Genomic DNA, 114,060 nt, shown 5'->3' with positions numbered 1-114,060 from the left:
CGTACACGATCGCGGACATTGCGACGTTCCCGTGGACACGTTCGTGGCAGAACCAGGGCATCGTGCTCGACGCCTTGCCGAACGTGAAGCGCTGGCACGAGGCGATCGCCGCGCGACCGGCCGTGCAGCGCGGCGTCGAGGTGCTCGCGTCGATGCGCAAGCCGCTGCAGGACGACAAGGCACGCGAGGTGCTGTTCGGCGCGACGCAATACGCGAAGCACTGACCCGCACGCGGCGGGCGGAGCGGCATCCGTGCATGCCGCTCCGTGCCTCAGAAGTAATGCAGCGTGATGAACTCCGCCGCGCACACCGGCAGCGGCGCGTCGGGGCGCTCGACCTGCACCGATACGGACCACGTCACCTGAATGCCGCCACGCGCAGCGTCGGCGGTTTCCTTCACCGCGAACAGCGCACGCACGCGCGCACCGACCGGCACCGGCTTCAAAAACCGCACGCGGTTCAGCCCGTAGTTCACGCCCATCTTCTGCTCGAAGCGCATCGCGTCGGTCATCAACGCGGGAATCAGCGACAGCGTCAGGAACCCGTGCGCGATCGGTCCGCCGAACGGCGACTCGCGCCGCGCGCGCTCGGGGTCGACGTGAATCCATTGATGGTCGCCGGTCGCGTCGGCGAAACCGTCGACGCGCGGCTGGTCGATCTCGATCCAGCCGCTCGCGAGCGGCTCCGCGCCGACCCGCGCCTGCAGCGCCTGCGCCGATGCGATCAGCGGCAAGGTCACGTCGGTCATATCTTCGCGCCTCCCGGATGGCGCAGCCCGAAAATCACCTTGGTGTGCACGGTGATCACCGTCTCGCCGGCTTCGTTCACGCCAACCCATTCCGTCGATACGATGCCGCGATCGGGCTTGCTCTCCGACACGCGCTTGTCGTGCACCTTCTGGTACATCGTGATCGTGTCGCCGGCGCGCACCGGCTTCAGCCAGCGGATCGAATCGATGCCGGGCGAGCCCATGCTGGTCGAATCCGGTCCGAGCTTCTGGATCAGCAGGCTCATGAACACCGAGCACGTATGCCAACCGCTCGCGACGAGGCCGCCGAAATGCGACGCCTTCCCCGCTTCCTCGTCGAGATGGAACGGCTGCGGATCGTAGCGCTTCGCGAACGCCTTGATGTCGTCAGGCTCGAACGTATAGCGGCCCACTTCGGTGGTACTGCCGACCACCAGATCTTCGTAACTGATGCCCACTGATAAGTCTCCTTGTCTCGCGCGCTCGCGCGTCGCCATCATGCTACGTCGGTCTGCGCGAAATCGGGCAGCGCCGCGATGCGGGCGAGGTGATGATCGGTATCGCCGAGTGTCGTCTCGATGATCGACAGCCGTTTGAACAGGTGCGCGGCGGCTACCTCGTTGGTCACGCCCATGCCGCCGTGCAGCTGGACCGCCTGCTGGCCGACGAAGCGTGCGGCCGACCCGACCCGCGCCTTCGCGGCCGACACGGCCTTGCGCCGCGCATCGGCGTCGCCGTTCGCGTAGCGCACCGCCGCGAGATAGGTCAGCGAACGCGCCTGCTCGGCATGGATCAGCATGTCGACCATTCGGTGCTGCAGCGCCTGAAAACGCGCGATCGGCACGCCGAACTGCTCGCGCGTCTTCGTGTATTCGACCGTCGCGCGATTGAGTTCGTCGAGCGCGCCGACCGCTTCCGCGCACAGCAGGAAAGTCGCGTAATCGGCAATCTGCTCGAGTGCCGCCGCGTCGCGCGCGCCACCCGTCAGCAATCGGGCCGGCGTGTCATCGAAGGAGATCGTCGCGGCACGCTGGCCATCGATGGTCCGGTAGTCGACCACCTTCGCGTTCGCTGCATCGTGTTCGACGACAAAGAGGCCGATGCCGCCGCCGTCGACCCGCGCAGGCACGATCCACGCATGCGCCTGGGCGCCGTGCTGAACCACCGACTTCGCGCCGGTCAGCCGGTACGTGCCGCCCTGCTCGCGCGCATGCGTGTCGAGTGCGTACAGGTCGTAGCGCGCTCGCGGTTCGTGGAACGCAACCGCCACGCGCTTGTGCCCCTGCGCGACCGCCTCCAGCAACGCGGCATCTTCGCCTGCGCCGGAGCCGGCGATCCGCAACGCCTCGACGCCGACTGCCGTGGCCCAGTACGGCTCGATCACGAGTGCGCGGCCGAGCTCCTGCATCACGACCAGCATGTCGACCGGGCCGCCGCCGAAGCCGCCCTGCGCGTCCGGCACGGGCAACGCGGTCAACCCGAGTTCGGTGAATGCGCTCCATTGCGCGTCCGATACGCCGGCATCGCTGCGCACGATCGCCTGGCGCGCTTCGAAACCGTATTGCTCGCCGAGATACCGGCGCAGCGCGTCGGCGAACTGCTGCTGCTCATCGGTAAAGCTGAAATCCATGGTTGTCTCCGTTCCCTGATCACAGCCCCAGAATCATCTGCGCGATGATGTTCTTCTGGATCTCGTTCGAACCGCCGTAGATCGACGTCTTCCGGTAATTGAAGTAGTACGCGGCGAGCGGCGCCGCATCGTCGTCGCCCGCGATGCTGTGCTCGCGCTCGCCATCGAGGAACGGCACGTCGAACGGTGCGGCCAGCGGACCGATCGCCTCGACCATCAGCTCGGTGAGCGCCTGCTGCACCTCGGTGCCCTTGATCTTCAGCATCGATGCTTCGGGGCCGGGCCCCTTGCCGCTCGTCTCGCGGCTGACGACGCGCAGCACCGTCACCTCGAGTGCCATCAGCTCGACTTCGAGCGCCGCGACCTTCGCGGCGAACACGGGATCGGCGAGCAGCGGCTTGCCGTTCTTGCGCTGGTTCGATGCGACACGCTTCAGGAACGCGAGCTCCCGCTTCGACGCACCGACGCGCGCGATGCCGGTGCGCTCGTGGCCCAGCAGGTATTTCGCGTAGGTCCAGCCGCGGTTCTCGTCGCCGACGAGGTTCTCGACCGGCACCTTCACGTCCTCGAAGAACACCTCGTTGACCTCGTGGTCTTCGTCGAGCATCACGATCGGACGCACCGTGATGCCGGGCGTCTTCATGTCGATCAGCAGGAACGAGATACCCTCCTGCTTCTTCGCGGCCGGATCGGTGCGCACGAGGCAGAACATCATGTCGGCGTACTGGCCGAGCGTGGTCCAGGTCTTCTGGCCGTTGACGACGTAGTGATCGCCGTGGCGCTCGGCGCGCGTGCGCAGCGACGCCAAATCGGACCCGGAACCCGGCTCCGAGTAACCCTGACACCACCAGTCCGAGCCGTCGAGAATACGCGGCAGATAGTGGCGCTTCTGCGCTTCGCTGCCGTATTTCATCAAAACCGGCGCGACCATCGACACCCCGAACGGCAGCACGGTCGGCGCACCGATCCGCGCGCATTCCTCGTCCCAGATGTGTCGCTGCGTCGCGTTCCAGCCCGGGCCGCCATATTCGACCGGCCACGCGGGCGCGGACCAGCCGCGCTGGCCGAGAATCCGGTGCCAGCTCGCGAAATCCTCGCGGTCGAGTCGTTTGTGATCGAGTACCTTGGCGCGCAGAGCATGAGGCAGGTGGGCCTCGAGCCAGGCGCGGACGTCAACGCGGAACGCGTCGTCGGCAGGGGAATAGTCCAGATCCATGCGCAGTGTCTCCTGACCGCGGCCGTCCGGCCCGGCCAGGACTCACTGCGTACGTCATTGCAGCGGTTCTTTCAGCGCGGCAGGAATCGGCAGCGGCATCACGTCGATGCCTTCTTCGACCAAGGATTGCGCGTCTTCCGGCGTCGTGACGCCACGAATGCTGCGTGCGGGCGCCTCGTTGTAATGGATGCGCCGCGCTTCCTCGGCGAAGCGCTCGCCCACGTTCTCGGTCTTCTCCAGCACCTCGCGCAGCGCGCGCATCACCTGCGCCTGCAGCGCACGCGGATCGGCCGGCCGGGCCTGCGTCGCCCCCGACAGATTCAGGCGCGGCGCCGACGGCAGACGGTTGACCTCGGTCGTCCCGCACACCGGACATTCGACCAGCTTGCGGGACAACTGCGCTTCGAATTCATCGGCGGAAGCGAACCAGCCTTCGAACCGATGACCGTGCGGACACTGTAAATCGAGGACCTTCATGCTGAATCAGGGCGTGTGACGAGTGTAGCGCAAAAAACGATTTTGTGAACGATCGTGCTAAATCCCGATCGCGCGGCACGGGTGCGCCGCGTCACCAGATTGTAACGCGGTGCCCCGCTCGCCGCTGACGCTGCACTCAGGGCGTGACGACCGGGCCGAGCGGCCACGTGCCGGACAGCACCTTGTCGAGCCACATCGTGCCGATGATCGTCTTCACGTCGGAGATCTGGCCCGTGCGCACCCATTCCTGCAGGTCGGCCAGCGTCGCGGTGAAGGTTTCGAGGAATTCGCCTTCGTCGAGCTTGCGCTCGCCGGCCGTCAGCCCGCGCGCGAGGTACAGGTCGATGAATTCGGTCGAATAGGAAATGATCGGGTGAATGCGGGCGAGGAACACGTATTCGCGTGCCGTGTAGCCGGTTTCCTCGCGCAGTTCGCGCACCGCGCACGCGAGCGCGCCTTCGTTCGGGTCGAGCTTGCCGGCCGGGAATTCGGCCATCACCTTGCCGATCGGATAGCGATACTGGCTTTCCATCAATACGCGGCCGTCGTCGAACAGCGGGATCACCATCACCGCGCCCGGGTGCTGCACGTACTCGCGCGTGGCCTTCTTGCCGTCCGGCAGACGGACGGTATCGCGCTTGAGCTTGAGGAACGCGCCGTCGAAGATTGCCTCGCTCTCGAGGCAGGTTTCGGTCAGTGCGGCGTCGTGATTGGGTAGTTCGGCCATCGGCGGCTCCTGGATGAGCACGACGGACGGCCGAAGCCGTCAGCGTCGTTTGACGAGATACTGGAACGTGAAGCCGGGAAACGCGAACACGACGAACAGACTGAACGTGATCGCGTAAAACTGCCAGCCCTGTTCGAAGCGGTTGCCGGCGCGCGACTCGAGCCAGAAGCCGAGCGCGCCGACGATGAAGTACAGCACGATCAGCTCGCCGATCCGCACCCACGCGTTCTTCTTCGTCGCGCCGAACGGCACGACGGCGAAGAGGCGTTGGTTCAGGAACGGCAGGTTGGCGCAGACGAGCGCCAACAGCACGATGAACCAGCCGGCTGCCGACATTACAGCGGCAGCGTGTGACGGATTGCCTGCAGGCAGGCGGTCAGCAGCGGGCTCGGGATCAGGCCGAGCACGACGACCGCCAGGCCGTTCAGCACGAGGATCGTGCGCTTGCAGAAGTCGCCCGAGATCGGCGTCGAATCCTGCGGCGCATCGAAGTACATCAGCTTCACGATGCGCAGGTAGTAGAACGCGCCGAACAACGACGTGATCACGGCCAGCACGGCCAGCCACGTGAGGCCCGCGTTGACGGTCGCCTCGAGCACGGCCAGCTTCGCGTAGAAGCCGACGGTCGGCGGGATGCCGGCCAGCGAGAACATCATGACCATCATCACGAACGCGAACACCGGGCTGCGCTTGTTGAGGCCCTTGAAGTCGTCGATCGTTTCCGCTTCGAAATCGCGGCGCGCGAGCAGCATCACCACGCCGAACGAGCCGAGCGTCGTGATCAGGTAGACGATCGCGTAGAACATCGCCGAGCTGTAGGCGTTCGCCGGTGCCGCCGCGTCGCCCTTCACGATGCCCGCGAGCAGGCCGAGCAGCACGAAGCCCATGTTCGAGATCGCCGAGTACGCGAGCATCCGCTTGATGTTGCGCTGGACGATACCGGTGATGTTACCGACGATCAGCGACAGCGCGGCCAGGATCACGAGCGCGGTCTGCCAGTTCTGCGCGAGCGGCAGCAGGCCCATCACCAGGAAGCGCAGGCCCCACGCGAACGCGGCAACCTTCGGGCCGCCGCCGACGAACAGCGTCATCGCGGTCGGTGCGCCCTGGTAGACGTCCGGCACCCACATGTGGAACGGTACGGCGCCGAGCTTGAACGCGATACCGGCGACGATGAAGATCACGCCGAACATCAGCACGGCCGCGTCGGTGTTGCCGCCGACCGCCTTGTACACTTCGCCGAGCTCGAGCGAGCCGGTCGCGCCGTAGAGCATCGAGATGCCGTACAGCACGAAGCCCGACGCGAGCGCGCCCAGCACGTAGTACTTCATCGCGGCTTCGCTCGACTGCGCGGCATCGCGACGCAGCGCGATGACCGCATACAGCGACAGCGACATCAGTTCGAGACCGAGGTACAGCGTCAGGAAGTTGTTGCCCGACACCATGACCAGCTGACCGAGCAGCGAGAACATGCCGAGCAGGAACACGTCGCCGCGGAACATGTCGCGGTCTTCGAGGTACTTGCGCGAATAGACGAGCGAGACCGCGAAACCGAACGACACGACCGCCTTCATCATGCTCGCGAACGAGTCGACGACGACCATCTTCGAGAAGAAGTAGTACTGGTGCGGGTCGAGCGCCTGGACCGCGAACCACACGCCGGCGACGACCGACGAGACGACCGCGATCAGATAGGTCAGGCGGCGGCCGGAAGCACCGGTAAAGGTGTCGTTCAGCCATGCGACGACGATGGCGGCCATCACCAGCGCGTCAGGCAACAGGACATTCATAGGAGCGTTCATGATCTTGATTTCCTCCGCTCGCGATTACTGGGCCAGCGGCAGCTTCGACTGCGCGACGTGGGAGAGGAGGTTTTCGACGGAAACGTGCATCACGTCGGTGAAAGGCTTCGGATACAGGCCCATCAGCAGCGTGAACGCGGCGAGCACGGCCAGCATCAGGAATTCGCGACGGCCGATGTCCTTCAGCTTGGCGACGTGATCGTTCGCGACCGCGCCGAAATACACGCGCTTGTACATCCACAGCGTGTAGGCCGCGCCGAGGATCAGCGTGAATGCCGCGCCGAATGCGATCCAGAAGTTGTACTGGACGGCCGCGAGAATCACCATGAACTCGCCGACGAAACCCGACGTACCCGGCAGGCCGCAGTTGGCCATCGAGAACAGCATCGCGAATGCCGCGAACTTCGGCATCACGTTGACGACGCCACCGTAATCGGCGATCTGGCGCGAGTGCACGCGGTCGTACAGCACGCCGATGCAGAGGAACATCGCGCCCGACACGAAGCCGTGCGAGATCATCTGGATGATCGCGCCTTCGACGCCGAGCTGGTTGAAGATGAAGAAGCCGAGCGTGACGAAGCCCATGTGCGCGATCGACGAATACGCGACCAGCTTCTTCATGTCGGCCTGCACCATCGCGACGAGGCCGATGTAGATCACCGCGATCAGCGACAGCGTGATCACGACGGGTGCCAGGAAGTGGCTCGCGTCAGGCGTGATCGGCAGCGAGAAGCGCAGGAAACCGTACGCGCCGAGCTTCAGCATGATCGCAGCCAGCACGACCGAGCCGCCCGTCGGCGCTTCCACGTGCGCGTCCGGCAGCCACGTGTGCACCGGCCACATCGGCACCTTCACCGCGAACGCGAGGAAGAACGCAATGAACAGCAGGATCTGTGGCGTCATCGCGATCTTCGCGTTCTGCCACGTCGCGAGGTCGAACGAGTGCGTTTCCGTGTACAGGTAGATCAGCGCGACCAGCATCAGCAGCGAGCCGGCCAGCGTGTACAGGAAGAACTTGAACGCCGCATACACGCGGTTCGGGCCGCCCCACACGCCGATGATGATGTACATCGGGATCAGGGTCGCCTCGAAGAACACGTAGAACAGCAGGCCGTCGGCCGCCGAGAACACGCCGATCATGATCCCGGACAGGATCAGGAACGCCGCGAGGTACTGTGCGACGTTCTCGGTGATCACTTCCCACGCGGCGATCACGACGATCACGGTGATCAGCGCGGTCAGCACGACGAACCACATCGAGATACCGTCGACGCCGAGGTGATACGCAATGTCGAAGCGTTCGATCCAGGTCGACTTCTCGACGAACTGCAGCGCAGCCGTGCTCGAGTCGAAGCCCGTGATCAGCGGGATCGTGACCGCGAGGCCGAGCAGCGCACCGATCAGCGCAACCCAGCGGGCCGTCCCCGGATTTTTGTCGTTACCTACCGCAAGCACGAGGAGGCCGAAAACGATCGGCAGCCAGATCGCGGTACTGAGAATCGGAAAAGCGTGCATTAGTTGTCCCCCCGCCTTATTTGCCGCCGAGCGTTACAAACAGGGTCAGGAGCCCCAGCATGCCGATGATCATGGCGAACGCGTAGTGATAGATGTAACCGGATTGGAGGAAGCGGATCACGCCGGCGAACCAGCCGATGAACCGGGCGCTGCCGTTGACGAGGCCGTCGATCACGACGACGTCGCCCTCCTTCCACAGGCCGCGGCCGATCGCCACCGAACCGCGGGCGAACACCACTTCGTTGATCTTGTCCATGTAGTACTTGTTGTCCAGCAGCGTGTAGATCGGGCCGAACGCGCGGCGGATCGACGCCGGCAGCTCCGGACGCTTCAGGTACAGGAACCACGCGACGACGACACCGGCGAGCGCCAGCCACACCGGCAGGCCCGACACCGAGTGCAGGCCCATGCCGACCCAGCCGTGGAACTCTTCGGCCATCTCGGCCAGCGCCGGATGGTTTTCGCCGATGAAGATCACCTTGTCGAATGCGACGCCGTGCTGGAAGAAATCGCCGAACAGCATCGGGCTGATCGCGATCGCGCCGATGATCACCGACGGGATCGCCAGGAGGACCAGCGGCACCCACACGACCCACGGGGTCTCGTGCGGCTCATGCGCGTGGTCGTCATGACCGTGGCCATGGCCGTGGTCGTCGTGGCCGTGCGCGGCCGCCATGCCCATCGGCGATTCCGGATGCTTCGGCTTGCGGAAGCGCTCTTCGCCGTGGAACACCAGGAAGTACATGCGGAACGAGTACAGCGCCGTGACGAACACGCTCGCGACGACCGCGAAGTACGCGAAGCCCGAACCCGGCAGGTGCGACAGCTTCACCGCGTCGATGATCGAGTCCTTCGAGTAGAAGCCCGAGAAAAACGGCGTACCGATCAGCGCGAGCGAGCCGACGAGCGACGTGATCCACGTGATCGGCATGTACTTGCGCAGGCCGCCCATGTTGCGCATGTCCTGGTCGTGGTGCATGCCCATGATCACCGAGCCGGCGCCGAGGAACAGCAGCGCCTTGAAGAACGCGTGCGTCATCAGGTGGAACACGGCGACCGGGTAAGCGGACACGCCGAGCGCGACGGTCATGTAGCCGAGCTGCGACAGCGTCGAGTACGCGACCACGCGCTTGATGTCGTTCTGGACGATGCCGAGGAAGCCCATGAAGAGCGCCGTGATCGCGCCGATCACCGTGATGAAGGACAGCGCGGTATCCGACAGCTCGAACAGCGGCGACATGCGCGAGACCATGAAGATGCCGGCCGTGACCATCGTCGCCGCGTGAATCAGCGCCGAGATCGGGGTCGGGCCTTCCATCGAGTCCGGCAGCCACACGTGCAGCGGGAACTGCGCCGACTTACCCATCGCGCCGATGAACAGGCAGATACAGGCAACGGTCAGCAGGCCCCAGTCGGTGCCCGGGAAGTGCAGGCTCGCGAGTTCCGCGCGCTTCGCGAACACTTCGCCGTAGTTCATCGAGCCGGCGAACGCGAGCAGCAGGCCGATGCCGAGCAGGAAGCCGAAGTCGCCCACGCGGTTCACGAGGAACGCCTTCATGTTCGCGTAGATCGCGCTCTCACGCGTGAAGTAGAAGCCGATCAGCAGGTACGACACCAGACCCACTGCTTCCCAGCCGAAGAACAGCTGCAGGAAGTTGTTGCTCATCACGAGCATCAGCATCGAGAACGTGAACAGCGAGATGTACGAGAAGAAGCGCTGGTAGCCGTCCTCTTCCGCCATGTAGCCGATCGTGTACACGTGCACCATCAGCGAGACGAAGGTCACGACGACCATCATCATCGCGGTCAGCGAATCGACGAGGAAGCCGACTTCGAGCTTCAGCGAGCCGACGTTCATCCATTCGTAGACGGTCGCGTTGAAGCTCGCACCGCCCATCACGTCGAAGAAGACTTTCGCCGACAGGAGGAACGCGATCAATACGCCGAGGATCGTGATCCGGTGTGCGCCCTTGCGCCCGACTGCGTTCCCGAACAGCCCCGCAATCAGCGAGCCGGCCAGCGGAGCGAGCGGAATCGCCAGCAGCAGGTTTTCATTGAGTGTCGTTGACATAACAGCGTTGCCTGAAATTAACCTTTGAGCTGATCGAGATCCTCGACATTGATCGTGTCGAGCTTACGGAACAGGGTCACCAGAATCGCGAGACCGATCGCGGCTTCCGCTGCGGCGACGGTCAGCACGAAGAACACGAAGATCTGGCCGTGCACGTCACCCAGGTAGTGCGAGAACGCGACGAAGTTGGTGTTCACCGCCAGCAGCATCAGTTCGATCGACATCAGGATGATGATGACGTTGCGGCGGTTCAGGAAAATCCCGACGATCGCGATCGCGAACAGGATCGCGCCGAGCACAAGGTAGTGAGCAAGAGTCAGCATGGTTTTCTTTTCCTCCGCTTAGCCGTTGGTGCCCGAACCGGCTTCGCTTTGCGCCGCTTCCGGCTGCGGCTTGTCCGCTTCCATCTTCACGAGGCGCACGCGGTCGTTGCGGCGCACCTTGACCTGATCCGACACACGCTGGCGCTTGCTGTCCTTGCCCTTGCGCTCGGTCAGCCCGATCGCGGCGATGATCGCGACCAGCAGCACGAGGCCGGCGATTTCGAACGCGAAGATGTAGTCGGTGTAGATCACCTTGCCGATCAGGCGCGTGTTCGACCAGTTGGCCATCTCGCCCGTCGCCATCGCATGCACGGTGTGCGTGTCGCCGTAACCGCGCCACAGGATCAGCGCGGTTTCGATCACGATGATCGCGCCGACCACGGTGGCCATCGGTACGAAGCGCTTGAAATCGCGGCGCAGGTAGTCGATGTTGATGTCCAGCATCATCACGACGAACAGGAACAGCACCATCACCGCGCCCACGTAGACCAGCACCAGCAGGATCGCGAGGAACTCCGCCTCCAGCAGCATCCAGATCGCGGCGGCGTTGAAGAACGCCAGCACAAGGAAAAGCGCAGACGCCACCGGGTTGCGCGAAGTGATCACCTTCAGCCCTGATACCACCAGGAGCAGCGCGAAGATGTAGAACAGTACGGTCGTGAATTCCATGATTACCGGTTCATCGTTAGGCCATAGTCAGGCGCGGCTTGCGGGACGCCCGCACCCGTCGCGGCGGCTCGGCCCGTTCATGCCGGGCCGGCACTGCAAACACAATCAACGATACGGCGCGTCGGCAGCCTTCGCCGCGGCGATGTCCTTCTCGTAGCGGTCGCCCACCGCGAGCAGCATATCCTTCGTGAAATACAGGTCGCCGCGCTTTTCGCCGTGGTACTCGAGAATCTGCGTCTCGACGATCGAATCGACCGGGCAGCTCTCTTCGCAGAAACCGCAGAAGATGCACTTCGTCAGGTCGATGTCGTAGCGCGTCGTGCGGCGCGTGTTGTCCGCGCGCGTTTCCGATTCGATCGTGATCGCCAGCGCGGGGCACACGGCCTCGCACAGCTTGCACGCGATGCAGCGCTCTTCGCCGTTCTCATAGCGGCGCAGCGCGTGCAGCCCGCGGAAACGCGGCGAAATCGGGGTCTTCTCTTCCGGGAACTGCACGGTGAACTTGCGCTTGAACGTGTAACGACCGGTCAGCGCGAGCCCCTTCAGCAGCTCGGTCAGGAAGAAAGTCTTAAAGAAGTGTTGGATAGCCGTCATGATTTCGTCCTTACTTCACCCAGATGTTCAGCGGCGACATCATCCAGCAGCCGACCACGACCACCCAGATCACCGTGACCGGCAGGAACACCTTCCAGCCCAGACGCATGATCTGGTCGTAACGGAAGCGCGGGAACGTCGCACGCACCCAGATGAACACCGACAGCAGTGCGAAGACCTTCAGCACCAGCCAGAAGATGCCCGGGATGAACGACAGGAATTCGAACGGGGCGTCCCAGCCGCCGAGGAACAGCGTCGCAGCCAGCGCCGAGATCACGATCATGTTGATGTACTCGGCGAGGAAGAACAGCGCGAACGCCATACCCGAGTAATCGATCATGTGACCCGCGACGATCTCCGACTCCCCTTCCACCACGTCGAACGGGTGACGGTTCGTTTCGGCGATGCCCGAGATGAAGTAGACGACGAACGCCGGCAGCAGCGGCAGCCAGTTCCACGACAGGAAGTTCACGCCGTGGCCGGCGAAGAAGCCGTGCTGTTGCGAGCCGACGATTTCCGACAGGTTCAGGCTGCCGGCCGTCATCAGCACCAGCACCAGCGCGAAGCCCATCGAGATTTCGTACGACACCATCTGTGCCGCGGCGCGCATCGCACCGAGGAACGCGTACTTCGAGTTCGACGCCCAGCCGGCGAGAATCACCGCGTACACGCCGATCGACGAGATCGCCATCGCGTACAGCAGGCCCGCGTTCACGTTCGCGAGCACGGCTTCGGCCTGGAACGGGATCACCGCCCACACGGCGAACGCCGGCACGACGGTCATGATCGGCGCGATCAGGTACAGCCAGCGGCTGGCGGCGGTCGGCTGGATGACTTCCTTCAGCAGCAGCTTCAGCACGTCGGCGATCGGCTGCAGCAGGCCGCCGGGGCCGACGCGGTTCGGGCCGAGACGTACGTGCATCCAGCCGATCAGCTTGCGTTCCCACAGAATCAGGTACGCGACGCACAGCAGGATGACGACGGAGACGACGAGGATGCGCACGACTGCCCACACCGTCGGCCACGCGAAGCCGAGAAGCTGGGCCCCGCCCGCGTTGATCGTATCGAACAAGCTCATTTACGCCTTCTCCACCACCAGTTCACCGGACAGGCTGCCGAGCGCTGCGCCGGCAGGCGTCGCCGCCGACACGCGAACGACCGTCTCCGCAAGATTCGCGTCGCGCACGGCCGGCAACTGCACCGCACGCTCGCCCTGGCGCACGCGCACCGCGTCGCCTTCCTTCAAGCCCAGCTTGTCGAACAGCGCGGCCGGCAGGGCTGCGACGTTCGCCGCCTTCGCGGCGGCCGTCAGGTGCAGCGCACCCGCGCGGCGCACGAGTGCGTCGGCGTGATAGATCGGCACATCGGCCAGGCGCTCGAAACCGCCGTTCGCGGCATTCGCCGCGGCACGGGCCGGCGCGACCGACGTCTGGTTCGACAGGCGACCCGCGACGCCGGCGTCGCCGAGCGCGGCGACACGCACTTCTTCCGCGGTCTCGTATTCGAAGTTCGGCAGGCCGAGCAGGCTGCCGAGCACGCGCAGCACCTTCCACGCCGGACGCGTGTCGCCGAGCGGGCGCACGACGCCGTTGAAGCTCTGCACGGTGCCTTCCGCGTTGACGAACGTACCGGCCGTTTCCGTGAACGGCGCGACCGGCAGCAGCACGTCGGCGTAGTCGAGGCCGTGCTTGAACGGCGACATCACGACGACCATCTCCGCCTGGTTCAGCGCGGCCAGTGCCTGCGCCGGGTCGGCCGTATCGAATTCCGGTTCGACGTTCAGCAGCACGTAGCCCTTGCGCGGCTGCGCGAACGCTTCGCGTGCGTTCAGGCCGCCTTCGCCCGGCAGTGCGCCGACCACGTGCGCGCCGACCGTGTTCGCCGCTTCCGTCAGGAAGCCGAACGTGGCGCCGGTGTTGTCGGCGATCCACTGGGCGACGGCGTGCAGCTTCGCGAATTGCGGATGACGGACCGCGACGTTGCCGAGCAGCACCGCGCGGCGTTCGCCGTTCGCGAGCGACTGCGCGACAGCCTGGGCGGCCGGCGATGCCGTGACGCCCGCGAGCGCGTCGGGCAGCGCGACGCCGCGCAGTTGCGCGACGGCCGCGGCGATGCCGGCCAGCTCGTCGAGCCATGCGGACGGCGCGGCGACGATGCGTTGCGCGGTCGGGATCAGCGAATCGTCACCGGTCGCGTGCAGGAAGTGCAGCTTCGCGCCGTTCTTCGCAGCCTGACGCAGGCGCGATGCGAACAGCGGGTGGTCGCGGCGCAGGAACGACCCGACGACGAACGCGGCGTCCACGTTCGACAGATCGGCGATCGGCATGCCGAGCCACGGCGCGCCCTGGACCGGTGCCGAGAAATCCTGCTGACGCAGACGGAAGTCGACGTTCGGCGTTTTCAGTTCGTTGGCGAGCTGCTTCACGAGGAACAGCTCTTCGGCCGTGCTGTGCGCGCTCGCGAGCATCGCCAGCGCGTTCGCGCCGTGATCCGCGGCGATGCCCTTCAGGCCCTTCGCGACGTATTCGAGCGCGGTCTGCCAGTCGGTCTCGATCCACTGGCCGCCCTGCTTCAGCATCGGCTTCGTCAGGCGCTCTTCACTGTTGAGGCCTTCATACGAGAAGCGGTCCTTGTCCGAGATCCAGCATTCGTTGATCGCTTCGTTCTCGAACGGCAGCACGCGCATCACGCGGTTGTTCTTCACCTGCACGACGAGGTTCGCGCCGACGGAATCGTGCGGGCTCACCGACTTGCGACGCGACAGTTCCCAGGTACGGGCGCTGTAGCGGAACGGCTTGCTGGTCAGCGCGCCGACCGGGCACAGGTCGATCATGTTGCCCGACATTTCGGAGTCGACCGTCTTGCCGACGAACGTCGTGATTTCCGAATGCTCGCCGCGGCCCAGCATGCCGAACTCCATCACGCCGGCGATTTCCTGGCCGAAGCGGACGCAGCGCGTGCAGTGGATGCAGCGCGACATTTCTTCCATCGAGATCAGCGGGCCCACGTTCTTGTGGAACACCACGCGCTTTTCTTCCGAGTAGCGCGACGACGACTTGCCGTAGCCGACCGCCAGATCCTGCAGCTGGCATTCGCCGCCCTGATCGCAGATCGGGCAATCGAGCGGGTGATTGATGAGCAGGAATTCCATCACCGACTGCTGCGCCTTCACAGCCTTGTCGGACTGCGTGCGGACGATCATGCCGGCCGACACGGGGGTCGCGCAGGCAGGCACGGCCTTCGGCATCTTCTCGACTTCAACGAGACACATCCGGCAGTTGGCCGCAACCGACAGTTTCTTGTGATAGCAGAAGTGAGGAATGTACGTATCCGCCTTGTGCGCAGCCTGGATCACCATGCTGCCTTCGGGCACCTCGACCTTCTTGCCGTCTATTTCAAGTTCAACCATGATGGTGAATGGTCCTTAACCTATTTCCGCCCGTTCGCGCCTTCGCCCGACCGTGCGCTCAAATTCCGCAACCGGGTGCGCTTCAGGCTGCCGCCGCGTGCGCGTGGCCGCCGACCATGCAGTGCTTGTGCTCGACGTGGTACGCGAATTCGTCCCAGTAGTGCTTCAGCATCCCGCGTACCGGCATCGCCGCCGCATCGCCGAGCGCACAGATCGTGCGGCCCATGATGTTCTCGGCCACCGAGTTCAGCAGGTCCAGATCTTCCTGGCGGCCTTCGCCGTGCTCGATACGGTTCACGACGCGATACAGCCAGCCGGTGCCTTCACGGCACGGCGTGCACTGACCGCACGATTCCTCGTAGTAGAAGTACGACAGGCGCAGCAGCGAGCGCACCATGCAGCGCGTCTCGTCCATCACGATCACCGCGCCGGAACCGAGCATCGAGCCCGCCTTCGCGATCGAGTCGTAGTCGAGATCGGTCTGCATCATGATGTCGCCCGGGATCACCGGCGCCGACGAACCGCCCGGAATCACGGCCTTGATCTTCTTGCCGCCGCGCATCCCGCCGGCGAGCTCCATCAGCGTCGCGAACGGCGTGCCGAGCGGCACCTCGTAGTTGCCCGGGCGCTCGACGTCGCCCGACACCGAGAAAATCTTCGTGCCGCCGTTGTTCGGTTTGCCGATCTCGAGGTAATTCTGCGGCCCGATGGACAGCAGGAACGGCACCGCGGCGAACGTCTCGGTGTTGTTGATCGTGGTCGGCTTGCCGTACACGCCGAAGCTCGCCGGGAACGGCGGCTTGAAGCGCGGCTGGCCCTTCTTGCCTTCGAGCGACTCGAGCAGCGCCGTTTCCTCGCCGCAGATGTACGCGCCGTAACCGTGGTGCGCGTGCAGCTGGAACGAGAATTCCGAGCCCATGATGTTGTCGCCGAGGAACCCGGCGGCGCGTGCCTCATCGAGCGCGGCTTCGAAGCGTCGATACACTTCGAAGATTTCGCCGTGGATGTAGTTGTAGCCGACGGTGATGCCCATCGCGTACGCGCCGATGGCCATGCCTTCGATCAGCGCATGCGGGTTCCAGCGCAGGATGTCGCGATCCTTGAACGTGCCCGGCTCGCCTTCGTCCGAGTTGCAGACGAGGTACTTCTGCCCCGGGAACTGGCGCGGCATGAAGCTCCACTTCAGGCCGGTCGGGAAGCCCGCACCGCCGCGACCGCGCAGGCCCGACGCCTTCACGTCGGCGATCACCTGCTCGGGCGGAATCTTTTCTTCGAGAATGCGGCGCAGCTGCTTGTAGCCGCCGCGCGCAACGTAGTCTTCGAGGTGCCAGTTCTCGCCGTTCAGACCAGCGAGGATCAGCGGTTTGATGTGACGGTCGTGGAGGGACGTCATTTCGAGAGCTCCTCAAGCAGCTGGTCGATCTTCTCGCGGCTCATGAAGCTGCACATTCTGTGATTGTTCACCAGCAGCACCGGCGCATCGCCGCACGAGCCCATGCATTCGCCTTCCTTCAGCGTGAACTTGCCGTCGGGCGTGGTCTCGCCGAAGCCGATGCCCAGCTTCTGTTTCAGGTAGTCGGCAGTCGCTTCCGCGCCGCCGTGCGGGCCGAGCTGGCACGGCAGGTTCGTGCAGAGCGTGATCTTGTGCTTGCCGACCGGTTTGAGCTCGTACATCGTGTAGAACGTCGCGACTTCCTGCACGGCAACGGCCGGCATGCCGAGATAGTCCGCAACGAACTGCATCAGTTCGGGCGACAGCCAGCCGTGCTCTTCTTGAGCCACGGCCAACGCCGACATCACGGCGGACTGTTTCTGATCGGCGGGATACTTCGTCAACGCTCGATCGATTTCCTTCAGGCCTTCAGCTGAGATCATTTTCAGACACGACTCTTTCAATTCCTACCGAACGAACAACCTGCCGCACACTGGGGTGCATGGACGGCAGACCTGGCGCTCACTCTGTTGACAGCTTGCGAAGCCGCGCCGGTTCAGCGCGCATCGCGTGTGACTTACTGCTCGCCGCCCGCGCTCGCGGGCGGCGCAACCATTAGCGATCGATTTCGCCGAACACGATGTCCTGCGTACCGATGATCGTGACGGCGTCGGCGATCATGTGACCGCGCGCCATTTCGTCGAGCGACGCCAGGTGCGCGAAACCCGGTGCGCGAATCTTGAGGCGATACGGCTTGTTGGCGCCGTCCGACACGAGGTAGATGCCGAATTCACCCTTCGGATGCTCGACCGCCGCGTACGCTTCGCCTTCCGGCACATGGAAACCTTCGGTGAAGAGCTTGAAGTGGTGAATCAAGTCTTCCATGTTGGTCTTCATGCCGACGCGCGACGGCGGGGCAACCTTGTGATTGTCCGTCATCACCGGGCCCGGATTCTTGCGGAGCCACTCAATACACTGTTTCGCGATGCGGATCGACTGGCGCATTTCTTCGACGCGCACCAGATAGCGGTCGTAGCAATCGCCGTTCACGCCGACCGGCACGTCGAAATCCATCCGATCGTACACTTCGTAGGGCTGCTTCTTGCGCAGGTCCCACGCGATGCCCGAGCCGCGCAGCATCGGGCCCGTCAGGCCCATCTGCAGCGCACGTTCCGGGCTCACCACGCCGATCCCGACCAGACGCTGTTTCCAGATCCGGTTGTCGGTCAGCAGCGTTTCGTATTCGTCGACGCACTTCGGGAAGCGCGTGAAGAAATCGTCGATGAAGTCGAGCACCGAACCACTGCGCGCTTCGTTCATCTTCGCGAGCGCCTTCTCGTTGCGAATCTTCGACGCCTTGTATTGCGGCATTGCGTCAGGCAGATCGCGGTAGACGCCGCCCGGACGATAGTAGGCCGCGTGCATCCGGGCGCCGGACACCGCTTCGTACACGTCCATCAGGTCTTCGCGCTCGCGGAACGCGTACAGGAACACGGCCATCGCGCCGACGTCGAGTGCGTGCGCGCCGATCCACATCAGGTGGTTCAGCACGCGCGTGATTTCGTCGAACAGCACGCGGATGTACTGCGCGCGCTCCGGCACTTCGATGCCGAGCAGCTTTTCGATCGCGAGCACGTAGCCGTGCTCGTTGACCATCATCGACACGTAGTCGAGACGGTCCATGTACGGCACGGACTGGATGAAGGTCTTGGATTCCGCGAGCTTTTCCGTCGCGCGGTGCAGCAGGCCGATGTGCGGATCGGCACGCTGGATGACTTCGCCGTCGAGCTCGAGCACGAGGCGCAGCACGCCGTGCGCTGCCGGGTGCTGCGGGCCGAAGTTGAGCGTGTAGTTCTTGATTTCTGCCATGACGCCCCCTTAATGTTTCAGACCGCCATAGCGATCCTCGCGGATCACGCGCGGCGTGATTTCGCGCGGCTCGATCGTCACCGGCTGGTACACGACCCGCTTCTCTTCCGGGTCGTAACGCATTTCGACGTAGCCCGACACCGGGAAGTCCTTGCGGAACGGGTGACCGATGAAGCCGTAGTCGGTGAGGATGCGGCGCAGGTCGGGGTGGCCTTCGAACACGATGCCGTACAGGTCGAATGCTTCGCGCTCGTACCAGTTCGCCGAGGTCCAGATGTCGACCAGCGACGCCACGATCGGCAGATCGTCGTCCGGCGCGAATGCGCGCAGGCGCAGGCGCCAGTTGTTCGTGACCGACAGCAGGTGCGACACGGCCGCGAAGCGCGGGCCGTCGTAGACACCGTCGCCGAAGGTCTGGTAGTCGACGCCGCACAGGTCGATCAGTTGCTCGAAACGGAGCTTCGGATCGTCGCGCAGCGTCTTTGCGACTTCGAGGTAATCGCTCGCCTTCACGACGAGCGTCAGTTCACCGATCGCTTCGGTGAGGCTCACCACGCGCGCGCCGAGCGCGGCTTCGAGGTTTGCCTTGAGGGTCTCGATTTTGCTTGCCATATTGAGGGGACGCTCGGGGCTTTATTGACGGGCGATGGTATTGGTGCGGCGGATCTTCGCCTGAAGCTGGATCACGCCGTAGACCAGCGCCTCGGCCGTGGGCGGACAGCCCGGCACGTAGACGTCGACCGGCACGATCCGGTCGCAGCCGCGGACCACCGAGTACGAGTAGTGGTAGTAACCACCGCCGTTTGCGCACGACCCCATCGAGATCACCCAGCGCGGCTCGGCCATCTGGTCGTACACGCGGCGCAGCGCGGGCGCCATCTTGTTGCACAGCGTGCCGGCCACGATCATCACGTCCGACTGACGCGGGCTCGGGCGGAACACGACGCCGAACCGGTCCAGATCGTAACGGGCCGCGCCCGCATGCATCATCTCGACGGCGCAACACGCGAGCCCGAACGTCATCGGCCACAGCGAGCCGGTACGCGTCCAGTTGATCAGCTTGTCAGCCGTCGTGGTGACAAACCCTTCCTTCAAGACCCCTTCGATACTCATTTGCTTTCCACTCCAGACGAGCGACCGAGCGTGGCCGCCCATGCAAACCGGCGATTAACCCATCACTCCCAGTCGAGGCCGCCTTTCTTCCAGATATAGGCAAAGCCCAGCAGGAATTCGAGCAGAAAAATCATCATTGCGATGAAACCCGGCCAACCGATGTCCCGGAGCGCGACGCCCCACGGAAACAGGAATGCGGTTTCGAGATCGAAGATGATGAACAGGATGGCGACGAGGTAATACCGAACGTCGAATTTCATCCGGGCGTCTTCAAAGGCTTCGAAGCCGCACTCGTACGGTGCGTTCTTCTCGACGTCCGGCTTGTTGGGACCAAGGAGCTTGCCGATGCTGACCAGCGCTATACCTAAACCAGTGCCCACGAGGAGGAACAACAAGACGGGGTAATAGGCTGCGAGGTTCAAGGCAATCCTCTATCGGTTGGTTCTGAGCGTCCGGAGAATACCACTTCCGGCGGAAGGAATCATTTCGGAGTACAGGCGATCGCAAGACAACCGCAAGCACACCCCAGAAATGAAAAATGCCAGCCACTAGAAGCGGCTGGCATTGAGTAACTTTGGTGCCGACGGCGAGACTCGAACTCGCACAGCTTTCGCCACTACCCCCTCAAGATAGCGTGTCTACCAATTTCACCACGTCGGCACTGCATGCAACTCGGGTTGTGCTGCTCGTTTCCCGCGAATCGCTTCAAGAATTAAATTCTAACCCGAGTTCCAGATTTGTTCAACGCACAAACGCAAAAAATTTAACTTTTTATTTCGGGACATCCTGGCCCGGCGCGCTTGCGGCCGAACCGGCGGCAGCGGACGCCGCGACGGCCGGTGCCGACGCTGCAGGTGCCGATGCCGGCGCGGTCACGGCCGTGCCGAGCACGCCCGCCGACGGCGTCGACTTGTACGAACCGAGGTACGTCAGCGCGAGCGTCGCGACGAAGAAGATCGTCGCGAGAATGCCCGTCGTACGCGACAGGAAGTTCGCCGAGCCCGTCGCACCGAACAGGCTGCCCGACGCGCCGCTGCCGAACGCGGCGCCCATGTCGGCCCCCTTGCCGTGCTGCAGCAGCACGAGCCCAATCACACCGAGCGCAGACAGCACCTGCACCACAATAATCAGCGTCTTGAATAACAGCATCACACCCACCCGATTGGATCGGGCGACCGGACCGACCGGCCGCCGTCATGGTTCAATTCGATCTCGGACCGCTCAACGCGCGGCCCGGCAGATCGCCAGGAAATCTTCCGCCTTCAGCGACGCGCCGCCGATCAGGCCGCCGTCGATGTCCGGCTGCGCGAACAGCTCTTCCGCGTTGTCCGGCTTCACGCTGCCGCCGTACAGCACGGACACGTCCGCCGCACCCTTTGCCGCAAGACGCGTGCGCAGGAACGCGTGCACGTCCTGCGCCTGCGCCGACGTCGCGCTCTTGCCCGTGCCGATCGCCCAGACCGGCTCGTACGCGACGACGATGCGCGCGGCCTCGTCAGCCGTCAGCACGGCCAGCACCGCGTCGAGCTGCGCACCGACGACCTGCTCGGTCGCACCCGACTCGCGCTCGTCGAGCGTCTCGCCGACGCACACGACCGGCGTGAGGCCCGCCGCGAGCGCGCGCTGCGTCTTCGCCGCGACCGTCTCGCTGCTTTCGCCGTGATACGCGCGACGCTCCGAATGGCCGACGATCGCGTACCGCGCGCCGAACTCCGCCACCATCGCGGCCGCCACTTCGCCGGTGAACGCGCCTTGCTCGTGCGCGGACACGTCCTGCGCACCGAACGCGACACGGCCACCGCCGAGTTGCGCCTGAACCTGCGCGAGATACGGGAACGGCACGCACACGCCGATCGACGTTTCAGCCGCCACCGCGCCCGCACCCTGCACCACTTCGTTCAGCAGCGCCTGGTTGCCGGCCAGCCGGCCGTGCATCTTCCAGTTGCCGATCACTCGCTTTGTTCGTTGTTTCGACATCGTGTCCGTCTCGTCACTATCTTGTCATTAACGTGCCGGAACCCGGCCGTCAGGTTGGATCTGGCGAAGCAAACCCGCGATTTTACTGCGCGGGGCTTGAACCGGTCAAACCGCGCATGTCAAGCCCGCCGCACGGGGCGTCAGGCGTTCGACCCCCAATCGAGCACGATCTTGCCGGTATGCTCGCTGCTTTCCATCAGCGCATGCGCCTGCGCGGCGTCCGCGGCGGGCAGTACGCGATAGATCACCGGCTTGATGCGGCCGTCGGCGAGCAGCGGCCATACGCGCGCCTTCAGTTGCGCGGCGATATGGGCCTTGAATTCGACCGGGCGCGGGCGCAGCGTCGAACCGGTGATCGTCAGCCGGCGGCGCAGGATCTCGCCGAGGTTGACGTCGGCCTTCGCGCCGCCAAGCAGCGCGATCAGCACGAGACGGCCGCCGTCCGCGAGCGCGGACAGCTCGCGCGGCACGTACGAGCCCGCCACCATGTCGAGGATCACGTCGACGCCGCGATCGTGCGTCAGCGACTTCACGACTTCGACGAAGTCTTCGGTCTTGTAGTTGATCGCGCGCTCGGCGCCGAGCGCCTCGCACGCACGGCACTTGTCGGCGGTGCCGGCCGTCGCGAACACGCGAAAACCGAGCGCATGCGCGATCTGGATCGCCGTCACGCCGATGCCGCTGGAGCCGCCCTGCACGAGCAGCGTCTCGTGCTCGCCGCCCTCGCCCGCGCCGAGCTGCGCACGGTCGAACACGTTGCTCCACACGGTGAAAAACGTTTCGGGCAGCGACGCGGCCTCGATATCGGTGAGGCCGCCCGGCACCGGCAGGCACTGCGGCAGCGGCGCGACCGCATATTCGGCATAGCCGCCGCCCGCGAGCAACGCGCACACGCGGTCGCCGAGCTTCAGGCCGAACGGGTTCAGCACCGCATCGGACAGATCGCCGCCGACGATCTCGCCCGCGACCTCGAGGCCCGGCAGATCCGACGCACCCGGCGGCGGCGCATAGGCGCCCTTGCGCTGGAACACGTCGGGCCGGTTCACGCCGGAAGCCGCCACCTTGATCAGCACCTCGCCGCGCTTCGGTTCGGGGCGCGGACGCTCCGCGAGCTTCAGCACGTCGGGGGCGCCGAATTCGGTGATTTCGATGGCTTTCATGGTGAAAATCGCTCCAGGATCGGAATCGGATGGCACGGCCGCGCGCACGGCGTGGACGCCTCGCCGGCGCTGCTGCGCCGCACAACGATGCTACAGAAAAAACGGCCGGCACGCTTTCGCACTGCCGGCCGTTGATCCGCCTGTCCGCTTACTGCTGCGGCGGCGTATCCGACTGCGCTGCAGCCGCTGCTTCATTCAGCAGCGCCTTGGCCGACAGACGCACGCGACCCTTCTCGTCCGTCTGGATCACCTTGACCTTCACCTGCTGACCTTCCTTCAGGTAGTCGTTGATGTCCTTCACGCGCTCGTTGACGATTTCCGAGATGTGCAGCAGGCCGTCCTTGCCCGGCAGCAGGTTCACGATCGCGCCGAAATCGAGCAGCTTGAGCACCGTGCCTTCGTACACCTGGCCGACTTCGATCTCGGCCGTGATCTGCTCGATGCGCTTCTTCGCTTCGGCCATGCCGTCGCTGCTCGTGCTCGCGATCGTCACGACGCCGTCGTCCGAGATGTCGATGGTCGTGCCCGTTTCTTCCGTCAGCGCGCGGATCACCGAACCGCCCTTGCCGATCACGTCGCGGATCTTTTCCGGATTGATCTTGATGGTGATCATGCGCGGCGCGAATTCCGACAGTTGCGTGTTCGCACCCGACACCGCCGAGGTCATCTTGCCGAGGATGTGCATGCGGCCTTCCTTCGCCTGCGCGAGCGCGACCTGCATGATTTCCTTCGTGATGCCCTGGATCTTGATGTCCATCTGCAGCGCCGTCACGCCTTGCTCGGTGCCGGCCACCTTGAAGTCCATGTCGCCGAGGTGGTCTTCGTCGCCGAGGATGTCGGTCAGCACCGCGAACTTGTTGCCTTCGAGAATCAGGCCCATCGCGATACCCGCGACGTGCGCCTTCATCGGCACGCCGGCGTCCATCAGCGCGAGGCAGCCGCCGCACACCGATGCCATCGACGACGAACCGTTCGATTCGGTGATTTCCGACACGACGCGGATCGAGTAGCCGAATTCGTCGGCGCTCGGCAGGCACTTGACCAGCGCGCGCTTGGCCAGCCGGCCGTGGCCGATTTCGCGGCGCTTCGGCGAACCGACGCGGCCCGTTTCGCCGGTCGCGAACGGGGGCATGTTGTAGTGAAGCATGAAGCGCTCGCGGTATTCGCCTTCGAGCGCGTCGATGATCTGCTCGTCACCCTTCGTGCCGAGCGTCGCGACGACCAGCGCCTGCGTCTCGCCGCGCGTGAACAGCGCCGAGCCGTGGGTACGCGGCAGCACGCCGGTGCGGATTTCGATCGGGCGCACGGTGCGCGTGTCGCGGCCGTCGATGCGCGGCTCGCCGTTCAGGATCTGCGAGCGGACGATCTTCGCTTCGATGTCGAACAGGATATTGCCGACGGTGGCCTTGTCGGCCGCGACCGTGCCGGCCGCCAGCGCGTCTTCCTCGAGCTTCGCCGAGGTCGCCGCGTAGACTTCCTTCAGCTTCGCCGAACGTGCCTGCTTGTCGCGCAGCTGGTAAGCGGCGAGCAGATCGTTCTGCGCCAGCTCGGTCACGCGTGCGATCAGCGCCTCGTTCTTCGGCGCCGGCTGCCAGTCCCACTCGGGCTTGCCGCCGTCGCGCACCAGTTCGTGGATCGCGTCGATCGCGATCTGCATCTGCTCGTGGCCGAACACCACCGCGCCCAGCATCACGTCTTCCGACAGTTGGTCGGCTTCCGATTCGACCATCAGCACGGCGCGCTCGGTACCCGCGACGACGAGGTCGAGGCTCGATGCCTTGATCTGGTCACGCGTCGGGTTCAGCACGTACGCGTTGTCGATGTACGCGACGCGTGCGGCGCCGACCGGGCCGTTGAACGGCAGGCCCGACACGGCGAGCGCAGCCGATGCGCCGATCAGCGCGGGGATGTCCGCCGGGATTTCCGGGTTCACGGACAGCACGTGGATCACGACCTGGACTTCGTTGTAGAAGCCTTCCGGGAACAGCGGGCGCAGCGGACGGTCGATCAGGCGCGACGTCAGCGTCTCGTGCTCCGACGGACGGCCTTCGCGGCGGAAGAAGCCGCCCGGGATCTTGCCGGCCGAATAGGTCTTCTCGAGGTAGTCGACGGTCAGCGGGAAGAAGTCCTGACCCGGCTTCGCCGACTTCGCGCCCACGACGGTCGCGAGCACGACGGTGTCTTCGACGTCGACGATCACGGCGCCGCTCGCCTGGCGAGCGACTTCACCGGTTTCGAGGCGCACCTTGTGCTGGCCCCACTGGAATTCCTTCACGACCTTGTTGAACATGGACATGGTTGCTCCTTTGTATTCATGCATTTCATTCGCCGCGCCGGCGATCCCGCGCGGCGGCGTCCCGACCGAATCACCCGGAGCAAGGTGTGTTTTTTATGCCATTCCAGCGCGGCGCTCAGGCAGCGACGCGCTGGAATGACACAAATCCCGCCCCGGTATCGATCGTTGCGGCAGGCCGGCACGAACGTGCCGGACAGCCTGCGATGCGTGTGACGCTACGCACCGCGCAAAAACAAAATGCCTGTATCAGCGGACTGACACAGGCATCTTGCTGGCGGCAATCGCCTCGATTACTTACGCAGACCCAGCTTCTCGATCAGTGCGCGGTAACGGTCGGCATCCTTGCCCTTGAGGTAGTCGAGCAGCTTGCGGCGGCGGCTCACCATGCGCAGCAGGCCGCGGCGGCTGTGGTGATCCTTCGCGTGGGTCTTGAAGTGACCCGTCAGTTCGACGATACGTGCGGTCAGCAGTGCGACCTGGACTTCGGGCGACCCCGTGTCGTTGGTACCGCGGGCGAACTGAGCAACGACTTCCGACTTCTTGATATCTGCAACAGACATGTGATTTCCTTTCTAACTGAACAGGCGGACACGGAAGAATGGCCGTGCCGTGACTTACAACCGGCGCGCATTGTAGCACAACTCGATGCCGTTCTTACCGCCTCCCGTCACGGACGCGTCATCGAACACGTCGACGGCATCTCCGTGCGCTGCGCCGGCACCGCGAGCACCGTCCGGAAGCCGTAGCCCGACCCTTCGTTGTCGAAGCGCACGCCCGGCGCGCCGACCTTGTCCATGTCCATCACGTAAAGGGGCTGGATCAGCTGGTGATCCTGCGCGCGCATCCGCGACGCGTGGAAGCCGTCGTCGAACGACAGGCCTTCGAGCGCACGCGCGACCGCGACCGGGTCAGCCGACCCCGCGCGGGTCATCGCGGCGGCCAGCATCTCGATCATCTGGCTCATCCGCCGCACCGGATAGTCGTCCTGCGCGGCCGGGAAACGGGTCCGGAACGCGCGGTAGAATGCGTCGGATTTGGCCCCGCCCGCGTTCGGATGCCAGTCGGCCACGGCCACCACGCGGCCGACGCCCGCGTCGCCCAGGGCCGCCGGCGCGCCGAGGCTGTTGCCATAAAACGTATAGAACTTCGCGTCGAGCCCCTGTTCGCGCGCCGCCTTCACGAGCAGCGTGAGGTCGTTGCCCCAGTTGCCGGTCACGACGGCGTCCGCGCCGCTGGCGCGGATCTTCGCGATATACGGCGAGAAATCCTTGATCCGGCCGATCGGGTGGAATTCGTCGCCCGCGATCGTCACGTCCGGGCGCCGCGCGGCCAGCGCCTGCCGTGCGAGGGTGCTGACGTCGTGGCCGAAGCTGTAGTCCTGGTTCAGCAGATAGACCTTGCGCAGCGCGCGATCGCGCGCCATCACGTCCGCGAGCGCGGCCATCCGCATGCCGGCATGCGCATCGAAGCGGAAATGCCAGAAACTGCAGCGCGCGCCGGTCAGCGCCGGATCGTCGGCCGAATAGTTCAGGAACAGCATCCGGCTGTCCGGATTGCGCGCGTTCAGCTTGTCGAGCGCCGCGACGAGCGCGGCCGCGACGGCCGAGCTGTTGCCCTGCGCGACGAAGCCGATATGGCGGTCGGCCGCCGCGCGCAACTGCACGAGCGCCTCCTCCGGGCTGCCCTTGCTGTCGAGCACGACGAGTTCGAGCGGATGCGCGCCATCGCGCAGCTTCACGCCGCCCGCCGCGTTGACCTGCTCGACGCCGAAGCGCAGGTTGCGCTCGACCGCCGCCCCCGCGTTCGCGAACGGGCCCGACATCCCTTCGATCAGCGCGATCCGCACCGGCTCGCCACCGGCAAACGCGGACGACGCCAGCATCCACCCCGCGCTCCACGCGAGCGCGCACCGCTTCCAACCCTGCATCGGCCACCTGCCCTTCAATCTGTCCGAGAAGCGCGGATCATAGGCCGCCGCGACCGCCGCCCGCAAGCGCGACAGCTGCGATCCGCACCGATTTTTCGCATGCGATGCGCCGTCGCGCGCCGTCCGTGATAAAACGGGACTTGTTTCCGTGTTCTGGAGAATCCGATGCGCATTCGCATTCCCGCGCGCGTGCCGGTGCTGGCCGTCTGCGCTACCGCGCTGCTGGCCGGTTGCGCGCAACCGTGGCAGCAATACCAGGCCGGCCAGGACGAGTCGGCGATCGTCGCACGCATGGGCCCGCCGCGCGAGATCTACGACCTGCCCGGTGGCGGCAAGCGCCTGATGTGGCCGACCCAGCCAATGGGCGAGATCACGGTCGCGGCCGACGTCGATGCGGCCCACCGGATCGTCAACGTGCGTCAGGTGCTGCAGCCGAGCGAGTTCTATCGCGCGGAGATCGGCAAGTGGACGAAGACCGACGTCCTCGTCAATTTCGGACGCCCGGTCGAGACGTCCTACTTCCCGCTGATGAAACGCGAGGTGTGGACGTACCGGTATCTCGAGGACAACGTCTGGTACATGATGTACAGCTTCTACTTCGATCCGCAGGGCATCCTGCGCACCACGCAGAAAACGCCGGACCCGCTGCACGATCCCGATCGCCGCACCCTGTTCTGACCGATTGCACATTCAAGCGCAATTGTCGCAATGGCCATTTACGAATTATTGCGTGAATGGCCATTTCATTTTTTCCGTCGTCTTATTTAATTCGAAGAACAAGACGGAAATCTTTTCCGATTCCTGACATTCCGATGGCAAGCCGCTGAACGCCCCGTCATGCGGGCCCCTGCGCGCATACAGGCATGGGCCGTGCATGTCATGCGTCGCGCTGGTGCATGCAATGCACTATGCCCAATCAATTTGAAACAATTTGTTTCAGTTCACCCGGAGTGCTAGGGCATACCCCTAATATCAGTCGAAATTCAACCTTTCAATTTAGAAAGAATGCGCTTGCGCCATTTCGGCCGATATTTATTTGCCTTTATCACAAAGGAGTCCTCATGAATCGCCCCAAGAGCATGCTGGTTGCCAACATTGCCTGGGCCCGCGAGACGCGCGAACACACGCCCGGCTTCTTCGACGCGCTCGCGCGCGGCCAGAACCCGCGCGTCCTGTGGATCGGCTGCGCCGACAGCCGCGTGCCGGCGGAAACCATCACGCACTGCGCGCCCGGCGAGCTGTTCGTCCATCGCAACATCGCGAACCTGTTCCATCCCGATGACGACAATTCCGCCAGCGTGCTCGAGTACGCGGTGCGGGTGCTGAAGGTCGATCACGTGATCGTGTGCGGCCACTACGGATGCGGCGGCGTGCGCGCATCGCTGCTGCCGCCGCCCGCCGACCTGCCGCACGTCGCGCGCCGCATTGCACCGCTCTGCGCGCTCGCGCGGCGCCATCGGGACACGCTCGACGGGCTCGACGACATGGCCGCCGCCGACCGCCTCGCCGAGCTGAACGTGCTCGAACAGGTGCGGCTGCTGCGCGCGTCGCCGATCGTGCGCGGTCGCGAACGGCCGCCGCTCGTGCACGGCTGGATCTTTTCGCTCGCCGACGGCCGCCTGAAGGAGCTCGATTCCGGCTATGCGGCATTGCCGACCGAAGCCGAGCCCGAAACTGTCGCGACCGCCGCCGCGCTCGGTTGACCCGCGCCCTGCCCTCCCTGCCAACGAAACCACCCCAACCATGAAACTGAACGAGCGCCTGTCCACCCTGCCGCGCGACATCGTCGCCGGCATCGTCGTTTTCCTCGTTGCGCTACCGCTCTGCCTCGGTATCGCCAACGCCTCCGGCGTCGAGCCGTTCGCCGGGCTCGTGTCGGGCATCGTCGGCGGCATCGTCGTCGCGCTGCTGAGCGGCTCGTCGCTGTCCGTCAGCGGACCGGCCGCCGGCCTCGTCGTGATCGTCGTCGAAGGGATCGCGCAACTCGGCAGCTTCTCCGCGTTCCTGCTCGCGGTGCTGCTGTCCGGCGTGCTGCAGTTCGGCTTCGGCATGCTGCGCGCCGGCCGCTTCGCCGCCTACGTGCCGTCGCCCGTCATCAAGGGCATGCTCGCCGCGATCGGCCTGCTGCTGATCGTGAAGCAGATTCCGTTCGCCTTCGGCATTGGCGGCTCGGCCGCGCAATCGTTTGCGAACTGGCCGGGGCTGCCGGTCGCATGGGCCGCCACGGCCATCGCGCTCGCGTCGCTCGCGCTGCTGGTGGCATGGGACACCCCCGCGCTGCGCCGCTTCGCGCTGGTGCGCTCGGTGCCCGCGCCGCTCGCGGTGGTCGTGCTCGGCATCGGCGCGACGCTGGTGCTGGGTGTCGTCGCGCCCGCGGTCGCGCCAGGCGCCGCCCACCGCGTCACCTTGCCCGAACTCGGATCGTTCACCGCCTTCGCGGCATCGCTCAAGCACGCGGAGCTCGGCCCCAACTTCGCGCAGCTCGTCAATCCGGACGTGTGGCGCGTCGCGATCACGCTCGCGGTCGTCGCCAGTCTCGAAACCCTGCTGAGCCTCGAAGCGGTCGAACAGATCGACCCGAAGCGCCGGCCGGTGCAACCCGACCGCGAACTGAAGGCCCAGGGCGTCGGCAATCTCGTCGCGGGCGCGGTCGGCGGCCTGCCGATCACGTCGGTGATCGTGCGCAGCTCGGTGAACGTCAACGCGGGCGCGCAAAGCCGGATGTCGGCGATCGTCCACGGGGTGCTGCTGCTCGCCAGCGTGTTCGCGCTCACCGGGCTGATCAACCTGATCCCGCTCGCGAGCCTCGCCGCGATCCTGATCCACACGGGCTTCAAGCTGGCGAAGCCGGCGCTGTTCCGCTCGGTGATGAAACAGGGGCCGGCCGCGTTCGTGCCGTTCGCCGCGACGATCGTCGGCGTGCTGGCGGTCGACCTGCTGTTCGGCATCGCGCTCGGCCTCGCGTGCAGCGTGCTCGCCGTCGCCGTCGCGAACCTGAAGAGCCCCGTCACGCTCGCGCAGCATGACGACCACTTCCTGCTGTCGTTCCGCAAGGACGTGTCGTTTCTGGGCAAGGTACAGGTCAAGCACCATCTGCGGCACATTCCGGACCGCGCGGCGGTGATCATCGACGCGACGCGCGCCGACTACATCGATCACGACGTGCTCGAACTGCTCGATGCGTTCGTCGCCGATGCGCCGCGGCGCGGGATCGCGGTCGAGTTCCGCCGGCGTCAGCCGGCGCCACGCGCGGCGGCGCGCCGCTGGCTGTTCCGCGCGCCGGCCGCCGAATGAGCGGCCGATGAAAAAACGCCCCGGCGGCGCAGGGCCGCACGGGGCGTTTCGAGCAACGTGACGCGCGGCGCTTACGAGCGCTGCGGGTTGACCTTGTCGTCCTTCGAGTGCAGCTTGTTCAGCGCGGAAATGTACGCCTTCGCGGACGCGGCGACGATATCCGGATCGGTGCCGACGCCGTTGACGATCCGCCCGCTCTTCGACAGCCGGACGGTCACTTCGCCCTGCGCCTGCGTGCCGGTCGTGATCGCGTTCACCGAGTACAGCAGCAGCTCGGACCCGCTGCCGACCTCACCCTCGATCGCATTGAACGTCGCATCGACCGGGCCGTTGCCGCGCGCCTCGCCGGTCACTTCCTTGCCTTCGACCGCGAACACGACCTTCGCCTGCGGCTGCTCGCCCGTTTCCGAACGCTGCGACAGCGACACGAACTTGAAGTGCTCCTGCTCCTGCGCGAGCGCCGACTCCTCGGACACGATCGCGATGATGTCCTCGTCGAAGATCTCCGCCTTGCGGTCGGCCAGATCCTTGAAGCGCATGAACGCGGCATTCAATTCCGCTTCGCTGTCGAGCGACACGCCGAGCTCCTGCAGGCGCTGCTTGAACGCGTTGCGGCCCGACAACTTGCCGAGCACGATCTTGTTCGCGGTCCAGCCCACGTCTTCCGCGCGCATGATCTCGTAGGTGTCGCGCGCCTTCAGCACGCCGTCCTGGTGAATGCCCGACGCGTGCGCGAATGCGTTCGCGCCGACCACCGCCTTGTTCGGCTGCACGACGAAGCCGGTGATCTGCGACACGAGCTTCGACGTCGGCACGATCTGCGACGTGTCGATGCCGACGTCGAGGCCGAAATAGTCCTTGCGGGTCTTCACGGCCATCACGATTTCCTCGAGCGACGTATTGCCCGCGCGCTCGCCGAGACCGTTGATCGTGCACTCGACCTGACGCGCGCCGCCGATCTTCACGCCGGCGAGCGAGTTCGCGACCGCCATCCCGAGATCGTTGTGGCAGTGCACCGAAAAGATCGCCTTGTCCGAGTTCGGAATGCGCTCGCGCAGCGTCTTCACGAGGTTGCCGTAGAGTTCCGGCACGCCGTAGCCGACCGTATCGGCGATGTTGATCGTCGTCGCGCCTTCCGCGATCACGGCTTCCAGCACGCGGCACAGGAAATCCATGTCCGAGCGGCTGCCGTCTTCCGGCGAGAACTCGACGTTGTCGGTGAACTTGCGTGCGAAACGCACCGCGAGGCGCGCCTGCTCGAACACCTGGTCGGGCGTCATCCGCAGCTTCTTCTCCATGTGCAGCGGCGACGTCGCGATGAACGTGTGGATCCGGAAGCTGTTGGCCGGCTTCAGCGCGTCGGCCGCGCGCTGGATGTCCTTGTCGTTGGCCCGCGCCAGCGAGCAGATCGTGCTGTCCTTCACGAGACCGGCGATCGTGTGGATCGCGTCGAAATCGCCGTTCGAGCTGGCGGCGAAGCCGGCCTCGATCACGTCGACCTTCATCCGCTCGAGATTCTTCGCGATACGGATTTTCTCTTCCTTCGTCATCGATGCACCGGGCGATTGCTCGCCGTCACGCAACGTCGTATCGAAAATGATCAGCTTGTCTGTCATGGGGGGCTCCAGGGCTCTTTTATACGGAAGTCAAACGTAACGAGATCGCGCCACCGCTGGCGACGCTCAACAACAGACGAGGCTTGAGACGGAGGGCGAGAACGGTCAGCGCGGCAGGCGCGCCAAAGCTGGCGCGCGTAGCGGCGCACCGGCTAGAAGGAGGGAGAGGCGGGGAAATGCAGTCATGCCAAAGACTATAGCGACATTCGGTTGGCCGCGCAATCGGACGGCACCCGGGGATCGACGCGCCCCCGGCTCGAAAAAGGGGCACATGAAAACGGCGGCCCCGAGGCCGCCGTTTTCGGGCAAATCGCGCGCCGGAGTCAGTGATCGCGCTGCGACGAGCGCGCCGGATTGGCGCGCCCGCGGATGGCCTGGTAGGCCCAGAACACGTAGCCGGACAGCCCGTACAACACGAACAGGCAGAACAGCATCAGCGGCGGATCGGACGACACGAGCACGAACGCGACCACGACGAGCAGGATGGCCGCGAACGGCACACGGTGCCGCACGTCGAGCGCCTTGCCGCTGTAGAACGGCGCGTTCGACACCATCGTCACGCCCGCGTAGATCGTCAGCGCGAACGCGACCCACGGCAGCCAGCCGAGCTTCATCGGCACGCGGTTGTCGGTCGCGAGCCACACGAAGCCCGCGATCAGCGCGGCGGCGGCCGGGCTCGGCAGCCCCTGGAAGAAGCGCTTGTCGACCACGCCGATGTTCGTGTTGAAGCGCGCGAGGCGCAGCGCGGCGCCCGAGCAATAGACGAACGCGGCGAGCCAGCCCCAGCGGCCCAGATCCTTCAGTACCCACTCGTACATCACGAGCGCGGGCGCGACGCCGAACGACACCATGTCCGACAGGCTGTCGAACTGCTCGCCGAACGCGCTCTGCGTATGGGTCATGCGCGCGACGCGCCCGTCCATCCCGTCGAGCACCATCGCGACGAAAATCGCGATCGCGGCGATCTCGAAGCGCACGTTCATCGCCTGCACGACCGCGAAGAAGCCGCAGAACAGCGCGGCGGTCGTGAATGCGTTCGGCAGCAGATAGATGCCGCGCGTCTTCAGGAACCGCTGGCGCGCGGCGCGGCGGCTTTCGAGCGGCGCCGGATCGGGCGCCATCACCTTGTTGCGGCGGAACGGGCGTGGCGTCTGGCCGGAGCCGTTGCGCGGCCGACGCGGTTTGAATGCGGCCATCGTGCGCCCCGCCGCTTACTGCTCGAGCTCGGCGAGGATCGTCGACGACGCGTAGACCTTCTCGCCGATCGACACCTTCGCGCGGCTGCCGAGCGGCAGGTACACGTCGACGCGCGAACCGAAGCGGATGAAACCGTAGCGCTGGCCGCGCGACAGCGGCTCGCCGGCGCGCACGTAGCAGAGGATCCGGCGCGCGATCAGGCCGGCGATCTGCACCGAGGTGACGGTCTTGCCGCTCGCCGTCTGGATCACGACCGCATTGCGCTCGTTCTCGGTCGACGCCTTGTCGATCGCCGCGTTCAGGAACGCGCCCGGGAAGTACTCGACCTTGCTGATCGCGCCATCGACCGGCGAGCGCTGCGAATGGACATTGAAGACATTCATGAACACGCTGATCTTCAGCGCTTCGCGGTTCGCGTACGGATCCTGCGCGGTCTCGACCGCGACGATGCGGCCGTCCGCCGGGCACAGCACCGCGTTCGGCTGCGCCGGGATCGGGCGCTGCGGGTCACGGAAGAACTGGACGACGAAGACGAGCAGCAGCCAGAACGGCCACGCGAAGCCGAAGCCCCCGACGGCATGGATCAACAGCGCGATGACGGCTGCAATCGCGATGAACGGCCAGCCTTCGCGCGCGATGATCGGATGAGGATAGTTCATGGATTCGTTCTGTGTTCGGTGAATTGCAAAGCCCGTAGCATAACAAAAGCCGCCCGGGGCACTGCTGCCTTCGGACGGCTTTTTGATGCCGGCCCTTCGCTCGAAGGGCCGGAACAGCACGGGATGCTCAGTTCTTCGTCTGGTCGACGAGCTTGTTCTTCGCGATCCACGGCATCATCGCACGCAGCTTCGCACCGACCTGCTCGATCTGGTGCTCGGCCGTCAGGCGGCGGCGCGACTGCAGCGTCGGGGCGCCTGCCTTGTTCTCGAGAATGAAGCTCTTCGCGTACTCGCCCGTCTGGATGTCGGTCAGGCACTGCTTCATCGCCTTCTTCGTCTCTTCCGTGACGATGCGCGGGCCCGTCACGTACTCGCCGTACTCGGCGTTGTTCGAGATCGAGTAGTTCATGTTCGCGATGCCGCCTTCGTAGATCAGGTCGACGATCAGCTTCAGTTCGTGCAGGCACTCGAAGTACGCCATTTCCGGCGCGTAGCCGGCTTCGACCAGCGTCTCGAAACCTGCCTTGATCAGCTCGACCGTACCGCCGCACAGCACGGCCTGCTCGCCGAACAGGTCGGTTTCGGTTTCTTCACGGAAGTTCGTCTCGATGATGCCGGCACGGCCGCCGCCGTTCGCTGCCGCGTACGACAGCGCGATGTCGCGCGCCGCGCCCGACTTGTTCTGCGCAACCGCGATCAGGTGCGGCACGCCGCCACCTTGCGAGTACGTGCCGCGCACGGTGTGGCCCGGTGCCTTCGGCGCGATCATGATCACGTCGAGGTCGGCGCGCGGGATCACCGCGCCGTAGTGGACGTTGAAGCCGTGCGCGAACGCGAGCGCCGCGCCCTGCTTGATGTTCGCGTGGACTTCCTTCGCGTACACGTCGGCGATCTGCTCGTCCGGCAGCAGCATCATGACGACGTCCGCGCCCTTCACCGCTTCCGCGACTTCCTTGACCGACAGGCCGGCGTTCTCGGCCTTGCTCCACGACGCGCCGCCCTTGCGCAGGCCGACCGTCACGTTCACGCCGCTGTCCTTCAGGTTCAGCGCGTGTGCATGGCCTTGCGAGCCGTAGCCGATGATCGTGACTTGCTTGCCCTTGATGAGGGAGAGGTCAGCGTCTTTGTCGTAGAAAACGTTCATGATGGTTCCTTCGCTAATTCAAAAAATTCAATAATTCGTTCGGATGGAGTACTGCGGGCCGGGACATGACGGCGCACCCGGCGTGCCTCTTTGGCTATGTCGGCATCACACCTTCAGGATGCGCTCGCCGCGTCCGATGCCGGAGCTGCCGGTGCGCACGGTCTCGAGGATCGCGCCCGCGTCCAGCCCCTGGATGAATGCGTCGAGCTTGTCGCTCGCGCCCGTCAATTCGATCGTGTAGGTCTTCTCGGTCACGTCGATGATGCGGCCGCGGAAAATGTCCGACATCCGCTTCATTTCTTCGCGCTCCTTGCCCACTGCACGTACCTTGATCAGCATCAGCTCGCGTTCGATGTGTGCACCGTCGGTCAGGTCCACCACTTTCACCACCTCGATAAGGCGGTTCAGATGCTTCGTGATCTGTTCGATCACGTCGTCGGAGCCAATGGAAACGATGGTGAGCCGCGACAGCGATTGATCTTCGGTCGGCGCCACCGTCAAGGTTTCGATGTTGTAGCCGCGTGCGGAAAACAGGCCGACCACGCGCGACAGCGCGCCCGGTTCGTTCTCCAGCAGGACGGAAATGATGTGTCTCATGTTCGCTTCTTCCAGAATGTGTCCGTGTCGATTCACTCGCGCCGCGCGCCGCCGCGTGCCGCACCGCCCTTCGTGAAGGCGGCCGCATCGGGCCGGGCGCGCGTCGCGCCGTTACAGATCTTCCGATCCGAGCAGCATCTCGGTGATGCCCTTGCCGGCCTGTACCATCGGCCAGACGTTTTCGGTCGGATCGGTCTGGAAGTCGAGAAACACGGTGCGGTCCTTCAGGCGCAGCGCTTCCTTCAGCGCCGGCTCCACATCCGAAGTCTTTTCGATCCGCATGCCGACATGGCCGTACGCTTCGGCAAGCTTCACGAAATCCGGCAGCGCATCCATGTACGAATGCGAATAGCGCTTGCTGTATTCGATCTGCTGCCACTGGCGGACCATGCCGAGGTAGCGGTTGTTCAGCGAAATGATCTTCACGGGCGTGTCGTACTGCAGGCAGGTCGACAGTTCCTGGATGCACATCTGGATCGAGCCTTCGCCCGTGATGCACAGCACGTCGTCGTCCGGATGGGCCATCTTGACGCCCATCGCCGCCGGCAGGCCGAAGCCCATCGTGCCGAGGCCGCCGGAGTTGATCCAGCGACGCGGCTTGTTGAAACGGTAGAACTGCGCGGCCCACATCTGGTGCTGGCCGACGTCCGAGCACACGAACGCATTGCCGTCCGTCAGCTCCCACGCCTTCTCGACCACGTACTGCGGCTTGATGATCTCACTTTCGCGGTCGTACTTCAGGCAGTCCTTCGCGCGCCAGCCTTCGATGTCCTTCCACCATTGCGCGAGCGCTTCGGTGTCGGGGCCATGCTCGGCCGTCTGCAACTGCTCGATCAGCTCCTTCAGCACTTCCTTCACGTCGCCGACGATCGGGATGTCGACCTTCACGCGCTTCGAGATCGACGACGGGTCGATGTCGATGTGAATGATCTTGCGCGGGCGCGACGCGAAGTGCGCCGGGTCGCCGATCACGCGGTCGTCGAAGCGGGCGCCGATCGCGATCAGCACGTCGCAGTGCTGCATCGCCATGTTCGCTTCGTAGGTGCCGTGCATGCCGAGCATGCCGAGGAATTTCTTGTCCGACGCGCGATAGCCGCCGAGGCCCATCAGCGTGTTCGTGACCGGGTAGCCGAGCAGGTCCGCGAACTGGTTCAGTTCACGCGACGCGTCGGCGAGGATGATGCCGCCCCCCGTGTAGATGTACGGACGCTTCGCCGTCAGCAGCAGCGACACGGCCTTGCGGATCTGACCCGAATGGCCCTTCGTGACGGGGTTGTACGAACGCAGCGACACGCTCTTGATCGGCTCGTACTGGCACGGCGTCTTCGAGATGTCCTTCGGGATGTCGATCAGCACCGGGCCCGGACGGCCGGTGCGGGCGATATAGAACGCCTTCTTGACGGTTTCCGCGAGGTCGCGCACGTCCTTCACGAGGAAGTTGTGCTTCACGCACGGACGCGTGATGCCGACGGTGTCGCATTCCTGGAACGCATCCTGACCGATCGCGGCCGTCGGCACCTGGCCGCTGATCACGACCATCGGGATCGAATCCATGTAGGCCGTTGCGATGCCGGTCACCGCGTTGGTGACACCGGGGCCCGACGTCACGAGGCAGACGCCGACGTTGCCGGTGGAGCGCGCATACGCATCGGCTGCGTGCACGGCCGCCTGTTCATGGCGCACCAGCACGTGCTGAATCTTGTCCTGCTTGTACAGCTCGTCGTAGATGTAGAGAACCGAGCCGCCGGGGTAGCCCCAGATGAATTCGACGTTTTCGTCGGCCAGTGCCTTCATGAGCACGGTGCCGCCGATGGAGTCGCTATCGGGAGGGGAAAGGGGTTCCGACGTGGAGAATTCCGCGCTGGGCATGTTCATTTTGACCTTTCGAATTTTCGGCAAAAAATTGATCGGGTGCTCTCTGCCGGGCTTGTGGCTCGGGTTCAAGCGGCGCGTCCAGTTTGAAGGGCGGGCTTCTTGGGCCAGCCTCAAATGAGACCATCACTTCATGTTGCGAATCGCTGACGATAGCGGGTCGTGATGGGGCCGTCAAGCAAAATATCCCGCAGCGCATCATGCGCGCCGCCCGGCGCCCCGCCGGCGCGGCTCGCGCGCAACTGCGGCGCCCGACCCGGTGCCAAGCCGCGCGAAAATTTGATAGCATCCGCGGGTTTTACGAAATTTTTCGACCTTTTACACCACGCAGCGGGCCGCAGCGCATACCTTCACGGAATGGCATCAGACAAGGAACTCGCCGACTTTCTGGCGGGCGTCGAAAGGCGCGCGTTCAAGCAGGCTGCGTACGCCGTGCGTGACGACGATGCATCGCTCGACATCGTGCAGGACGCGATGATCAAGCTCGCGGAGAAGTACGGCGACCGGCCGTCGGCCGAGCTGCCGCTGCTGTTTCAGCGGATCCTGCAGAACGCGATCCACGACTGGTTCCGCCGGCAGAAGGTCCGCAATACGTGGGTGACGCTCTTCTCGTCGCTGAACAACACCGACGACGACGACTTCGACCCGCTCGAAACGCTCGAATCCGCGGATGACAACGCGGGCGTCGAAAGCAGCGAACACCGCCTCGAAAGAGAGCAGGTTCTGGCCCTGATCGACGAAGAAATCCAGAAGCTTCCGACGCGTCAACGGGAAGCGTTCCTGATGCGTTATTGGGAAGATATGGATGTCGCCGAGACTGCCGCCGCAATGGGGTGCTCCGAGGGCAGCGTGAAGACGCACTGCTCGCGAGCCACTCACACCCTGGCGCAAGCGCTCAAGGCCAAAGGAATCACGCTATGAGCTCCGCAAACCGAGAACACGAATTCGCGCTGAAGGTGCGCCGCGCGCTGGACGAGCGCGCGGCCGCCCTGCCTGCCGCGACCACCGATCGGCTGGCCGTCGCCCGCCGGGCCGCGCTCGCGCGCAAGAAGCCCGAAGCCGCGACCGCGCCGGTGTTCGTGCCGGCCTTCGCCGGCGCGGCCGGTGCCTACGGCCCGACGCCCGCGAATCGCCGGCCGACGTCGTTCGCGCGCCGCCTGCTGCGCGCGTGGCCGCTCGCATTGCTGCTCGCGGGGCTCGTCGGCATCGCGTACTGGGAAGACATGCAGCGCACCGCCGAACTCGCCGACATCGACGCGGCGATGCTCAGCGACGACCTGCCGCTCAACGCGTATCTCGACCACGGGTTCAACGCGTATCTTTCACGCGCTCACTAACAGACAATAACGAGGGGATCGTACGGGTGAGTCAGAAGCGCGGCCTGGCCGTATTTTTCGGATGCGTGATCGCGATCGCCGTTTCCTACGTCGCCACGTATCCCCGATTCCACCCGGCCCCCGCGACGACGCCCGTCGCGACCGCCAACCCTGCCGCGCCGGCATCGGCCGCGGCCGGACTCACCACCGAACTGCCCCCGCTGCCCCTGCCCTTGCCGCTGCCGGCCGCCGCCGGCCCGCTGGCGTGGGCGCGCCTCACGCCGGCGCAGCACGCGGCCCTCGCGCCGTTCGCCGACCAGTGGGACGGCTTCAGCGATGCTCGCAAGCGAAAATGGCTGAAGATCGCATCGCGTTTCGCGAAGTTGTCGCCGGATGACCAGAAGCGCCTGCAGGAGCGCATGGCCGAGTGGGCGAAGATGACGCCCGAGCAGCGCCGCGTCGCGCGCGAGAACTACCAGAGCGCGAAGGAGCTGTCCGCGCAGGCGCGCGAGCGCGCATGGAAGGCCTACCAGCAACTCCCCGAGGAGCAGAAGGAACGGCTTGCCGCCGCCGAGCGCCGCCGCAAGCCGAGCGTCGTCAGCGCGCCGCCGACCGTCGCGGACCGCGACGTCCGCCGCCTCGTCAACTCGCACGAACACCCGGCGAGCGGCGCGGCCGCCGCTCCGGCGCCCGCGTCGACCGGCGCCGCCGCGCAGCCGGTGCCCGCGTCGTCGACGTCCGGCACCGCATCGGCCCCGGCCGCCGTGGCGCCGGTGTCGCCCGCCGACGCGCCTTCGCTGTTCAAGGGCTCCTGAGCGGCCGTGGCGAACGCCCGCGCTTCCGAGACCCCGGCCGCCGCGCCGTCCGTGCGGCGGCGCCTCGCCGCACTGCTCTACGAAGGCGTGCTGCTGTTCGGCGTCGTGTTCTTCGCGGGGCTCGCGTTCAGCCTCGCGACGCAGCAACGCAACGGCCTCGTTCATCACAACCTGCTTGCCGCGTGGATCGCGCTCGTCGTCGGCGCGTATTTCGTCTGGTTCTGGACACACGGCGGCCAGACGCTGCCGATGAAAACCTGGCGGCTGCGGCTCGAATCGGCGAACGGCCGGCCGTTGAGCGCCGGCCACGCGCTCGTCCGCTACGTGCTCGGCTGGCTGTGGTTCCTGCCGCCGCTCGCGCTGCATCCGCTCCTGGGCCTGTCGGTACCCGTCACGCTTGCGCTCGCCGCCGCATGGGTCGTCGCGTGGGCCGGCGCCGCCCGGTTGCACGCCGGACGCCAGTTCCCGCACGACCGGATCGCCCGCACGCGCGTCGTCGCGATACCACGCTGACGCGTCGCCGCATTCACCAGACGAAAGCCCCTCGCCCGGCGCCCTCATCGAGCCGCGGAGCCTGGCCTGACACGCCCCGAGCGTTCAGTGCGACAGGTTACGCAACGCCCGTTCATTCACTGCTAAACACCCTTCGACGGTCGTAATAAGAACGTCTCGTGACTGTCACGGCACAGTCACGCCCGCATGGCGGAATGCCGGTAATGTCAACCGGCGCGAGTCATGCATGGGCCAGAAAACGTCCGCGACCTCACTGTTTCGCCACCCCATCGGCGCCCGCGCCGCCACTGCGTTCCTGTCCGGCTCGGGGGCAACCGACGGCGTGGTGTCGCACAAGCCGCCCGTTGCGCACACCACCCAGCACGAGGACCCGGAGCCGTCCGCCCACCGCTACCGCACCATCTGGCTGTCCGACATCCACCTCGGCTCGAGCGGCTGTCAGGCGCCCTACCTGCTGGATTTCCTGCGTCACAACGATTCGGAATACCTGTACCTCGTCGGCGACATCATCGACGGCTGGCAGCTGAAGAAAGGCTGGTACTGGCCGCAGGCGCACAACGACGTCGTGCAGAAGATCCTGCGCAAGGCGCGCAAGGGCACGCAGGTCGTCTACATCCCCGGCAACCACGACGAAGGCGCGCGGCAGTTCTGCGATCTCGCGTTCGGCGACATCCAGGTGCGCGGCGAGGCATTTCACACGACGCTCGCAGGCAAACGTTTGTGGATCGTGCACGGCGACCTGTTCGACGGCGTGATCCAGCACGCGAAATGGCTCGCGTACCTCGGTGACACGCTCTACACGCTGATCCTCGTGCTGAACCGCTGGTTCAACCGGATCCGCAGCCGGCTCGGCTTCCAGTACTGGTCGCTGTCGCAGTACCTGAAGCACCAGGTCAAGAACGCGGTCAATTTCATCTCGCAGTTCGAGACCGTGATGACCGACGAGGCGCGCCGCCGCGGCTGCGACGGCGTCGTGTGCGGCCACATCCACAAGGCCGAGATCCGCGACATCGACGGCGTGCTGTACTGCAACGACGGCGACTGGGTCGAAAGCCTGTCCGCGCTCGTCGAAACGATGGAAGGCGAACTGAAGATCGTCTACTGGACGGTGATGCGCACCGCACCGTCGGAGACCACGTCGCGCAAGGCCAAGGCCGCTGCCTGACACAACCCTACTTACAGGACATGCCGCGATGAAGATCATGATCGTCACCGACGCGTGGGAACCGCAGGTCAACGGCGTCGTGCGCACGCTGAAGAGCACGTCGCGCGAACTCACGGCGCTCGGCCATCGCGTCGAGCTGCTGACGCCGCTGGAATTCCGCACGGTGCCCTGCCCGACCTACCCCGAGATCCGCCTGTCGATCCTGCCGTACCGCAAGCTGCGCGCAAGGATCGATGCGTTCGCACCCGACGCGCTGCACATCGCGACCGAAGGCCCGCTCGGCCTCGCCGCACGGCGCTATGCGCGCGCCCGCAAGCTGCCGTACACGACCGCGTATCACACGCGCTTTCCGGAATACGTGCAGGCGCGCTTCGGCATCCCGCTCGCGGCGACCTACCGCTTCCTGCACTGGTTCCACGGCCCGTCGCTCGCGGTGATGGCGCCGACCCCGGTCGTCAAGCAGGACCTCGAGAAATTCGGCTTCACGAACGTCGTGCTGTGGACCCGCGGCGTCGACCTCGACATCTTCCGGCCGATGGAGTCGAAGGTGCTCAACACCGCGCGGCCGATCTTCCTGTACGTGGGCCGCGTCGCGATCGAGAAGAACGTCGAGGCGTTCCTGCGCCTCGACCTGCCCGGCTCGAAGTGGGTCGCGGGCGAAGGCCCCGCGCTCGCGGAACTGAAGTCGCGCTACCCGGAGGCGAACTATCTCGGCGTGCTGTCACAGGCAGAGCTCGCGAAGGTGTATGCTGCGGCCGACGTGTTCGTATTCCCGAGTCGCACCGACACGTTCGGCCTCGTGCTGCTCGAAGCCCTCGCCTGCGGCACGCCGGTGGCCGCGTATCCCGTCACGGGTCCGATCGACGTGCTCGGCGAAGGCAATGCCGGCGCGATGCACGAGGATCTGCAGGAAGCCTGCCTCGAGGCGCTGAAGATCGAACGCACGACTGCGCGCGCGTGGGCCGAACGCTTCTCGTGGCGCGCGGCATCCGAGCAGTTCGCGTCGCATCTGAAGCCGCTGCCGAAGACCGCGTACTCGCCAGCCGAAGGTGCCGCCGTTTGAAACGAGACCTGAACGACAAGATCCCGCCCCCCGCCGCGACGCCGCGGCACCGCCCGTTCGACGAGGAAGAGCCGCACGCCGACGCGCACGAACCGCTCGGCCCCGACGACCGGCTCGCGCCGCTGCCGCCGAACCCGTACAAGCGCCACCGCGGCATCACGCGCGCGTGGTTCGCCCTCAAGCATTCGTTGAACGGGTTTCGCGTCGCGATCCGCGAGGAAAGCGCGTTTCGCCAGGAGCTCACGCTCGCCGCGCTGATGCTGCCGATCGGCGCATTCGCGCCGGTGCCGGCCGCGTCGCGCGCGCTGCTGATCGGCTCGGTGCTGCTGGTGCTGATCGTCGAGCTGCTGAACTCGAGCGTCGAAGCCGCGATCGACCGCATCTCGCTCGAACGTCACGAACTGTCGAAACGCGCGAAGGACCTCGGCAGCGCGGCCGTGACGGTCGCGCTGTTCGCGTGCGTGACGACCTGGGGCTTCGTGCTCGGGCCGGTCGTCGCACGCTGGCTCGGCTTCTAGGCAACCGCCCGGCGCCATTCCCGCTGCCCGCGTGCGGCGCTGCACCATGCGCCGCGCGGGGCCGCGATCACGAAATGCCCCGATGTGGCGAAACCCCGGTTTATAATCGTCCGCTAGACATAGAACAGCAACCCGCGCCGGACGAATCACGCAGCATCGATTGCAGCGCCCGCCAGTCCGGCACACACAGGGCCGGACGACATGGAAGCGAAACCTCCCCGCCGCACCCGCGAACGGATTCTCGAGTTGTCGTTGAAACTCTTCAACGAGATCGGCGAGCCGAACGTCACCACCACGACGATCGCCGAGGAAATGGAAATCAGTCCAGGCAACCTGTACTACCATTTCCGCAACAAGGACGACATCATCAACAGCATCTTCGCGCAGTTCGAGCAACAGATCGAACGGCGGCTGCGCTTCCCCGAAGATCACCGTCCGACGATCGACGAAACCTGGTCGTACCTGCAGTACATGGCCGATTTCATGTGGACCTACCGGTTCCTGTATCGCGACCTCAACGACCTGCTCGCACGCAACCGCACGCTCGAGACACACTTCAAGCAGATCATCAGCCACAAGGTGCGCTTCGCACACGACATGTGCGAGCTGCTCGTCTCCGATGCCGAAATGGTCGCGACGCCCGCCGAGATCGAAGTCATCGCCACCAACATGGCCGTGATCTCGACGTACTGGCTGTCGTATCAGTACGTGATGCATCCGCGCAAATACAACGACCAGGACGCGATCCGCGAAGAGCTGCACCAGGTGAGCATGCACGTGATCTCGATCATGGCCCCGTACCTGCGCGGCCGTTCGCGCCAGCTGTTCGACGACCTCGTCTCCGGCAAGCTGCCCAAGCGCCAGTTCACCGACTACCTGCCGCCGCGCGACGGTTCGCCGCGCCCGGCCGGCAGCCCCGTCTCCGGTGGGCAGGCTCCCGCCAAGGACGCGAAGCAATGAAGGCAGTCTGCGTTTACTGCGGTTCGTCGTCCGGCGTGCGGCCGGTCTATGCCGATGCCGCGCGCGCGTTCGGCCGCGCGCTCGTCGACGCGGGCCTCACGCTCGTGTACGGCGGCGGCCGCGTCGGCCTGATGGGCGTGATCGCCGACGAAGTGATGGCGGCCGGCGGCCGTGCGGTCGGCGTGATCCCCGAGCTGCTCGTCGACAAGGAAGTCGGCCATACGGGGCTGTCGGAACTGCACGTCGTGCCCGACATGCACCATCGCAAGAAAATGATGGCCGACCTCTCCGACGCGTTCGTCGCGATGCCCGGCGGCGCCGGCACGCTCGAGGAGCTCTTCGAGGTCTACACGTGGGCGCAGCTCGGCTATCACCGCAAGCCCGTCGCGCTCTACAACATCGATTCGTTCTACGATCCGCTGATCGCGCTGCTGCGCCATACGGTCGACGAAGGCTTCATGCGGCCGGCCTATTTCGACGCGCTGTGCGTCGAATCCGAACCCGTCGCGCTGATCGAGCGGCTGCGCCGCTACCAGCCGCCCGCCCGCGACAAGTGGGCGCCCGACGCAGCGAAGTGACCCTCACCGGAACCCGCACGCGATGACCGCATCGTCCGACCGCAAGGCCGTCCTCATCACCGGCGCGAGCCGCGGCATCGGCCGCGCGACCGCCGTGCTCGCGGCCGAACGCGGCTGGGACGTCGGCATCAACTACGCGCGCGACGCGGCGGCGGCCGAACTGACCGCGCAGGCCGTGCGCGACGCGGGCGGCCGCGCGTGCATCGTCGCGGGCGATGTCGCGAACGAGGCGGACGTCGTCGCGATGTTCGATACCGTTGCGGCCGCGTTCGGACGCCTCGACGCGCTCGTCAACAACGCGGGCATCGTCGCGCCGTCGATGCCGCTCGCCGACATGCCGGTCGACCGGTTGCGGCGGATGTTCGATACCAACGTGCTCGGCGCCTACCTGTGCGCGCGCGAAGCCGCGCGCCGGCTGTCGACCGACCGCGGCGGCCGCGGCGGCGCGATCGTCAACGTGTCGTCGATCGCATCGCGGCTCGGCTCGCCGAACGAGTACGTCGACTACGCGGGCTCGAAAGGCGCGGTCGATTCGCTGACGATCGGCCTCGCCAAGGAACTCGGCCCGCACGGCGTGCGCGTCAACGCGGTACGCCCCGGCCTGATCGAGACCGACATTCATGCAAGCGGCGGCCAGCCGGGCCGTGCGGCCCGCCTCGGCGCGCAAACGCCGCTCGGCCGCGCGGGCGAAGCGCAGGAAGTCGCCGAGGCGATCGTCTGGCTGCTCGGCGATACGGCCTCCTACACGACGGGCGCCCTGCTCGACGTCGGCGGCGGCCGCTGAGCTGACGCGCCGCGCAACAATACGGCGGTCGACAACGCCGCGTGGTCACGCCGCCACAAATCTCCACAATTCCGTGACAGTTTCAGTAAACATCCGTAACAATTCCGTGCTCTACTAGCGGTCATTCAGACAGGTGTCTTAAACATCCTGTCCGTTAGCCGGATGTAATCCCCTTATCGGTCCAGCCCATGTCGCCGGACCGGCTCGACTCGACCCGAGATCTTTTCCATGCCTGGAACCGCAGCGCCCAGCCGGCGACGCACGTCCGTGCCCGCCTCGGCCGCGCACACCCGCTCGACCGCCGATACCGACGTCATCGCGACGCTCGACGTTGCCGGCACGCCCGTTGCCGCATCGACCGCGGCCGCCAGCCCCGCGCGCGACCGCGCGCTGCTGCTCGGCTGGCGCGCCTGGTTGTTCGTTGCCGCCCTGGTGTGCGCGTACACGCTGCCCGGCGTGCTCGGCCACGATCCGTGGAAACAGGACGAAACCTACACGTTCGGCATCATCCAGCACATGCTCGAGACCGGCGACTTCGTCGTGCCGACCAATGCCGGCCTACCCTTCATGGAAAAGCCGCCGCTTTACGCGTGGGTCGCGACCAGCCTCGCGTGGCTGCTGCAGCGCGTGATGCCGCTGCACGACGCGGCGCGCCTGGCGAGCGCCCTGTTCGCCGCGCTCGCATTCGGCTTCATCGCACGTGCGGCCCGCGTGGCCAGCCGGACGGAGAACTGGTTCGACCTGGGCGTGCTCGGCCCGGTCGTGCTGAGCGCGGGCACGCTCGTCGTCATCAAGCACGTGCACGACATGATGACGGACGTCGCATTGTTTGCCGGTACGGCAATGGGGTTCTGCGGACTGCTCGAACTCGTGATGCAGCACGTCGCGCGCGCGCAGCAGATGCGGCACGGGCTGCCGGTGCACCCGGCGAGCCGCTGGGCCGCGCCGCTCTTCGGCGCGGGCGTCGGCATCGCGCTGATGGCGAAGGGGCTGTTCGTGCCGCTCGTGTTCGCGGCCACGCTCGTCTGCACACTGGTGCTCTACCCGGCCTGCCGCACCCGCTCGTTCGCACGCGCGCTCGGCATTGCCGCGCTCGTGTTCGCGCCGTTCGCGCTGATCTGGCCGACCGCGCTGTTCCTGCGCTCGGAGACGCTGTTCATGAAGTGGTTCTGGGACAACAACGTCGGCCGCTTCTTCGGTTTCTCCGTCCCCGAGCTCGGGGCAGAAAACGACAAGCCGCTCTTCATTCTCCGCGCGTTCCTGACCGTCGGTTTCCCGATTGCACCGCTCGCGATCGTCGCGCTCGCACGCGGCGCATGGCGTGACTGGCGCGTGCCGTCTGTCGCGCTGCCCGTGCTGTTCGCCGGTATCGGGCTCGTGGTGCTGCAAATATCCGCGACGTCGCGCCAGCTCTACATCCTGCCGTTCTTCGCACCGCTCGCACTGGTCGCCGCGCAGGCGATCGAGCGCCTGCCGCGCCGGCTGCATCTCGCGTGGGATTACCTGAGCCGCCTCCTGTTCGGCACGGTCGTCGTGCTCGCGTGGGCGATCTGGGCGGTGATGGCCGATCCGGCCGCGTCGCGCGCCGATCTCGCGCTGCTCGGCCGCTGGCTGCCGCTCGACTGGACGATGCCGATCCAGCCCGCGCTCGTGACCGGCGCGCTCGCACTGACGGTCGGCTGGCTGACGCTGCTGCCGAAGTTGCGCACGACGGGCCGGTGGCGCGGCGCGCTGTCGTGGGGCGTCGGCGCGCTCGTCGCGTGGGGGCTCGTCTACACGCTGCTGCTGCCGTGGCTCGATGCCGCGAAGAGCTACCGCTCGGTGTTCGACGACCTGAACGCGCATCTGGCGCTCGAATGGAACGACGGCGACTGCATGGCGAGCCTGCCCGGCTTCGGCGAATCGGAGGCGCCGATGATGTACTACTTCTCCGGCATCCAGCACACGCCGATCGACGACGCGAAGACGACGCGCTGCACGTGGATGATCGTGCAGGGCGTGCGGGCCGTCGAGCCGGCGCCCGGCAGCGAGTGGAAGCTGTTCTGGACGGGCGCCCGCCCGGGCGACAACGACGAGTTGCTGCGCGTTTACGTGCGCACGCCCGAACAGCACCTGCAGTGACACCGGGCGGCGCGATGCGCCGTCCTGCCCGCCTTCGTTTTGTTCTTCGGCAATGGCCGCGCTCATCCGCCCGGCCGGTGCGCAGCCCTTGCGCGATACCGGCGCCGGCCCGAGCCCGCCAGCGCTCCAACGGTCGTCGCCCCTTCCGTCATCACGTCGACATCCGGATCGTCAGAACGACGAGCCGGGCTCTCGCAGAAACGCCGTTTCCTCGTCGGTCGACGCGCGGCCGAGAATCGCGTTCCGGTGCGGAAAGCGCCCGAAGCGCTCGACGACCGCCGCATGCAGCAATGCGAAGCGGTGATAGCTCTCGCACCCGGCCTCGTCGCGGATGCCCGCGCACAGACGCACGGCCTCGCGCTGGCTCTCGACCGACTCGTCGTGCTCGAACGGCAGATACGCGAACGCACGGTGATGGCCGCTCGGCAACCGCGCGTCCCAGCCGGCCGCGACGACGCGGCGCGCGAGCGCGAGCGCCTTCGAATCGGCGGCAAACGCGCGCGGCGTGCCGCGATGGATGTTGCGCGAGAACTGGTCGAGCACGACGATCAACGCGAGCGCGCCCGACGGCGAATCGGCCCAGTGATCGCAAGCGCCGTCGCATGCAGCGTCGAGCAGCGCGCCATAGCGCGTACGCAGCACGTCGTCGAATGCCGCGCCGCCATTGAACCAGACCGTGCGGTTCTGCCCGAATTCGGCCGAGCCCGGCGCGCCGAACCAGAAATCGAGAATCTCCCGTGCCTGCGGATCGAGCGCCGCCGCGCCTGCTTTCCCGGTATCGATCGTCATGCAAACTCCAGTACGAGGCGCCGTGTGCGCGCACTCTTCTTTTCCAGTTTCGCGACCCGCAGCCCACCGATTTCGGACGTGTTGCGCACATGCGTGCCGCCGCACGGCTGCAGGTCGACGTTTTCGATGCGCAGCAGCCGCACGCGGCCGAGGCCCATCGGCGGCTTCACGCTCATCGTGCGCACGAGTTCGGGCCGCTCGGCCATCTCGTCGTCGGTAATCCATTCGGTCGTGACCGGATGCGCGCCGACGACGAAGCCCGCGAGGCGCCGCTCGACGTCGTCGCGGTCGATCGCGTCGGACGTCGCGAAATCGAGCCGCACGTAGTCGGCCGTCACGCTGCAGCCGTCGACCGCATACGGCAGCACCGCGCACATCAAGTGCGCGGCCGTATGCAGGCGCATGTGCCGGTAGCGACGCAGCCAGTCGATCGCTGCGACCACGCGCGTGCCGGGGGCGAGCGTCGCGACGCTCGCCTCCTGGCCCGGCGCGGGCACGTGCACGGCGTCGTCGGGCGTCGCACCGTCGAACTTCGCCTTGCGCGTGTCGGCGATCGCGATCGTGCTGCCGTCGGGCAGCGTCAGCGTGCCGGTGTCGCCGGCCTGGCCGCCGCCGAGCGGATAGAACACCGTGCGGTCGAGCCGGATGCCGTCGTTGCCGACGGCCTGGACGATCGCCTCGCATTGCGTGAGGTACGCGTCTTCGCGAAACAGCGCTTGTGTCGTCATCGGGCGAGCCTCGTATCGATGGGGGAATGGAAACGGCCAGTGTCGCGCCGGGCGGCACGGGCGCCCAGACGCAGATCGTCCCGCGCGCGGGCAGCGGCGTACCGGTCGATCAACCGGGCCGGTTGCGCATCCAGTCGGCCGTGTCGTAGAACGAATGCATGAGCCGCTCGCGCAGCGGCTCCGGCAACCCGACATCCTCCATCGCCCACGCCATGCAGCGCAGCCACTGGTCGCGCTCGACCGACGCGATCGGGAACGGCAGGTGCCGCGCGCGCAGCCGCGGATGGCCGAACCGGCTGATGTAGTGGTCGGGGCCGCCGAGCCAGCCGCACAGGAACCAGAACAGCTTGTCGCGCGAACCGTCGAGCGACGGCGGATGCAGCGCGCGAATCTGCGCGAACTCCGGCTCGAGGTCCATCAGGTCGTAGAAGCGGTCCACCATTTCGCGCACGCGGGCTTCGCCGCCCACGAGCTCGAACGCCGTCGGCTGCGACGGCGCATCGTCATTCACATCGGTCATACGGATAGTCGGGAAACGGGATCTTCGGGGCCGCGGGCGACGCTCAGGCGTCGCGCAGCGACTGCAGCGCGGGGCGCCGCAACACATTATGCAAGCTCAGCCAGCCGGCCGCACCGGCGCAGACGACACCGGCCGCGATGCCGGCCGGCACGAGCCACGGATCGACGGCGAGCTGGAAGTCGAACACGCGCGCGGCGAGCACCCAGCCGACCGCGATCGCGCCCGCCGATGCCAGCACGCCGGCCAGCGCGCCGACCACGACGAATTCCGCGCGCTGCACCGCGTTCACCTGCGCGCGCGACGCGCCGAGCGCGCGCAGCAGCGCGGCCTCGCGCACGCGCTCGTCGCGCGAGCCGGCGAGCGCCGTGTACAGCACGAGCACCCCGGCCGCGAGCGTGAACGCGAACAGGAACTGCACCGCCCCGACCACCTGCAGCATCATCCGCTGCAACTGCGCGAGGATCGGCGCGACGTCGATCGCGGTCAGGTTCGGGTAGCGCGCGATCAGCGGATCGAGCAGCGCGGCGTCCGAGGCCGGCAGATGGAAGCTGGTCAGGTAGACGGCCGGGAAATCCTTCAGCACGGGCGGCGGCATCAGCACGAAGAAGTTGACGCGGAACGAGCCCCAGTCGAGCTTGCGCACGCTGGTGACGGGCGCGTCGACCGTCAGTCCCGTCACGTCGAAGCGCAGCGTGTCGCCCGGTTTCACGTTCAGCGTCTTCGCGAGGCCGGCTTCGATCGAGATCTGCGGCGTGGCCGCGGTGCCGAACCAGTCGCCTTCGACGATCCGGTTGTCGGACGGCAGCTCGGTCGTATACGACAGGTTGAACTCGCGATCGACGAGCCGGCGCGCCTCTTCGGACGGGTACGCGTCCGGATTCACCGGCTTGCCGTTGATCGCGACGAGGCGGCCGCGCACCATCGGCGCGGGCTCGGCGTCGCGCACGCCGTGCGCGGCCAGATAGGCCGCGACATCGGCGCGCTGGTCGGGCTGGATGTCGATCAGGAACTGGTTCGGCGCATCGGGCGGTGTCGACTGCCGCCAGCCCGCCACGAGGTCGTTGCGCGTGATCGCGATCAGCAGCAGGCACATCAGGCCGAGCGCGAGCGCGGTGATCTGCAGCGCGCTGGCCGTGCCGCGTCGGTGCAGCGACGCCAGCGCGTAACGCCAGCCGACGCCCGCGGCCACGCGCGCATTGCGCACCGCGCGCGCGGCGGCGAACAGCACGAGCCGGGCGATCAGCGCGAAACCGACCAGCGCACCGGCAAAGCCGCCCGCGACGATCAGGCCGAGCTTCAGGTTGCCGGCGGCCACGATCAGCAGCCCCGCGAACAGCACGACGCCGATCGCGTACGCGGCCCACGCGGTGCGCGACGCGTCGCCCCACTCGCGCCGCAGCACGCGCACCGGCGGCACGCGCGTGAGCGGCACGAGCGGCGGCAGCGCGAAACCGAGCAGCAGCACGAGCGCGGCGCCCATGCCGATCAGCGCCGGCCACAACGTCGGCGGCGGCAGCACGACGTCGATCAGGCTGCCGAGCGCGGCCAGCAACGCCCAGTGGCCGGCATAGCCGAGCACCGCGCCCGCGGCGCCCGACACGATGCCGACGCCGGCGAATTCCAGCGCGAACAGCGCGCCGAGCGTGCGGCGGCTCACGCCAAGACAGCGCATCGTCGCGCAGCCGTCGAGATGACGCCGCATGTAGCGCTGCGCGGCCATCGCGATCGCGACCGCCGCGAGCAGCGCGGTCAGCAGCGCGACGAGCGTCAGGAAATGGCGCGCGCGATCCAGCGTCTGCCGCACCTGCGGCTGCCCTTCCTGCAACGACTCGAGCCCGACGCCGCGCAGCTTCCCGCCGTCGACGCGCGTGTGCGCATACGTTTCGAAGCGCGCGATGGCCGGGGCATCGCCGGCGACCAGCAGCCGGTACGTGACGCGGCTGCCGTAGCCGGTGAGCCCCGTCGCGGCGAGCTCGTCCGCGCGCATCATCAGCCGTGGCGAAAAATTGACGAACGAAAAGCCGCGATCGAGTTCGCGGGTGATCGCGGCGGCGACCGTAAATGTACGCAGCCCGACCCGCACCGTATCGCCGGCCTTCAGGTGCAGCGCGTCGAGCAGCACCGGGTCGGCCCATACGGTGCCGGGCGCGGGAATCGCGGCCGCCTTCTGCGCAGTGGCGGCACCGGCCGGCAGAATCTCGACCGCGCCGCGCAGCGGATACCCGGGCGACACGGCCTTCACGGCCGCGAGGCGCGACGGCGCCGCGTCGGCCGCCTGCCCGCCCGCGGCGGCCGCGATCATGCTCGGAAAAATGGCGGTCGTCGCGGTACGCAGGCCGAGCGCGCGGGCCTGCCGGTCGAACGACGGATCGACCGGATGATCGGCGCGCACGACGAAATCGGCGCCGAGCATCTGGCGCGCGTCGCGCTCGAGCCCCTGGCGCAGGCGATCGGCGAGAAAGCCGACGCTCGTCAGCGCCGCGACCGCGAGCACCAGCGCGAAGACGAGCAGCGTCAGTTCGCCCGCGCGCCAGTCGCGCGCGGTCATCCGGGCAGCCTGGTGGATCAGGTCGCGCAGACCGAAGCGGCCCGCATGCGCGCGCCCGTCATGGCCGGATGGCCCGGCCGGCGGCTGCGCCGCGTGTTGCGGCCCCTTCAATCGCGTTTCCCTCCGATCGAGTTGAGCCGCGACACCATGTGGTTCGCCATCCCGCGAAAACCGCCCGACACGCCGCGCCACAGACGCGGCAGCGCCCACGCCGACGCCGCGATGAACGCGGCGAGCAGCACGAGGAACGCGAGCGGAACGAAGAACGCGAGGACGAGCCCGCCGACCACGAGACCGTCCTCGGTCGACGAAGCGACCCAGTTCGAAATCGGTTCGGGAGACAGGTTGATCAGCGCGCGCGTGCCGGCCTTCGCCACGTGCGCGGCGCCGGCGAGCGAGCCGCCGGCGAGACCCGCGACCGCCAGCATGGTCGGGTCGGCATGGCCGAGCGCGCCGGCCGCGAGCACGGCCCCGGCCGGGATGCGGATGAAGGTATGCACGGCATCCCACAGCGAGTCGAACGCGGGGATCTTGTCGGCAAGGAACTCGGTCACGGTGAGCACGGCCGCGGCGCCGATCACCCACGGCGACATCAGCACGGCCAGCGTGTCGGGTAGATGGAGCCAGCCGAACCGCGCCAGCACGCCGGCGATCAGGACCGTCAGGTACAGGCGCAGGCCGCTCGCCCACGCGAGCCCCGCGCCGAGCGAAATGGCTTCGATCATGGCCCTCTCCTTGCACTTTCCGTGCGTTTTGCCGATTGATCGGATCGGGTCGGACAGATTGGCCGCGCGGCGCGTGGCGACCGGCACCGCGTGCCGCGAGAAGCACGACGGGATTCAGGCCCGAATGCGTTCCATTATAGACAGGCTGGGCGGGCGACCGGCGCAATTCCGCGGGGCAAGGCGGCGCCCGGGCGCCTGCGCACCCGGGATACCGTCGTCAGGCGGCCGACGACAGCTTCAGGCCGACCAGCCCCGCGACGATCAGCGCCGCGCTCGCGACGCGCGCGACGGTCAGCGCCTCGCCCATCATCACGATGCCGAACACGAACGCGCCGACCGCGCCGATGCCCGTCCACACCGCGTACGCGGTACCGAGCGGCAACTGGCGCATCGCGACCGCGAGCAGCCCGAAGCTGGCCAGCGCCGTCACGATCGTAAACACCGACGGACCGAGCTTCGTGAAGCCGTCCGACGATTTCAAGCCGGCCGCCCAGGCCACTTCCAGCAAACCGGCGATCAACAACCATACCCACGCCATCTCGACGTACTCCGTATCGGATGGGGCCGTCCCCGTTGAAGCGAATGACCCGGGGTCGTCCCCGGGCGGCGCCGAGTATAACAAGAGGCTTACGGACCTGCCGGCTGCCGGGCTCGCCGGCGGCCGATCCGGGGCCGGATCGACCGGGCGCGGTCAGTTCGCCACGCGCTTCGGCGCGACGCCGCCGACGCAGCGGTCGTCGCGGTACAGCGCCCACTCCTCGCACACGCGGCCATCCTTGAACATGCACATGCCGACCTGCCCGCGCGGCAGGCTGCGGACCACGTGGCGACCGCCGAGCTTCTCGCAGTTGACCGACGCGGGATTGGCCAGCGCCGCCTGCGCGGACGGCTGCTGCCCGGGCGGCAGCGGCTGGGCGAACGCGCCGGGCGCAGCCAGCGCGAGCGCACAGAGGACGACCAGACGGACGGACATTGCACGCTCCTCGTTTTCGTTCGCGGAATGGTCAGGATAGCGGGGATTGCGCAGCCGGTGTGCAAGGCCGGCGCTCATCGCGAGGCTGTCGCGCCGGCGCAACCCCGCCGATGCGCGGCGTCACGGCCGCATGCGCCGCCGCGCACCGCCCGTCACACGGCGCCGACGAGCCGGTAGCCGACGCCCGTCTCGGTGACGATGTGCTCGGGCTGCGCGGGATCGGCCTCGAGCTTCTGGCGCAGGTGCGCCATGTAGATGCGCAGGTAGTGATGGCTCTCGACGTGCGACGGCCCCCACACGTCGCGCAGCAGCTGGCGGTGCGTGAGCACGCGCCCCGCGTGACGCACGAGCGTCGCGAGCAGCCGGTATTCGAGCGGCGTCAGGTGCACGATCGCATCGTCGCGCCATACCTGGCGCAGCGCGAGATCGACGGTCACGCTGCCGAAGGTCACCTTCGGCGACTCGTTCGCGCCGCCCTGATTGCGCCGGCGCAGTTGCGCGCGCATCCGCGCACGCAGTTCGGACACGCCGAACGGCTTGGTCAGGTAGTCGTCGGCGCCCGCGTCGAGCGCCGCGACCTTCTCCTCTTCCTGCGTGCGGGCGGACAGCACGATCACCGGCACCTCGGACCAGCCGCGCAGTTCGCGGATCACGTCGAGGCCGTCGGTATCGGGCAGCCCGAGGTCGACGATCACGAGGTCGGGCTTGCGCGTCGCCGCGTCGATCAGCCCCTGCTTGCCCGTCTCGGCCTCGAACACCGCGATGTCCTCCTCTTCGAGCGCGGCGCGCACGAAGCGGCGGATCTGCTTTTCGTCCTCGATCAGGACGACGGTCAGGCTGGGTTCACTCATGGTCTGGCAATGACTCGGATGGGGGCGATGCGCCCGGCAGGTCGGGTTCGTCGTCGGGCACGGCCGGCGCGGCCGGCGGCGTGTCGACCGGCAGCGTGAACCAGAAGCGCGCGCCCGTCACGTGGCCGTCGGGCGCGGTGCGGTTCAGCGCGCCGATTTTACCGCCGTGTGCCTCGACGATCGCGCGGCAGATCGCGAGGCCGAGCCCGATGCCCGGCGTCGCCGATTCCTTCTCGCCGCGCGTGAACTTGTCGAAGATCCGCGTTTCCATGCCGGCCGGCAGGCCCGGGCCGTGATCGTCGACGTGCACGCGCACGAATGGCTGCCCGTCGTCGGTCACGCGCTCGGCGCCGATGTCGAGCGACGTATCGGGCGGCGTGTACTTCGCCGCGTTCTCGAACAGGTTGGTGAACAGCCGCTCCATCAGCACCGCGTCCATCTGCAGCAGCGGCAGGTCGGCCGGCAGCGCAACGCGCGCCGGATGGCGCGCGAGCACCCGCCGGCAGGCGGCGAGCGCGGCGCCGACGGTTTCCTCGAGCAGCGACCACTGGCGCTTGAGCTGCAGGCTGCCGGCCTGCAGCCGCGCCATGTCGAGCAGGTTCGTGACGATGCCCGTCATGCGCAGCGCCTCGTCGTGGATCGCGTCGACGAGTTCGCCCTCGCGCTGCGCGAGCCGCGCGGCCGCCGCGGCGTCGCCCGCCTGCGCGGCCGCGCGCCCGTTCGCGAGCATCGACGAGAAGCCGACGATCGTCGTGAGCGGCGTGCGCAGGTCGTGCGAGATCGCCGACAGCAGCGAGTTGCGCAGCCGTTCGGATTCCATGTTGACGAGCGCGTCGCGCGCGATCTCGACGTAGTGCACGCGCTCCAGCGCGAGCGCGATCTGCGCGGCGAATGCGTCGAGCATCCGCTGCTGCTCGGGCACCTCGAGTTCGCGCGGCTCGCGCGACGCGACCGCGAGCACGCCGCGCGTGCGCATCGGCGCCTTCAGCGGCAGGTACAGCGCGGCCGTCGCCGGCAGCGTATCGGTGCCGCGGCCGGCCGGCTTCTGCTGGTCGTACACCCACTGGCCGACGTCGCTGTCGAGCTCCGCGCCCGTCAGCGTGACGGCCGCGTCGGGCTCCTCGATCTTCTGCCGCACCTGGTCCGCGCTGTCGGGCAGCAGGAACGCGACACGCGCGCGGAACACTTCGCCGACGTGGCGGCTGCCGATCTCGACGATCTGCTCGGTCGTCAGCGCCGCGCCGAGTTCGCGCGCCATCGCGTAGATCGCGCCGGTGCGGCGCTCGCGGCGCTGCGCGACGCTCGCCTGGCGCGTCAGCGTCGATGTCAGGTGGCTGATCACGAGCGACGTCAGCAGCATCCCGAAGAAGGTCAGCAGGTATTGCGTGTCGCTGACCGAGAACGACATGCGCGGCGGCACGAAGAAGAAATCGAACGCGGCCACCGACAGGAACGACTGCAGCACGCCCGGGCCGCGCCCGAGCCGCACGGCCGAGAACACCACGCCGAGCAGGTACAGCATCACGAGATTCGTGAGGTCGAGCCGCCCGGACACGACACTCGCGACGACGGTGATCGCCGCGCAGATCGCGGCCGCATACGCGTAATGGCGCGGCGGCGAGCGGTGCGTGCCGAACTGCGCGAACGCATCGCGCCAGTCGCGCGCCCGCGCGTCGAGCGGCGCGGCGCGCGCCTCGTCGCTCGCGGATGCGCGAATCAGCATCAGGTCGACGTCGCCCGCGCGTTCCGCCAGCTGCTCGCCGAACGGCCGCGCGAAGCGGCGCGCGAGCCCCACCTTCGGCGAGCCGCCCGCGACCAGCTTCGACACGTTGCGCACCTTCGCATAGCCGATCAGCGCGGCGACCGCGTCGGCGCCGGCGAGCGTGGCCGTCTCCGCGCCGAGCTCGGCCGCGAGCTTCAGCGCGTCGAGGGTGCGCTGCCGCCGCGCGTCGGGCAGCCGCTGCAGGCGCGGCGTCTCGACGTACACGGCGATCCAGTCGGCCTTCAGGCTCGCCGCGAGCCGCGCGGCCGCGCGCACGAGCGTCGGCGCTTCGGGGCCGGGCCCGACGCACACCAGCAACCGCTCGCGCGCCTGCCAGATGCGCTGGATCGAACGGTCGGCGCGGTACTCGCGCATCTGCGCGTCGACGCGATCGGCCGTGCGCCGCAGCGCGAGTTCGCGCAGCGCGATCAGATTGCCCTTGCGGAAGAAGTTGCGCACCGCGCGCTCGGCCTGCTGCGCGAGATAGACCTTGCCGTCGCGCATCCGCTCGAGCAGTTCCTCGGCCGGCAGGTCGACGAGCGTGACTTCGTCGGCCGCGTCGAACACGCGATCGGGCACGGTCTCCCACACGCGGATGCCGGTGATCGCGCCGACCACGTCGTTCAGGCTTTCGAGATGCTGGACGTTGACGGTCGTATAGACGTCGATGCCCGCGTCGAGCAGCTCGTAGACGTCCTGCCAGCGCTTCAGGTGGCGTGCGCCCTGCACGTTCGAATGCGCGAGCTCGTCGACGAGGATCAGTTGCGGCGCCCGCGCAAGTGCGCCGTCCAGATCGAATTCGGCGAGCGTGCGGCCGCGATAGTCGATGCGGGCGGGCGGCAGCACGTCGAGGCCGTCGAGCAGCGCGGCGGTCTCGCTGCGGCCGTGGGTCTCGACGATGCCGACGACGACGTCGACGCCATCCTGCCGGCGCTGGCGCGCGGCCTGCAGCATCGCGTAGGTCTTGCCGACGCCGGCGGACGCGCCGAAGAAGATCTTGAGCTGGCCGCGCCGCTGCTTTTCTTCATCTCGCTGCAGCTTGTCGAGAAGTTGGTCTGGATCGGGACGGTTCATGCGTGAGGAAAGCGGAGCGCCCGGATGCGCGCGAGTACGAGCATTGTGGTTCCAAATCGCCGCAAAAGGCAAAGACGGCGCAAGCGCCGTCGGGAAAAGCGCGTCCGGCGCGGCTCAGGCCGCGCCGGATGCCGGTCGGCACGCGCGATCGGTCAGTGCGCGGCCTGCGCGGCGTCGAGCGCGAGATTCAGCTTCAGCACGTTCACGCGCGGCTCGCCGAGCACGCCGAACTGGCGGCCCGTCGTGTTCGCGGCGACGAGTTGCGCGACCGCGTCCGGCGCCAGATGGCGCGCCTTCGCGACGCGCTCGACCTGGTACGCGGCGGCGGCCGGCGTGATTTCCGGATCGAGGCCGCTCGCCGACGCGGTCACGAGGTCGATCGGCACCGGTTTCGACAGGTCGGTCCCGGCGTCGCGCAACGCGGCGATGCGCGCCTTCACCTGGTCGGGAAGCGACGGGTTCAGCGGGCCGAAGTTCGAGCCGCCCGAGCCGGCCGCGTTGTACGGCATCGGCGCGGTGGCCGACAGCCGGCCCCAGAAATACTTCGGCGCATCGAACGGCTGGCCGATCAACGCGGAGCCGACGACCTTGCCGTCCTGCTCGATCAGGCTGCCGTTGGCCTGCGACGGAAACACCGCCTGACCGAACACGGTCATCACGGCGGGGTAAGCGAGTCCCGTCACGGCGGTCAGGATGACGAACAGCACGACGAGCGGGCGAATCAACGATTTCATGATGGTTCCTTCCAGTGCGGCCGGCTCAGGCCCAGCCGAGCGCGGCGAGCGTCATGTCGATCAGCTTGATGAACGGGAACGGCAGCAGCACGCCGCCGAGGCCGTAGACCAGCAGGTTGCGGCGCAGCAGCGACGCGGCGCCGAGCGGCCGATAGGTCACGCCCTTCAGCGCGAGCGGAATCAGCGCGACGATGATCAGCGCATTGAAGATCACGGCAGACAGGATCGCGGACGCCGGCGACGTCAGGTGCATGATGTCGAGCACGCGCAGTTGCGGGTAGGTCGTCACGAACGCGGCCGGGATGATCGCGAAATATTTCGCGATGTCGTTCGCGATCGAGAACGTCGTCAGCGACCCGCGCGTCATCAGCATCTGCTTGCCGATCTCGACGATCTCGATCAGCTTGGTCGGGTTCGAATCGAGGTCGACCATGTTGCCGGCTTCCTTCGCCGCCTGCGTGCCGGTGTTCATCGCCACCGCGACGTCGGCCTGCGCGAGCGCCGGCGCGTCGTTGGTGCCGTCGCCCGTCATCGCGACGAGGCGCCCGGCCGCCTGATGCTCGCGAATCGTCGCGAGCTTGGTTTCCGGCGTCGCTTCCGCGAGGAAATCGTCGACGCCCGCTTCCGCCGCGATCGCCGCGGCCGTCAGCCGGTTGTCGCCCGTCACCATCACGGTCTTGATGCCCATCTTGCGCAGTTCCGCGAAGCGCTCCTTGATGCCGCCCTTCACGATGTCCTTCAGCTCGATCACGCCGAGCACGCGCGCCGCCCCGTCCTGCAGGTCGGCGACGACGAGCGGCGTGCTGCCGCGGCGCGCGACGTCGTCCACCGCGCGGCGCACTTCCTCGGGGAAGCGGCTGCCGTGGGTTTCGACGTAGCGGCGGATCGCGTCGGCCGCGCCCTTGCGGATCTCGCGACCGGGCAGGTCGACGCCGCTCATCCGCGTCTGCGCGGAAAAGCCGAGGAACGTCGCGTGCAGTTGCGCCATGTCGCGCTGGCGGATGTTGAAGCGCTCCTTCGCGAGCACGACGATGCTGCGCCCTTCCGGCGTTTCGTCGGCGAGCGACGACAGTTGCGCGGCATCGGCCAGCGCTTCCTCGGTCACGCCCGGCGCCGGCACGAACGTCGACGCCTGGCGGTTGCCGAGCGTGATCGTGCCGGTCTTGTCGAGCAGCAGCACGTCGACGTCGCCGGCCGCTTCCACCGCGCGGCCCGACGTCGCGATCACGTTCGCCTGCATCATCCGGCTCATCCCGGCCACGCCGATCGCGGACAGCAGCCCGCCGATCGTCGTCGGGATCAGGCACACGAGCAGCGCGACCAGCGCGGTGATCGTCACCACGTGGCCGGCCTTCATCGCGTCGACCGAGAACATCGAGAACGGCAGCAGCGTCGCGGTCGCGAGCAGCATCACGATCGTCAGCGCGACGAGCAGGATCGTCAGCGCGATCTCGTTCGGCGTTTTCTTGCGCTTCGCGCCTTCGACCATCGCGATCATCCGGTCGAGGAACGCCTCGCCGGGGTTCGCGGTGACCTTGACGACGATCCAGTCGGACAGCACGCGCGTGCCGCCCGTCACCGACGAGAAGTCGCCGCCCGATTCGCGGATCACCGGTGCGGATTCGCCGGTGATCGCCGATTCGTCGACCGACGCGACGCCGTCGACGACCTCGCCGTCGGCCGGGATCACGTCGCCGGTCTCGACCAGCACGACGTCGCCTTTGCGCAGGTCGGACGCGGTCGTGATGCGGATCGGCGACTTCGGATGCGGCTCGTTGAGCTTCTTCGCCATCACGTCCTTCTTCGCGCTGCGCAGCGATGCGGCCTGCGCCTTCGAACGTCCTTCGGCGAGCGCTTCGGCGAAGTTCGCGAACAGCACCGTGAACCACAGCCACAGCGTGACCGCGAGGATGAAGCCCGCGGGCGCCTCGGCCTGGCCGGCGAGCGCCGCGATCCACAGGATCGTGGTCAGGATGCTGCCGACGTACACGCAGAACATCACCGGGTTGCGGAACTGCGTGCGCGGCGTGAGTTTCTTGAACGAGTCCACGATCGCCGGGCGCAGCAGCGCCGGGTCGAACATGGACCGTGTTGCGGAATGTTGAGTCATTGCGATCTCTTCAAGCTCTTCAGTCTTTTCAACGTGTCGCCATGCGGGCGCGCATCACGCGCCCAGCCACATCATCAGGTGCTCGACGCCCGGCCCGAGCGCGAGCGCCGGCACGTAGGTCAGCGCGCCCACCAGCAGCACGGTGCCGAGCAGCAGCACGACGAACAGCGGCCCGTGGGTCGGCAGCGTGCCGCTCGTCACCGCGATGCGCTTCTTCGCGGCGAGGGAACCGGCGATCGCCAGCACCGGCACGATCGTGCCGAAGCGGCCGAACCACATCGCGATCGCGGTCATCCAGTTGTAGAACGGCGTGCTGACCGTCAGGCCCGCGAACGCGCTGCCGTTGTTGTTCGCGGCCGAGCTGAACGCATAGAGGATTTCCGAGAAGCCGTGCGGGCCGGGGTTCGCGATGCCGGCCTTGCCCGCATCGGCGAGCACGGCGATCGACGTGCCGACCAGCACGAGCAGCGGCGTGAGCAGCACGACGATCGACACCATCTTCATCTCGTACGACTCGATCTTCTTGCCGACGTATTCCGGCGTGCGGCCGATCATCAGGCCGGCGACGAACACCGCGAGCAGCGCGAACACGAGCATCCCGTAGAGACCCGAGCCAACGCCGCCGTAGACCACTTCGCCGAGCTGCATCAGCAGCATCGGCACGAGGCCGCCGATCGGCGTCAGCGAATCGTGCATCGCGTCGACCGCGCCGCACGACGCGGCCGTGGTCGCGACCGTGAAGATGCCGGTCTGCGCGATCCCGAAGCGCGTTTCCTTGCCTTCCATGTTGCCGCCCGACTGCAGCGCGCCCGCCGACTGGTCGACGTGCAGCGCGGCGAGCGTCGGGTTGCCGGCCTGCTCGGCACTCACCTCGACGCCGATCGCGATCGTGAACGCGACCGTCATCGCCGCGAGCACCGCGACGCCCTGCCGGCGGTCGCCGATCATGCGGCCGAACACCAGGCACAGCGCGGCCGGGATGATCAGGATCGCGAAGATCTCGATGAAGTTCGCGAACGGCGTCGGGTTCTCGTACGGGTGCGCGGAGTTCGCATTGAAGAAACCGCCGCCGTTGGTGCCGAGCATCTTGATCGCTTCCTGCGACGCAACCGGGCCCATCGCGAGCGTCTGCTTCGTGAGCGGGGTCGGCACCGTGACCGCGTTGCCCTTGTCGTCCTTCACCGGGTTGCCCTGCGCATCGAGCTTCGGCGCCGCGTAGGTGCTCGCCTGCAACACCGGCACGTCCTGGTACGCCTTCATGTTCTGCAGCACGCCCTGGCTCATCAGCAGCGCGGCGACGAGCGCCGCCATCGGCACGAGCACGTACAGCGTCACGCGCGTGAGGTCGACCCAGAAGTTGCCGATCGTCTGCGCGGTGTGGCGCGCGAAGCCGCGGATCAGCGCGATCACGACGACGATGCCGGTCGCTGCCGACAGGAAGTTCTGCACCGTCAGGCCGAGCATCTGCGACAGATAGCTGACGGTCTGCTCGGGCGCGTAGTCCTGCCAGTTCGTGTTGGCGACGAAGCTGACGGCCGTGTTGAACGCGCCGTCGGGCGTCATCGCGCCGAACTGCTGCGGGTTGCCGGGCAGGAAGCCCTGCAGGCGCAGCAGCCCGTAAAGGAACAGCACGCCGAGCGCGTTGAACGCGATCGTCGCGACCGCATACTGCTTCCAGTTCATCTCGGTGCCGGCGTCGACGCCGGCCACGCGGTACAGCGCGCGTTCGAGCGGCCCGAACACGCGCACGACGCGCGAACTGCCGTCCATCACCGCGCTCAGGTAGCGCGCGACCGGCACGGCCGCCGCCAGCAGCACGACGATGAACAGCAGCGTCTGCAACAGGTTGTTCGCGTTCATTCGATGTCCTCCGCGCGCAGCAGCGCAAAGACGAGATACGCGAACAGCAGCGCGGTGGACGCACCAGCCAGCCAAAGCATCCAGGTCATGCCCGCCCCCCGCGACCGTATTGCGCGAGCGTGTCGCAACCGGCAAGCAAACCGAGGGTCAGCGCGGTGAAGAGCACCAGTGCGCCGATGAAAACCCCATCCATTTTTATGTTCTCCGTCGTCGAAATCGGACGACTAGAACCTTATGGGAACGCGCGTAAAGGGCGGGTCAAAGGTATCGGGGCGGGTGTAAAAAACGCGTAAACGCGCGGGGCGGGACGGATGCGAATCGAGGCGGGACGGACGGCGCCGGGGCGCCGCCCGCAACAGGCGCATGCCGGCGTCGCGCCGGCATGCGGGGACGGGTCAGGGAACGAGGATCGTCGAGCCGGTGGTCTTGCGTGCTTCCAGATCGGCATGCGCGCGGCCGACTTCGGCGAGCGGGTAGCGCTGGTTGATGCTCGTCTTCACCTTCCCCGACAGGATCACGTCGAACAGCTCGGCGGCCGCGGCCTCGAGATCGGCGCGCTTCGCGATGTACGAGAACAGCGTCGGCCGCGTGAAGAACAGCGAGCCGCGCGACGAGAATTCCTTCGAGTCGATCGGCGGCAGCGGGCCCGACGCATTGCCGAAGCTGACGAAGTAGCCGAGCGGCGCAAGGCAGTCGAGCGAGCCGATGTAGGTGTCCTTGCCGATCGAATCGTAGACGACCGGCACGCCCGCGCCGTTCGTGATTGCCTTCACGCGCTGCGTGAAATTCTCGCGCGTGTAGACGATCGGGTGGTCGCAGCCGTGCGCCTTCGCGAGTTCGGCCTTCTCGTCGGAGCCGACCGTGCCGATTACGGTCGCGCCGAGCGCCTTCGCCCACTGGCATACGAGCAAGCCGACGCCGCCGGCCGCCGCATGGATCAGGATCGTGTCGCCGGCCTTCACCGGGTACGTGCGGCGCAGCAGGTAATGCGCGGTCAGGCCCTGCAGCATCACCGACGCCGCGTCGTCGTAGCCGATGCCGTCCGGCAGCTTCACGATGCGCTCGGCCGGCATCACGCGCTCTTGCGCATACGCGCCGGGCGGCTGGCCGACATAGGCGACACGGTCGCCGGCCTTGAACGCGGTCACGCCGTCGCCGACGGCCGTCACCTCGCCCGCCGCCTCCATCCCGAGGCCGCCGGGCAGCGGCTGCGGATACAGGCCCGTGCGGAAATACACGTCGATGTAGTTGAGCCCAACGGCGTGTTGCCGGATGCGGACTTCGCCCGCCTTTGGCGCGCCGACCTCGACATCGACCCACTTCATCACGTCCGGGCCGCCCGGCTGGTCGTATCGGATTGCTTTCGGCATCGTTTTGCTCCTCTTCTGTCTGTCAGTCAGGAAAACCCGGGGCGCCGATGCGCGCGTCGCACCGATTCGTGCAGGAGCCGGCAGGCGCGCGTGGCGACGCACGATTCTCGCGCGTCGCCGCCGTCCGTGCATGGCCCTGCCACCGGCAGGGACAATCGGACGCGGCCCGCGCCTAGCAAACGTCCTGCATGTTCCGCGCCAGATCGTCGAGCAGCATCCGCGCGGTCGCGACGTTGGTCGCCACCGGCACGTCGTGCACGTCGCACGCGCGCACCAGCGCGGTGATGTCGGGATCGTGCGGCTGCGCGGTCATCGGGTCGCGCAGGAACACGACGATGTCGACCCGGCCGTCGGCGAGCTCCGCGCCGATCTGCAGGTCGCCGCCGAGCGGCCCCGACAGCTTGCGCTCGACCTCGAGCCCGTGCGCGGCCGCGATGCGGCCGCCCGTCGTGCCGGTGGCGACCAGCCGGCATTGCGCGAGCGTCTCGCGATACTGGCCCGCGAGCGCGACGATCTCGTCCTTCTTCGCGTCGTGCGCAATCAGTGCGATGCGGGGTTTGCTCATCTCCAGTTCCTTCGTCGTTCGGTTGTCGTTGTCGTCGTGAATCGAAAAGCGCGGGTCAGAACGTACCCGGATATGCGCCGCCGTCGAGCAGCCAGTTCTGCCCGGTGATGTAGCCCGCATGGACGCTGCAGAGGAACGCGCAGGCCGCGCCGAACTCGGCGCGGGTGCCGAGGCGCCCGGCCGGAATGTCCCTGGTGCGACGCGCACGCATCTCGTCGACCGTCACGCCCTGCGCCTGCGCCGACGCGGCGAGCGTCGTCGCGATCCGGTCGGTGTCGAACAGCCCCGGCAGCAGGTTGTTGATCGTCACGCCCTGCCCCGCGACCTTGCGCGACAGCCCCGCGACGAAGCCGGTCAGCCCCGAGCGCGCACCGTTCGACAGCGCCAGCACGTCGATCGGCGCCTTCACGGCCGAACTCGTGATGTTGACGATCCGGCCGAAGCCGCGGCCGATCATCCCGTCGACGGTCGCGCGGATCAGCTCGATCGGCGTCAGCATGTTCGACTCGAGCGCACGGATCCAGTCGTCGTGCGAGAAGTCGCGGAAGTCGCCGGGCGGCGGGCCGCCGGCATTCGTCACCAGAATGTCCGGCTGCGGGCACGCGGCGAGCGCGGCCGCGCGGCCGTCCGGCGTCGTGATGTCGCAGGCGACCGCCGTGACCGACACGTTCGCGCCGGCCCGGATCTCTTCCGCGGTTTCCTCCAGCGTGTCGCGCGTACGCGCGACGATCACGAGGTTCACGCCCTCCGCGGCCAGCGCTTCCGCGCAGCCGCGCCCGAGGCCCTTGCTGGCCGCGCATACGAGCGCGGTCTTTCCTTCAATGCCGAGATCCATCGTCGCTTCCCTGGTGGCGCGCGTGCCGGCGCGGCCCCGTGTGGCCGCCGACGGGCGGGCGAACGGGCGTGCGCGGCACGCGGATTGTCGTGAGACGTCGATAATATCCGGATCGCGCGGCGCGCCTTGGTAAAATTGCGGCCATAAGCGACGGCCGGCCCGCGCCCGCCGCCGCCCCGATCCCCTTTTGCCGCCAAGGCACCCCGTCATGAAACAGGACAGCCGTTTCCCGAACCTCTTCATCACCGATCACCCGCTGATCCAGCACAAGCTCACGCACATGCGCGACAAGGACACGTCCACGCGCACGTTCCGCGAACTGCTGCGCGAGATCACGCTGCTGATGGGCTACGAGATCACCCGCAACCTGCCGATCACGACCAAGCGGGTCGAAACCCCGCTGGTGGCGGTCGACGCGCCGGTGATCGCGGGCAAGAAGCTCGCGATCGTGCCCGTGCTGCGCGCGGGCATCGGGATGTCGGACGGCCTGCTCGACCTGGTGCCGTCCGCGCGCGTCGGCCACATCGGCGTGTACCGCGCCGACGACCACCGCCCGGTCGAATACCTGGTGCGCCTGCCTGACCTGGAAGACCGCATCTTCATCCTGTGCGACCCGATGGTCGCGACCGGCTATTCGGCCGTGCACGCGGTCGACGTGCTCAAGCGCCGCAACGTGCCGGCCGCGAACATCATGTTCGTCGCGCTGGTCGCCGCGCCCGAGGGCGTGCAGGTGTTCCAGGACGCGCACCCGGACGTGAAGCTGTTCGTCGCGTCGCTCGACTCGCACCTGAACGAGCACGCGTACATCGTGCCGGGCCTGGGCGACGCGGGCGACCGCCTGTTCGGCACCAAGAACTGACTCGCCGGCGCCGCCTGCCGCGCGGCCCGGCGCGCCGCGACGGCCGCCCCGGCCGTTCGGCCATGCGCGGCGGCCCCGAACCGGCGGTCGCCGCGTGATAAAATCACGATCCACTCGACACGCGCGGCCCCGCGGCTTCATGCCCGCCGAAACGGCCGCCGATTCAACGACACACTGAAACAATCGCCCGCGCTGCGCGCCCGGGCACGGAGAAAGGTATGGCTGGTCATTCGAAATGGGCCAACATCAAGCATAAGAAGGCTGCGGCCGACGCGAAGCGCGGCAAGATCTGGACCCGCCTGATCAAGGAAATCCAGGTCGCGGCGCGCCTCGGCGGCGGCGACGTCAACTCGAACCCGCGCCTGCGTCTCGCGGTCGACAAGGCAGCCGACGCGAACATGCCGAAGGACAACGTCAAGCGCGCGATCGATCGCGGCGTCGGCGGCGCGGACGGCGCGAACTACGAAGAAATCCGGTACGAAGGCTACGGCATCAGCGGCGCGGCGATCATCGTCGACACGCTGACCGACAACCGCACCCGCACGGTCGCGGAAGTGCGCCACGCGTTCTCGAAGTTCGGCGGCAACATGGGCACCGACGGCTCGGTCGCGTTCATGTTCGATCACGTCGGCCAGTTCCTGTTCGCGCCCGGCACGTCGGAAGACGCGCTGATGGAAGCCGCGCTCGAAGCCGGCGCGAACGACGTGAACACGAACGACGACGGTTCGATCGAGGTGCTGTGCGACTGGCAGGCATTCTCGGCGGTGAAGGACGCGCTCGAAGCCGCCGGCTTCAAGGCCGAACTCGCCGAAGTGACGATGAAGCCGCAGAACGAAGTCGAATTCACCGGCGACGACGCGGCGAAGATGCAGAAGCTCCTGGACGCGCTCGAGAACCTCGACGACGTGCAGGACGTGTATACGAACGCCGTCATCGTCGAGGAATGAGATGCCGGCCGCCGCGCACCTGTCGCGGCGGCGGCCCGACCGATTCCGCGGCCGGCGCGCCTGAGCGTGCCGGCCGCCCTGTTTTCTAGTCTGCGGGGAATCCCATGAAACTACTCGTCGTCGGTTCCGGCGGCCGCGAACATGCACTGGCGTGGAAGCTCGCGCAGTCGCCGCGCGTCCAGATGGTCTACGTCGCGCCCGGCAATGGCGGCACGGCGCAGGACGAGCGTCTGAAGAACGTCGACATCACGTCGCTCGACGAACTCGCCGATTTCGCGGAACGCGAAGGCGTCGCGTTCACGCTCGTCGGGCCGGAAGCGCCGCTCGCGGCCGGCATCGTCAACCTGTTCCGCGCACGCGGCCTGAAGGTGTTCGGCCCGACCCGCGAAGCCGCGCAGCTCGAAAGCTCGAAGGATTTCGCGAAGGCGTTCATGAAGCGCCACAACATTCCGACCGCCGACTACGAAACCTTCTCCGATGCGGCCGCCGCCCACGCGTACATCGACGCGAAGGGCGCGCCGATCGTCGTGAAGGCCGACGGCCTCGCGGCCGGCAAGGGCGTCGTCGTCGCGATGACGCTCGAAGAGGCGCATGCGGCCGTCGACATGATGCTGTCGGGCAACAAGCTCGGCGATGCCGGCGCGCGCGTCGTGATCGAGGAATTCCTCGATGGCGAGGAAGCCAGCTTCATCGTGATGGTCGACGGCAAGCACGCGCTGGCCCTGGCTTCCAGCCAGGACCACAAGCGCCTGCTCGACGAGGATCGCGGCCCGAACACCGGCGGCATGGGCGCGTATTCGCCCGCGCCGATCGTCACGCCGCAGATGCACGCACGCGTGATGCGCGAGATCATCATGCCGACCGTGCGCGGGATGGAGAAGGACGGCATCCGCTTCACCGGCTTCCTGTACGCGGGCCTGATGATCGACAAGGACGGCAATCCGCGCACGCTCGAGTTCAACTGCCGGATGGGCGACCCGGAAACGCAGCCGATCATGGCGCGCCTGAAGAGCGATTTCTCGAAGGTCGTCGAACAGGCGATCGCGGGCACGCTCGACACGGTCGAGCTCGACTGGGATCGCCGCACCGCGCTCGGCGTCGTGCTGGCCGCGCACGGGTACCCGGACGCGCCGCGCAAGGGCGACCGCATCAACGGGATCCCGGCCGAAACCGAACAGGCCGTGACGTTCCATGCGGGCACGACGCTCGCCGACGGCGACAAGCTCGTGACGTCCGGCGGCCGCGTGCTGTGCGTGGTCGGCCTCGCCGATTCGGTGCGCGAAGCGCAGCAGCATGCGTACGACACGATCAACCAGATCAACTTCGAAGGCATGCAGTACCGCCGCGACATCGGCTTCCGCGCGCTCAACCGCAAGAGCGTGTGACGTCGCCATCGCCGCCCCGCGCCCGCGCGGCGGCGGCCCCTCTGCCGGGGTTCGATAGAATGCCCGGCAGACGCTTTTTTTACGGCCCCCGCGTCAGGCGGGGGCAGCCAGTCCAGACATGACCGATTCGACCTACGACGTGGCGCGTGTGCGCACGTACCTCCAGGGCCTGCAGACACGGATCGCCGACGCGCTCGGCGCGCTCGACGGCACGCCGCTCGCGACCGACACGTGGCAGCGCGGGCCGGCCGAACGCCTGCGCGGCGGCGGCTGCACGCGGATTCTCGAAGGCGGCCGCGTGTTCGAACGCGCGGGAATCGGCTTTTCCGACGTGGCGGGCGATGCGCTGCCGCCGTCGGCGAGCGCGGCGCGCCCGCAGCTCGCGGGCCGCGGCTTCGAGGCGCTCGGCGTGTCGCTCGTTTTGCACCCGCGCAATCCGTACTGCCCGACCGTGCACATGAACGTGCGGATGCTGATCGCGACGAAACCCGGCGAAGCGCCCGTGTTCTGGTTCGGCGGCGGCATGGACCTGACCCCGGTTTACGGTTTCGAGGACGACGCGCGGCATTTCCACCAGACCTGCAAGGATGCGCTCGATCCGTTCGGCATCGAGCTCTATCCGCGCTTCAAGCAGTGGTGCGACGAATACTTCTTCCTGAAGCACCGCAACGAGACGCGCGGCATCGGCGGGATCTTCTTCGACGATTTCTCGGAGCCCGGTTTCGAACGCTCGTTTGACCTGATGCAAAGCGTCGGCGATGCGTTCCTGCACGCTTACCTGCCGATCGTCGAGCGCCGCGCCGGGCTGCCGTACGGCGAGCGCGAGCGCGACTTCCAGGCCTACCGCCGCGGCCGCTACGTCGAATTCAACCTGGTGTTCGACCGCGGTACGCTGTTCGGCCTGCAAAGCGGCGGCCGGACCGAGTCGATCCTGATGTCGATGCCGCCGGTCGCGAACTGGCGCTACAACTGGCAACCCGAGCCGGGTTCGGCGGAAGCGCGGCTGTATAGCGACTTCCTCGTGCCGCGCGACTGGGTCTGAGCCCGCGCCCCCGCTGCCCCAACGAAAGGACGCGTTTCTGGACACCACCGCCCGCCCCGCCCCGCTGCCGCGCCGTATCGGCTTGCTGGGCGGCACCTTCGACCCGATCCACGATGGCCATCTCGCGCTCGCGCGCCGGTTCGCCGAGCTGCTCGACCTGACCGAACTCGTATTGCTGCCCGCCGGGCAGCCGTACCAGAAGCGCGACGTGTCGGCCGCCGAGCACCGGCTCGCGATGACGCGCGCGGCCGCCGGCACGCTGTCCGTGCCGGGCGTGACCGTAACGGTCGCCACCGACGAGATCGAGCACACCGGCCCGACCTACACGGTCGAGACGCTCGCGCGCTGGCGCGAGCGGATCGGCCCGGATGCGTCGCTGTCGCTGCTGATCGGCGCGGACCAGCTCGTGCGCCTCGATACGTGGCGCGACTGGCGCACGCTGTTCGACTACGCGCACATCGGCGTGTCGACGCGCCCGGGCTTCGAGCTCGGCACGGCGCCGCCGGACGTCGCGCGGGAAATCGCCGCGCGGCAGGCCGGCGCCGACGTGCTGAAGGCCACGCCGGCAGGCCGCCTGCTGATCGATACGACCCTTTCGTTCGACATCGCCGCGACCGACATCCGCGCGCACCTGCGCGAATGCATCGCACGCCATGCGCAAATGCCCGACGCGTCGGCCGAACATGTGCCGGCCGCCGTATGGGCCTATATTCGTCAACATCGCCTCTACCATTCCTGAATCCATGGATATTCGCAAACTGCAGCGCGTGATCGTCGACGCCCTCGAAGACGTCAAGGCGCAAGACATCAAGGTGTTCAACACCAGCCACCTGACCGAACTGTTCGACCGCGTGGTCGTCGCATCGGGCACCTCCAACCGCCAGACCAAGGCGCTCGCGTCGAACGTGCGTGACAAGGTCAAGGAAGCCGGCGGCGACGTCGTCAGCTCCGAAGGCGAGGACACCGGCGAATGGGTGCTGGTCGACTGCGGCGACGCGGTCGTGCACATCCTGCAACCGGCGCTGCGCCAGTACTACAACCTCGAGGAAATCTGGGGCGACAAGCCCGTGCGGATGAAGCTCGGCGGCGGCAAGGGCAACGGCTTCGCGACGGCGAGCGAAGACGACGAGGAAGAGGAAGAAGCGCCCGCACGCCCGGCGCGCAAGACGGCCGCCCGCCGCCGTTAAGCCGTCACGCGTGTCCCGATGAAGCTTTTCATCCTCGCGGTCGGCCACAAGATGCCGGGCTGGATCGCCTCCGGCTTCGACGAATACACGAAGCGGATGCCGCCCGAGCTGCGCATCGAGTTGCGCGAAATCAAGCCCGAGCTGCGTTCGGGCGGTCGCAGCGCCGAAAGCGTGATGGCGGCCGAGCGGCAGAAGATCGAGGCCGCGCTGCCGAAGGGCGCGCGCCTCGTCGCGCTCGACGAGCGCGGCCGCGACTGGACCACGATGCAGCTCGCGCAGGCGCTGCCCGGCTGGCAGCAGGACGGCCGCGACGTCGCGTTCGTGATCGGCGGCGCCGACGGGCTCGATCCGGAACTGAAAGCGCGCGCCGACGTGCTGCTGCGCATCTCGAGCATGACGCTGCCGCATGGCATGGTGCGCGTGCTGCTCGCCGAACAGCTTTACCGGGCGTGGAGCATCACGCAGAATCACCCCTACCACCGCGCATGACGTGTCGTCCTCGAGACGCGCGCCGCGCGCGCTCAACGAGATAACGACACCATGCCGTCCAGCACGTCCCCCGCGCTTTTTCCGACCCCGCTTTTCCAGACGCTTTACCTCGCTTCGCAAAGTCCGCGCCGCCAGGAGCTGCTGCAGCAGATCGGCGCACGCTTCGAGCTGCTGCTGCCGCGCCCCGACGAGGACGCCGAGGCGCTCGAGGCCGAACTGCCCGGCGAAGCCGCCGACGCGTACGTGCGGCGCGTGACCGTCGCGAAGGCCGAGGCCGCGCGTGCCCGCCTCGTCGCGAGCGGCAAGCCGGCCGCGCCGGTGCTGGTGGCCGATACGACCGTGACGATCGACGGCGCGATCCTCGGCAAGCCGGCCGACGCCGACGATGCGCTCGCGATGCTCACCCGCCTCGCCGGCCGCGAACACGCGGTGCTGACCGCCGTCGCCGTGATCGACGCCAGCGGCGAGCTGCTGCCGCCCGCGCTGTCGCGCTCGTCGGTGCGCTTCGCGGCCGCGTCGCGCGACGCATACGTGCGCTACGTCGAAACCGGCGAGCCGTTCGGCAAGGCCGGCGCGTACGCGATCCAGGGCCGCGCGGCCGAATTCATCGAGCGAATCGACGGATCCCATTCAGGTATCATGGGTCTGCCCCTTTTTGAGACTGCCGCGCTGCTGCGTACCGCACGCGTCGCCTTCTGAACCGCACCATGAACGAAGAAATCCTGATCAACCTCACGCCGCAGGAAACGCGCGTCGCACTCGTCCAGCAAGGCGCGGTGCAGGAGCTTCACGTCGAGCGCACGCTGTCGCGCGGGCGGGTCGGCAACATCTATCTCGGCAAGGTCGTGCGCGTGCTGCCCGGCATGCAGTCGGCGTTCATCGACATCGGCCTCGAGCGCGCGGCGTTCCTGCACGTCGCCGACATCTGGCATCCGCGCCTCGCGGGCGAGCCGCAGTCGGGCGCGCCGCACCAGCCGATCGAGAAGATCGTGTTCGAAGGCCAGACGCTGATGGTCCAGGTGATCAAGGATCCGATCGGCACGAAAGGCGCGCGGCTGTCGACGCAGGTCAGTATCGCGGGCCGCACGCTCGTCTACCTGCCGCAGGAACCGCATATCGGCATCTCGCAGAAGATCGAAAGCGAGGCCGAGCGCGAGGCCGTGCGCGCGCGGCTGACCGCCGTGATCCCGCCGGACGAGAAAGGCGGCTACATCGTGCGGACGATCGCCGAGGACGCCACCTCCGACGAGCTGGCCGGCGACGTCACGTACCTGCGCAAGACGTGGGCGACGATCGTCGCGCAGGCGCAGCGGCTGCCGGCGACAAGCCTGCTGTACCAGGATCTCGATCTCGCGCAGCGCGTGCTGCGCGATTTCGCGAACGACGACACGACGCGCATCCAGGTCGATTCGCGCGAGACGTACACACGTCTCGCGGAATTTGCGGGCGAGTTCACGCCGGCCGTGAGCCCGAAGCTGCATCACTACACGGGCGAGCGGCCGCTGTTCGACCTGTACAACATCGAGACGGAGATCCAGCGCGCGCTGTCGCGCCGCGTCGACCTCAAATCGGGCGGTTACCTGATGATCGACCAGACCGAGGCGATGACGACGATCGACGTGAACACGGGCGGCTATGTCGGCGCGCGCAACTTCGACGACACGATCTTCAAGACCAACCTCGAGGCCGCGCACACGATCGCGCGGCAACTGCGGCTGCGCAACCTCGGCGGGATCATCATCATCGACTTCATCGACATGGAGAACGCCGAGCATCGCGACGCGGTGCTGTCCGAGCTGAAGAAGGCGCTCTCGCGCGACCGCACGCGCGTGACGGTGAACGGCTTCTCGCAACTCGGGCTCGTCGAGATGACGCGCAAGCGCACGCGCGAATCGCTCGCGCACGTGCTGTGCGAACCGTGCCCGACCTGCCAGGGCAAGGGCCAGGTGAAGACGTCGCGCACCGTGTGCTACGACATCCTGCGCGAGATCCTGCGCGAATCGCGGCAGTTCAACCCGCGCGAGTTCCGCGTGATCGCCGCGCAGCAGGTGATCGACCTGTTCCTCGATGAAGAGTCGCAGCATCTGGCGATGCTGATCGACTTCATCGGCAAGCCGGTGTCGCTGCAGGTCGAGTCGAATCTGAGTCAGGAGCAGTACGATATCGTGCTGATGTAACCTTCCGCCCATCCGCCGCCGGCAGCACCGCGCGGCGCCCCGCTGCGGTGGCCGGGCTGTTCGCGCATGCCGCGCCGGCACCTGCCGCCGCCCTTTCATTGACCCTTTTCGCATTCACCCCACACCATGAGCCAAGGCTACAACCGCCGCCAGCGCAAGAAACTCCACATCGGCGAATTCCAGGAACTCGCGTTCAACGCCACCGCGCACTACCGCAACGACATGACCGACCTCGAGCGCGGCCAGTTGATCGATGCGTTCATCGACTTCGTCGAAGCGAACGGGCTGCTGACCGTCGCGTCCGCGGACGAAGGCATCGGCGCGTACGTGATCTCCGGCGCGCCGCGCGGCACGACGACCGACGCGGACCGCGAACTCGTGCGCGGATGGCTGGCCGCCCGTCCGGAACTGACGGACGTCCAGGTCAGCGAATTCACCGACGCGTGGTATCCGGACGCCTGATTGCCCGGCTTCACGCTGCTTCAAACGGCGCCCGCGCCTGCCCGCCATCACGGCGGGCCAGGCCGGCGTCGCGTGTTTCCCCTTCCGCCGCCCCTCTCCTCCCCGGCACCGGCTCACACGATTCGCGCCGCGTCGACCGTGATTACCCCGATTTCCGCAGTGAATCGGACGCTTACTTCAATTTAACGATCGTTAAAAGACGGCTCGTGTCGACGGACCTACTCTGATCGCACGAATCCGGTGGTTTTCGGCACGATCGGCAAGCAAGACGAAAGAATTCAAACGATTCGTCCTGCAGGCGCTCCGGGTTCCGACTCAGGCGAAAACGCGACACGGCGACAGGTCAATCAGGGAGACAACAACGATGCGCCCGACGCCTTGCTTCCGTCGCGACGATACGTCGACGCACACGAAGGCTGCCTGAGATCCATTTCCATAATCGAGACGAGGACGACATGAACACGCCCACCCTTCATCAAGCAGGACTCCGAATGATCATGATCGCGGCCGGCGCCGCGGCGCTGATGTCGCTGTCCGCGTGCGGCGGCTCCGGCTCGCTGAGCCAGGGCGCCGGCGGCAGCGGGTCGGGATCGGGCGACACGACGGCCACGACCGGCGGCACGGGCAACGGCTCCGGCGGCGCGTCCGCCAACGGCGTCGGCCAGACGACCGCGGCGTCGAGCAACATCGTGACCGCCGCGGGCGGCACCGTGTCGGGCGGCGGCGCGGTGATCGCGAGCCAGTCGGTGCCCGGCACCAACGCGGCGACCATGCAGGGGCTCGGCACCGTCGTGCAGGACGTCGGCGCGGCCGTCACCACGCTCGGCACCGGTCTCGGCGCCGGGCTCGGCCAGCTCGGCGCGTCGTCGAATCCGGTCGGCACGACGGTCGCGAGCACGGCCGGCGTGGTCACGAACCTCGGCGACGCGGTCGCGGCGACCGGCGGCGTGGTGTCCAGCCTCGGCGCCAGCGGGTCGGCGCTGGCGCCCCTCGCGCCGGTCACGTCGCCCGTCGGCGGCGCGATCACGACGCTCGGCAACACGATCGCCGGCGGCGGCGCCACGCTCGGCACGCAGTTGTCGACCGGCCCCGTCGCGCAGGTCACGGGCGCCGCCAGTTCGGCGATCACGCCGATCACGACGCAGGTCGGCTCGATCACGCAGACGGTCGCGTCGAGCACGCCGCTCGGCGCGCCGCTCACGAACCTCGTGACGACGGTCGGCAACGGTGTCGCGAACGCCGGCACGACGATCGCGAAAACCGGCGGCAACCCGGTGACGACCGGCGTCGGCAACGTGGTGACGGCAACCGGCAACACGGTCGCCACCGCCGGCACGGCGCTGCTCGGCGGCGGCGCCGCGACTAGCCCGCTCGCACCGGTGACGGGGTTGCTGTCGACGGGTGCACTCGGCGGTGCAACGGGCGGCGGCAACCCGGCAGGCGCGCTCACGTCGGCGGCCGGCACCGTGACGGCCGCCGTGTCGGGCGCGACCGGCGGCGCGCCGGTCGCGGGGCTGACGGGCGGCAGCGGCACCGGCGCGCTGTCGAAGACGGGTGGCGTGCTCGCCCCGGTGACGACGACGCTCGGCTCGCTGGTCAAATAAGCAACACGCCATGCGGCGCCCGCCGCGTCGTCGACGCTCGGGCGCCGCAACCGCATCTCCGACGGTTTCCGCGGTCGTCCGCCCGCGTCCGATCCCTTCCTTTTCCCGACGGTCCGCCTGCAACAGGCCATCGAAATCGGTCCTGAAAGCAAGACACGTTAAACTCTCACCTCGCGTGGTGCGCCGCCCGCACCCGCCATCCATCGCCAGCCGCGTGCCCTCGGGCCGCCCCCGACCCATGGAGTGAGTGTCAATGAGCGGCGGACTCCCGTTTCCCGCATCCCGCAAGTCGTTGCCGTCGTCGACGGTCTTCCTGATTCTCGCCGCCGCCGCGCTGCTGTCCGGCTGCGGGCTGCTGCCGGTCCAGAACCCGCCCGCCCCGATCAGCGAGGCGCTCGTCGAGCCGGTCGAGGAGACCGCAGGCGAGCCGCTGACGATGCCGCCCGTGCCGGCGCCGACGCAACCGGAAACGCCGGAAGCGCCGAAGAAGCCGCACCGCGAGGTGACGCGGCCGAAACCCGTGCAGCGCCCCGAATCGCCGACCCCGCCACCCCCTCCGCCCCCGCCGATCGTCGCGACGCGCCCGCTCGACCGTACCCAGATCCACGCGCTGCTCGACAGCGAAGTCGCGCGCCGCAACGGCAAGGTGGTCGGCCGCGCGGTCGACATGGTGGTCGACGCGAGCGGCAAGCCGCGCGAGATGATCGTCAACCTGCAAGGCTTCATGGGCATCGGCGACCGCAAGGTCATCTTCCCGTGGAACGTGTTCCGCTTCACGCCGGGCGGCAAGCAGGAGCCGATCGTGCTCGACGTCCCGTCGGGCGACCTGCCGCCGGCCGCGCGACCGAAGGCGGTGCCGCTGTCGGGTTCGGCCGCGGCGTCGCCGACGACGCGGCTGCCGATGCTCGACAGCGATGTCGAGCGCCCGAACGGCACGAAGATCGGCCGCATCGTCGACGTGCTGATCGACCGCGGTGCACAGCCGCAGGCCGTCGTGCTCGACCTCGGCGGGCTCGTCAATACCGACCGCCGTTCGATCGCCGCGAGCTGGGGCGCGCTGCGCTTCGTCACGCGCGACAAGGCGCTGCACCCGCAGCTCGACCTGAACGACGCCCAGATCAAGGCATCGCCGCCCTACGCGGCCGACAAGCCGATCGTCGCGGTCTTCCCGCCCGTTGTCCCGGCCGCGCCGGCTTCGTCTGCGAGTGCCACCCGATGACGATCAAGCATTCCGTCAGCGTTCGCAGTCTCCGGGCCCTCGACTGGCTCAACTTTTTCGTTGCAAACGTTCAAACCGGGTTCGGTCCGTTCATCGCGTCCTACCTCGCGTCGCACAAATGGACGCAGGGCGAGATCGGCATGGTGCTGTCGATCGGCACGATCAGCGCGATGGTCAGCCAGGTGCCGGGCGGCGCCGCCGTCGATGCGCTGAAGAACAAGAAAGGCGCGGCCGCGTGGGCGATCGCGGCCATTATCCTGTCCGCGGTCCTGCTCGCGTCGAGCCCGACGATCGTGCCGGTGATCGCCGCGGAGGTATTCCACGGCTTCGCGAGCTGCATGCTGGTGCCGGCGATGGCCGCGATCTCGTTCTCGCTCGTCGGCCGCGCCGACCTCGGCGACCGGCTCGGCCGCAACGCGCGCTGGGCGTCGATCGGCAGTGCGGTCGCGGCCGGGCTGATGGGGCTGACCGGCGAATACTTCTCCGCGCGCGCGGTGTTCTGGCTGACCGCCGTGCTGGCGCTGCCCGCGCTGTTCGCGCTCGCGATGATCCAGCCGACGCACCAGGTGATCCCGCAGTCGTCGAAGCCGGACGACCTCGATGAAGCCGGCGAGCGCGAAACGCTGCTCGAACTGCTGCGCGACCGCCGGATGCTGATCTTCGCGGCCTGCGTCGTGCTGTTCCACCTGTCGAACGCCGCGATGCTGAACCTCGCGGCCGGCGAAGTCACGGCCGGGATGGGCGAGAACGTGCAACTTGTGATCGCCGCGTGCATCATCGTGCCGCAGGCGATCGTCGCGATGCTGTCGCCGTGGGTCGGCCGCTCCGCGCAGCGCTGGGGGCGCCGGCCGATCCTGCTGCTCGGCTTCTCCGCGCTGCCGGTGCGCGCGCTGCTGTTCGCGGGCGTCAGCAGCCCGTACCTGCTCGTGCCGGTGCAGATGCTCGACGGCATCAGCGCGGCCGTGTTCGGCGTGATGCTGCCACTGATCGCAGCCGACGTCGCGGGCGGCAAGGGCCGCTACAACCTGTGTATCGGGCTGTTCGGGCTCGCGGCCGGGATCGGCGCGACGCTCAGCACGGCCGTGGCCGGCTACGTCGCCGATCACTTCGGCAACGCGGTCAGTTTCTTCGGGCTCGCGGCCGCCGGCGCGCTCGCGGTGCTGCTGGTCTGGCTCGTGATGCCCGAAACGCGCGTCGAGAATGGCGATGCGACGGCCGACGAACCGGCCGCCGCCTCGCCCGAACAGGCGCATTGACGGCGGCCCGCCGCCACCCGCTTCTTGGCCGACGCACGATGGATACGATCAGGACACTCAACGAAGCCCGCCAGCAGATCCAGCAGTCGATCTTCGATCTGTTCAAGGGGCTGTCATTCAGCGAGCGGCTCACGCAAGGCGCGCTGATGGCGCTGCAGGCCGTCTGCGGCGCGTGCCTCGCGTATGCGATCGGCCGCGCGATGCATACCGAGCAGGCCGTGTGGGCGGCGATCACCGCGATCGCCGTCACGCAGCACAACTACTCGGACACGATGTCGCTGTCGCGCGACCAGTTCATCGGGGCGATGGTCGGCGGCGTACTCGGTTTCGCCGGCGCGGCGCTGGGCGGCGATCGCCTCGTCGCGTATGCGCTCACGGTCGCGGTCGTGATCGTCTGCTGCTGGTGCCTGAACGTCGGCAGCGCGGCGCGGCTCGGCGGCGTGACCGCGACGATCGTGCTGCTGTTCCCGGGCAACGGACCGCTGTGGGACGTTCCGCTGATCCGGCTCGGCGAAGTGACGCTCGGCACGGTATGCGCGCTGGGCGTGTGCTGGCTGATGTCGAGAATCGAACGGCGCTGGTTCCGCCGCGCGGCGGCAAAGTGACGCGCTAATCCGGCGGCCCGGCGCGCATCGCGGCATCGCGATCCATGCCGGGCCGCGGGCTAGGTCAGTCGCCGATTCGCAGCACGATGCCGGAACCGATCTGCACCAGCAGGTGATCCCCGCCGACGCCGACCCATTGATAGCCGCGCGGCGGCGGACTCAGGTGATAGCCGCGCCAGTCGTCGATCACGTATTGGCGGTCGCGGAACTCGGGAGGAAGCCGGTCACCCTTGTGCCACTCGCGGCGCGGCTGGTCGGCCCAGCGCGGCGGTACGTCTTCAACGCGGCCGGGCCCTTTGCGCATGTCGTGCTTGCCGTGACCATACGCATGGCCATTGCCATGCCCATGCCCGTGGTCGTCCTGTTGCGCGCTGGATAACGTCGGCGCCGCCAACGCGGCGGCCACGAACACAACGGCAAGAATCGGGTGCCTTGTTACCATCATCCACCTCCCGTCGAACCGCCGGCGCCGGGATGACGCCGGCCGCACACAAGGCTAGCACACCTCGCGGGGCCCGCCGGTTGCGCGGCGCCACGCACGAGGCAGCGGGTATACTCTCGCTCACCTTCGATCCGTACGATTTTTCATGGCTGAACCTACGCTCGGCGTCGCCATCATCGCCCACAACGCGGCCCGCCGGCTCGCGCAGTGCCTCGACGCGCTCGCCTTTGCGGACGACATCGTGGTCGTCGACGGCGGCAGCACCGACGACACCGTCGAGATCGCCCGCGCACACGGCGCCCGGGTGATCGTCGCCGCCGACTGGCCGGGCTTCGGCCCGCAGAAGAATCGCGCGCTCGCAGCGCTGTCGACCGACTGGGTGCTGTCGATCGACACCGACGAAGTCGTGTCGGACGAGCTCGCCGCATCGATCCGTGCGGCGTTACGCGCCCCGCAGGCCGATGTGTACACCATCGACCGGTTGTCGGCGTTTTGCGGCAGCTGGGTGCATCACAGCGGCTGGTATCCGGACTGGATCCCGCGCCTGTTCCGGCGGGACACCGCCCGCTTCTCGGACGACCTCGTCCACGAGCGGCTGGTGTTCGACGGCCGCGTCGCGCGGCTCGACGGGAAGCTGCACCACTACTCGTACGACGACATCGACGCGGTGCTGCGCAAGCTCGACGCGTATTCGAGCGCCGGTGCGCGGCAACGCCGCGCGGCCGGCGAGCGGGCGACGGTCGGCAAGGCCATCCGGCGGGGGGTGTGGGCGTTCGTGCGGACCTACGTGCTGCGTCGCGGGTTCCTCGACGGGCGGGCCGGATTCATGATCGCGGTGTTCAATGCGGAGACGGTGTACTACCGCTTCCTGAAGCTCGCGCACGACGGCGCGGCTGAACCCGCATCGCGCCGCTAGGCAGCGGCCGAAAGGTGCGCCGATGGCGCACCGGTTATACGCCACCGCGCGGCAAGGCCGACACGTCGATGATCGACTCGCGCGGCGCCTCCACCACCGGACGGCCTTCGACGAGCGCCGCCGCGGCGGCAATCACGCGCTGCGCGGAAAGCTCCGTCAGGCAGCGGCTCCAGCTTTCCAGATGACGGTCGCAGCCTTCGAGTTTGCAAGGCACGCAGTCGCCGTCACCCTGCATCAGGTAAACGTTGCCGCGCTGCGCCGAACCGCGCAGCGCCCACGGCTCGTCGTGCGCGGGCCAGTGGGCGGGCCACGGCCCCCAGCGCACCGGGTTGGACGGCCCGAACAGCGCAAGCGTCGGCGTCCCGCACGCGGCGGCGACGTGCGTCGCGCCGGTGTCCGGCCCGACGAACAGCCGTGCGCGGCGAATCAGTTCGGCGGTCTCGCCGAACGTCAGGCGCCCGACGAAATTCGCGACCGGCTCGCCCGCGGCAGCCACGATCCGCTGCGCATAGTCGACCTCCGCCGCGCCTGGCCCCCCGCTCAGCGCGACGTCGAAGCCGCTTGCGCGGGCCCAGCGGATCAGTTCGACCCAGCCGTCCTCGCGCCACTGCTTGTAACGGAACATCGGGGATGGGTGCAGCACGATGTGCGCTCGAGTACGCGACAGCGCGGCCGGCCCATACAGCAGAGCGTCGAATTGCGCGACGCGCGCCGGATCGGTGCCGATGCCGGGCGCGACCACTTCAGCGCAAGGCGTCACGCCGAGCACTTCTGCAATCGCGAGACTGCTCGTCACCGTATGGACATCGCCGTGGCGATTGAGCGCAATGCCGTCCAGCATGAAACGCGTCAGCCGCGTAATCCGCTCCGGATCGACGAGCCCGACGCGCCGACGCCCACCGAACCACGTATAGAAACGGGCACGATCGGAGCTGATCGCCGCGCATGCGAGATCGTAGCGCCGCCACAGCCTGGCCGCGTCGGCGAACCGCTCGCGCGGCTTCGCGCGCTGCGCGACGACGATCACCCGACGAATGTCGGGATTGTGCTCGAGCACGCCCTCGGTGCCGCGAAACACGACCATGTCGATCTGCGCGTCAGGCCAGCGCCGCTTCAGGGAGCGGACCAGCGGCGTCGCCAGCAGCACGTCGCCGATCCGGCGGGTGCAGGTGACGAGAATGCTGCGCGGCGGCGTATCGAACGTAAGGGAAGCGGTCACGGCGGGTATCGACTGACGGAAGCGGGCCATTTTAGCGAAATCGCGCGGCGCGAACCATGCTGCCGGCTCAGCGCGCCGCCGCGAGCAGGTCGGCGGCGAGCGCGGCGAAACGCCGGTTCGCCGCCGGCACGTCGAACGTCGCGATCCGTGCCGCGGCACAAGGCGCGAGCGCCGCGCGCACGTCCGCGTCGGTCACGAGGCGTTCCAGCGCCGCCGACATCGCATCGACATCGCCGACCGGCACGAGCAGGCCTGCGCGGCCGTCGTCGAGCATGTCGCGCGGGCCGGTCGGGCAGTCGGCCGCGAGCACCGGCGTGCCGAGCGCCATCGCTTCGCCGAGCACCATGCCGAACCCTTCGTAGCGGCTGCTCAGCACGAGCGCTTCGGCGGCGCGAACGTACGGAAACGGATTCGCGCAATAGCCCATGAAATGCACGGCATCGCGAATCCGCAGTTCGTCCGCAAGCTGCTCGAGTGCTGCGCGATCCGGCCCGTCGCCAAGCAGGACGAGATCTACCGCGTCCGGCCGGCGAGCACGCCATTGCGCATACGCGCGCAGCAGTGTCCGGTGATCCTTCTGCCCTTCGTCGAGCCGCGCGACCGACACGACGAACCGTTCGGCCGGCCACTCGACCGACGCCGTTGCTTGCTGCCGGATCGCAGCGATGTCGATCACGTTCGGGAGTTCGACGACCCGCACGCCGGAGCCGGCGAACATCTTCTCGGCTTCGTGCTGCATCGCAGGCGTCAATACCGCGATCGCCGCGTAGCGCGCGTACTGGCGCGTGCGCCGTGCCATGTAAGCGTCGCCTTTTTTGCCGAAGCGGGCGACGAAGCTGTAGTGGCTGACGCCCAACCACGGCGCGGTACCGCGGCCGGCAATCCGCCGCAGCGAGAAATCGTAATCGCAGACGAGGTCGTAGCCGGAGGCGACCTGCAGGAAGCGTCGCGCGACCAGCCGGCGAATCGCCGCATGGGTCGTCAGCTTGTGCAGCAGCTTTTCGCCGAAGCGCAACCGGCGGCGGCGCTCGATCTGGTGCAATGCATGCGACCAGCGCGCCGTCGCGAGCACGTGAACCGGCACGTCGGCCGGAATCGCGCCGCTGCGGCGCAGCGCATCGAGATCGTCGGTCGGGAAGGCAACCGACAACGCGGGAGCAAACTGACGGCGATCCAGCGCGTTCAGCCACGCGACCAGCGCGGTTTCGGTACCGCCCCGCCCGAAGTCGTCGATATGGAACAGCAATCGCACGGGCTTGCCGTTCGCGATCGACGGGCCGGCTTCCGCGCGGCTCGCGACGGCGTTCACGATCCACTCCCCGGCTGCGCGCGACGCACGCGTGCGCGTCGCTCGCCATGCCCGAGCACCAGCCCGGCAAATGCCCAGAATGCCAGGATCGTCGTCTGCCACATGAAATCGTCCACCAGGTTCTTCGTGACCATCCCGACCACGAGCGCGATGCCGCCCGCCGCAATCCACGGGTCAGCCTTCCGCAGTCGCCAGAACGCGAATGCGAGCGCCGCCAGCAACAGTGCCTGCATTGCCAGGCCGATGCGCCCGGTCTGTAGCCACGTATTCAGGAAAAGATTGTGCGCGTGCGTCAGCGCCTGCGGCTCGAGTGCCAGCAATTCGGGCGGCATCTCGCTGCGGTAGGCCATTCCCGGCACCGGTTTGCCGAAACCGATACCCAGCCATTTGTGACGGCTACCTTGCTCGTCATAGAACCGCCACAGCTTGGGCCGCGTGTCCGACGACAGCGTGTCGCCGACGGCCGTCATGCCGGGCGGCACATACAGACGCACGCCGGCGATCGAGACGTCGCGCGATGCGGCCAGCGGCGGCGGTGAATCGTGATAGCGCAGCCGCGCGCTCATTTCGAGCGTGCCGATCGCACCGGCGCCGACGACGACCACTGCCAGCCCCGCCAGCAGCAGATGATGCCGGTACAGCGGATAAAGGCCGATCAGCAACACCACCGCGGCAGCAGGCCAGAAGAAGCGGTTGAGGCTGGCAAGCCCGACCATCCCGCACAGCACGAGTCCCGACACGCCGAACCAGCGCCAGCCGCGCCTGGGCACGAAGAACGCACAGAACAACGCCATGGCGAACGCAACGAGCGTACTCGTATGCCCCACCCGCGCATAGAACCGCAACGGGAACGTTTCGGGTGTCGGCGGCTGCAGCTTGCCCCAGTAGATCACGCTGACCGCGGCGAGCAACGCGCACGCGAGCCAGACGGTCAGCGTGACGCGTTCGGGCCGCTCGACCCGCGTGCCGAACAGCCAGAAGCCCCAGAACGACAGCAGCGGATACACGACCTCGTCGAGCCACGCATGCCGGCTGACGTCCGGGAACACCGACCAGCGGGTGGCCGCGAAACTCCACGCCGCCCAGCCGACGATCGGGACGAACAACGGCCACCGGAACACCGCCGGCCGGTCGCGCCCGCACGCGGCGCCGATCAGCGCAATCCCGACCAGCACCATGCTGCAATTCACGAACGCCGCCATGTGCCCGAACATGATGGCGAACATCAGAACGGGGCAGCCAATCCACAGAAGACGCTCCATACGCGCCGCAATAGCCGTCATCGAACTTGCACCAGAACGTGTTTCAGTGCGCCACGTACCGCGTCCACCGACAGCCCGCTCATGCAGCCCGCGGAGCCGTCGTGCCACGCGACGCATGTCGTGGCGTCGCGATCGCATCGCCTGACCCACTGGACGTGACGCCGGAAAATATACGGTTGATCGCGGCATGGCATGTCCGCGATCGTTACGGCGACGAACGGAACGTCGCGCCAGTAACGTCCGGCACCGTGAACCAGCGCGCTGCCGGGCCCGAACAGCGCGACGGTCGGTACGCCGATGAGGCGCGCGAGATGCGCGACGCCCGTGTCGGGACAGACAACTGCCCGAGCGCCTGCATAGAGATGCCAAAGATCGGCGAGACCGAGTTTCCCGGCAAAGTTCGGCTGCCCGGCGTGCGGCCCGATCTGCTCGATCAGGTCGGCTTCGCTCTTGCCGCCGCTCCACACCACCCGATAGCCACCCGCCTCCATGTCGGCCGCCAGCGCTCGCCAGCGCTCGATCGGCCAGCGCTTGACCATCGTGCTGGCACCCGGATGCAGCACCACGTAGGGCCGCTCCCGAAGCGCCGCTGGCAACGCGACGCTCGGCGGCGGCGCCGGCCAGTCGCCCGGCCGGTATGCGCGCGGAGGGCTGCCGTCGACCAGGTCCGCGATCAGGTCGCCCCACGCGGCCGGCGCATCGGGATACGGACGGCGTTCGTCGACCGGCCAGTTCTTCCACGCCGGGGCATCGCCGTCGTGCGCGACGATCCAGCGACAGCCGGCCGCGAGCGCCAGCCAGCTGTGACGGTTATCCGCCGCGACGAGGCCGAGATCGTACGGCCCCGACGCCAGCAAGCGGCGCACCGACACGGGATCACGCGGATCGAAAGCCAACGCCTGGACGCCAAACGGCTCGCCCGCATACAACGGTGCGATCGCCTTCGGACACGCGAGCGCGATGCGCGCGTGCGGATATTGTTCGCGCAGCTTCGCCAGCAACGGTGTCAGCAACAGCGTATCGCCGAGCAGGAGATGGTGCGCGACGAAAATGCTCGCCGGTTGCCGAGGCTTGCGCCGCAGCGGCTTGAACAGCAATCTCGGCAGAGCCCGCGCGAAGATGTGGATACGTCCGGGGAAGCGGCTCATCGTTAACAGCGGGCTGTCTCGATGGCAAAATTCGCGACGCGGATCGGCCCGATGAACAGCCGAGTCGCCACACGAATCACCATGATCATTGTGAATTGAATAAGTATTTGCACGGAGCAAATCGCGCCGATCAACCGGCACGAATCACCGGAGCGGAATAGCCAGCCGCACCACCCAAACAGGCCGCCAGAGTATACCATCGCCCCCTCGCGCGCCCGAACCGGAAGCCGTCTGACAGATTGCCCCTTACAGGGACGGACCGCTACGCCGGCGCCCACGCCTCGCGGGCCAGCGCGAGCAACTGCTCGACATGATGGCGCACGCCCGGGTCGTAGCCTACCGCGTCGCGCGCGACGGCGGCCCGGTCGCCGGCTCGCACGCGCTGTGCGGCCGTCGCCAGCACGGCGCGCAGCGCCTCGACATCGTCGGCTGCGAACGTCAGCTTCGCATGGTCCGCGATGACGTCATGGCAGCCGAGCGTGGGCGGCAAGATCACGGGTGTCCCGCACATCACTGACTCGATGCCGACCAGCCCGAACGGCTCGTATTTCGATGCAAGGATCGTGTAATCCGCCGCGCGGTATCCGTCCTCGATGTCCTTCACGTAGCCGATGTAGCGCAGTTGCGCCGAGGTCCGCTCCGGCGGGCGGCCGGCCACCGCGACGACGATCGACGCGTCCGTCCCCTGCAGCGCGGCCTCGATCAGCGGCAAGCCCTTGCGCACGTGGCTGCTCGACGGAAACAGCAGCACGACGTCGCGCTCGCCGAAACCGAAGCGGCGCCGCAACGCGGTGCGCTCGTCGTCGCCGACAGGCGTGAAGCGCTGCGCATCGACGGGGGGATACAGCATGCGGATCCTGGCGTCGTCGACGCCGTACAGCGTGCGCAGTTCGTCGCGCATCATCTGCGAATGCGCGACCACATAGCGCGCATTCGCGTACTGCCGGCTCTCGAGCGCAATCTGGCGCCGGTCGAAATAGCCCGGTGCGCGGCCGATCGCGCGCAAGAACCCTCGATGTGTGCCGCCGCAAATCGCGATCTCCGAGCAGGCGACCCGATTACAGCCGATCAGCACATCCACGTCGGCCGCGCGGCGTGCACCGCGGAGCCGCCACGAGAACCATTCGTCGCGCACCTTGCCGGGCAGGAACGAGACGTTGATCCGATGCGGCTCGACGAGCCGCGCCTCCGGAATCGACGCGTCGACGGAGCGCGCGAAGAACGCGGGCGTCACGCCCGCCTCCGCCATTCCCCGCGCGATATCGATCGCGTAGCGCTCGAGGCCGCCCCCGTGCTTCAGCGCATTGGCCGACAGGCCGATCTTCATCTCCGCACGCGCGACACGGGCCCGCACGACGCTCACCCGGCCTCCTGCTGGAACTGAATCCGATGCAGATGGGCATACAGGCCGCCGGATGCGAGCAGCGCCGCGTGGCTGCCGCTCTCGACGATTCTGCCGCCGTCCATCACGAGAATCCGGTCTGCACGCTCGATCGTCGACAGCCGGTGTGCGATCACCAGCGTCGTGCGGCCCTTCATCAGCGTCTCGAGCGCCGCCTGAACGTGACGCTCGGATTCCGAATCGAGCGCCGACGTCGCTTCGTCGAGAATCAGGATCGGCGCATCCTTGTAGATCGCGCGCGCAATCGCGAGACGCTGGCGCTGGCCGCCCGACAGGCGCATGCCGTTGTCGCCGACGAGCGTGTCGAGCCCGTCGGGCATCGCCTCGACCGTACTGAGCAGATTCGCGGCGCGCAGCGCCGCCGTCACGCGTTCGCGGTCGGGGGTTTGGCCGTACGCGACGTTGCTCGCGATCGTGTCGTTGAACAGCACGACATCCTGACTCACCATCGCAATCTGGTCACGCAGGTCACGTAGCCGATACTCGGGTAACGCGACGCCGTCGACGAGAATCTCTCCGGACGTCGGATCGAAAAAGCGCGGCATCAGGTTGACAAGCGTCGTCTTGCCGCTGCCTGACGGCCCCGCGAGCGCGATCATCTCGCCAGGCGCCACGTCGAACGACACGCGGTCGAGCGTTGGCTTGCCGGTGCCGGCGTGATACGCGAACGACACGTCGTTGAAACGAATCCGGCCGGTGGCCCGCTCGAGCGGCTTGCCGCCGCCTTCGGGCTCACGCGGCTCGTCGATCAGGCCGAAGATCAGCTCGGCCGCCGTCATCCCGCGCTGCAGCGGCTGGTTCACGTCCATCAGGTGCTTGAGCGGCGAAATGATGAGCAGCATCGCGGTGACGAACGCGACAAAGCCACCGACCGTCGTCTGGTCGTTCGCGGACTGCACGACGGCAATCGTCAGCACGACGGCCAGCGCGATCGACGCGAGAAACTGCGTGAGCGGCTGCGCAAGCCCACCCGACACGATCATCCGCATCGAATAGCCGCGCAGACGCCGGCTCAATTCGTTGAAGCGGCTGATTTCGTACTGCTCGCCGTTGTGGATCTTGACGACCTTGTAGCCGCCTACGGTCTCTTCGACGATGTACGCGAGCTGGTTCGTCAGCATCTGGTGCTCGCGGTTCAACCGGCGCAAACGCCGGTTGATCTTGCCGACGAGCCAGCCGATACACGGCAGCAACACGGCGACGATCAGTGTCAGTCGCCAGTTCAAATAGAACAGATAACCCAGCAGAAAGACCACCGTCAACGAATCACGCACGAGCGTAATCAACACGCCCAGCAATACGTTCAGGACCTGGTTGACCTCGAAGACGACCGCATTGATCACCGTACTCGCGGTCTCGCGCTGGAAAAACGACACGCCGGTGTGAATCATCCGGTTGAACATCTCGATCCGCAGGTCGAGCAGGATCCGGTTCGAGACATACTGAAGCAGATAGTTGGACGCGTACTGCGCGGCGGCACGCACCAGCGCGAGACCGACGACCGCGATCGGCACGTAGAGCTTCGCGGTCACGTCACCCTTCGTGCCGAAGCCGCGGTCGAGCAGCGGCTTGAGCAACGCCGGAATCCCGGCTTCCGTTGCCGCGACGACGGCCATCGCGAGGACGCCCGCCACCATCACCCACAGGAGCGGCTTCAGGTACGGCCAAAGGCGGCGCGCGACGACCACGGGCGACGATGCGTCTTCCCCGCCTATGGGTTTGCTAAGAGTAGGCTTGACGCTCAAGGTGCCCTCAAGGAATTTGAATCGAAAATCATTCAGTAGACGATTTCGGCGGAACTACCGTCGAACGCCGCGCGCAGCTCTGCCAGCAGCACGTCGCTCGGTTTCACGCGCCAGGCATCGCCCAGACGCATTTCGCCTTGCGCGCGCGCGTTGCTGTAGTGGATCTGCACCGCGAGCCCGTTCGGCAGCGGCGCCTGCGGGCGCCGACCGCCATCGCGCCCGCCGCCGCGCGGCGCGGGCGCTTCGATCACGTTCGCGGCGGCCGGATCGTCCTTCGACACGTGCGGCTCGAGCACACGGCGCAGCGCGAGCGCGTCGGCGTTGCCGTTCATCGTCAGCCGCACGGCCTGCGCGTAGCGGCTGCGCGCGCGTTCGAGATCCATCACGGTATCGGCCGTGAAGCGAATGCCGCCGGTGAACGCGTCGTTGCGCGCCTGCCCCTGCACGATCAGCAGCTCGTCTTCCTTGAACAGCGCCTTGTTCGCCTCGAACTGTTCGTTGAAGATCGTGATCTCGCACTGGCCCGTGCCGTCGTCGAGCAGCGCGATCAGCATCTTGCCGCGCTGCGTCATCTGCGTGCGCAGCGACGCGATGATGCCGGCGACGAGCTTGTCGCGCCCTTCCTTCAGGTCACCGACCTTCTGCCGCACGAACCGCCGCACTTCGTCGCGATACGCATCGAACAGGTGGCCGGACAGATAGAAACCGAGCGCGGCCTTTTCTTCCTGCAGGCGGCGCTTGTCGTCCCACGCGGGTTCGTCGACGAGCGCATGCGCGTGCGGCGACTCGGCGCCCATGTCGAACAGGCCGGCCTGCATCGCGTTCGCTTCGGCCTGGTCGGCCGCTTCCATCGCGAGCGGCACCGACGCGATCAGTTGCGCACGGTTCGGATTCAGCGAATCGAACGCGCCGGCGCGGATCAGCGCCTCGACCGTGCGGCGGTTGACGACGCGCCGGTCGATCCGTTCGCAGAAGTCGAACAGGTCGGTGAACGCCTTTTCCTCGCGGGCGCGCAGGATTTCCTCGATCGCGTTCTGGCCGCTGCCCTTCACCGCGCCGAGGCCGTAGCGGATCGTGCGCGAGCGCTTGCCGTCGGCTTCCGCGACCGGCTCGAACCGGTAATGCGACTGGTTGATGTCCGGCGGCAGCACGGCGAGGTTGTTCACGACGCAGTCGTCGAACAGGATCTTCACCTTGTCGGTGTCGTCCATCGCGAGCGTCATGTTGGCCGCCATGAATTCGGCCGGATGGTGCGCCTTCAGCCACGCGGTGTAATACGCGAGCAGCGCATACGCGGCCGCGTGCGACTTGTTGAAGCCGTAGCCCGCGAACTTCTCCATCAAGTCGAAGATCTCGTCGGACTTCTCGCGCGTGAGGCCGTTCTTCGCGGCCCCCTCGGCGAAGATCTCGCGGTGCTTGACCATCTCCTCGGGCTTCTTCTTGCCCATCGCGCGACGCAGCAAGTCCGCGCCGCCGAGCGAGTAGCCGCCGATGATCTGCGCCATCTGCATCACCTGCTCCTGATAGACCATGATGCCGTAGGTCTCTTTCAGGACGGGTTCGACGCGCGGATCCGGGTATTCGACCTTCTCGCGGCCGTGCTTCCGCGCGCAGAAGCTCGGGATCAGGTCCATCGGGCCCGGCCGGTACAACGACACGAGCGCGATGATGTCCTCGAAGCGGTCGGGCTGCGCATCCTTCAGCATGCCCTGCATCCCGCGGCTTTCCAGCTGGAACACCGCGACCGTGTTGGCCTTCTTCAGGATCTGGAACGACGCCGGATCGTCGAGCGGCACCTGCGCGAGCGACCAGTCTGCCTTCGACGGATCGAGACGGCGGATGTAGCGCTCGGCCCAGTCGAGGATCGTCAGCGTCGTGAGACCCAGAAAGTCGAACTTCACGAGGCCGACGGCTTCGACGTCGTCCTTGTCGTACTGGCTGACCACGCCGCCGTCGTCGCCCTGCGTGTACAGCGGGCAGAAATCGGTCAGCTTGCCGGGCGCGATCAGCACGCCGCCCGCGTGCATCCCGACGTTACGCGTGAGGCCCTCGACGCGCTGCGCGAGATCGAGCAGCTGGTGGACTTCGTCCTCGTGGTCGTAGCGCTCCTGCAGCTGCGGTTCTTCCTTCATCGCGTCGGCAATCGTCACGTGCTTGCCGGGCTTGAACGGAATCAGCTTCGCGACGCCGTCGGTAAACATGTAGCCGAGGTCGAGCACGCGGCCGATGTCGCGCACGGCCGCCTTCGCGGCCATCGTGCCGAACGTGGCGATCTGCGAGACCGCGTCCGCGCCGTATTTCTCCTTCACGTACTGGATCACGCGATCGCGGCCGTGCTGGCAGAAGTCGATGTCGAAGTCGGGCATCGACACGCGTTCCGGATTCAGGAAGCGCTCGAACAGCAGGTTGTAGCGCAGCGGATCGAGGTCGGTAATGCCGAGCGCGTACGCGACCAGCGAACCGGCGCCCGAGCCGCGGCCCGGGCCGACCGGCACGCCGTTGTTCTTCGCCCAGTTGATGAAGTCCGCGACGATCAGGAAGTAGCCGGGGAAGCCCATCTTCGTGATGGTCCCGCACTCGAATTCGAGGCGCTTGTAGTACGTGTCGCGCTGCGCGTCGCGCTCGGCTTCGACCGGATACAGCTGCGCGAGGCGGGTTTCGAGCCCTTCCTTCGACAGCTGGACCAGGTAGTCGTCGAGCGACATGCCGTCCGGCGTCGGGAACAGCGGCAGTTTCGGCTTGCCGAGCTCGAGCTTCAGGTTGCAGCGCTTCGCGATCTCGACCGTGTTGGCGATCGCCGACGGCAGGTCGGCGAACAGCGCGGCCATGTCGTCCTGCGTGCGGAAATACTGGTCGGTCGTGAAACGCTTCTGGCGTCGCGGGTTCGCGAGGATGTCGCCTTCCGAGATGCACACGCGCGCCTCGTGCGCGGTGAAATCGTCGTCGGTCATGAACTGCGTCGGGTGCGTCGCGACGACCGGCAGCTTCAGCGACGCGGCGAGCGTCGCCGCCTGCTGGATGTACGCCTCGGCGCCCGGCTGGCCGTAACGCTGCAGCTCGATGTAGAAGCCGCCCGGGAACACCCTGGCCCAGCGCTCGGCGTGACGGCGCGCGGCTTCTTCGTTGCCCGCGGCCAGCGCGAGCCCGATATCGCCCTGTTGCGCGCCCGACAGCGCGAGCAGCCCCTGCGCGAGCTCGCCGTCGAGCCAGCTCGCGTCGAGTTCCGCGCGGCCGCGGTACTGGTTCGTGAGCCACGCCTTCGACAGCAGCTCGCAGAGATTCAGGTAACCGACCTTGTCCTTGACCAGCAGCAGCAGCCGCGACGGCTTGTCGCGGTCGTCCGGATTGGCAATCCAGACGTCGCAGCCGGCGATCGGCTTGATGCCCTTGCCGCGGGCTTCCTGGTAGAAACGGACGAGGCCGAATGCGTTGCCGAGATCGGTGAGCGCGAGCGCGCCCTGACCGTCCGCGGCCGCCGCCTTGACGATGTCGTCAATGCGCACGATGCCGTCGGCAATCGAGAATTCGGAGTGAACGCGAAGATGGACGAAGCGAGGATCTGACATGGGCGCTATTGTAGCCGCCCCGCCGCGCAGGCTGCCCAAAAAATGCCCGCTTTGGCCGTTCGGCCGATGCACGCGGCGACGCGTCGCGCGGTTGGCCGATCGGCCAGGTACCGACGCCCGCGCCGTTTGCGGGATAATACGGTTTTTCGAATCAGCGCCCCGGCTTCGCACCCTTTTTTGCGGGCCGCCGGGCGGCCGTTTTCCCGTCGGACCATCATGACCATCGTCAACCTCGCCGCCTACCACTTCGTATCGCTCGACGCGAACGAGCAATGGCGCCCGCTCGTCACCGCCCGCTGCAACGAACTCGGCCTGCGCGGCACGATCCTGCTCGCGCCGGAAGGCATCAACCTGTTCATCGCCGGCACGCGCGAAGCCACCGACGCATTCATCGCGTACATCCGCCACGATCCGCTGTTCGAAGGCAAGTTCGCGACGCTGCAGTTCAAGGAAAGCCTGTCCGACTCGCAGCCGTTCCGCCGCATGCTCGTGCGCCTGAAGCGCGAGATCATCACGATGAAGAAGCCCGCGATCAAGCCGGAACTCGGCCGCGCGCCGTTCGTCGACGCGCGCACGCTGAAGTCGTGGCTCGATCGCGGCCACGACGATACCGGCCGCCCGGTCGTGATGCTCGACACGCGCAACGCGTTCGAGGTCGACGTCGGCACGTTCGACAACGCGCTCGACTACCGGATCGACAAGTTCAGCGAATTCCCGGAAGTGATCGACGCGAACCGCGCCGACCTCGAAGGCAAGACGGTCGTGTCGTTCTGCACCGGCGGCATCCGCTGCGAGAAGGCCGCGATCCACATGAAGGAAATCGGCATCGACAACGTGTACCAGCTCGAAGGCGGGATCCTGAAATACTTCGAGGAAGTCGGCGGCGCGCATTATCACGGCGACTGCTTCGTGTTCGACTACCGCACCGCGCTGAACCCGCAGCTCCAGCCGACCGAGAACGTCACGTGCTTCGCGTGCCGCGCGGTCGTCACGCCGGAAGCGCAACGATCGCCGAGCTACGTGGCCGGCAAGTCGTGCCCGGCCTGCGCGCAGGCAGCCAGCGCCGCGTAACGGCGCGTCGCACCGCGACCCGCGATGAATCCCGGCTATCGCGGCCGCTTCGCGCCGTCGCCCACCGGCCCGCTGCACTTCGGCTCGCTGGTCGGCGCGCTCGCAAGCTGGCTCGACGCCCGCGCGCACGGCGGCACATGGCTCGTCCGCATCGAGGATCTCGACGGCCCGCGCACGGTCCCCGGTGCGGCCGACGACATCCTCGCGACCCTCGCGCATTTCGGCATGACGCCCGACGAACCGCCCGTCTGGCAGAGTACGCGCGATGCGGCCTACACGGCCGCGCTCGAGCGGCTCGTCGCGGCGGGGCTCGTCTATCCGTGCGGCTGCACGCGCAAGGAAATCGCCGATTCGCTGCGCGCCGCCCATGAACGCCATACGACGCTCGCGTATCCGGGTACCTGCCGCACCGGCCTGCACGGCAAGCCCGCGCGCGCATGGCGGCTGCGCGTGCCGGACGGCGACGATGCGGTCGTCACGTTCGACGATCGCTGGCAGCACGCGCAATCGCAGAACCTCGCGACCGAAGTCGGCGATTTCGTGCTGAAACGCGCGGACGGCCAATGGGCGTATCAGCTCGCGGTCGTCGTCGACGATGCCGATGCCGGCATCACGCACGTCGTGCGCGGCGCCGACCTGCTCGATTCGACCGCGCGCCAGATCTACCTGCAGCGCTGCCTCGGGGTGCCGACTCCCGCGTACCTGCACGTGCCGGTCGTCGTCGATGCCAACGGCGAAAAGCTCAGCAAGCAGACGGGCGCGACGGCACTCGAACGCGACGATCCGCTGCCGGCGCTGCGGGCCGCGGCCGCGCATCTCGGTCTGGCGGCCGATGGCGATCGGCCGGTCCATACGATCGACGCGTTCTACGCGGCCGCGACCGATGCATGGGCGCGTCGCTTCGGGCCGCGTGCCGGTTGAATCGCTTGCACGACGCCGGCCCATGCCGACGACGCGCCTGTCTCGGTCAGTGCCGAATCCAGCCGCATGAAAGCAAGGCGAAAGCCACGCCCACCGACGACTCGGCATCGAAAGCTCCTCCCCCACGCGGCAAGCAATAGCTCGCACGCGCCCCGCCCCGATCGCCTCGCCCAATGAAAAACGGGCACATGCTCGTCACATGTACCCGCTTGTCCGGCAGCGCTCACGCGCCGCCCCAACCACTCGGCCCGCCTTATGCCGACGGCTTGCGCGGCATCCCGAAGCCGCCGAGCAGCGCGGCGACCTGGCGCTTCGGCCCTTTCTTCTCGGGCTGCTGCGCGGGCTGCGCGTCGTCCGGCTGCTTCGCCGACGCCGACGGCTCGTACGGCTTCAGGAAGAAATCGTCGACCGGCGTTTCGTGGCGGCGATGATGGCCACCGCGCTCGGCGCTGCCCGACGACCGGCGGCCCGAGGCACCGCGATGCTCGTCGCGATCGCGCCGGCCGCCCCGTTCGGCACCGCGCTCACCGCCACGCTCGCCGCCGCGCTCGTCGTGACGATGGCGCGCCGGTTTGTCGAGCTTGAGCGTCTGCATTTCGAGCGGACGCTTGATCAGCTTCTCGATATCGGCGAGCTGCTTGCGCTCGTTCGGGCTGCACAGCGACAGCGCGTCGCCCGTCGCACCCGCGCGGCCGGTACGGCCGATCCGGTGCACGTAGTCTTCCGCGCTGAACGGCAGGTCGAAGTTGATCACGGCCGGCAGCTCGGCGATGTCGAGACCGCGCGCGGCCACGTCGGTCGCGACCAGCGCCTCGATCTCGCCGCGCTTGAACGCGTCGAGCGCCTGCATCCGCTCGATCTGCGTCTTGTCGCCGTGGATCGCCGATGCGACCACGCCGTCGCGCTCGAGATTGCGCGCGAGGCGGCTCGCACCGATCTTGCTGTTGCAGAACACGATCACCTGCTTGAGGCCGCGATCGCGCAGCAACTGCACGACGGCCGCCTGCTTGTCGCCTTCGGCGACGTCGTAGACGATCTGCGTGACGTTCGCGTTCGTCGAGTTGCTGCGCGCGACCTCGATCGTCTGCGGGTTGCGCAGGTAGGTCGACGCGAGCTTCTTGATTTCGCCCGAGAAGGTGGCCGAGAACAACAGCGTCTGACGCTCCTTCGGCAGCAGGTTCAGGATGCGCTGCAGATCGGGCAGGAAGCCCATGTCGAGCATCCGGTCGGCTTCGTCGAGCACGAGGATCTGCACCTGGCCGAGGTTCGCCGTCTTCTGCTGCACGTGGTCGAGCAGGCGGCCCGGCGTCGCGATCAGGATCTCGACGCCGCGGCGCAGTTCGGCCGATTGCGGGTTCATGTCGACGCCGCCGAACACCACCGCGCTGCGCAGCGGCGTGTGCTTCGCATACGCGTGCACGTTCGCGGCGACCTGGTCGGCGAGTTCGCGGGTCGGCGTGAGGATCAGCGCACGCACCGGGTGGCGCGCCGGTGACGCGCTCGTGTTGGCCTGCGGCAGCAGACGCTGGATGATCGGCAGCGAGAAGCTCGCGGTCTTGCCGGTGCCCGTTTGCGCGGCGCCCATGACGTCGCGGCCGGCGAGCACGACCGGAATGGCCTGCGCCTGGATCGGCGTCGGCGTCGTATAGCCCTGCTCCGCAATGGCTTTCAGGATATCGGCGGCAAGGCCGAATTGATCGAAGGTTGCGTCGACGGGCTTGGCGACAGAATCGGACATGGTGGCGTTTCGCTCAAAAGGCGCGGCGGGGACATCGTGCGTCAGGCCAGCCGGGCCTGCGCTCATCACAATTCGGAAATAGACGGAGCCGCGGCGCGCCGCGCGGCGCCGCTCTGGCGCTTGGGACCGGTTCAATGCGAACGCTGGACGCCAGGCCGTGCGGACTCCGTTCGGCGCGAATGCCGGCGGAAAGGGCCGTATTGTAGCACCGTGCGGGCATCTGTCCGTGACAACGCCGCGAACGGCCGTGGCGGCGGTTCGCGCGGCGGGGCCGCCAAGGCCCGCCCAAGGCCCGCGCGGGCGAACGGCTGGCCGATCGGGTTATCCGACTCGGCCGGCACACGATATTAGGGGTTCGATCTCTAAGCGTCGTATCGACAGGTCCGCCGTCAGCCCGACAGCCGGTCAACGCGGGTGGCGAATACGCTCCGCGATCGTGCCCGCCGGTCAGCCCTTCTTCTTTTTCTTCTCGACCTGCACGCAGTCGCCCAGCAGCGGCGGCGACTTCGGGTCGGCGATCTCGTCGCGCAGCGTCGCTTCCTTGCCCTTCGTCCACCACGTATAGCGGCCTGCCTGATAGCGCGCGCCGGACGCCGACACCGTATCGACGAACAGCATCTGCTTGCCGTCGACCGGCACGAGCGCGAAGCTCTGGCCGTTGCCCGCGAGCCAGTACGACACGCGCACCGGCTGCTTGTGGTTCGCGCACTGGTAGACGGTTTGCTGGCGCGCGTCGGCGTCGATCTCTTCGACGGTCAGTTGCGCGGCATGCGCGACGGAAACGGCGGTGCCGGCGAGCGCAAGCGCAGCGAAGGTTTGGCGAATCATGCAGGTCCTCTCACGAGACGGGTGGAAACGCGCCCTCGCGGGGCGCGCGGTTATTGTTTATCGGGGTGGCGGGTTAGCACGCCGGTTGCCGGAATCAGGGATCGATCACGTCCGCGCACGCATCGGTCGGCGCGGCGGCGACATGGCCGACGAGCGGCACGATCTTGAGCCCGGCCGACGCCACCCGGCACGGCGCGGCCGCGAGGCCGCAGCCCGCGAGACTCGCGACGAGCGCCAGCGCGACGCCCAGCTTTCCGATACGCAACCATCTCGACGCCATCGTCCTCTCCTCGTTCCGTCAGCGCGCCGACACGGGCCGGACGGCCGCGGCCGCGCGCTTCGCGCGTTCGCGGGCTTCGTCGACGGTCGCGCCGGTCGCCAGCGCGACGCCCATGCGTCGCTTCGCAAAACTTTCCGGCTTGCCGAACAGGCGCAAGTCCGCGCCCGGCACCGCGAGCGCGTCGCGCACGCCTTCGAACGCGATCCCGCGCTCGTCGAGCCCGCCGTAGATCACCGCCGACGCAGCCGGCGTGCCGAGCGCCGGATCCACCGGCAGCCCGAGAATCGCCCGCGCGTGCAGCTCGAATTCCGACTGGCGCTGCGAGGCGAGCGTGACGAGGCCCGTATCGTGCGGCCGCGGGCTCACCTCGGAGAACCAGACGTCGTCGCCGCGCACGAACAGCTCGACGCCGAACATCCCGCGTCCGCCGAGCGCCTCGGTCACCTTGTGCGCGATCTCGCGCGACTTCGCGAGCGCCGCCGCGCGCATCGGCTGCGGCTGCCACGATTCGACATAGTCACCCGCCACCTGCACGTGGCCGACCGGCTCGCAGAAGTAGGTACGCGTGTCGAGCGTCGCGGGGTCGATCGCGCGCACGGTCAGCTGCGTGATCTCGTAGTCGAAATCGACGAAGCCCTCGACGATCACGCGGCCGTGGTTCACGCGCCCGCCCGCCATCGCATGGTCCCACGCGGGTTTCACGTCGGCGTCGGTCTTCACGACCGACTGCCCCTTGCCCGACGACGACATCACGGGCTTCACGACGCACGGCATGCCGATCTTCGCGACGGCCGCGCTGAAGGCTTCGAACGAATCGGCGAACGCATACGGCGACGTCGGCAGGCCGAGTTCCTCGGCCGCGAGCCGGCGGATCCCTTCGCGATTCATCGTGAGCTGCGTCGCGCGCGCGGTCGGGATCACCTCGGCGAGGCCGGCCGCCTCGATCGCCGCGAGCGCGTCGGTGGCGATCGCCTCGATCTCGGGCACGATCAAATGCGGGCGCTCGGCCTCGACGATCGCCCGCAGCGCGGCCGGGTCCGTCATGTCGATCACGTGCGCGCGATGGGCGACCTGGTGGCCCGGCGCATCCTGATAACGATCGACCGCGACGACTTCGACGCCGAGGCGCTGCAACGCGATGATGACTTCCTTGCCGAGTTCGCCGGCGCCGAGCAGCATGACGCGCGTGGCCGAGGGTGAAAGCGGCGTACCGAGCCGCTGACCGATCTGCATGTGATTTCCCGCTGGTTCTGTTGGAGGACGAAAACGGCTTCGATGTTAACACGGGCATCCGGGCCGGTTTGGGCGGTTTGGTCGCGCCCACGCCGCGCCGCGCGATCCCGTGGGCGGGCTGCGAACGTTTTCACGCGCGAAGTGTCGGCTCGCCTGCCGCGGGGCGGGTGCGTTACTCTTACGCCTTGATCAGAATCCGAAGAGGAACGAGGCTCATGTCCCACCTGTCCGCGGCCGCACGCGCACGCACCGGCCTGCTTCGCCCGTTGCGCGCGCCGCTTTGCGCGCTGACGCTTGCCACGCTTCTCGCCGCCTGCGCGATGCCGACCCATCCCGATTCCGCCGCCCCCGCGCCCGACCCGTACAACCCGGCCGCCGTCCAGCTGCTCGACGACACCAGTTGGGAGCTCACCAGCTGGGTGAACGCCGACGGCACGCCACGCGCGATCCCGCACGGCGACAACGGCGAACCGATCAAGCTCGCGCTGTCGACCGATTCGGGCATCCGGCGCGCGAGCGGGTTCTCCGGCTGCAACCGCTACATGGGCACCTACGCGATCAAGAACGGCGTGCTGAGCTTCGGCCCGCTCGCCGGCACGCGGATGGCCTGCCCAAACACGCTCGGCGGCCAGCTCGAAGCCGCCTACCTCGATGCGCTCGCCCACGTCGAGAAGACCGGCGTGCAGATGCGTGCGCCCCAGCAATTGCAGATCGTGACCCAGGCCGGCGCAACGCTGACGTTCACGCACCGGAGCCCCTGATGTACGGCGCGCGCGAAGGCCGACCGACCGCCTTCGCGTGGCGCGCCACGCGCACGCGCCAGCCGCGTGCGTCGCGCAGCGTGAATCGGAATCACGCCGCGTTAGAGTCTTGTTCGCCGGCCGGTTAAACTCGGCGGGTCGCGCCCCGCGCGCCCCGCCCCACTCCTGTTTCAAAGCATGCACACGGTTGTCTTCGGCTGGTTCGGCATCTCCGCCGTCTGGTTCCTCCTTCTCTTCTGGCGTCTCGTGCAGGCGATGCTGCCCGGTGGCGGCGGGCTCGCCGGTCGCGGCTCGATTCGCCTGTGGCTCGGCTTCGCCGCGGTATTCGTCGCAAGTTGCACGCTGACGAGCCCGCTGTCGGGCCCCGACACGAACGCGCTCGGTCATGCGTTCTCGGCCGGCTTCGCCCACGTGCTCGGCCCGGTCGGCACGCCGGTCGCGATGGTCGTGCTGTTCTTCGCCGGCCTGCCGTGGCTGACCGGCATCGGCTGGCGGCAGTTCGCCGCATGGGTCGACACGTCGTTCGGCGTCAAGCTGTCGCGCGACGGCGGCGACGACGACGCGCGCGGAATCGCCGACCTGCCGCGCAGCGCGCTGCATCGCGACGACGACGTCGTGCAACCGACCACCGCGCACACCGTCAACTCGATGGCGCCGCGCCAGAACGGCCGGTATTCGCGCCCGACATTGTGGAAACCCGATCCGCAGGCACGACCGAAGCCGCGCAGCAAGACGCCCCCGCGCCCCCTTGCGGAACCCGTCGCGCCGTCGGGCTGGCTGAAGCCGACCGCCTCCCCGCGCACGCCGGTGCCGCCCGCCCCCATCCCGGCCAGCGCGATGCCGCCGCCGACCACCGGCAGCACCGCCAGCCTCGCGCGCGCCGCCGCGAACGCGCAAGTGCCGCGCCCCGCGCCCGCCCCGCTTCCGGTCGGATTCGAACCCGTCCGGCCGCGTCCGACCGCCGCGCGGCCGGCCACCGCTGCGCTGACGCAGACCGCGCCGCGCGCGACCGTCACGCCGCGACCGGCCGGCACGCAAGCGCAACGTCCGCCGGTGCGCCCGGTCGCGGGCACGGCGGCCACCGGCCAGTCGCCGGACGCGGCACGTCGCCGCCCGGCGCCGCCCGCCCCGGCGCGCGCACCGCTCTATGCGTGGAACGAGAAGCCGGCCGCGCCGATTACGCCGGCGCCGAGCGTTCACGACACGCTGCGTTCGATCGAGGCCAGCACCGCGCAATGGGCGTCGCTGGGCGGCGCACAGACGGCCGATGCAACGCACGCGGCAACCGCGGCCGCCGCCGTGGCAGCAGGCAGCGTGGCCGCGCCGGTATCGGCGGCATCGGCGGTCGCGTCGAACGCATTCGCCTCCGCGGCACATGACGTTGCAGCCCAGAACACCAACGTTCCGGCAGCACACAAAGAACACGATGCCGTGCCCGCGTACGACGATGGCGCGCCGATCGTGCTCGACGCCTTCATGCCGGCAGAATCGAGCATCACGCAGGCGCCGGCTGGCGAGTTGCGTGGCCCTGCGCTCGATGACGCTACATCGCACGCGCTGCCGGAAACCGGCACCGACGATCGCGTGGTTTCGCATCACGCCGACGACGAGATCCGTCACGTCGACGATGCGCCCGCCGCGCCGGCATTCGAGATCGCAGCCGCGCCGTCGTTCGACGCGCCCATCGATCTCGCGCCGTGGGAAGACGTTGTCAGCGCGCCGGTTTCCGCCCTCGACGTGTCGACCGAAAATTCGATCGCCGAATCGCTGGCGAACACCGCAGGATCGGAATCCGCTCATTCAGCCTCCACGCAAACAGGCGATGCAGCGGTTCGCGACCTCGGCACCAGCACGCCGGCCGGGTCCGTCGATATCGACGACAAGGACGACGCGCAACCGGCGGCTGCCATCGACCGCGCCGCACCGGTCCACGTGCCGCAAGGCGCTGCCGATGCGCACGCCGGTGTAACACCCGTCGAAAGCATCGTTCCGTTCGCTGCGCTGCCCTCTTCGTCGATCGCGCAGACGTCTGCCCGCACGCTTTCCGGGACCGCGTCGACTGCGGCAACGTCCGCACCGGCCGGATCGCAGCCTGCACCGGAAGCTGGCAAGGCAATGGAGGCGGACCCAGCGGCACCGCTGTCGGCCGGCGCTCAACGCGCGACGCCCGCCGCCACACAGTGGACAGCCCCGACGATGCCGTCCGCTGCGGCACCGGCGACCGTCGCTTCGGAAGTGCCGAAATCGCCCGCGGCTCAACCGTTCGCCGCAGCTTCGACGGCTTCGGCCATCGCCGCATCGCCACTGGCCGGCACGGCTCATGACTCGACTGCACAAGCATCCACACCCGCATCGAGCGTCGCCCCCGCTACCGCCGCCATCTCACCCGTTGGCACAACCGGCACCGCGTCCGCTTCGCTGACGCAACCGGCCGCATCGGCACCGCCCGTTACTTCCGCCGCGCCGGCATCGCCGGCCGGTGTTACGGGCATGACTTACGGTTCGCTTTCCGGCGCTTCGACGCCCGCATCGACCGCTGCGCCCGTCGTGACGGCATCGACGACCGGTACGTCGGGTTCGACGTTCGGTTCGATCGCGCCGACGCCGGACACATCGGCGCCCGCCATCGCGACGCCCGCGACTTTCACGTCCGCGCCGAACGCTGCACCGTCTTCCGCGCCGGCATCGACGCTTCCCGCCAGCACGGCGACCACGTCGACCGGTACAACGACCACGACCTTCGCTACATCCGGCTCATCCGGCGCAGTCACCCCGCAGCCGCCAATCAGCTTGCCGGTGTCGCCCACCACGTCCACCACGACGTCGGCGTCCTTCAGCGCGCTCGCTCCGGCCACCACGGCCGCCGCCACTCCGGCCCACCCGCCCGCAGGTGCGCCTTCAGCCGCAGCCGGATCGCCGATGTCGATCGCGCCCGTACCTGCCGCAACCACAACCGCAGCCGCAACCCAGACGTTCACGACATCGCCCGCCCCTGCCGCTTCGTCGGCAGGCTGGACCATGTCGCATGACGTGACCGCGACGCCGACCGCGGCGCCGCCGGCAGCAATCGTCCCCGGCACGAACCTCCCGGCCACGCCGGCAGCCGTCAGTTCGGCGCCGCCGACCGTGATCCCGCCAATCGGCGCACCCGCGGCCCATGCAACCGAGGCCACCGACGCAACCGAACCGCCCCCGGCCGACACCCCCGTCCGTCAGCCGCGCCCGAACGCGTTCGAATTCCACGCACCCGCGTCGTTCAGCGTCGAACTGCCGACGCTCGACCTGCTCGAACCGGCATCCGACGACATCGAAACGATCACCGAGGAACACCTCGCGCAAACCGCGCAGGTGATCGAGCAGCGGCTGCAGGAATTCAAGGTGCCGGTGACGGTGGTCGGTGCATCGGCCGGCCCCGTGATCACGCGCTTCGAGATCGAACCCGCGCTCGGCGTGCGCGGCAGCCAGATCGTCGGCCTGATGAAGGATCTGTCGCGCGGCCTCGGCCTCACGTCGATCCGCGTCGTCGAGACGATTCCCGGCAAGACCTGCATGGGCCTCGAACTGCCGAACGCGAAGCGTCAGATGATCCGCCTGTCGGAAATTCTTGCCGCACGCGAATATCAGCATTCGCCGTCGCAACTGACGATCGCGATGGGCAAGGACATCACCGGCCATCCGGTCGTCACCGACCTCGCGAAGGCGCCGCACATGCTCGTTGCCGGTACAACCGGTTCGGGCAAGTCGGTCGCGATCAACGCGATGATCCTGTCGCTGCTGTACAAGGCGACGCCGGAAGACGTGCGGCTCATCATGATCGACCCGAAGATGCTGGAGTTGTCGGTCTACGAAGGCATCCCGCACCTGCTCGCGCCGGTCGTCACCGACATGAAGCTCGCGGCCAACGCGCTGAACTGGTGCGTCGGCGAAATGGAGAAGCGCTACCGGCTGATGTCGGCCGTCGGCGTGCGCAACCTCGCGGGCTTCAACCAGAAGATCCGCGACGCGGAAGCGAAGGAAAAGAAGATCGGCAACCCGTTCTCGCTGACGCCCGACGATCCGGAGCCGCTGTCGAAGCTGCCGCTGATCGTCGTCGTGATCGACGAGCTGGCCGACCTGATGATGGTGGCCGGCAAGAAGATCGAGGAGCTGATCGCCCGCCTCGCGCAGAAGGCGCGCGCGGCCGGCATCCACCTGATCCTCGCGACCCAGCGGCCGTCCGTCGACGTGATCACGGGCCTCATCAAGGCGAACATCCCGACGCGCGTCGCGTTCCAGGTATCGTCGAAGATCGACTCGCGCACGATCCTCGACCAGATGGGTGCGGAGTCGCTGCTCGGGATGGGCGACATGCTGTTCCTGCCGCCCGGCACCGGCTATCCGCAGCGCGTGCACGGCGCGTTCGTCGCCGACGAGGAAGTGCACCGGATCGTCGAGTACCTGAAGCAGTTCGGCGAGCCGCAGTACGAGGAAGGCATCCTCGACGGCCCGGCCGCCGACGGCGCGACGCAGGACCTGTTCGGCGACGCGCCGGACGCGGAAGCCGATCCGCTGTACGACGAAGCGGTCGCATTCGTCGTGCGCACGCGGCGCGCGTCGATCTCGTCGGTGCAGCGGCAGTTGCGCATCGGCTACAACCGCGCGGCGCGCCTCGTCGAGCAGATGGAAGCGGCCGGCCTCGTGTCGGCGATGGGCATCAACGGCAGCCGCGAGGTACTCGTGCCGGCCGCGGCCGACTGAAGCCGGCAGGCCGGCGGCCGCGAATCATCGATCCGGGCGTGCCACACAACCGATCGCCCCGCAAAAAAAGGCGCTGCCTCGGCAGCGCCTTTTGCATTTACTGCACCGGCACCAGCTTGAAGTCGACCGGCTTGCCGACCGCGACCTTCTGCGGATTCGCGCCGAGTTGCCCGGTTTCGACATCGCGGCTGAACACGTAGAACGTGTCGCTGTCCTGGTTGCCGACGATCAGCCACTTGCCGGTCGGATCGATCAGGAATTCGCGCGGCGTCTTGCCGAGGCTCGACTGGCGACCGACGTGCTTCAACCGGCCGTCGGCCTTGTTCACCGCGTAGATCACGAGGTCGTTCGCGTCGCCGCGGTTGCTCGCGTACAGGAAGCGGCCGTCCGGCGACAGGTGGATCGCGCCGCCGCCGACCTTGCCCTTGAAGCCCGGCGCCGTCATCGGCAGCGTCTCGATCGGCGTCAGCTTGCCGTCGTGGTAGCCGAACACCTCGACCGATGCGTTCAGCTCGCTCGTCACGTACGCGAACCGGCCGTCGGCGCTGAACACCATGTGGCGCGGGCCCGAGCCGGCCTTCACCGGCGTGTAGCGCCCCTCGGTCGGGCTGATCAGCCCGCGGCTGCCGTCCACCGTGTAGCGGTAGCCGTAGATCTTGTCCGCGCCGAGATCCTGCACGAACAGGTAGCGGCCGTCCGGCGAAAACACCGTCGAATGCACGTGCGCGCCGTCCTGGCGGCCCTTCACGGGCCCGGTGCCTTCGTGGTGAACCGTCAGCACGGCCTGGCCGACCGCGCCGTCGTCGCGCAGCGGGAACACCGCAAAGCTGCCGCCCGGATCGGCCGCGACCGAGTAGTTGGCCGTCACGAGGTACTTGCCGTCCGGCGACAGCGCGAGATAGCAAGGATCGTTCCCTTCGGACGATACGCGGTCGATGAAGCTCAGCGCGCCCGTCTTCGCGTCGAAGCGGAATGCGCTCACGCCGCCGCGCTGCGTCGCCGGGCCGTTGTCGCCGGGCAGTTCGTTGACCGCGTAGACGGTGCGACCGTCGCGGCTCGGCAACAGATACGACGGATTTTCGGTCTTCGCCGACGATACCGGCGCGACGCCGCCTGTCTTGGTATCGAAGCGGTAAACGTAGATCCCGTCGCTGCCGCCGCCCGTATAGGTGCCGACGAGCAGGTTGTAGACGCCGTCGGCCGGGGCGGACGATTGCTGTGCAAACGCGTGGGTCGCGGACAGGGAAAGCACGATCGCGAAACCTTTCATCCAGTGAGCGAGCCTAAGCGGGAACCCTCGTGTCGAAGCGCGTGCGTCATGCTCGCGTAAACGGTTGGGCATTGAATCCTCCTTGCATCGAGTCGCTTCAAGTGTTGAGATAGGACGAAACGCCGGCCGTTCATGCGCTCCGCCGCCCGGCCGAGTATACGGGGCGCGGCGCCCGGGCGTGAAGTCCGGGCCGCCGACGTCCGCATTGTGAACTCGAATACCCAAGGATCGCCTGCCCATGCCCGCCCTGATCGAAGACTACGCCCTCGTCGGCGATGGCCATACGGCCGCGCTGATCGCAAAAGACGGCTCCGTCGACTGGCTGTGCTGGCCCCGCTTCGATTCGGGCGCCTGCTTCGCGGCGCTGCTCGGCACGCCCGAGCACGGCCGCTGGCTGCTTGCTCCGGCCGCCGACGCCGCGATCACGCACACGACCCGCCGCTATCGCGGCGACACGCTGATTCTCGAAACCGATTACGAAAGCGCGGACGGCGCCGTCACCGTGATCGACTTCATGCCGCCCGGCAACGGCTGGTCCGAGCTGGTGCGGATCGTCGTCGGCCGCCACGGCACGATGAAGATGCGCATGGAGCTCGTGTTGCGCTTCGACTACGGTTTCTCGATTCCGTGGGTCACGCAACTGACCCGCGAGGACGGCATGAAGGCCATCGCCGGGCCCGACACCGTCGTACTGCGCACGCCGGTGCCGCTCACCGGCAAGAACCTCCATACGCTCGCGGAATTCACGGTCGGCGCCGACGAGCGCGTGCCGTTCTCGCTCGGCTACGCGGCGTCGCACATGCGGCTGCCGCCCGCGCGCGATCCGCTGTCGATGCTCGCGCGCACCGAGAACTACTGGCTCGAATGGGCGGGCCGCTGCCAGGTGCAGGGCCGCTACGCGGCCGCCGTGCGCCGCTCGCTGATCACGCTGAAGGCGCTCGCGTACGAGCCGACCGGCGGCATCGTCGCCGCGCCGACCACGTCGCTGCCCGAGAAGATCGGCGGCAACCGCAACTGGGATTACCGCTACTGCTGGCTGCGCGACGCGACGATCACGCTGCTCGCGCTGATGCGCGGCGGCTACTACGACGAGGCGCGGGCCTGGCGCACGTGGCTCGGCCGCGTGATGGCCGGCTCGCCGGAGCAGATCCAGATCATGTACGGGATCGCCGGCGAGCGCCGGCTGCCGGAGATGGAGCTCGACTGGCTGCCCGGCTACCAGGACTCGCTGCCGGTACGCGTCGGCAACGGCGCCGCGAACCAGCTCCAGCTCGACGTGTTCGGCGAGGTGATGGCCGCGCTGCACCTCGCGCGCGTGGGCGGCCTGCAGGCCGACGACACCGTCTGGTCCGTGCAGTGCGCGCTGCTCGACCATCTGGAAAAGATCTGGCAGGAGCCCGACGAAGGGATCTGGGAAACGCGCGGCGGCCGGCGCCATTTCACGTTCTCGAAGGTGATGGCCTGGGTCGCGTTCGACCGTGCGATCAAGTCGGCGGAAATGTTCCGGCTGCCCGGCTCGCTCGACCGCTGGCGCGCGCTGCGCGAGCGGATCCATGCGGACGTCTGCGCCAATGCGTGGCACGAAGGCAAGCAGGCGTTCGCGCAAAGCTACGGCAGCGACGAGCTCGACGCGAGCGTGCTGCTGCTGCCGCAGCTCGGCTTCCTGCCGCCGGAAGACCCGCGCATCGTCGGCACGGTCGACGCGATCGAACGGGAATTGCTGCACGACGGGCTCGTGATGCGCTACCGCACGACCGAATACGACGACGGCCTGCCGCCGGGCGAAGGCACGTTTCTCGCATGCAGCTTCTGGCTGGTCGACAGCTACGCGCTGCTCGGCCGGATCGACGACGCGCATCGGCTCTTCAGCCGCCTGCTCGCGCTGTCGAACGACCTCGGGCTGCTCGCCGAGGAATACGACCCGGTCGCCGGGCGGCTCGTCGGCAACTTCCCGCAGGCGTTCTCGCACGTGGCGCTCGTGCACACCGCGATGAACCTGATGCACCACGAAGACGCGATGGCGCGCGCGGCCGGCCAGCCCGCGCCGGCCGTGGCCACCGGCCGCTGAACGCTGCCGCCGCGGCCTTGGTCAGAGATCGTCAAATCGCAACACTTTGATGAAAACCCGGGGAAATGTTGCATTGCACCACCGATCGTTGTCCGATATGATCGACGCGATTGTCCGGCTGCAATGCAACATGGCCGGTCGCTGACCCACACGGCACGCCGCGACGCCTCACGCCGCCCTTGCGCACCGTCCCCCACGCGGGAGTAGCCTGCATGCTTTACCAACTGCACGAATTCCAGCGGGCCATGCTGAGCCCCCTCACGGCCTGGGCCCAGGCCGCCTCGAAGTCGTTCGCGAATCCGTCCAGTCCGTTCTCGCTGATGCCCGGCGCCCCGCGGATGGCAGCCGCCTATGAGCTGATGTATCGGCTCGGCAAGGATTACGAAAAGCCGGAATTCAACATTCATCAGATCGTCAAGGACGGCCACAACATTCCGATCGTCGAGCAGACGATCATCGAGAAGCCGTTCTGCCGGCTGCTGCGCTTCAAGCGCTATTCGGACGACGCCGACGCCGTCACGCAACTGAAGGACGAGCCGGTCGTGCTGGTCTGCGCGCCGCTGTCGGGCCACCATTCGACGCTGCTGCGCGACACCGTGCGCACGCTGCTGCAGGATCACAAGGTCTACATCACCGACTGGATCGACGCGCGCATGGTGCCGGTCGAGGTCGGCCCGTTCCACCTGCACGACTACATCGCGTACATCCAGGAATTCATCCGCCACATCGGCGCGCGCAACCTGCACGTGATCTCGGTATGTCAGCCGACGGTGCCGGTGCTCGCGGCGATTTCGCTGATGGCGAGCCGCGGCGAGGACACCCCGCTCACGATGACGATGATGGGCGGCCCGATCGATGCGCGCCGCAGCCCGACTTCCGTGAATTCGCTCGCCACGCAGCACTCGACCGCGTGGTTCGAGAACAACGTGATCCACACGGTGCCCGCGAACTATCCGGGCGAAGGCCGCCAGGTGTATCCGGGCTTCCTGCAGCACACGGGCTTCGTCGCGATGAACCCGGAGCGGCACGCGCAATCGCACTGGGATTTCTACCAGAGCCTGCTGCGCGGCGACGAGGACGATGCCGAAGCGCACCGCCGCTTCTACGACGAGTACAACGCGGTGCTCGACATGGCCGCCGAGTATTACCTCGAAACCATTCGCGTCGTGTTCCAGGAATTCCGGCTGGCGGAAGGCACGTGGGACGTCGAAGGCGAGCGCGTGCGGCCGCAGGACATCAAGCGCACCGCGCTGATGACGATCGAAGGCGAACTCGACGACATCTCGGGCAGCGGCCAGACCCACGTCGCGCACGAGCTGTGCACGGGCATTCCGCAAGACGATCGCCGCAGCCTGACCGCCGAGAAATGCGGTCACTACGGGATCTTCTCGGGCCGCCGCTGGCGCACGATCATCTATCCGCAACTGCGCGACTTCATCCGCGAGCATGCGCCGGAGCCGAAGAACGGCGCGACGAAGTTGCCCGCCGATGCGCAGGATGCGACCGCGATCGGCGTCGTGCCGGCCGCCAAACCGGAGCCGGAGACGACGGCGCGCGCCACCGCCGCGAAGCGTACGCGCGCGAAGGCGCCGGCCGTGACGGTCGCGCCCGCGAGGACACCCGCCGCAAAGGCCGCGCCCGCCGCGAAACGCGCGGCAAGCAGCCCGCGCGCAAAACCCGTGCGTGCCCGCAAGGCCGCCTGACACGCCGCCCTCCGACGCAAAAACGCCGCCGTTGCTTGCGCACGGCGGCGTTTTTTCATGCGGCGACGACGAGCGGGCGGCTCGCCGGCTCGTCCGTTCGTTGCGTCAGCGCCGCAGCAGATACGCGAGCAGCACCTCGGTGTTCATCCGGACCATCTCCGCGCGTTCGTCGGTGTCGGTGAAGTCGCGGCCGAGCGTCGCGGCGAGCGTGAAGCGGTTCGAGACGATGTAGTAGCCGAGCCCCGACAGCGTCACGTAGAAGCGCAGCGGATCGACGTCGTTGCGAAACAGCCCGGCCTTCTGGCCGCGCATCAGCACGTTGCCGAGCTTCGCGACGATCGGCGACATCATCTCGCGGATCCGCGTCGACTTGTGCAGATAGCGGGCTTCGTGCAGGTTCTCGTTGTTGATGAGCCGGAGCAGCTCCGGATGGTCGCGGTAGTAGTCCCAAACGAAATGCGCGAGCCGCGTGACGGCTTCGACCGGCGCGACGCCATCGAGATCGAGCACGCGCTCGGCCTCGGTCAGCGCGGAAAACGCGTGTTCGAGCACCGCCGTGAAGAGCTGCTCCTTGCTGCCGAAGTAGTAATAGAGCATGCGCTCGTTGGTTTCGGCCCGGCGCGCGATCTGATCGACGCGCGCGCCGAACAGCCCTCCATTCGCGAACTCTTCGGCTGCCGCCATCAGGATGCGGCGGCGCGTACCTTCAGGATCTCTTTTGATTTTTGGCTGATTCATGGTGGCGTTTTGCTATGTGAGCCGCTTGATCCGGACCGGCACCCCCACCGCCTCGGCGCCGGCCGCCCTGGAACGGGCGCGCCGCGGACGGCCGCCCTCCTGCTGAGCCCCTGCAAAAAAGCGGTTCGATTATGCGCATAGACGGCGTCCAGCGCAATGCGGGAAATCGGCGATAATCGAGCTTTGGCAAACCTTTCCGGCCGCGCCCGACGCGGCCGAGAGCCATTCGGCGCCGTTGCGCCCGCTGTTACCGTGACCGACTCCAAAACACTCGCGGATCGCATCGAAGATCTGCTGCCCCAGACGCAATGCACGAAGTGCGGCTATAACGGCTGTCGCCCGTACGCCGAGGCGATCGCCGCCGGCGACGCGAACTACAACCAGTGCCCGCCCGGCGGCGCCGAAGGCATCGCGCGCCTCGCGAAGCTGCTCGGCAAGCCGGTGATTCCGCTGAACCCGGTCAACGGCACCGAGCATCCGCGCGCGATCGCGTTCATCGACGAAAACCTGTGCATCGGCTGCACGCTGTGCATGCAGGCATGCCCGGTCGACGCGATCGTCGGCGCGCCGAAGCAGATGCACACGATCGTCGCGTCGCTGTGCACGGGCTGCGACCTGTGCGTGCCGCCGTGCCCGGTCGACTGCATCGCAATGCTGCCGGTGACCGGCGATCGCACGGGCTGGGAGGCGTGGTCGCAGGAACAGGCCGACGCCGCACGCGAACGTCACGACCTGCGGCTCGCACGCCAGCGCCGCGAGCGCGAGGCCGCCGAAGCGCGCGCCGCCGCACGCCGCGCGGCCAGCGCCACGAAGCCGGCCGCGGAGCCCACCGCCGCACAGCCCGGCGCGCCAGCCGCCGCACCGGCCGACGACGACGCCGAAGCGAAGAAACGCGCGATCATCGCCGCCGCGCTCGAACGCGCGCGCAAGAAGAAGGAAGAACTGTCCGGGCAAGGCGCCGGGCCGAAGAACACCGAAGGCGTGAGCGCGGCCGTCCAGGCGCAGATCGACGCGGCCGAGGCCCGCCGCAAGCGGCTCGCCGAACAGCAGGCGCAGCGCGACGCCGAAGCGGCATCGGGCAGCAACGACCACGACAACGACAACGACGCAGGCAACGACGATCCGGACGGCCCGTCCGCGCCGCCCGACCAGAACGCTCCATGAACGCCAGCAAACGACGCGCGATCTACGAAACGCTGCAGAGCCTCAATCCGCATCCGACCACCGAGCTCGAATATTCGACGCCGTTCGAGCTGCTGATCGCCGTGATGCTGTCCGCGCAGGCGACCGACGTGTCGGTCAACAAGGCAATGCGGAAAATGTTTCCGGTCGCGAACACCCCGCGACAAATCGTCGCGCTTGGCGAGGAAGGCGTCACCGAGTACATCAAGACGATCGGCCTCTATCGCACCAAGGCGAAGAACGTGGTCGCGACGTGCCGGATCCTGCTCGAGCGTTACGACGGCGAGGTGCCGGCCGATCGCGAAGCGCTCGAAGGCCTGCCGGGCGTCGGCCGCAAGACGGCGAACGTCGTGCTGAACACCGCGTTCGGCCAGCCGACGATCGCGGTCGACACGCATATCTTCCGCGTCGCGAATCGCACCGGGCTCGCGCCGGGCAAGGACGTGCGGGCCGTCGAGGCCGCGCTCGAGAAGTTCACGCCGAAGGAATTCCTGCAGGACGCGCATCACTGGCTGATCCTGCACGGGCGCTACGTGTGCAAGGCACGGCGGCCCGAATGCTGGCACTGCGCGATCGAGCCGCTGTGCGAATTCCGGCCGAAGACGCCGCCGCCCAACGAATAAGCGTCCGGTACGACGGGCCCGCGCCGCGGGCCGTCGCAGTCCCCGCCCCCTTTCCCGACTACGCGTTGGACGTCGCCGTCGCGTCGTCGGCCGCCGCGCCGCCCGCGCGCACGAGCGCCAGCACGGCCGCCAGAATCGCGACGCCGCCCGCCCATTGCAGCGGCGACAATGCCTCCCCGAACAGCAGCGCCGCGAGCGCGACCGTCACGACCGGCTCGAGCGTCGACAGCATCGACGTGCGCGCGGCCCCGAGCCGCGCGAGCCCGGCGAAGAACGCGAGCATCGCCGTGACCGTCGATATCAGCGCGATCGCGAGCATCGACGCCCAGCCGCCGGCCGTCGCCGGCCAGCGCGGCGGCGCGCCGAACGCCGCCGTTCCCACGACGGCGATCGCGACGAGCGTCGCGCTGGCCGACAGGCAGATGATCGCGGTGGTCGCGAGCGGATCGACGCCGCGCGTCGCCTTCGTGCCGCCGACGATGTACAGCGAGTAGATCACCGCGGCGGCCAGCGCGAGCGCGATCCCGAGCGGCTCGCCGTGCCCGCCGCCGACCATCAGCGCCGAACCCGCGACGCACAGCACCAGCGCGACGGCCTTCGCGCGCGTCAGGCGCTCGCCGAGCCACCACGCGGCCAGCAGCGTGACGAACGACGGATAGAGGTACAGCAGCAGCGCGACGAGGCTCGCCTGCGCGTGCTGCAGCGCGCTGAAATAGCAGAACGACTGCCCGACGTAGCCGAGCGCGCCCATCGTCACCAGCGGCGCGAGCGAGCGCCCGCGCGGCCACGCGACGCGGCGCTGCCGTGCGATCGCGGCGAGCACCGCGCCGCCGATCGCGAAGCGCACGATCAGCAGCCCGAGCACGTCGACGCCGGCCGCATACGCATAGCGGCCGAAAATCGCCATCGCGCCGAACGCGGCGGCGGACAACGCGACGTAGAGCGCGCCCTGCAGGGCCGCGGACGATGGGCGGACGGTGGCGGTCATGACGAAACGGGCGGCAACGCGCCGTGACGGGAATCGTCGGAGTGTAGCGGCGCGGCGGCGGCGAGCCTACCCGCGCTTACCCGTTCCGCGGCGGGCGGGCGCAACACCGCCTCGACCGCTGCCGGGGCCGCCGCCAGCGCCGTGCGCCGCTCCGGCGTACAATGCCCGACGCGGCATGAGCCGCCCGAATCACGACGTTTCCCCACCATGTTCAATCCAAGCCGCGACGACGTGCGTCGCTTTTTCACCGAGACCTGGCGCAAGCAGCGCGCGGGCGAGATCCTGACGCCGCTGGAAGCGATTGCCGCCGACTGGATCGTCGAGCATCCCGAATACCACGACGAACTGGCCGACGCCGACGGCGCGGCGGCGCGCAACTACACGCCCGAGGAAGGCCGGACCAATCCGTTCCTGCACCTGTCGATGCACCTCGCGATCAGCGAACAGCTGTCGATCGACCAGCCGCCCGGCATCCGCGCCGCGCACGACAAGCTGGCCGCGAAGCTCGACTCGACCCACGACGCGCAGCACGCGATCATGGAATGCCTCGGCGAGACGATCTGGGAAGCGCAGCGCACCAACACGCCGCCCGATACCGACGCGTACCTGCAGCGCATCCTGCGCCGCGCGTCGCGCGACTGACGCCCCGAGGCCGGCACATCGGCCTGCACCGGGCCGCGGACAAAAAAATACCCCGCCGAGGCGGGGCATTCTTGCTGCGTGAGCCCGCGAGGCCCGTCGCGCTTACTTCTTGAACACGAGGTCGGTTTCCTTCAGCGACTCGATGTAGGACGCAATGTCCTTCATGTCGCTGACCGACAGGTTCTGTACCTGCGCCTGCATGATCGCGTTGTTGCGACCGAGCAGCGGGTTCGTCAGCCCCATCTGGTACTGGCGCATCGCCCACACGAGGTAGTCGGCGTGCTGGCCGGCGAGGCGCGGGTACTCCGCGTTGATCGGCTTGTTCAGCTGCGCGCCGTGGCAGGCCGCGCAATTGTGCGACTCGACCAGTTCCTTGCCCTTCGAGATGTCCGCGGCGTGCGCGGTACCGATCGCGAGGCCGGCCGCCAGTGCAACCGCCGCCGTCTTGAATGCGTTGTTCATGAATGCTCCTGTCCCGCCGGAGAGATCGGCGGCGCGCGCTTTACTTGTAGGGATTGTCCTTCGTGTCGGCCTTCTGCGCGGCGTAGTACGCCGACAGATCCGCGATGTCCTGGTCGGTCAGCGAACCGGCGATCGCATTCATCGACGGGAAGTGACGATCCTTCTTGCGGTAGGCCTTCAGCGCGTTCTCGAGGTATTGCTGGTTCTGGCCGCCGAGGACAGGCACCCGGTAGACCTCCGGGTACGCCGCGCGGTAGTCCTGGATGCCGTGGCAACCGATGCACATGGCGGCCTTGCTCGCCCCGTCCTTCGGGTTGCCGACCACACCGGCCGCCTGCGCGCTGCCCGCGAGCGCCACGAGCGCTGCGACAACGACGTGTTTGCCGACGAATTTGTTCATAGCTCTTGTAACCTAGCTTGAGGGGAAACTGGCGCCAAAGCGGCAACGGCCCGCGCCGTTTTGCTTATCGGATCGCCACGCAGGCCAAAAAAAACGGCCAGATTGTACCGCGTCGGCGGGGAACGCGTCCATACGGCGCCCCGGTTCGCCCCGCCGCAGCCCCGCAACGATACGCGGGCGCGGCCCAACCGGACAGCCCTTCTGACTTATACTGGGTTTTTTTCCCGATGAAGAAGAGCGCCGCCATGCGTTTCGAAGGGTCCTCGCAGTACGTCGCCACCGACGATCTGAAGCTCGCGGTCAACGCCGCATTGACGCTGCAACGCCCGCTGCTGATCAAGGGCGAGCCCGGCACCGGCAAGACCATGCTCGCCGAGGAAGTGGCCGCCGCGCTCGACATGCCGCTGTTGCAGTGGCACATCAAGTCGACCACCAAGGCGCAGCAGGGCCTGTACGAATACGACGCCGTGTCGCGGCTGCGCGATTCGCAGCTCGGCGACGCGCGCGTGAAGGACATCGCGAACTACATCGTCAAGGGCGTGCTGTGGCAGGCGTTCGACGCCGAGCGCCCGAGCGTGCTGCTGATCGACGAGATCGACAAGGCCGACATCGAATTCCCGAACGACCTGCTGCGCGAGCTCGACCGGATGGAGTTCCACGTGTACGAGACGCGCGAGACGGTCCGCGCGAAGCACCGTCCGCTCGTCATCATCACGTCGAACAACGAGAAGGAGCTGCCCGACGCGTTCCTGCGCCGCTGCTTCTTCCACTACATCCAGTTTCCGGACCCGTCGACGATGCAGAAGATCGTCGCGGTGCACTTCCCCGACATCCGCGAGGAGCTGCTGCGCGCGGCGCTCGAGAGTTTCTTCGAATTGCGCGGCGTGTCGGGCCTGAAGAAGAAGCCGTCGACGTCCGAACTGCTCGACTGGCTGAAGCTGCTGCTCGCCGAGAACATCCCGGCCGACGCGCTGCGCGGCGCGGACGCGAAGCAGATCGTGCCGCCGCTCGCGGGCGCGCTGCTGAAGAACGAGCAGGATCTGAGCCTGCTCGAACGGCTCGTCTACATGAACCGGCACAACCGGTAACTCCCCCACCCCGAAGGCCCGGCCATGCTGCTCAATTTCTTCTACGCGCTGCGCGCAGCCAAGCTGCCCGTCTCGGTGAAGGAATACCTGACGCTGCTCGAATCGCTGAAGGCCGGGCTGATCTCGCCGTCGATCGACGCGTTCTACTTCCTCGCGCGGATGACACTCGTCAAGGACGAACAGTACTTCGACAAGTTCGACCAGGCGTTCGGCGCATATTTCCACGGTGTGTCCACGCTGCCGTCCGAGGCGTTCGACATCCCGCTCGACTGGCTCGAGAAGCGCCTCGAGCGCGAGCTGTCGCCGGAGGAGAAGGCGCAGATCGACGCGATGGGCGGGCTCGACAAGCTGATGGAGCGCCTGAAGGCGCTGCTCGACGAGCAGAAGGAGCGCCACGAAGGCGGCAACAAATGGATCGGCACGGGCGGCACGTCGCCGTTCGGGCACGGCGGCTACAACCCCGAAGGCGTGCGCA

Annotated in this window: 107 protein-coding genes and 1 tRNA gene (2 of these 108 cut by a window edge); 41 read left to right on the top strand and 67 right to left on the bottom strand. The window is 67.5% G+C overall.

What is annotated here, in order from left to right; genetic code table 11:
• Positions 1-224, top strand: partial view of a glutathione binding-like protein gene (locus DFS13_RS14870; RefSeq protein ID WP_006484871.1) — the 3' portion only. It extends 469 nt beyond the left edge of the window; the window shows 224 of its 693 coding nt (coding positions 470-693); its start codon lies off the left edge, out of view; it ends in the stop codon at positions 222-224.
• 47 nt (positions 225-271) lie between these two features.
• Here the strand turns inward: DFS13_RS14870 and DFS13_RS14865 are convergent, their stop codons facing one another.
• The 28 genes from DFS13_RS14865 to DFS13_RS14725 all read right to left on the bottom strand — a co-directional run bounded on the left by DFS13_RS14865 (position 272) and on the right by DFS13_RS14725 (position 26,955).
• Positions 272-748: a MaoC family dehydratase gene (locus DFS13_RS14865; RefSeq protein WP_006496999.1), complete on the bottom strand. Its 477-nt coding sequence runs from the start codon at positions 746-748 to the stop codon at positions 272-274.
• On the bottom strand, positions 745-1,206 hold the full coding sequence (locus DFS13_RS14860) for a MaoC family dehydratase (protein WP_006484884.1): 462 nt from the start codon (positions 1,204-1,206) through the stop codon (positions 745-747). The genes DFS13_RS14865 and DFS13_RS14860 overlap by 4 nt, the downstream gene beginning before the upstream one ends.
• A 38-nt stretch (positions 1,207-1,244) precedes the next feature.
• Positions 1,245-2,378 carry an acyl-CoA dehydrogenase family protein gene (locus DFS13_RS14855; RefSeq protein WP_048984886.1) on the bottom strand — a complete coding sequence of 378 codons (1,134 nt, stop codon included), beginning with the start codon at positions 2,376-2,378 and terminating at the stop codon, positions 1,245-1,247.
• Positions 2,379-2,397: 19 nt separating this feature from the next.
• The gene (locus tag DFS13_RS14850) at positions 2,398-3,594 is read right to left on the bottom strand and encodes an acyl-CoA dehydrogenase family protein (protein ID WP_006484866.1); all 1,197 of its coding nucleotides are present in this window, start codon (positions 3,592-3,594) and stop codon (positions 2,398-2,400) included.
• Between the two features lie 54 nt (positions 3,595-3,648).
• Entirely contained in the window at positions 3,649-4,071 is a 423-nt protein-coding gene (locus tag DFS13_RS14845; RefSeq protein WP_006484892.1) for a DUF1178 family protein, read from the bottom strand.
• A gap of 136 nt (positions 4,072-4,207) precedes the next feature.
• Entirely contained in the window at positions 4,208-4,798 is a 591-nt protein-coding gene (locus DFS13_RS14840; protein WP_006484889.1) for an NUDIX domain-containing protein, read from the bottom strand.
• A 39-nt stretch (positions 4,799-4,837) separates the two neighbouring features.
• Positions 4,838-5,134, bottom strand: a complete 297-nt coding sequence (locus tag DFS13_RS14835; RefSeq protein WP_006484867.1) for a DUF2818 family protein — start codon at positions 5,132-5,134, stop codon at positions 4,838-4,840.
• On the bottom strand, positions 5,134-6,588 hold the full coding sequence (gene nuoN / locus DFS13_RS14830; RefSeq protein WP_171983970.1) for an NADH-quinone oxidoreductase subunit NuoN: 1,455 nt from the start codon (positions 6,586-6,588) through the stop codon (positions 5,134-5,136). The genes DFS13_RS14835 and nuoN overlap by 1 nt, the downstream gene beginning before the upstream one ends.
• 36 nt (positions 6,589-6,624) lie before the next feature.
• Positions 6,625-8,115 carry an NADH-quinone oxidoreductase subunit M gene (locus tag DFS13_RS14825; RefSeq protein WP_006484881.1) on the bottom strand — a complete coding sequence of 497 codons (1,491 nt, stop codon included), beginning with the start codon at positions 8,113-8,115 and terminating at the stop codon, positions 6,625-6,627.
• A gap of 16 nt (positions 8,116-8,131) precedes the next feature.
• Positions 8,132-10,186 carry an NADH-quinone oxidoreductase subunit L gene (nuoL, locus tag DFS13_RS14820; protein ID WP_006478273.1) on the bottom strand — a complete coding sequence of 685 codons (2,055 nt, stop codon included), beginning with the start codon at positions 10,184-10,186 and terminating at the stop codon, positions 8,132-8,134.
• 17 nt (positions 10,187-10,203) lie between these two features.
• Complete coding sequence (nuoK, locus tag DFS13_RS14815; protein WP_006478272.1) at positions 10,204-10,509, bottom strand: NADH-quinone oxidoreductase subunit NuoK; 306 nt, start codon at positions 10,507-10,509, stop codon at positions 10,204-10,206.
• A gap of 18 nt (positions 10,510-10,527) precedes the next feature.
• Entirely contained in the window at positions 10,528-11,178 is a 651-nt protein-coding gene (locus DFS13_RS14810) for an NADH-quinone oxidoreductase subunit J (protein WP_006484877.1), read from the bottom strand.
• A gap of 105 nt (positions 11,179-11,283) precedes the next feature.
• Positions 11,284-11,772, bottom strand: a complete 489-nt coding sequence (gene nuoI, locus DFS13_RS14805; RefSeq protein WP_006484869.1) for an NADH-quinone oxidoreductase subunit NuoI — start codon at positions 11,770-11,772, stop codon at positions 11,284-11,286.
• 10 nt (positions 11,773-11,782) lie between these two features.
• Positions 11,783-12,850 carry an NADH-quinone oxidoreductase subunit NuoH gene (gene nuoH, locus DFS13_RS14800; protein ID WP_006484885.1) on the bottom strand — a complete coding sequence of 356 codons (1,068 nt, stop codon included), beginning with the start codon at positions 12,848-12,850 and terminating at the stop codon, positions 11,783-11,785.
• On the bottom strand, positions 12,851-15,181 hold the full coding sequence (nuoG, locus tag DFS13_RS14795; protein ID WP_006497003.1) for an NADH-quinone oxidoreductase subunit NuoG: 2,331 nt from the start codon (positions 15,179-15,181) through the stop codon (positions 12,851-12,853).
• Between the two features lie 82 nt (positions 15,182-15,263).
• A complete protein-coding gene (nuoF, locus tag DFS13_RS14790; protein ID WP_006478267.1) occupies positions 15,264-16,574 on the bottom strand; it encodes an NADH-quinone oxidoreductase subunit NuoF in 1,311 nt (436 codons plus the stop codon).
• Positions 16,571-17,056, bottom strand: a complete 486-nt coding sequence (gene nuoE, locus DFS13_RS14785) for an NADH-quinone oxidoreductase subunit NuoE (RefSeq protein ID WP_006478266.1) — start codon at positions 17,054-17,056, stop codon at positions 16,571-16,573. Before nuoE ends, nuoF begins: the two co-directional genes overlap by 4 nt.
• A 172-nt stretch (positions 17,057-17,228) precedes the next feature.
• Positions 17,229-18,482 carry an NADH-quinone oxidoreductase subunit D gene (locus DFS13_RS14780; protein WP_006478265.1) on the bottom strand — a complete coding sequence of 418 codons (1,254 nt, stop codon included), beginning with the start codon at positions 18,480-18,482 and terminating at the stop codon, positions 17,229-17,231.
• Between the two features lie 9 nt (positions 18,483-18,491).
• Positions 18,492-19,094 carry an NADH-quinone oxidoreductase subunit C gene (locus tag DFS13_RS14775; protein WP_111441849.1) on the bottom strand — a complete coding sequence of 201 codons (603 nt, stop codon included), beginning with the start codon at positions 19,092-19,094 and terminating at the stop codon, positions 18,492-18,494.
• Positions 19,095-19,115: 21 nt separating this feature from the next.
• A complete protein-coding gene (locus DFS13_RS14770) occupies positions 19,116-19,595 on the bottom strand; it encodes an NADH-quinone oxidoreductase subunit B family protein (protein WP_006398799.1) in 480 nt (159 codons plus the stop codon).
• 62 nt (positions 19,596-19,657) lie between these two features.
• Positions 19,658-20,017 (bottom strand): NADH-quinone oxidoreductase subunit A, encoded by a 360-nt coding sequence (locus DFS13_RS14765; RefSeq protein ID WP_006398798.1) that lies wholly within the window; start codon positions 20,015-20,017, stop codon positions 19,658-19,660.
• A 153-nt stretch (positions 20,018-20,170) separates the two neighbouring features.
• Positions 20,171-20,255: transfer RNA gene (locus DFS13_RS14760), tRNA-Leu, on the bottom strand.
• Between the two features lie 111 nt (positions 20,256-20,366).
• Positions 20,367-20,744, bottom strand: coding sequence for a preprotein translocase subunit SecG (secG, locus tag DFS13_RS14755; RefSeq protein WP_034201508.1), 378 nt, complete (start codon positions 20,742-20,744; stop codon positions 20,367-20,369).
• 72 nt (positions 20,745-20,816) lie between these two features.
• The gene (gene tpiA, locus DFS13_RS14750) at positions 20,817-21,572 is read right to left on the bottom strand and encodes a triose-phosphate isomerase (RefSeq protein WP_006484882.1); all 756 of its coding nucleotides are present in this window, start codon (positions 21,570-21,572) and stop codon (positions 20,817-20,819) included.
• A gap of 140 nt (positions 21,573-21,712) precedes the next feature.
• Positions 21,713-22,732: an NAD(P)H-quinone oxidoreductase gene (locus DFS13_RS14745; RefSeq protein ID WP_111441848.1), complete on the bottom strand. Its 1,020-nt coding sequence runs from the start codon at positions 22,730-22,732 to the stop codon at positions 21,713-21,715.
• A 148-nt stretch (positions 22,733-22,880) separates the two neighbouring features.
• Complete coding sequence (gene pnp, locus DFS13_RS14740) at positions 22,881-25,028, bottom strand: polyribonucleotide nucleotidyltransferase (protein WP_034178497.1); 2,148 nt, start codon at positions 25,026-25,028, stop codon at positions 22,881-22,883.
• 290 nt (positions 25,029-25,318) lie between these two features.
• Complete coding sequence (gene rpsO, locus DFS13_RS14730) at positions 25,319-25,588, bottom strand: 30S ribosomal protein S15 (RefSeq protein ID WP_006398792.1); 270 nt, start codon at positions 25,586-25,588, stop codon at positions 25,319-25,321.
• A 107-nt stretch (positions 25,589-25,695) separates the two neighbouring features.
• Entirely contained in the window at positions 25,696-26,955 is a 1,260-nt protein-coding gene (locus DFS13_RS14725) for a branched-chain amino acid ABC transporter substrate-binding protein (RefSeq protein ID WP_043205563.1), read from the bottom strand.
• A gap of 165 nt (positions 26,956-27,120) precedes the next feature.
• Here DFS13_RS14725 and DFS13_RS14720 point away from each other — a divergent pair, with 165 nt between their 5' ends.
• From DFS13_RS14720 to DFS13_RS14710, 3 genes are all read left to right on the top strand, one after another.
• Entirely contained in the window at positions 27,121-27,633 is a 513-nt protein-coding gene (locus tag DFS13_RS14720) for a hypothetical protein (protein ID WP_111441847.1), read from the top strand.
• A gap of 383 nt (positions 27,634-28,016) precedes the next feature.
• The gene (locus tag DFS13_RS14715) at positions 28,017-28,658 is read left to right on the top strand and encodes a carbonic anhydrase (protein ID WP_111441846.1); all 642 of its coding nucleotides are present in this window, start codon (positions 28,017-28,019) and stop codon (positions 28,656-28,658) included.
• A 40-nt stretch (positions 28,659-28,698) separates the two neighbouring features.
• The gene (locus DFS13_RS14710) at positions 28,699-30,249 is read left to right on the top strand and encodes a SulP family inorganic anion transporter (protein ID WP_034201504.1); all 1,551 of its coding nucleotides are present in this window, start codon (positions 28,699-28,701) and stop codon (positions 30,247-30,249) included.
• 71 nt (positions 30,250-30,320) lie between these two features.
• On the opposite strand, the gene DFS13_RS14705 is transcribed toward DFS13_RS14710, so the two are convergent.
• The 6 genes from DFS13_RS14705 to DFS13_RS14675 form a co-directional block, all read right to left on the bottom strand.
• Positions 30,321-31,865, bottom strand: a complete 1,545-nt coding sequence (locus tag DFS13_RS14705; RefSeq protein ID WP_006491031.1) for a 2-isopropylmalate synthase — start codon at positions 31,863-31,865, stop codon at positions 30,321-30,323.
• A gap of 323 nt (positions 31,866-32,188) precedes the next feature.
• Positions 32,189-33,061 (bottom strand): CDP-diacylglycerol--serine O-phosphatidyltransferase, encoded by an 873-nt coding sequence (pssA, locus tag DFS13_RS14695; protein WP_006491034.1) that lies wholly within the window; start codon positions 33,059-33,061, stop codon positions 32,189-32,191.
• 15 nt (positions 33,062-33,076) lie between these two features.
• The gene (locus DFS13_RS14690; protein ID WP_006491035.1) at positions 33,077-33,721 is read right to left on the bottom strand and encodes a phosphatidylserine decarboxylase; all 645 of its coding nucleotides are present in this window, start codon (positions 33,719-33,721) and stop codon (positions 33,077-33,079) included.
• 127 nt (positions 33,722-33,848) lie between these two features.
• Positions 33,849-34,865, bottom strand: coding sequence for a ketol-acid reductoisomerase (ilvC, locus tag DFS13_RS14685; protein WP_006491032.1), 1,017 nt, complete (start codon positions 34,863-34,865; stop codon positions 33,849-33,851).
• Between the two features lie 105 nt (positions 34,866-34,970).
• Positions 34,971-35,462: an acetolactate synthase small subunit gene (gene ilvN, locus DFS13_RS14680; RefSeq protein ID WP_006398781.1), complete on the bottom strand. Its 492-nt coding sequence runs from the start codon at positions 35,460-35,462 to the stop codon at positions 34,971-34,973.
• Positions 35,463-35,573: 111 nt separating this feature from the next.
• Positions 35,574-37,337: an acetolactate synthase 3 catalytic subunit gene (locus DFS13_RS14675; RefSeq protein ID WP_012492736.1), complete on the bottom strand. Its 1,764-nt coding sequence runs from the start codon at positions 37,335-37,337 to the stop codon at positions 35,574-35,576.
• 354 nt (positions 37,338-37,691) lie between these two features.
• On the opposite strand from DFS13_RS14675, the gene DFS13_RS14670 reads away from it, so the two are divergent.
• From DFS13_RS14670 to DFS13_RS14620, 11 genes are all read left to right on the top strand, one after another.
• Positions 37,692-38,255 (top strand): RNA polymerase sigma factor, encoded by a 564-nt coding sequence (locus DFS13_RS14670; protein ID WP_006491033.1) that lies wholly within the window; start codon positions 37,692-37,694, stop codon positions 38,253-38,255.
• The gene (locus DFS13_RS14665) at positions 38,252-38,671 is read left to right on the top strand and encodes a DUF3619 family protein (RefSeq protein WP_006497015.1); all 420 of its coding nucleotides are present in this window, start codon (positions 38,252-38,254) and stop codon (positions 38,669-38,671) included. Before DFS13_RS14670 ends, DFS13_RS14665 begins: the two co-directional genes overlap by 4 nt.
• Positions 38,672-38,697: 26 nt before the next feature.
• The gene (locus DFS13_RS14660; RefSeq protein WP_020979871.1) at positions 38,698-39,465 is read left to right on the top strand and encodes a DUF3106 domain-containing protein; all 768 of its coding nucleotides are present in this window, start codon (positions 38,698-38,700) and stop codon (positions 39,463-39,465) included.
• A 6-nt stretch (positions 39,466-39,471) separates the two neighbouring features.
• Positions 39,472-39,978: an RDD family protein gene (locus tag DFS13_RS14655; RefSeq protein WP_006488204.1), complete on the top strand. Its 507-nt coding sequence runs from the start codon at positions 39,472-39,474 to the stop codon at positions 39,976-39,978.
• Between the two features lie 226 nt (positions 39,979-40,204).
• Entirely contained in the window at positions 40,205-41,143 is a 939-nt protein-coding gene (locus tag DFS13_RS14650) for a UDP-2,3-diacylglucosamine diphosphatase (RefSeq protein WP_006478246.1), read from the top strand.
• A 28-nt stretch (positions 41,144-41,171) separates the two neighbouring features.
• A complete protein-coding gene (locus DFS13_RS14645) occupies positions 41,172-42,206 on the top strand; it encodes a glycosyltransferase family 1 protein (protein WP_006488194.1) in 1,035 nt (344 codons plus the stop codon).
• Positions 42,203-42,724, top strand: coding sequence for a diacylglycerol kinase (locus DFS13_RS14640; RefSeq protein ID WP_111441845.1), 522 nt, complete (start codon positions 42,203-42,205; stop codon positions 42,722-42,724). The genes DFS13_RS14645 and DFS13_RS14640 overlap by 4 nt, the downstream gene beginning before the upstream one ends.
• A 201-nt stretch (positions 42,725-42,925) precedes the next feature.
• Positions 42,926-43,684: a TetR/AcrR family transcriptional regulator gene (locus tag DFS13_RS14635; protein ID WP_006488215.1), complete on the top strand. Its 759-nt coding sequence runs from the start codon at positions 42,926-42,928 to the stop codon at positions 43,682-43,684.
• Positions 43,681-44,262, top strand: coding sequence for a TIGR00730 family Rossman fold protein (locus DFS13_RS14630; RefSeq protein ID WP_006497020.1), 582 nt, complete (start codon positions 43,681-43,683; stop codon positions 44,260-44,262). Before DFS13_RS14635 ends, DFS13_RS14630 begins: the two co-directional genes overlap by 4 nt.
• A 22-nt stretch (positions 44,263-44,284) precedes the next feature.
• Positions 44,285-45,046, top strand: a complete 762-nt coding sequence (locus tag DFS13_RS14625; protein WP_006488202.1) for an SDR family oxidoreductase — start codon at positions 44,285-44,287, stop codon at positions 45,044-45,046.
• A 228-nt stretch (positions 45,047-45,274) separates the two neighbouring features.
• Positions 45,275-47,167, top strand: coding sequence for a glycosyltransferase family 39 protein (locus DFS13_RS14620; protein ID WP_058901660.1), 1,893 nt, complete (start codon positions 45,275-45,277; stop codon positions 47,165-47,167).
• Positions 47,168-47,338: 171 nt separating this feature from the next.
• Here DFS13_RS14620 and DFS13_RS14615 read toward each other — a convergent pair whose 3' ends face one another.
• From DFS13_RS14615 to DFS13_RS14540, 16 genes are all read right to left on the bottom strand, one after another.
• Entirely contained in the window at positions 47,339-47,956 is a 618-nt protein-coding gene (locus tag DFS13_RS14615; protein WP_006488213.1) for a DUF924 family protein, read from the bottom strand.
• Complete coding sequence (locus DFS13_RS14610; protein WP_111441844.1) at positions 47,953-48,684, bottom strand: alanyl-tRNA editing protein; 732 nt, start codon at positions 48,682-48,684, stop codon at positions 47,953-47,955. The genes DFS13_RS14615 and DFS13_RS14610 overlap by 4 nt, the downstream gene beginning before the upstream one ends.
• 109 nt (positions 48,685-48,793) lie before the next feature.
• A complete protein-coding gene (locus tag DFS13_RS14605; protein ID WP_006488211.1) occupies positions 48,794-49,204 on the bottom strand; it encodes a group II truncated hemoglobin in 411 nt (136 codons plus the stop codon).
• A gap of 43 nt (positions 49,205-49,247) precedes the next feature.
• A complete protein-coding gene (locus DFS13_RS14600) occupies positions 49,248-51,863 on the bottom strand; it encodes an ABC transporter permease (protein ID WP_059721342.1) in 2,616 nt (871 codons plus the stop codon).
• Positions 51,860-52,477, bottom strand: coding sequence for a DUF4126 domain-containing protein (locus tag DFS13_RS14595; RefSeq protein WP_006483514.1), 618 nt, complete (start codon positions 52,475-52,477; stop codon positions 51,860-51,862). Before DFS13_RS14595 ends, DFS13_RS14600 begins: the two co-directional genes overlap by 4 nt.
• Positions 52,478-52,694: 217 nt before the next feature.
• A complete protein-coding gene (gene sugE / locus DFS13_RS14590) occupies positions 52,695-53,015 on the bottom strand; it encodes a quaternary ammonium compound efflux SMR transporter SugE (protein WP_006497024.1) in 321 nt (106 codons plus the stop codon).
• 153 nt (positions 53,016-53,168) lie between these two features.
• A complete protein-coding gene (locus DFS13_RS14585) occupies positions 53,169-53,450 on the bottom strand; it encodes a DUF333 domain-containing protein (protein WP_077188902.1) in 282 nt (93 codons plus the stop codon).
• A gap of 152 nt (positions 53,451-53,602) precedes the next feature.
• Positions 53,603-54,301, bottom strand: a complete 699-nt coding sequence (gene kdpE / locus DFS13_RS14580; protein WP_006483513.1) for a two-component system response regulator KdpE — start codon at positions 54,299-54,301, stop codon at positions 53,603-53,605.
• Positions 54,294-57,137, bottom strand: a complete 2,844-nt coding sequence (locus DFS13_RS14575) for a DUF4118 domain-containing protein (protein ID WP_060266927.1) — start codon at positions 57,135-57,137, stop codon at positions 54,294-54,296. Before DFS13_RS14575 ends, kdpE begins: the two co-directional genes overlap by 8 nt.
• 152 nt (positions 57,138-57,289) lie before the next feature.
• Positions 57,290-57,871, bottom strand: a complete 582-nt coding sequence (gene kdpC / locus DFS13_RS14570) for a potassium-transporting ATPase subunit KdpC (protein WP_006497028.1) — start codon at positions 57,869-57,871, stop codon at positions 57,290-57,292.
• A 25-nt stretch (positions 57,872-57,896) separates the two neighbouring features.
• Positions 57,897-59,981 carry a potassium-transporting ATPase subunit KdpB gene (gene kdpB, locus DFS13_RS14565; RefSeq protein ID WP_043205568.1) on the bottom strand — a complete coding sequence of 695 codons (2,085 nt, stop codon included), beginning with the start codon at positions 59,979-59,981 and terminating at the stop codon, positions 57,897-57,899.
• 54 nt (positions 59,982-60,035) lie between these two features.
• Complete coding sequence (kdpA, locus tag DFS13_RS14560) at positions 60,036-61,841, bottom strand: potassium-transporting ATPase subunit KdpA (protein ID WP_006497030.1); 1,806 nt, start codon at positions 61,839-61,841, stop codon at positions 60,036-60,038.
• Positions 61,838-61,930 (bottom strand): K(+)-transporting ATPase subunit F, encoded by a 93-nt coding sequence (gene kdpF, locus DFS13_RS14555; RefSeq protein ID WP_006752209.1) that lies wholly within the window; start codon positions 61,928-61,930, stop codon positions 61,838-61,840. The genes kdpA and kdpF overlap by 4 nt, the downstream gene beginning before the upstream one ends.
• Positions 61,931-62,236: 306 nt before the next feature.
• A complete protein-coding gene (locus DFS13_RS14550) occupies positions 62,237-63,211 on the bottom strand; it encodes a quinone oxidoreductase (protein ID WP_006481869.1) in 975 nt (324 codons plus the stop codon).
• A gap of 172 nt (positions 63,212-63,383) precedes the next feature.
• The gene (locus DFS13_RS14545) at positions 63,384-63,776 is read right to left on the bottom strand and encodes a methylglyoxal synthase (protein ID WP_006478230.1); all 393 of its coding nucleotides are present in this window, start codon (positions 63,774-63,776) and stop codon (positions 63,384-63,386) included.
• Positions 63,777-63,831: 55 nt separating this feature from the next.
• Complete coding sequence (locus DFS13_RS14540) at positions 63,832-64,611, bottom strand: SDR family oxidoreductase (RefSeq protein ID WP_006481870.1); 780 nt, start codon at positions 64,609-64,611, stop codon at positions 63,832-63,834.
• Between the two features lie 208 nt (positions 64,612-64,819).
• Here DFS13_RS14540 and upp point away from each other — a divergent pair, with 208 nt between their 5' ends.
• The 14 genes from upp (at position 64,820) to DFS13_RS14470 (ending at position 77,843) form a co-directional block, all read left to right on the top strand.
• Positions 64,820-65,470 (top strand): uracil phosphoribosyltransferase, encoded by a 651-nt coding sequence (upp, locus tag DFS13_RS14535; RefSeq protein WP_006481871.1) that lies wholly within the window; start codon positions 64,820-64,822, stop codon positions 65,468-65,470.
• Between the two features lie 218 nt (positions 65,471-65,688).
• On the top strand, positions 65,689-66,417 hold the full coding sequence (locus DFS13_RS14530) for a YebC/PmpR family DNA-binding transcriptional regulator (protein ID WP_006478227.1): 729 nt from the start codon (positions 65,689-65,691) through the stop codon (positions 66,415-66,417).
• 104 nt (positions 66,418-66,521) lie between these two features.
• On the top strand, positions 66,522-67,802 hold the full coding sequence (gene purD, locus DFS13_RS14525; RefSeq protein WP_111441843.1) for a phosphoribosylamine--glycine ligase: 1,281 nt from the start codon (positions 66,522-66,524) through the stop codon (positions 67,800-67,802).
• A gap of 118 nt (positions 67,803-67,920) precedes the next feature.
• Positions 67,921-68,844, top strand: coding sequence for an oxygen-dependent coproporphyrinogen oxidase (gene hemF, locus DFS13_RS14520; protein WP_006497035.1), 924 nt, complete (start codon positions 67,921-67,923; stop codon positions 68,842-68,844).
• Positions 68,810-69,583: a nicotinate-nucleotide adenylyltransferase gene (locus DFS13_RS14515; protein WP_373863190.1), complete on the top strand. Its 774-nt coding sequence runs from the start codon at positions 68,810-68,812 to the stop codon at positions 69,581-69,583. The genes hemF and DFS13_RS14515 overlap by 35 nt, the downstream gene beginning before the upstream one ends.
• Before the next feature lie 4 nt (positions 69,584-69,587).
• Entirely contained in the window at positions 69,588-70,031 is a 444-nt protein-coding gene (gene rsfS / locus DFS13_RS14510; RefSeq protein WP_006484266.1) for a ribosome silencing factor, read from the top strand.
• 18 nt (positions 70,032-70,049) lie between these two features.
• Positions 70,050-70,520 carry a 23S rRNA (pseudouridine(1915)-N(3))-methyltransferase RlmH gene (gene rlmH, locus DFS13_RS14505; RefSeq protein WP_006484265.1) on the top strand — a complete coding sequence of 157 codons (471 nt, stop codon included), beginning with the start codon at positions 70,050-70,052 and terminating at the stop codon, positions 70,518-70,520.
• 51 nt (positions 70,521-70,571) lie between these two features.
• Positions 70,572-71,219 carry a nucleoside triphosphate pyrophosphatase gene (locus DFS13_RS14500; protein WP_111441841.1) on the top strand — a complete coding sequence of 216 codons (648 nt, stop codon included), beginning with the start codon at positions 70,572-70,574 and terminating at the stop codon, positions 71,217-71,219.
• A gap of 8 nt (positions 71,220-71,227) precedes the next feature.
• Positions 71,228-72,697 (top strand): ribonuclease G, encoded by a 1,470-nt coding sequence (gene rng / locus DFS13_RS14495; protein WP_006490773.1) that lies wholly within the window; start codon positions 71,228-71,230, stop codon positions 72,695-72,697.
• Between the two features lie 126 nt (positions 72,698-72,823).
• Positions 72,824-73,159, top strand: coding sequence for a YggL family protein (locus tag DFS13_RS14490; RefSeq protein ID WP_111441840.1), 336 nt, complete (start codon positions 72,824-72,826; stop codon positions 73,157-73,159).
• Positions 73,160-73,614: 455 nt separating this feature from the next.
• Positions 73,615-74,763: a collagen-like triple helix repeat-containing protein gene (locus tag DFS13_RS14485; protein ID WP_111441839.1), complete on the top strand. Its 1,149-nt coding sequence runs from the start codon at positions 73,615-73,617 to the stop codon at positions 74,761-74,763.
• A gap of 253 nt (positions 74,764-75,016) precedes the next feature.
• A complete protein-coding gene (locus DFS13_RS14480) occupies positions 75,017-75,982 on the top strand; it encodes a PRC-barrel domain-containing protein (protein ID WP_006497038.1) in 966 nt (321 codons plus the stop codon).
• Positions 75,979-77,238, top strand: coding sequence for an MFS transporter (locus tag DFS13_RS14475; protein ID WP_006489615.1), 1,260 nt, complete (start codon positions 75,979-75,981; stop codon positions 77,236-77,238). Before DFS13_RS14480 ends, DFS13_RS14475 begins: the two co-directional genes overlap by 4 nt.
• Before the next feature lie 38 nt (positions 77,239-77,276).
• Entirely contained in the window at positions 77,277-77,843 is a 567-nt protein-coding gene (locus DFS13_RS14470; protein ID WP_060211828.1) for an aromatic acid exporter family protein, read from the top strand.
• 64 nt (positions 77,844-77,907) lie between these two features.
• On the opposite strand, the gene DFS13_RS14465 is transcribed toward DFS13_RS14470, so the two are convergent.
• Positions 77,908-78,285, bottom strand: coding sequence for an RcnB family protein (locus DFS13_RS14465; protein ID WP_046337625.1), 378 nt, complete (start codon positions 78,283-78,285; stop codon positions 77,908-77,910).
• Positions 78,286-78,430: 145 nt separating this feature from the next.
• Between DFS13_RS14465 and DFS13_RS14460 the strand changes: the two genes are divergently transcribed.
• Positions 78,431-79,201, top strand: coding sequence for a glycosyltransferase family 2 protein (locus DFS13_RS14460; protein ID WP_111441838.1), 771 nt, complete (start codon positions 78,431-78,433; stop codon positions 79,199-79,201).
• 34 nt (positions 79,202-79,235) lie between these two features.
• Here DFS13_RS14460 and DFS13_RS14455 read toward each other — a convergent pair whose 3' ends face one another.
• From DFS13_RS14455 to dnaE, 7 genes are all read right to left on the bottom strand, one after another.
• Positions 79,236-80,450 (bottom strand): glycosyltransferase family 9 protein, encoded by a 1,215-nt coding sequence (locus tag DFS13_RS14455; RefSeq protein ID WP_048984928.1) that lies wholly within the window; start codon positions 80,448-80,450, stop codon positions 79,236-79,238.
• Positions 80,451-80,487: 37 nt separating this feature from the next.
• Entirely contained in the window at positions 80,488-81,729 is a 1,242-nt protein-coding gene (locus DFS13_RS14450) for a glycosyltransferase (RefSeq protein ID WP_111441837.1), read from the bottom strand.
• Positions 81,726-82,955 (bottom strand): O-antigen ligase, encoded by a 1,230-nt coding sequence (locus DFS13_RS14445; RefSeq protein ID WP_006497044.1) that lies wholly within the window; start codon positions 82,953-82,955, stop codon positions 81,726-81,728. The genes DFS13_RS14450 and DFS13_RS14445 overlap by 4 nt, the downstream gene beginning before the upstream one ends.
• A 53-nt stretch (positions 82,956-83,008) precedes the next feature.
• Positions 83,009-84,139: a glycosyltransferase family 9 protein gene (locus DFS13_RS14440; protein WP_077056577.1), complete on the bottom strand. Its 1,131-nt coding sequence runs from the start codon at positions 84,137-84,139 to the stop codon at positions 83,009-83,011.
• A 262-nt stretch (positions 84,140-84,401) separates the two neighbouring features.
• Complete coding sequence (locus DFS13_RS14430) at positions 84,402-85,466, bottom strand: glycosyltransferase family 4 protein (RefSeq protein WP_012492745.1); 1,065 nt, start codon at positions 85,464-85,466, stop codon at positions 84,402-84,404.
• A 32-nt stretch (positions 85,467-85,498) separates the two neighbouring features.
• Positions 85,499-87,286: a lipid A export permease/ATP-binding protein MsbA gene (gene msbA / locus DFS13_RS14425; RefSeq protein ID WP_034201493.1), complete on the bottom strand. Its 1,788-nt coding sequence runs from the start codon at positions 87,284-87,286 to the stop codon at positions 85,499-85,501.
• Positions 87,287-87,318: 32 nt separating this feature from the next.
• The gene (gene dnaE, locus DFS13_RS14420; protein WP_006489624.1) at positions 87,319-90,852 is read right to left on the bottom strand and encodes a DNA polymerase III subunit alpha; all 3,534 of its coding nucleotides are present in this window, start codon (positions 90,850-90,852) and stop codon (positions 87,319-87,321) included.
• Positions 90,853-91,068: 216 nt separating this feature from the next.
• Between dnaE and DFS13_RS14415 the strand changes: the two genes are divergently transcribed.
• Positions 91,069-91,923: a sulfurtransferase gene (locus DFS13_RS14415; protein WP_006489627.1), complete on the top strand. Its 855-nt coding sequence runs from the start codon at positions 91,069-91,071 to the stop codon at positions 91,921-91,923.
• Between the two features lie 24 nt (positions 91,924-91,947).
• On the top strand, positions 91,948-92,844 hold the full coding sequence (gluQRS, locus tag DFS13_RS14410) for a tRNA glutamyl-Q(34) synthetase GluQRS (RefSeq protein ID WP_059721353.1): 897 nt from the start codon (positions 91,948-91,950) through the stop codon (positions 92,842-92,844).
• Between the two features lie 253 nt (positions 92,845-93,097).
• On the opposite strand, the gene DFS13_RS14405 is transcribed toward gluQRS, so the two are convergent.
• The 4 genes from DFS13_RS14405 to purT all read right to left on the bottom strand — a co-directional run bounded on the left by DFS13_RS14405 (position 93,098) and on the right by purT (position 96,923).
• A complete protein-coding gene (locus tag DFS13_RS14405; RefSeq protein WP_111441836.1) occupies positions 93,098-94,648 on the bottom strand; it encodes a DEAD/DEAH box helicase in 1,551 nt (516 codons plus the stop codon).
• Positions 94,649-95,029: 381 nt separating this feature from the next.
• Positions 95,030-95,410 carry an MliC family protein gene (locus DFS13_RS14395; protein ID WP_006497051.1) on the bottom strand — a complete coding sequence of 127 codons (381 nt, stop codon included), beginning with the start codon at positions 95,408-95,410 and terminating at the stop codon, positions 95,030-95,032.
• Between the two features lie 94 nt (positions 95,411-95,504).
• Complete coding sequence (locus DFS13_RS14390; protein WP_006489604.1) at positions 95,505-95,690, bottom strand: DUF6726 family protein; 186 nt, start codon at positions 95,688-95,690, stop codon at positions 95,505-95,507.
• An 18-nt stretch (positions 95,691-95,708) separates the two neighbouring features.
• Positions 95,709-96,923 (bottom strand): formate-dependent phosphoribosylglycinamide formyltransferase, encoded by a 1,215-nt coding sequence (purT, locus tag DFS13_RS14385; RefSeq protein ID WP_034201491.1) that lies wholly within the window; start codon positions 96,921-96,923, stop codon positions 95,709-95,711.
• Between the two features lie 215 nt (positions 96,924-97,138).
• Between purT and DFS13_RS14380 the strand changes: the two genes are divergently transcribed.
• Positions 97,139-97,684 (top strand): META domain-containing protein, encoded by a 546-nt coding sequence (locus tag DFS13_RS14380; protein ID WP_006489608.1) that lies wholly within the window; start codon positions 97,139-97,141, stop codon positions 97,682-97,684.
• Between the two features lie 177 nt (positions 97,685-97,861).
• Positions 97,862-102,421: a DNA translocase FtsK gene (locus DFS13_RS14375; protein ID WP_111441835.1), complete on the top strand. Its 4,560-nt coding sequence runs from the start codon at positions 97,862-97,864 to the stop codon at positions 102,419-102,421.
• Positions 102,422-102,518: 97 nt separating this feature from the next.
• Here the strand turns inward: DFS13_RS14375 and DFS13_RS14370 are convergent, their stop codons facing one another.
• Positions 102,519-103,763, bottom strand: a complete 1,245-nt coding sequence (locus DFS13_RS14370; protein WP_111441834.1) for a lactonase family protein — start codon at positions 103,761-103,763, stop codon at positions 102,519-102,521.
• Between the two features lie 166 nt (positions 103,764-103,929).
• Between DFS13_RS14370 and DFS13_RS14360 the strand changes: the two genes are divergently transcribed.
• Both DFS13_RS14360 and DFS13_RS14355 read left to right on the top strand, forming a co-directional pair.
• Positions 103,930-105,759 carry a glycoside hydrolase family 15 protein gene (locus DFS13_RS14360; protein WP_006486779.1) on the top strand — a complete coding sequence of 610 codons (1,830 nt, stop codon included), beginning with the start codon at positions 103,930-103,932 and terminating at the stop codon, positions 105,757-105,759.
• Positions 105,760-105,971: 212 nt separating this feature from the next.
• The gene (locus DFS13_RS14355) at positions 105,972-107,462 is read left to right on the top strand and encodes a polyhydroxyalkanoate depolymerase (protein WP_048992897.1); all 1,491 of its coding nucleotides are present in this window, start codon (positions 105,972-105,974) and stop codon (positions 107,460-107,462) included.
• Positions 107,463-107,567: 105 nt separating this feature from the next.
• Here the strand turns inward: DFS13_RS14355 and DFS13_RS14350 are convergent, their stop codons facing one another.
• Positions 107,568-108,200, bottom strand: coding sequence for a TetR family transcriptional regulator (locus tag DFS13_RS14350; protein ID WP_006485466.1), 633 nt, complete (start codon positions 108,198-108,200; stop codon positions 107,568-107,570).
• Between the two features lie 252 nt (positions 108,201-108,452).
• Here DFS13_RS14350 and rsxB point away from each other — a divergent pair, with 252 nt between their 5' ends.
• Positions 108,453-109,364, top strand: a complete 912-nt coding sequence (rsxB, locus tag DFS13_RS14345; protein WP_373863189.1) for an electron transport complex subunit RsxB — start codon at positions 108,453-108,455, stop codon at positions 109,362-109,364.
• A complete protein-coding gene (gene nth / locus DFS13_RS14340) occupies positions 109,361-110,005 on the top strand; it encodes an endonuclease III (RefSeq protein ID WP_006478196.1) in 645 nt (214 codons plus the stop codon). Before rsxB ends, nth begins: the two co-directional genes overlap by 4 nt.
• A 58-nt stretch (positions 110,006-110,063) precedes the next feature.
• Here nth and DFS13_RS14335 read toward each other — a convergent pair whose 3' ends face one another.
• Complete coding sequence (locus tag DFS13_RS14335) at positions 110,064-110,993, bottom strand: DMT family transporter (RefSeq protein WP_111441832.1); 930 nt, start codon at positions 110,991-110,993, stop codon at positions 110,064-110,066.
• A 207-nt stretch (positions 110,994-111,200) separates the two neighbouring features.
• On the opposite strand from DFS13_RS14335, the gene DFS13_RS14330 reads away from it, so the two are divergent.
• Entirely contained in the window at positions 111,201-111,635 is a 435-nt protein-coding gene (locus DFS13_RS14330) for a DUF1841 family protein (RefSeq protein ID WP_006490655.1), read from the top strand.
• Between the two features lie 102 nt (positions 111,636-111,737).
• Here the strand turns inward: DFS13_RS14330 and DFS13_RS14325 are convergent, their stop codons facing one another.
• On the bottom strand, positions 111,738-112,097 hold the full coding sequence (locus DFS13_RS14325) for a cytochrome c (protein ID WP_006490657.1): 360 nt from the start codon (positions 112,095-112,097) through the stop codon (positions 111,738-111,740).
• A gap of 40 nt (positions 112,098-112,137) precedes the next feature.
• On the bottom strand, positions 112,138-112,497 hold the full coding sequence (locus DFS13_RS14320; protein ID WP_006478192.1) for a cytochrome c: 360 nt from the start codon (positions 112,495-112,497) through the stop codon (positions 112,138-112,140).
• A 245-nt stretch (positions 112,498-112,742) separates the two neighbouring features.
• Between DFS13_RS14320 and DFS13_RS14315 the strand changes: the two genes are divergently transcribed.
• Both DFS13_RS14315 and DFS13_RS14310 read left to right on the top strand, forming a co-directional pair.
• Complete coding sequence (locus DFS13_RS14315) at positions 112,743-113,585, top strand: MoxR family ATPase (protein WP_021033334.1); 843 nt, start codon at positions 112,743-112,745, stop codon at positions 113,583-113,585.
• A gap of 24 nt (positions 113,586-113,609) precedes the next feature.
• Positions 113,610-114,060: the 5' end (the start) of a VWA domain-containing protein gene (locus tag DFS13_RS14310; protein WP_006497060.1), read on the top strand. 725 nt of this gene lie beyond the right edge of the window; the window shows 451 of its 1,176 coding nt (coding positions 1-451); the start codon lies at positions 113,610-113,612; its stop codon lies off the right edge, out of view.

It is taken from the genome of Burkholderia sp. 28_3 (assembly GCF_003253915.1).
GTDB lineage: Bacteria > Pseudomonadota > Gammaproteobacteria > Burkholderiales > Burkholderiaceae > Burkholderia > Burkholderia cenocepacia.
The sequence above is the reverse complement of the archived record's forward strand: the minus strand, read 5'-3'. Positions and strand labels throughout refer to the sequence as shown.

Bases quoted from the DNA above. Each gene is read 5' to 3' on its own strand.
- DFS13_RS14865 (WP_006496999.1), bottom strand. From the start codon at position 748: ATGACCGACGTGACCTTGCCGCTGATCGCATCGGCGCAGGCGCTGCAG.
- DFS13_RS14855 (WP_048984886.1), bottom strand. From the start codon at position 2,378: ATGGATTTCAGCTTTACCGATGAGCAGCAGCAGTTCGCCGACGCGCTG.
- DFS13_RS14850 (WP_006484866.1), bottom strand. From the start codon at position 3,594: ATGGATCTGGACTATTCCCCTGCCGACGACGCGTTCCGCGTTGACGTC.
- DFS13_RS14845 (WP_006484892.1), bottom strand. From the start codon at position 4,071: ATGAAGGTCCTCGATTTACAGTGTCCGCACGGTCATCGGTTCGAAGGC.
- DFS13_RS14840 (WP_006484889.1), bottom strand. From the start codon at position 4,798: ATGGCCGAACTACCCAATCACGACGCCGCACTGACCGAAACCTGCCTC.
- DFS13_RS14835 (WP_006484867.1), bottom strand. From the start codon at position 5,134: ATGTCGGCAGCCGGCTGGTTCATCGTGCTGTTGGCGCTCGTCTGCGCC.
- nuoN (WP_171983970.1), bottom strand. From the start codon at position 6,588: ATGAATGTCCTGTTGCCTGACGCGCTGGTGATGGCCGCCATCGTCGTC.
- DFS13_RS14825 (WP_006484881.1), bottom strand. From the start codon at position 8,115: ATGCACGCTTTTCCGATTCTCAGTACCGCGATCTGGCTGCCGATCGTT.
- nuoL (WP_006478273.1), bottom strand. From the start codon at position 10,186: ATGTCAACGACACTCAATGAAAACCTGCTGCTGGCGATTCCGCTCGCT.
- nuoK (WP_006478272.1), bottom strand. From the start codon at position 10,509: ATGCTGACTCTTGCTCACTACCTTGTGCTCGGCGCGATCCTGTTCGCG.
- DFS13_RS14810 (WP_006484877.1), bottom strand. From the start codon at position 11,178: ATGGAATTCACGACCGTACTGTTCTACATCTTCGCGCTGCTCCTGGTG.
- nuoI (WP_006484869.1), bottom strand. From the start codon at position 11,772: ATGACGGCTATCCAACACTTCTTTAAGACTTTCTTCCTGACCGAGCTG.
- nuoH (WP_006484885.1), bottom strand. From the start codon at position 12,850: ATGAGCTTGTTCGATACGATCAACGCGGGCGGGGCCCAGCTTCTCGGC.
- nuoG (WP_006497003.1), bottom strand. From the start codon at position 15,181: ATGGTTGAACTTGAAATAGACGGCAAGAAGGTCGAGGTGCCCGAAGGC.
- nuoF (WP_006478267.1), bottom strand. From the start codon at position 16,574: ATGACGTCCCTCCACGACCGTCACATCAAACCGCTGATCCTCGCTGGT.
- nuoE (WP_006478266.1), bottom strand. From the start codon at position 17,056: ATGATCTCAGCTGAAGGCCTGAAGGAAATCGATCGAGCGTTGACGAAG.
- DFS13_RS14780 (WP_006478265.1), bottom strand. From the start codon at position 18,482: ATGGCAGAAATCAAGAACTACACGCTCAACTTCGGCCCGCAGCACCCG.
- DFS13_RS14775 (WP_111441849.1), bottom strand. From the start codon at position 19,094: ATGGCAAGCAAAATCGAGACCCTCAAGGCAAACCTCGAAGCCGCGCTC.
- DFS13_RS14770 (WP_006398799.1), bottom strand. From the start codon at position 19,595: ATGAGTATCGAAGGGGTCTTGAAGGAAGGGTTTGTCACCACGACGGCT.
- secG (WP_034201508.1), bottom strand. From the start codon at position 20,744: ATGCTGTTATTCAAGACGCTGATTATTGTGGTGCAGGTGCTGTCTGCG.
- tpiA (WP_006484882.1), bottom strand. From the start codon at position 21,572: ATGTCGAAACAACGAACAAAGCGAGTGATCGGCAACTGGAAGATGCAC.
- DFS13_RS14745 (WP_111441848.1), bottom strand. From the start codon at position 22,732: ATGAAAGCCATCGAAATCACCGAATTCGGCGCCCCCGACGTGCTGAAG.
- pnp (WP_034178497.1), bottom strand. From the start codon at position 25,028: ATGTCCATGTTCAACAAGGTCGTGAAGGAATTCCAGTGGGGCCAGCAC.
- rpsO (WP_006398792.1), bottom strand. From the start codon at position 25,588: ATGTCTGTTGCAGATATCAAGAAGTCGGAAGTCGTTGCTCAGTTCGCC.
- DFS13_RS14725 (WP_043205563.1), bottom strand. From the start codon at position 26,955: ATGCAGGGTTGGAAGCGGTGCGCGCTCGCGTGGAGCGCGGGGTGGATG.
- DFS13_RS14720 (WP_111441847.1), top strand. From the start codon at position 27,121: ATGCGCATTCGCATTCCCGCGCGCGTGCCGGTGCTGGCCGTCTGCGCT.
- DFS13_RS14715 (WP_111441846.1), top strand. From the start codon at position 28,017: ATGAATCGCCCCAAGAGCATGCTGGTTGCCAACATTGCCTGGGCCCGC.
- DFS13_RS14710 (WP_034201504.1), top strand. From the start codon at position 28,699: ATGAAACTGAACGAGCGCCTGTCCACCCTGCCGCGCGACATCGTCGCC.
- DFS13_RS14705 (WP_006491031.1), bottom strand. From the start codon at position 31,865: ATGACAGACAAGCTGATCATTTTCGATACGACGTTGCGTGACGGCGAG.
- pssA (WP_006491034.1), bottom strand. From the start codon at position 33,061: ATGGCCGCATTCAAACCGCGTCGGCCGCGCAACGGCTCCGGCCAGACG.
- DFS13_RS14690 (WP_006491035.1), bottom strand. From the start codon at position 33,721: ATGAACTATCCTCATCCGATCATCGCGCGCGAAGGCTGGCCGTTCATC.
- ilvC (WP_006491032.1), bottom strand. From the start codon at position 34,865: ATGAACGTTTTCTACGACAAAGACGCTGACCTCTCCCTCATCAAGGGC.
- ilvN (WP_006398781.1), bottom strand. From the start codon at position 35,462: ATGAGACACATCATTTCCGTCCTGCTGGAGAACGAACCGGGCGCGCTG.
- DFS13_RS14675 (WP_012492736.1), bottom strand. From the start codon at position 37,337: ATGAACATGCCCAGCGCGGAATTCTCCACGTCGGAACCCCTTTCCCCT.
- DFS13_RS14670 (WP_006491033.1), top strand. From the start codon at position 37,692: ATGGCATCAGACAAGGAACTCGCCGACTTTCTGGCGGGCGTCGAAAGG.
- DFS13_RS14665 (WP_006497015.1), top strand. From the start codon at position 38,252: ATGAGCTCCGCAAACCGAGAACACGAATTCGCGCTGAAGGTGCGCCGC.
- DFS13_RS14650 (WP_006478246.1), top strand. From the start codon at position 40,205: ATGGGCCAGAAAACGTCCGCGACCTCACTGTTTCGCCACCCCATCGGC.
- DFS13_RS14645 (WP_006488194.1), top strand. From the start codon at position 41,172: ATGAAGATCATGATCGTCACCGACGCGTGGGAACCGCAGGTCAACGGC.
- DFS13_RS14635 (WP_006488215.1), top strand. From the start codon at position 42,926: ATGGAAGCGAAACCTCCCCGCCGCACCCGCGAACGGATTCTCGAGTTG.
- DFS13_RS14630 (WP_006497020.1), top strand. From the start codon at position 43,681: ATGAAGGCAGTCTGCGTTTACTGCGGTTCGTCGTCCGGCGTGCGGCCG.
- DFS13_RS14625 (WP_006488202.1), top strand. From the start codon at position 44,285: ATGACCGCATCGTCCGACCGCAAGGCCGTCCTCATCACCGGCGCGAGC.
- DFS13_RS14620 (WP_058901660.1), top strand. From the start codon at position 45,275: ATGCCTGGAACCGCAGCGCCCAGCCGGCGACGCACGTCCGTGCCCGCC.
- DFS13_RS14615 (WP_006488213.1), bottom strand. From the start codon at position 47,956: ATGACGATCGATACCGGGAAAGCAGGCGCGGCGGCGCTCGATCCGCAG.
- DFS13_RS14610 (WP_111441844.1), bottom strand. From the start codon at position 48,684: ATGACGACACAAGCGCTGTTTCGCGAAGACGCGTACCTCACGCAATGC.
- DFS13_RS14605 (WP_006488211.1), bottom strand. From the start codon at position 49,204: ATGACCGATGTGAATGACGATGCGCCGTCGCAGCCGACGGCGTTCGAG.
- DFS13_RS14595 (WP_006483514.1), bottom strand. From the start codon at position 52,477: ATGATCGAAGCCATTTCGCTCGGCGCGGGGCTCGCGTGGGCGAGCGGC.
- sugE (WP_006497024.1), bottom strand. From the start codon at position 53,015: ATGGCGTGGGTATGGTTGTTGATCGCCGGTTTGCTGGAAGTGGCCTGG.
- DFS13_RS14585 (WP_077188902.1), bottom strand. From the start codon at position 53,450: ATGTCCGTCCGTCTGGTCGTCCTCTGTGCGCTCGCGCTGGCTGCGCCC.
- kdpE (WP_006483513.1), bottom strand. From the start codon at position 54,301: ATGAGTGAACCCAGCCTGACCGTCGTCCTGATCGAGGACGAAAAGCAG.
- DFS13_RS14575 (WP_060266927.1), bottom strand. From the start codon at position 57,137: ATGAACCGTCCCGATCCAGACCAACTTCTCGACAAGCTGCAGCGAGAT.
- kdpC (WP_006497028.1), bottom strand. From the start codon at position 57,871: ATGAAATCGTTGATTCGCCCGCTCGTCGTGCTGTTCGTCATCCTGACC.
- kdpB (WP_043205568.1), bottom strand. From the start codon at position 59,981: ATGACTCAACATTCCGCAACACGGTCCATGTTCGACCCGGCGCTGCTG.
- kdpA (WP_006497030.1), bottom strand. From the start codon at position 61,841: ATGAACGCGAACAACCTGTTGCAGACGCTGCTGTTCATCGTCGTGCTG.
- kdpF (WP_006752209.1), bottom strand. From the start codon at position 61,930: ATGACCTGGATGCTTTGGCTGGCTGGTGCGTCCACCGCGCTGCTGTTC.
- DFS13_RS14550 (WP_006481869.1), bottom strand. From the start codon at position 63,211: ATGCCGAAAGCAATCCGATACGACCAGCCGGGCGGCCCGGACGTGATG.
- DFS13_RS14545 (WP_006478230.1), bottom strand. From the start codon at position 63,776: ATGAGCAAACCCCGCATCGCACTGATTGCGCACGACGCGAAGAAGGAC.
- DFS13_RS14540 (WP_006481870.1), bottom strand. From the start codon at position 64,611: ATGGATCTCGGCATTGAAGGAAAGACCGCGCTCGTATGCGCGGCCAGC.
- upp (WP_006481871.1), top strand. From the start codon at position 64,820: ATGAAACAGGACAGCCGTTTCCCGAACCTCTTCATCACCGATCACCCG.
- DFS13_RS14530 (WP_006478227.1), top strand. From the start codon at position 65,689: ATGGCTGGTCATTCGAAATGGGCCAACATCAAGCATAAGAAGGCTGCG.
- purD (WP_111441843.1), top strand. From the start codon at position 66,522: ATGAAACTACTCGTCGTCGGTTCCGGCGGCCGCGAACATGCACTGGCG.
- hemF (WP_006497035.1), top strand. From the start codon at position 67,921: ATGACCGATTCGACCTACGACGTGGCGCGTGTGCGCACGTACCTCCAG.
- rsfS (WP_006484266.1), top strand. From the start codon at position 69,588: ATGGATATTCGCAAACTGCAGCGCGTGATCGTCGACGCCCTCGAAGAC.
- rlmH (WP_006484265.1), top strand. From the start codon at position 70,050: ATGAAGCTTTTCATCCTCGCGGTCGGCCACAAGATGCCGGGCTGGATC.
- DFS13_RS14500 (WP_111441841.1), top strand. From the start codon at position 70,572: ATGCCGTCCAGCACGTCCCCCGCGCTTTTTCCGACCCCGCTTTTCCAG.
- rng (WP_006490773.1), top strand. From the start codon at position 71,228: ATGAACGAAGAAATCCTGATCAACCTCACGCCGCAGGAAACGCGCGTC.
- DFS13_RS14490 (WP_111441840.1), top strand. From the start codon at position 72,824: ATGAGCCAAGGCTACAACCGCCGCCAGCGCAAGAAACTCCACATCGGC.
- DFS13_RS14485 (WP_111441839.1), top strand. From the start codon at position 73,615: ATGAACACGCCCACCCTTCATCAAGCAGGACTCCGAATGATCATGATC.
- DFS13_RS14480 (WP_006497038.1), top strand. From the start codon at position 75,017: ATGAGCGGCGGACTCCCGTTTCCCGCATCCCGCAAGTCGTTGCCGTCG.
- DFS13_RS14475 (WP_006489615.1), top strand. From the start codon at position 75,979: ATGACGATCAAGCATTCCGTCAGCGTTCGCAGTCTCCGGGCCCTCGAC.
- DFS13_RS14470 (WP_060211828.1), top strand. From the start codon at position 77,277: ATGGATACGATCAGGACACTCAACGAAGCCCGCCAGCAGATCCAGCAG.
- DFS13_RS14465 (WP_046337625.1), bottom strand. From the start codon at position 78,285: ATGGTAACAAGGCACCCGATTCTTGCCGTTGTGTTCGTGGCCGCCGCG.
- DFS13_RS14460 (WP_111441838.1), top strand. From the start codon at position 78,431: ATGGCTGAACCTACGCTCGGCGTCGCCATCATCGCCCACAACGCGGCC.
- DFS13_RS14455 (WP_048984928.1), bottom strand. From the start codon at position 80,450: ATGGCCCGCTTCCGTCAGTCGATACCCGCCGTGACCGCTTCCCTTACG.
- DFS13_RS14445 (WP_006497044.1), bottom strand. From the start codon at position 82,955: ATGTTCGCCATCATGTTCGGGCACATGGCGGCGTTCGTGAATTGCAGC.
- DFS13_RS14440 (WP_077056577.1), bottom strand. From the start codon at position 84,139: ATGAGCCGCTTCCCCGGACGTATCCACATCTTCGCGCGGGCTCTGCCG.
- DFS13_RS14430 (WP_012492745.1), bottom strand. From the start codon at position 85,466: ATGAAGATCGGCCTGTCGGCCAATGCGCTGAAGCACGGGGGCGGCCTC.
- dnaE (WP_006489624.1), bottom strand. From the start codon at position 90,852: ATGTCAGATCCTCGCTTCGTCCATCTTCGCGTTCACTCCGAATTCTCG.
- DFS13_RS14415 (WP_006489627.1), top strand. From the start codon at position 91,069: ATGACCATCGTCAACCTCGCCGCCTACCACTTCGTATCGCTCGACGCG.
- gluQRS (WP_059721353.1), top strand. From the start codon at position 91,948: ATGAATCCCGGCTATCGCGGCCGCTTCGCGCCGTCGCCCACCGGCCCG.
- DFS13_RS14405 (WP_111441836.1), bottom strand. From the start codon at position 94,648: ATGAGCGCAGGCCCGGCTGGCCTGACGCACGATGTCCCCGCCGCGCCT.
- DFS13_RS14395 (WP_006497051.1), bottom strand. From the start codon at position 95,410: ATGATTCGCCAAACCTTCGCTGCGCTTGCGCTCGCCGGCACCGCCGTT.
- DFS13_RS14390 (WP_006489604.1), bottom strand. From the start codon at position 95,690: ATGGCGTCGAGATGGTTGCGTATCGGAAAGCTGGGCGTCGCGCTGGCG.
- purT (WP_034201491.1), bottom strand. From the start codon at position 96,923: ATGCAGATCGGTCAGCGGCTCGGTACGCCGCTTTCACCCTCGGCCACG.
- DFS13_RS14380 (WP_006489608.1), top strand. From the start codon at position 97,139: ATGTCCCACCTGTCCGCGGCCGCACGCGCACGCACCGGCCTGCTTCGC.
- DFS13_RS14375 (WP_111441835.1), top strand. From the start codon at position 97,862: ATGCACACGGTTGTCTTCGGCTGGTTCGGCATCTCCGCCGTCTGGTTC.
- DFS13_RS14370 (WP_111441834.1), bottom strand. From the start codon at position 103,763: ATGCCCAACCGTTTACGCGAGCATGACGCACGCGCTTCGACACGAGGG.
- DFS13_RS14360 (WP_006486779.1), top strand. From the start codon at position 103,930: ATGCCCGCCCTGATCGAAGACTACGCCCTCGTCGGCGATGGCCATACG.
- DFS13_RS14355 (WP_048992897.1), top strand. From the start codon at position 105,972: ATGCTTTACCAACTGCACGAATTCCAGCGGGCCATGCTGAGCCCCCTC.
- DFS13_RS14350 (WP_006485466.1), bottom strand. From the start codon at position 108,200: ATGAATCAGCCAAAAATCAAAAGAGATCCTGAAGGTACGCGCCGCCGC.
- nth (WP_006478196.1), top strand. From the start codon at position 109,361: ATGAACGCCAGCAAACGACGCGCGATCTACGAAACGCTGCAGAGCCTC.
- DFS13_RS14335 (WP_111441832.1), bottom strand. From the start codon at position 110,993: ATGACCGCCACCGTCCGCCCATCGTCCGCGGCCCTGCAGGGCGCGCTC.
- DFS13_RS14330 (WP_006490655.1), top strand. From the start codon at position 111,201: ATGTTCAATCCAAGCCGCGACGACGTGCGTCGCTTTTTCACCGAGACC.
- DFS13_RS14325 (WP_006490657.1), bottom strand. From the start codon at position 112,097: ATGAACAACGCATTCAAGACGGCGGCGGTTGCACTGGCGGCCGGCCTC.
- DFS13_RS14320 (WP_006478192.1), bottom strand. From the start codon at position 112,497: ATGAACAAATTCGTCGGCAAACACGTCGTTGTCGCAGCGCTCGTGGCG.
- DFS13_RS14315 (WP_021033334.1), top strand. From the start codon at position 112,743: ATGCGTTTCGAAGGGTCCTCGCAGTACGTCGCCACCGACGATCTGAAG.